Source organism: Micromonospora sp. NPDC049559 (assembly GCF_040676675.1).
GTDB lineage: Bacteria > Actinomycetota > Actinomycetes > Mycobacteriales > Micromonosporaceae > JBFAPK01.
Window position 1 is genome coordinate 1 of sequence record NZ_JBFAPK010000032.1, and the last position, 105,395, is coordinate 105,395.

Sequence of the window (105,395 nt, forward strand, 5' to 3'; positions counted from 1 at the left end):
GGTCACCCAGCACTCGATCGGCACCTTGGCGTACTGCGCGGCCATGGCCGGATTACCCGCTCTGGGCGGTCAGGCTTGATCCCGTCGCGGGCAATCCGGCCCCAACCCCCGCGCGGCGGGCGGTCCGTACGTCGGTTCCGGTTTCCGGCAGGCGGCGGCGGGCGGTCCGTGGGCGGTTCCGGCCGGCGGCGGGCGGGGCCGGAGCGTGGGTGGTTCGGGGCTCAGGGGTGGCTCGGGCTCGTTGCGTTATGGGCGATTCCGGGGCTGAGTCGGCGCGGTAGCCTCGGAGGAGTGGCCCGATCGGGACGGGCCGCGCGAGTTGGATGATGCGGAGGAGTGGTCATGCCCTATCCGGAGATCAGGCCGCGCCGGCTCCGGCGCTCGGCGGCGCTCCGCCGACTGGTCGCGGAGACCCGCGTCGCGCCGGCCGAGCTGATCCTGCCGATGTTCGTCAAGGAGGGGCTGACCGAGCCGCGCGAGATCGCCTCCATGCCGGGGGTCGTGCAGCACTCGCGTGACTCGCTGCGCAAGGCCGCGGTCGAGGCCGTGCAGGCGGGCGTCGGCGGCATCATGCTCTTCGGCGTGCCGCAGACCCGGGACGAGACGGGCTCGGGTGGGATCGACCCCGACGGGGTGCTGAACGTCGCCATCCGCGACGTGATCGCCGAGGTCGGTGACTCGACGGTGGTGATGAGCGACCTCTGCCTGGACGAGTTCACCTCGCACGGGCACTGTGGCCTGCTCGCCCCGGACGGCAGCGTCGACAACGACGCGACGCTCGACGCGTACGCCGAGATGGCGCTCGCCCAGGCCGCCGCCGGGGTCCACGTGGTCGGGCCGTCCGGCATGATGGACGGCCAGGTCGGCGTGGTACGCCGCGCGCTCGACGCCGCCGGCCACAAGGACACGGGCATCCTCGCGTACGCGGTGAAGTACGCCTCGGGCTTCTACGGTCCGTTCCGGGACGCGGTGGAGTCGGCGTTGCAGGGGGACCGCCGCACGTACCAGCAGGATCCGGCGAACCTGCGCGAGTCGCTGCGCGAGGTGGAACTGGACGTGGCCGAGGGCGCGGACCTGGTCATGGTGAAGCCGGCCCTGCCCTACCTCGACGTGGTCGCCGCGGTACGCGCCGCCGTGGAGGTCCCGGTCGCCGCCTACCAGATCTCCGGCGAGTACGCCATGGTCGAGGCGGCCGCCGCGAACGGTTGGTTGGACCGGGAGCAGGTCATCCTGGAGACCCTCACCTCGATCCGCCGGGCCGGCGCCCAGATGATCCTCACCTACTGGGCCGTCGAGGCCGCCCGCCTGCTCCGCGAGCGTTACTGAACCCTGCGCCGGGAGCGTTACTGGCCTCTGCTCCGGGAGCGTTACCGGACCGGAGGGGACCGGAGCCGCCGCGCTCGCCGTGGAGCGAGCGCGGCAGCTCACTGGTCGAGGTGGTGGACGAGGGCGCCGACGTCGGCGCCGTACTCGCACCAGTCGCGGTCCGGCAGGAAGCCCAGCTCCGCGTTGACCTTGACCATTCCGTCGTTGGCCTGGGCGTTCCAGGTCTGCACCTCGGCGAGGTGCGGCTCGGCCGAGCGCAGCTCGACCAGCATCCTGGCCTTGATCACACGCTCGATGCCGAGGCCGCGGTGGCGCTGGCCGACGATCGTGTCGTACTGGTCGGCGCGGGTCGGATGCTGGGCCGGGACGACCACCTCGGTGAGCGCGGCCACCTCGCCGCTCTGCTCGTGCAGCGCGAGGACGATGTAGGGCTTCATGCCGCGCCGGTGGAGGCAGTCGAGGCTGTCCCGCAGCCGTTCGGGCTCGTACGAGCTGGGCCGGAGGTCGAGGTCGCCGCCGTCGTCCAGGTCCCGGGACTCGGCCTTGGCCCGGGCGTACGCCTCGATCAGCTCGTCCGGGGGACCGCCCGGGTAGTACTCGACGCGGTATCCCGGGGCGATGCCGGTACCGAGCTTGTCCAGCGCCGTCCAGTCCACCGTGGACAGGCGGAGCACGCTGCGGGTCTCCATGTACTCCCGGCTGAAGCCGCAGGCCTCGTAGAAGCCGACGGCGGGCGTGTCGCCCACGACCTCGACGCCGAGGGACTGAAATCCCTCCTGATAGGAGCGCCGAGCGGCGATGGAGAGAAGTTTCCGGCCCAGTCCCCGGCGCCGGACCTCCGGATGCACCAGTACTTCGAGCACCCCGATGTCACCCAGGAGCAGCACATTGACGTGCCCCAGGATGCGCGCCGACGCGCCGTCCTCGGCCGGCTCCTCGGCGATCCAACAAATCCGTCGCTGGCCGGGCATCACCTCGGCGAGATATTCCCGCAGCGACGTCTCCTGCCACAGGGGATCTTCCGGTAGATCGGTCGCGTAGGCAGCGTTGAGCGTGTCCAGCAGCGACCTGATCTCGTCCGACGACGCGGTCCAGGGATCCCACTCGCGCACCATCACCTGTATAGCTTGCCGCTAACGGCTGCCATGCGAAAGTGCCCAGTTCTTGAATGTGCCTGGACGGTTACTCTAAGTTCGGCTGGCCGCGCCGTAACGATTAGCCGTCTCGAACACCGAATCGGCGTATGGCCGCACGTTGTTGTAGGAAAGGATGGCGTTCCACCAGTCCCGACCGGTGGCAAGATCACGGCCGTTTTTGCACAGATAGTTACCGGCGGCGAGTGCCGCGTCGTCGATGTCGTTCGGGTTCTTCTGACCGTCGTTGTCGGCGTCCACGCCCTCGGTGGCCCAGGTGCTCGGAATGAACTGCATCGGGCCGACCGCGCGGTCGAATTTCGTGTCGCCGTCGAGCACGCCGCCGTCGGTGTCCGTGATCCGCTGGTTGCCGTTCGTACCGTCCAGCACCGGGCCGACGATCGGCGGTACGGCGAGCCCCTCCGAGTTGAGGCTGGCGCCGTCGTGCCGGCCGTGGTTGGACTCGACCTGCCCGATCGCGGCGAGCGTGGTCCACGTCAGGTGGCACCCCGGCATGGTCTGCCCGAGGACGAGTTCGGCGTAGCCGTAGGCCTGCATGGCCTGGGTCGGCACGCCGGTCCGGTCGCCGATCCGCTGCGCCCAGAGGGCGAGCACCGCGGCGGGACGCCCCCCGATGATCCCACCGGGCGTCGCCGTGACCGTGGCGCCCGGCAGCGCGGTCGGCCCGAGCGTGTACGCCGGGAAGGACGGCGCCGCTCCGCCGAAATCGGTCGGGGTCGCCGAGGCGGTCGCGTCGATGGCGGCGGGTTTCGGCGCCTCGGCGATGGCCGGGATGATGATTCCGCCGCCCACCGCGGTGGCCGCCACGAGGAGCAGCAGCGCGATCCCGGGCAGGGTGAGTCGCCCGCTCGGTCGGCGGGACCAGGCGCGTACCGCCCGACCGGCGCTGACCGCGGCCTGGCGGGGCGGCGGGAACCGGCGCGCGGCGTGCGCGAAGGGCACCCGGAACCGGCTCCGCCGGGGAGCGTTCGTGGGGGCGGAGCCCGCGTCCGTACCGTCTCCGGACGCCGTCTCGCCGCCCGACTCGCCCGCGTCCTTGTCCGCCGGCTCGCCCGTGGTCTTGTCCGCCGGCTCGCCGGCGCCGGGCTGTCCGTCGGTCGCCGCGGCCGTCTCGGGCTCGGCAGGGCGGTCGCCGGACGGGGTGTCGGCGTCGCGGGGCTCGGCCGCCGGCGTCGTGGTCCCGTCGGTGGCCGGTCCGCCGCCGGTGCCGGTCGCCGTCGGTGGCTCGGTCGGCTCCGGGACCTCGGTCGGGTCGGGGGCCTCGGTTGGGTCGGGACGCCGCGGCGCCGGTACGGGGGAGTCCGATCCGGACGAAGGCTCGCCCGTCGCGGCCTCGCCGCCGGGCGCGGGTGACGCGGTCGCCGTCGCGCCGGTCGTCTCGTCGGTCCCGGTCGCCCCGCCCGGGCCGGGCCGGTCGGGGCGCTCCTCGACCATCCCGTCGGGCGCCGCGCCGGAACTGGCCAGGGGGCCGTCGTAGGCGGGCACAGCGGCCCGCAGGCGTCGAACCTTCGGGGTCTGCTCGCCGTCCGCCACGCGTCGAGTATTACCTATCGTGGAGCGATCGTCAGGTCCGGTCGTACCCTGTTGGCATGCCTCGATACGAGTTCCGCTGCCGTGCCTGCGGTGACACCTTCGAAGTCAACCGGCCGATGGTGGAGTCGTCCTCGCCGGCGACCTGCCCGCAGGGGCACGACGACACCGTGAAGCTGCTCTCCACGGTGGCCGTGACCGGACGCGGCGGCGGCGCGGCGGCGCCGGCCCCGGCGGGCGGCGGTGGCTGTTGCGGCGGGGCGTGCGGCTGCTGATCCGGCGGCCGGTGGTTGCTGACCACGGCTCCGACGTGCTGTTATTAGGCCACGCGGCGTTCTGACTGATCCGTGCGGCTTGCCCGGGCTTGCCAGGATCAGCCCAGCATCGCCGGTTAGCACCTGAGGGCGAGCCCGCGCCGTCCGTTCTTACGATGCGTAACCGCACGGTTATGCGGCAACATGAACGCGACTTCCAGGGGCGGAGGTTCCACTCATGTCGGCACGGATCCACCTGCCTAGTGGGCTGGTAACTTTCATGTTCACCGATATCGAGGGCTCGACCCGGTTGGCCCAGATGCTCGGCGCGGGCTACCGCCCGGTACTCAGCGAGCACCGGAGACTGCTCCGCACGACGCTCGCCGCCAGCGACGGTACCGAGCTGCTGACCGAGGGAGACTCCTTCTTCGTCGCGTTCGACCACGCCGCGGCCGCCGTCGACGCCTGCCTCGCCGCGCAGCGGGCGCTGACCAGCCACGAGTGGCCGACTCCGGAGGCCGCGCCCCGGGTACGGATGGGGCTGCACACCGGCCACGCGGTGCCGCTCGCCGGCGAGTACGCCAGCGCGGAGGTGCACCGGGCGGCGCGGATCGCCGCGGCCGCCCACGGTGGACAGGTGCTCTGCTCCGGTGCCACCGCCCGGCACGCCGCCCCGCTGCCGGCCGGTGCCTCGCTGCTCGACCTCGGCCTGCACCGGCTGCGCGGCTTCGACGACCGGGAGCGCCTCTTCCAACTGGTCGCCCCCGGCCTGGAGCGCCAGTTCCCCCGGCCGCGTACCGCCGACGCGGTACCGCACAACCTGCCCATGCAGGTGACCTCCTTCGTCGGCCGCGACGCCGAGCGCGCCGAACTGGACCTGCTGATAAGGGAACACCGCCTGGTCACCGTCGTCGGCGCGGGCGGGGCCGGCAAGACCCGGCTCGCGGTCGAGCTGGCCGGCGGCGTGGTCGAGGCGTACCCGGACGGGGTCTGGTTCGTCGACATCGCCACGGTGACCGACCCGGGCCTGGTCGCCTTCGCGATCGCCGCGGTCTTCGGGCTGCGACCCGAGCCGGGCCGCCCGATGGTCGAGACCCTGGTCGAGTACGCCGGCGCCCGGCGCATGCTGGTCGTGCTGGACACCTGCGACGCGCAGCCGGCCGCCTCGGCGGAACTCGTCGCGCGGCTGCTCAGCGGCGGCGGCGGGGTACGCGTGCTGGCGACCAGCCGGGAGCCGCTGGGACTGCCCGGCGAGGTGGTGTGGCGGATCCCGCCGCTCTCGGCCGACCCGGCGCCGGGCGGCGGTCCGAGCGACGCGGTCGCGCTGCTGCTGGACCGCACCGCCGCGGCCCGTGGCGGCCGGCGGGCCACCACCGGCGAGTCGGCGGACCTGCAACGTGTGATCAACCGGCTGGACGGCCTGCCGCTCGCGATCGAGCTGGCGGCGGCCCGGTTGCGGGTGCTCTCGGCCAGCCAGCTCGCCGAGCGGCTCGACGACGTGCTCGGCGCGCTCGACGCCGGGCGGGAGGAGCCGGAGGAGCCGCCCGTGCCGGGCGGGCGCTGGATCGCCAACCAGCACGACACGGTGGACCTCGCCGCCGCGGCGCTCGGCTCGGTGCCCCCGCCGGCGGCCCGCGCCGCCCAGCGCTCGGCCCTCCAGCGCCACATGACCATGCAGGCCACCGTCACCTGGTCGTACCGGACGCTCGGCCCGCGCGCCGCCCGGCTGCTGCGCTGGCTCGCCGTCTTCTCCGGCCCGGTCGACCTGGCGACGGTGGAGTGGCTGCTCGACGACGACCCGCTCGACCCGCTGTCGGTGCTGGTGGACAAGTCGATGATCCAGGTCGAGCCGCAGGTCTCCGGGAGCACGTACCGGATGCTCGACCCGATCCGGGCGTACGCCGCGCGCCGGCTGGCCGACGCGGGGGAGGAGCGCACCGCCCGGGACCGGCACGTGGCCTGGTCGCTGCACGCGCTGCGGCGGGCGTATCTCGGCCCGGACGGCAAGCCGGTGACGCTCTCGCTGTACGCGCTGGATCCGCTCGCCGACGAGCTGCGCGCCGCGCTGCGCTGGACCGCCACCGGCGGCAGCGCCCGTTCGGGGCTCCAGATCGCCAGCGGGCTCGACCAGTGGTGGCGCGAGCGGGGCCTGGCCCGGGAGGGGCGGCTCTGGCTGTTCCGGCTGTACGGGCGGATCGCCGAGACGGGCGAGCAGATCCCGGAGGCGGAGCTGGCGGCGGCGTACCACATGCACTCGATGCACGCGGGCGCCGACGGCGAGTTCGCCGAGGAGCTGCGCTTCTCCCAGCGGGCCGAGGCGGCGGCCCGGCAGGCCGGGGACGCCGGCCTGCTGGCTCGGGTGCTCGCCGGCCGGGCCGCGCCGCTGATCGACATGGGGCAGCTGGCCGAGGCGGAGCGGGTCTGCCGCGAGGTCATCGAGTGGGCCCGGGAGAACGACGTCTCCGGCGACGCGCTGTCGGCGGTGCACAGCCTCGCGGAGCTGCTGTGGCGCCGGGGCGCGCTGGAGGAGGCGGCCGAGCTGCTCGGCGCGGCGCGGGCGGTCGAGGCGTCCCGGCCGAACGAGCGCGGGCGCCGCTCGGTGGACATGCTGCTCGGGATGGTGGCGCTGGCCCGCGACGACCTGGTCGCCGCGCACGACCACCTGGTGGTGGCGCTGCGCTCGCGGATGAGTCACGGCTTCCACGGGCGGGCCTGCGACACGGTCAGCGCCATCGCCGTACGCTGCGCGGCCGGCGGCGACCCGGTGACCGCGGCGCGGCTCTTCGGCGCGGCGGAGGCGACCCGTTCGGCGATGCGCGGCGGTGCGGGGATGTTCGGCGCGTACTGGCTGGCCGAGCAGGCCGAGCTGCGGGCGTCGCTGGGCGACGCGGCGTTCGACCGGGCGTACGCCGAGGGCAGCGAGCTGAGCCTGGAGGAGGCCGCGACGGTGGCGCTCGCGGTGCAGCATCCGGACCTCGCGGCGGACTCGGCCCGGTTCAGCGCGGTCGAACCGCCGGCGCAGCGGTCCCGGACCGGTCGTGCCCCGCTCGGCTCCGAGCTGGCCCGCGAGCCGGTCGAGCGCGAGGAAGCTTGAGGCCTGTTTCACAAGGCCATGCCCTACTGCGGGCGAGCCTCATGAAACAGGCCTTGGCGGTCGTGGGGCGGGGCCGCCGGGCGGTCGGCCCCACCATCGGCTAGCGGACTAGCGGACGGCCGCGGCGCGCTCGGCGTCGGCCTTCATCTGCGCGGCGCGGTCCAGGTCGGCCTGGCTGACGGCGACCTTGCCGAAGGCCCGTACGGCCTGGTAGTAGGTCCAGGCCAGGCTGTCGCAGGCGGGCCGCACGATCGAGCTGTACGTCGCGCAGACGCGCTTGAGGTCCTCGTAGAACGCGCTGTCGAGCCGGGACTTGGCGGCGTCGAACTGGCCCATCGCCTTGTGGTTGCGGTAGCCGAAGTCGTGCCGGTAGCAGGAGAGCCGGAAGTCGAAGCCCAGCGGGTTGTCCGGGCTGGACGAGCAGTAGTCGGTGCTCCAGTCGAAGGCGTACGCGGCCCAGGCGCCCTGGTTCTGCCGGGCGGAGTTCCAGCTGTTGTAGCTGCTGGCGCTGGTCTGGGTCCAGCTCGACAGGACGGCGAGCTTCTCCTGGGTGGTGACGGCGGCGGCCGGACCGGCGATGCCGAGTACGGGCAGCAGGGCGAGCGCGGCGCCGGCGAGGATGGTGACGAGCCGACGAGGCATGGTGACCTCCGAGGGGAATGCCCTGGTCAAGGGCGTGAAGAGGGGGTGTTACCGGCGAGTAGCCGGTATCCGCCCAGTCTCCGCGCATCGCCGATAGCTGATCTCTACGCGGGCTTAAGTTTTGACGACGGGTGTCCAAACAGGCGAATGCCCCGGGGGCGTGGAGCACCCCGGGGCATCGCGACGTGTCGGTCAGCGGACGAAGGTCGGCGGGCTCGGGTTGCTCTCGTTGTAGAGGCGGTCCAGCGCGCTGACGTAGTAGGTGTAGCGCTCGCCCGGCGCGGCGGTGCGGTCCAGGTAGGACTGCGCCCCGTCGCCGTCGGCCCGTACGGTCGCGACCAGGTGGGCCGCGTCGGCGAAGCCGCAGGCGGGCGGGATCCTGATTCCGTCGAACCGGTAGACGGCGTAGGAGGTGGCCCGCCCGAACGGACCCACCCCGTCGGCCGGCTGGCGCCAGGTCAGCCGCACCCCGTCGGTACGCCGGGACGCGCCGGTGACCACGGGGAAGAGCAGCGGCCTCGCGGCCAGGTGCGGCATCGCGGGTACGAGCGCCGGGCGGGAGTACTGCGCCGCGGCGTACCGGTCGGTCGCGCCGAGCCGGTTCGCCCGTACCTGGACGGCGCTGAAGTGCACGTTGCCCGCGACCTCGGGGTAGTCCCGGTTGAAGACCAGGTGCCGGGTCATCTCGTCCGGGTCCTGCCAGGCGGCCGGCTGGGCCGGGTCACCGATCTTGTAGTCGGCCTGCCCGATGTAGAGCTGGACGTCGGTCCCCCGGACGACCTCCGACCACCAGGGCACCAGCTTGGCGTAGTCGGCCACGGCCAGCCCGATGTTCCAGTAGACCTGCGGCAGGATGTAGTCGATCCACTCCTCCTTGACCCACTTGCGGGTGTCGGCGAAGTTCGCGTCGTAGGACTGTGTGCCGTTGGTCTCCGAGCCGAGCGGGTCGCTGGCCTTGTTCCGCCAGATGCCGAACGGGCTGACCCCGAACTTCACCCACGGCTTGACCGCCTTGATCCGCTCGCCCATCTCCTGGATCAGCAGGTCGATGTTGTGCCGCCGCCAGTCGGCCTTGCTGGTGAAGCCGGCGCCGTACCGCTCGAACGTCGCCTGGTCCGGGAAGTCCTGCCCGGCGGCCGGGTACGGGTAGAAGTAGTCGTCGAAGTGCACGCCGTCGATGTCGTACCGGTTGACCGCGTCGAGCATCGCGGTCTCGACGAACTGCCGGACCTCCGGAATGCCCGGGTCGTAGTAGAGCCGGGAACCGGCGGCGTTGACGGGGTAGGCCTTCGCCCAGCCCGGGTGCTGCCGGGCCGGGTGCCCGGGCGCGAGCTTGTCGACGTCCGGCCCCGCGCCGTCCGGCATGGAGACCCGGTACGGGTTGAACCAGGCGTGGAACTCCAGGTTGCGCTTGTGGGCTTCGCTCACCAGGTACGCCAGCGGGTCCCAGCCCGGGTCCTGGCCGCGCGTGCCGGTCAGGAACTCCGACCAGGGCTCGTACGGCGAGGGCCAGAAGGCGTCGGCGGTGGGGCGTACCTGCACGATCACCGCGTTGTGGTTGAGCCGCTGGGCGAGGTTGAGCCAGCCCTGGTACTCCGCCTTCTGGGCGGCGATCCGGTCGGGCGCGGTGTAGGAGGCCTTGGTCGGCCAGTCGATGTTCGCCACGGACGCGATCCACATCGCCCGGAGCTGGCGCTTCGGGGTGGCCGGGTCGGTCCGGCAGTCGGCGGTCGAACCGCTGGTCGTCGCGGCCTCGGCGGCGGGCGCGGCGGCGCTGGCCGGGGCGGCGCCGGCGAGCGAGCCGAGCAGCGCAACGGCCAGCCCGGCCGTTGCGAGCCGGTATCTCTTCATGCGGTGTGTCCCTTCGTTGGACTCCCGTCGCGGGGGTGGTCGCGGCCCCGGGGAGCGACAACATCCGCCGCATGTCAGGTGCCGCTAGAAGGAAATTTTCACAGCCGGGCGTCCCGCGCAAGTCCCCGGGCGGCTACGAACCGCCGGCTCAGCGGAGTACCGACACCCGGACCAGCGCCCCCATCGGGCCCATCGGCGTACCGTCGGCGGCCAGTCGCTCGCCGACCAGCCAGATCCACTGGTTGTCGTAGTAGTGCGACAGGTCGTGGCGCACCTGTTCGACCCGGAGCCGCAGGTGGTGCCCCCCGTAACGCCAGTCGCCCTTGGGCAGCTCCAGCACGGTGCCGACGGGCACCTCGGGTAATGGGGGCAGAGCGTTCACCGGCACCTCCAACGGAACGGTGGGGCCCGATGGCGTTGGTACGCCGCGCCGTGGCGACCCGACCGAGGACACAGCCTGCGTACCGATTAAGCCGGATGCAACGCCTCTAAGCAAGATTTGAGTCAGCATCCGGTAACGCGGCGTAGATATTGGCATATATGACCCGCGTCGGCGGGGCCCGGGCCAGGGCGGGCGCACCCGGGCCGGCGGGTGGGACCGACTATGGTGTGGGCGTGCAGGCGAATGCGGAACCGGCGCTGAGCGCCCCGTGATCCATTTCCCCGTCGTCACGAGGGGCCCGTTGCGTGCGCTGAGCGTACGAGTGTTCGCGGCGGTCGCGCTCGTGCTGATCATCGTCGTGGTGGTCTGGATCGACCGGCGCGGCTACCGCGACGTCAACGAGGACGGTCTCGCCCTGCTCGACTGCTTCTACTACGCGGTCGTCACCCTCTCGACCACCGGGTACGGCGACATCACCCCGATCTCGCCCAGCGCCCGACTCGTCAACGTACTGGTCATCACCCCGGCCCGGGTGCTCTTCCTGATCATCCTGGTCGGCACCACGCTGGAAGTCCTGACCGAGCAGTACCGCAAAGGCCTCCGCGTGACGCGGTGGAGGAGGAACGTGAAAGACCACGTCATCATCTGCGGCTACGGCACCAAGGGCCGTAGCGCGATCTCCGCCCTGCTGGAGACCGGGGTCGACAAGTCCCGCATCGTCGTGGTCGAGCGCCACGGGGCCGCGGTACGCCAGGCCACCTCGGCCGGACTGGTCGCGATCGAGGGCTCGGCCACCCGTTCGTCGGTGCTCAACGAGGCGCACGTCAAGAGCGCCAAGGCCGTGATCATCGCGGCGGACAGCGACGACGCCTCGGTACTGATCACGCTGACCGTACGGCAGCTCACCGCCGGCCAGGTCCGGATCATCGCGGCCGCCCGCGAGGCGGAGAACGCGGACCTGCTCAAGCAGAGCGGGGCGCACCACGTGATCGTCTCCTCGGCCACCGCCGGCCGGCTGCTCGGGCTCTCGACCTCCGCCCCACCCCTCATCGACGTCGTCGAGGACCTGCTCACCCCGGGCCAGGGGATGGCGCTGGCCATGCGCTCGGCCAACCGCGACGAGGTGGGCCGCTCGCCACGGGAGCTGGAGACCCTGGTCATCGCCCTGGTGCGGCGAGGCAAGGTGCTCTCCCTCGCCGAGCGGGGCAGCTCGACGATCGAGACCGGGGACATGCTGGTGCACGTACGCGACGACCGGCCGGCGACCGCGGCGAGCTGACCTCGCCCGCGTGGGGCCTCGGTCGCGTGGGCCTTGCCCGCGTGGGCCCTCGGTCGCGTCGGGGTTCGGGCGTGGGTTTGGCCGCCGGGTTCGGACGTGGGGTTGGCCGCCGGGTTCGGACGTGGGGTGGGCCGGCGGGTTCGTGGGTGGGGGGCCGGATCGCCCACTCTGGGCGGTCAGGCTTGATCCCGTCGTGGGCGACCCGGCCCCCCACCTGCTCGGGGTCGTCGTCCGCGGTCCCGTTCCGGCCGTACCCGGCATGAAAACGCGCGGCCCCGGACACCACGAGGGCGTCCGGGGCCGGTCGATCGAACTGGCGCGGGCTGGTGGCCGCTACAGGATGGTCCAGGTGTCGCCGGAGTTGAGCAGTTCGGCGAGCTGCCGCTCGGGCTCCGGCGCCGCCGTCCTGGCGCTCGCCACCTGGGCCTGCACGAGGCTGTCGTACGAGGGGCGCCGCACGTCGCGGAAGACCCCGATCGGCGTGTTGCGCAGGTCCTCGCCCGGTAGGCGGGAGAGCGCGAACGCGTACGCCGGGTCGGCGACGTTGGCGTCGTGCACCACGATCTCCTCCGGCGCCACGGAGCCGGTCTCGCGTACCTCCAGGCCGAAGCCGCCCGGCGGGTGCACCACGCAGAACTGCCCGTCCGCGCCGAAGGTGATCGGCTGCCCGTGCTCCAGCCGGATCAGGTAGTCGTCCCGGGTCGCCGGCTCCTTGAGCTGGTCGAACGCGCCGTCGTTGAAGATGTTGCAGTTCTGGTAGATCTCCACGAACGCCGAACCCTCGTGCTCGGCCGCCGCCCGCAGTACCGACTGGAGGTGCTTGCGGTCGGAGTCGATGGTGCGTGCCACGAAGCTCGCCTCGGCGCCGAGCGCCAGCGAGAGCGGGTTGAACGGCGAGTCCGCGGAGCCGACCGGGGTCGACTTGGTGATCTTGCCAAGCTCGGAGGTGGGCGAGTACTGGCCCTTGGTCAGCCCGTAGATCCGGTTGTTGAAGAGCAGGATCTTCAGGTTGACGTTGCGGCGCAGCGCGTGGATCAGGTGGTTGCCGCCGATCGAGAGCGCGTCGCCGTCACCGGTCACCACCCAGACCGACAGGTCCGGACGGGAGACGGAGAGGCCGGTGGCGATCGCCGGGGCGCGTCCGTGGATGGAGTGCACCCCGTAGGTGTTCATGTAGTACGGGAACCGGGACGAGCAGCCGATCCCGGAGACGAAGACGATCCGCTCGCGGGGGATCCCCAGCTCGGGCATGAACGACTGGACGGCGGCGAGGATGGCGTAGTCGCCGCAGCCCGGGCACCAGCGCACCTCCTGGTCGGACTTGAAGTCCTTGGCGGTGAGCTTCACGGCGACCGGTCCGGTACCCGTGCCGGCGCCTCCGTTGCGCGCCTCAGGCATTCTTCACTACCTCTTCCAGCATCGACTCCAGCTCGGCGGCGGTGAACGGCAGGCCGCGGACCTGGTTGTAGGGGATCGCGTCGACCAGGTAGCGGGCCCGGATCACCTGGGCGAGCTGGCCCAGGTTCATCTCCGGGATGACCACCCGGTCGTACGCCTTCAGCACCTCGCCCAGGTTGGCCGGCAGCGGCGCGAGGTGGCGCAGGTGCGCCTGCGCGACCGGCAGGCCCCGCTGGCGCAGGCCGCGGCAGGCGGCGCCGATCGGGCCGTAGGTGGAGCCCCAGCCGAGGACCAGGACGCGGGCGTCGCCGTCCGGGTCCTCCACCTCGACGTCGGGCACCGGGATGGCCTCGATGCGGGCCGCGCGGGTGCGGACCATGAAGTCGTGGTTGGCCGGGTCGTAGGAGATGTCACCGGTCTTGTCGGCCTTCTCCAGACCGCCGATGCGGTGTTCCAGGCCCGGGGTACCGGGGATCGCCCAGGGGCGGGCGAGCGTGGCCGGGTCCCGCAGGTACGGCAGGAACGTCTTGCCGTCCTCGCCGTTCGGCTCGGTGGCGAACTCGACCCGCAGGTCGGGCAGCGACTCGACGTCGGGCAGCAGCCACGGCTCCGAACCGTTCGCGACGTAGTTGTCGGAGAGCAGGATGACCGGGGTCCGGTAGGTCAGCGCGATCCGGGCCGCCTCAAGCGCCGCGTAGAAGCAGTCGGCGGGTGAGCGCGGCGCGATGACCGCCACCGGCGCCTCGCCGTGCCGGCCGTGCAGGGCCATGTTCAGGTCGGCCTGCTCGGTCTTGGTCGGCATGCCCGTCGAGGGCCCGGCCCGCTGCACGTCCACCACGACCAGCGGCAGCTCCAGCGCCACCGCCAGGGAGATGGTCTCGCCCTTGAGGGCGACGCCCGGGCCGCTGGTGGTGGTCACGCCGAGCGCGCCACCGTACGAGGCGCCCAGGGCCGCGCCGATCGCCGCGATCTCGTCCTCGGCCTGCATCGTCACGACGCCGAAGCGCTTGTGCTTGCTCAGCTCGTGCAGGATGTCCGAGGCCGGCGTGATCGGGTAGGCGCCGAGGAAGACCGGCAGCTTCGACCGTACGCCGGCGGCGACCAGCCCGAGGGAGAGCGCCGCGTTGCCGGTGATGTTGCGGTACGTGCCGGGGAGCATCCGGGCCGGCTTGACCTCGTACCGGACGGAGAAGTCTTCGGTGGTCTCGCCGAAGTTCCAGCCGGCCTTGAAGGCGGCGGTGTTGGCGGCGACCAGTTCGGGGCGCTTGGCGAACTTCCGTTCGAGGAAGCGGATGGTCGACTCGTACGGGCGGGAGTACATCCAGGAGAGCAGCCCCAGGGCGAACATGTTCTTCGCCCGCTCGGCGTCCTTCTTGGAGACGTCGAGCTCGGCCAGCGCGCCGACGGTCATCGAGGTGAGCGCGACGGGGTGCAGCGCGTACCCGTCGAGCGAGCCGTCCTCCAGCGGGCTGACCTCGTAGCCGACCTTGGCGAGGTTGCGCCGGGTGAACTCGTCGGTGTTGACGATGATGTCGGCGCCGCGCGGCAGGTCGGCGAGGTTGGCCTTGAGCGCGGCCGGGTTCATCGCGACCAGCACGTTCGGGGCGTCGCCGGGGGTGAGGATGTCGTAGTCGGCGAAGTGCACCTGGAAGCTGGAGACGCCCGGCAGGGTGCCGGCGGGCGCCCGGATCTCGGCCGGGAAGTTCGGCAGGGTGGAAATGTCGTTGCCCAGCTGCGCTGTCTCCGAGGTGAACCGGTCGCCGGTCAACTGCATGCCGTCGCCGGAGTCGCCGGCGAAGCGGATGACCACCCGATCGAGTTGACGGACCTGCTTCGTCACGGCTGCACCTCGCTCCGGTCAGCCCGGTGCGGATGGCTGAGTCCGTTGGTGTCCTCGCCTTGCCCAGCCACGTGAGACCTCCTTGAGCGCGCTGGTGGCGGCGTGCGGGGGATCCTGGCGGCAGTTCTCTCCGGCCCGCACTGCTCTATACCCCAGAGCCTACGTCGAATCCTTAGGTGAACCTTCCCCCTGCCCCGGTAAGTGGGACACGGGGTTCGGGTTATTTGTACCTATTTAGGCGGTCAAATGTCCCTCGCCCGTAATTGAAATCACCGCCACGGCAGCGCCGCGCGACCGCTCGCGCGCCAGAGGGCCAGCCGCCGCCGTACCGCCATCGGCAGCCACCGCCGGGCGATCGCCGGTACCCGCCCCCGCGCCGCCGAAACGGCCAACGCCAGCGCCAGCACGATGAGCAGCAGCGAGGCCGCGATCAGGCCGATGGCAGCGGTTCGGTCGACGGCCGGCGCCGGACCCGGGGCCAGCCCGCCGGCGGCCGGCGGGAGCACGCCCTCCGAGCCGGTCGGGGCCACCACCGGAACGATGTCACCGGCGCTCGCGGCGAGGATCCGGAAGCTGGTCCGCACCTGCCGGCTCGCGCCCGTACCGATGGTCAGCGTGCCGACCACCGCGCCCGAGAACGGCGCGGCGAGCTGGGTCTCCGCGTCGGCGGCGAGCGTGAGCCGCAGCGGGGAACTGGCGCCGGCCGCGACCATGCCCAGCTCGCACCGCGTCCGGTCGGCGGGGCCGGTGCGGCAGCCGGTGGGCGGCTCGACAACCGTGACCCCGGCCGGGAGCACCACCTCGACCGCCCCGGTCGCGGCGGCGTCGCCGGTGTTGCCGAGCCGGACGTCCAGCCCGGCGGGCTGTCCGGTGATGTCGAAGTTGACCTCGCTGGCCGACAGGGTCACCCCGGCCGTCGGCGGACCGGGCGGGAAGAGCACGGCGAAGCCCTCGCGCTCGGTGGCGGTACCCCGCTCGGGGTGCACCGGGTCGCGGGCGGTCACCCGGAGCGAGCCGCTCAGCGGCATCGCGCGCCAGGCGTCCCCGTCGACCCGTACCCGCAACCGGGTCTCGAACCGGGCGCCGGCCAGCACCGGCCAGGATCCGCACCGGTACTCGCGGTCGCCGGTCGCCGCGCAGCCCGGCGTACCGGCGTCGGCGAGCCCCGCCGGCAGCGTGTACCCGAGCTGGACGAGCTGGTTACCGTCGCCGGTGTTCGTCACGGTCACGGCGAGCTGGGCGGTCGTGCTCGGGGCCCGCCAGTAGTCCCCGTCGAGGACGATGTCGCCGGTGGTCACGGCGACGCCCAGCGCCCCCGGCCGGCCCCGGGTCGGCGGGGTCCGGTTCGGCGGCGCGCCGGTGGCCGGTGCGGTGGTCACCGGCGGGGGACCGGTCGGCGACGGGTCGCCGGTCGGTCCGGTCGGGTCCGGTACGTCGGGGGTGAGTTCGGGCTCCGGCGAGGCGGGCGACTCGGGCTCGGTGGCCAGCTCCGGGTCGGCGGCGGCCAACCCGACGTCGGCGGCGGCCAGCCGGGGCCGGTCCGGCCCGCGCTCGGCGGACTGCGCCGGCGCCCCGGCGAGCATCGCGAGGGCGAGGAGCGCGCTGGCGAGGCCGGACCCGAGCAGACGGCGGGCGTACCGCCGCCCGAGCGCGCGGCGAGCCCGGTCATGTCCGAGCGGGCGGCGGTCGCGTCTGAGCGGGCGGCGGGCGCGGTCGTGGCGCCGGCCGGAGCCGTACCCGCGCCGGACCGTACCGGTCGCGGGCAGGGGTGCCCGGCTCGGAGGGCGGGGCGCGGCGACGGGCATGGTTCCTCCCGAGATGAAGATCAAAGCCCATTATTCGGTGATGGTTGCCGTCGTGCACCAGTTGAGGAACAGAACGAATCGGTAACGCCCGCGAAACCTGTCGCTCGTTTCGGCCCGCGCCGGATCCGCCGGCGGCTCGACCGGCGCGGGGCGCGGGGCTCGACCGGCGCGGCGGTACCGGCTCGGCGGGCGTGACGCCCGGGGTTCGACCGGCGCGGTGGCGTCCGCGATTCGGTAGGCTCCGCCCATGGGCGGCTATCTGGGCTCCTACGCGACGCTCGGGCTGCTGCTGCTCGCCAGCGTCGTGGTCTTCGTCGGGGCGTTCTCCGCGAACCGGCTGTTGCGGCCGGCCCGGCCCGCCGAACCGGCCGGCAAGCGCGAGGCGTACGAGTGCGGGCTGGACCCGGTCGGCACCGACTGGGCGCAGGTGCAGATCCGCTACTACGTCTACGCGTACCTCTACGTGCTCTTCGCGGTCGAGGCGGTCTTCCTCTTCCCCTGGGCGGTGATTTTCGACCGGCCGGGATTCGGGCTCGTCACCGTCGTCGAGATGGGCGTCTTCGTCGCGGTGCTCGCGCTGGGGATCCTGTACGCCTGGCGGAAGAACGTACTGCGCTGGAGCGAGTGAGCGGCGGCGGGTAGTGCGCCGGCGCGGCCCACAGCGGGCGGGAGCGGGCGGCGGCGGGCGGGTGCGGTCGGCCGCGCCCCGGCGGTCAGGCGAGGGCGCGGCGGGAGACGGCCGGCGGCCGGTCGCCCCGGATCGAGGCGACCATGTCGAGCACCCGCCGGGTCGGGGCCACCTGGTGCGCCCGGAAGATCCGCGCACCCAGCCAGGCCGAGACCGCGGTGGCCGCGAGCGTCCCGTCCAGCCGCTGCTCGACGGGGAGGTCCAGGGTCTCGCCGACGAAGTCCTTGTTCGAGAGCGCCACCAGCACCGGCCAGCCGGTCTCGGTCAGCTCCGCCAACCGGCGGGTGATCTCCAAGGAGTGCCGGGTGTTCTTGCCGAAGTCGTGCGCCGGGTCGATGAGGATGCCGTCGGGGCGTACCCCGAGGGCCACCGCGCGCTCGGCGAGCCCGGTCACCTTCGTCACGACGTCGGCGACCACGTCGGCGAAGGCGGCCCGGTGCGGGCGGGTGCGCGGGGTGAGCCCGCCCGCGTGCGAGCAGACCAGCCCGGCGCCGGTCGCGGCGGCGACCTCCGCGAGGGCCGGGTCGGCGCCGGCCCAGGTGTCGTTGAGCAGGTCCGCCCCGGCGGCCACCGCCTCGGTCGCCACCTCGGCCCGCCACGTGTCGATCGAGATGACCACCTCGGGGAACTCGGCTCGGACCGAGGCGATGGTGCGTACCGTCCGCCGGATCTCCTCGGCCACGTCCACCTCCGCCCCGGGTCCGGCCTTGACCCCGCCGATGTCGATGATTCGGGCGCCCTCGGCCACGGCGCGCTCCACCGCGCGCAGCGCGCTCTCCTCGGCGAAGGTCGCGCCCCGGTCGAAGAAGGAGTCCGGCGTACGGTTCACGATCGCCATCACCGCCAGCTCGCCGGGGGCGAACGTCTGCCCGCCGAGCCGTAGCGTCCGCGCCATCCAGGACCTCCTCGGGCCGTGCGTTTTCTTGATCCGACGCTAGCCGCGCGGCGGTCGGGCCGGGGTCACCGGGGGCACGACGGCGCGCGGGGCCGGATCGGGTGGACCCGGTGCGAGGCGTACCGGTCGCCCGGGGTGGCGGGGTCGCCTGAGCCGTTCGGTCATGCCACCATCGGCGCATGGGTCAGCTCTTGCTCCTTCTGGTCGTGGCGTTGACCGTCGCGGCGGTCGTCTTCGGCGTGACGGTGCTCGTGACGGGCGGCGATCCGGGACTCGGGCCGGCCGAGCCCGACGCCCGATCCGTACCGTTGCCCGGCAACCGTCCGCTTCAGGAGTCCGACGTCGCCGACGTCCGTTTCGACACGGCGCTGCGCGGGTACCGGATGACGCAGGTCGATCAGGCGCTGCGCCGCGCGGCGTACGACATCGGCTACAAGGACGAGCTGATCGGTGTGCTGGAAGCGGAGGTCACCGCGTTGCGGGAGGGTCGTACCGCCGAGGCCGAGGAGCTGCGCCGGGCGCGCGAGGCCGCCCTGGTGCCCGCCGGCGCGGCCGGGGCCGCGTCCGCCGGCGCCGCCGGTACCGACGCGACCGCGGTCGCCAACGGCCGGGACCCGGAGGCCGCGACCGGCACCGCACCGCAGGAGCTGACCCGCGCGAGCGAGGTGGGCGCCGGGACCGCGGTCGAGGGCTCGCCGACGCCGGCCTCGCCGGAGCCGGGCATCCCGACGCCGGGCGCCCCGGAGTCGGGCGCCCCGGAGTCGGGCGTTACGGAGTCGGCCTCGCCGGCGTCGGGCGTCGCGGCGTCGGGTGCTCCGGAGGTCACCGCGGCGGACGGGGCGCCGGTGGCGGAGCCCGTGGCGCAGCCCGAGCCGGCGCGGGGTCGTCCGTCGCCGGAGGCGAACGTCGGGGAAGGCGCGGAGCGGGCGTGAGCGAGGGGCGCGCGTGAGCCGGGGGGACGGGCCGGACGGGCTCCGCTCGGCCGCGCAGCCCGGCGCGGGCGAGGTCACCGCGACCGTCATCGTGAACGCCCCGGCCGAGCGGGTGTTCGCCGGGTTCACCGACTGGGACCGCCAGGGCGAGTGGATCCCGTTCACCCGGGTGCGGGTGGTCGAGGGCGACGGTGGCGAGGGCAGCCTGGTCGAGGCGGTCACCGCGATCGGTCCGGCGGCGGTACGGGACGAGATGCGGGTGGTCCGGGTCGACCCGCCGTACGAGCTCCAGGTCGTCCACTGCGGACGGATGTTGCGCGGGCCGGGGGTGCTGCGCTGCACCCAGATGGGGCGGGACCGGACCCAGGTGGTCTGGCACGAGTGGTTCCACCTGCCCGGCGGACCGGCCGGCCGGGTGGCCTGGCCGGTGCTCTGGCCCGGTTCGAAGTTCGGGCTCACCCAGGCGTTGAAGCGGTTCGCCCGGCTCGTGGAGCAGGGAAAACTTCCCTGAAATCGCCGTTTCGCGCCGTTGTCCGGGTCCACCGGGTCGCCGGCTCGGCGCTGTCCCACCCCTGACCTACCGTTGTTGCCGTGACGGATCTGGTGACCGGCGCCGACGGGCTGTCCCGTTGCCGCTGGGGCGCGAGCAGCCCCGACTATGCCGAATACCACGACGAGGAGTGGGGCCGGCCGCTGCGCGGCGACGACGCCCTGTTCGAGCGGTTGACCCTGGAGGCGTTCCAGTCGGGGCTCTCCTGGCTGACCATCCTGCGGAAGCGGCCCGCGTTCCGCGCCGCGTTCGACCGTTTCCACATCGAGACGGTGGCGGGCTACGGCGAGCCGGAGGTGGCCCGACTGCTCGCCGACGCCGGGATCGTGCGGAATCGGGCGAAGATCGAGGCGGCGATCGCGAACGCCCGGGCGGCGCTCGACCTGCCGGACGGGCTGGCGAGCCTGCTCTGGTCCTTCGCTCCCGAGCCGGGTCGGGCCCGCCCCGCCACCCTGGCCGAGGTGCCCGCGACCACCCCCGAGTCGATCGCGATGGCCCGGGCCCTCAAGAAGCGGGGCTTCCGGTTCGTCGGCCCGACGACGGCGTACGCGCTGATGCAGGCGACCGGGATGGTCGACGACCACCTGGCGGGCTGTCACGTATCGAGCCGTTCGGCGGTCGTGATGGGATGACAGGCATGAGCGAGCGGATCAGTCAGCTTGACGCCTGGGCGGTGGTGGTGCCGGACGGGCGGTACGAGGCCGAGCGCCTGTTCCACCACGAGACGCTGGAGCTGCCCGACGTCGAGCGGGTCCGGCGGCCCGCCCCGGGCGACCCGGTGCTCGTGGTGACCGGGGACGACCCGCCGCTCGCGGTCGCCCTGGGCCGGGTGGCCCCGGCCGCGCCCGAGGAGCACGATCCCGACGACCCGCAGTCCGAGAACGGCACGGCGCCGCTCGTGGTGACCTACACCCGGCGGGCCTTCGACGAGCCGGTACCCGCCGAGCGGCTGGCGCTGGCCGGGCCGGTCACCCCGGTGGACCCGGCGCTCTACCGCGAGCTGGCCGACCGGATCGGGCCGCCCCCGCACGTCGACCGTTGGATGGTCAGCCTCGACCTGCCGATCGAGGCGTCGTCGCCGGCCGAGGCGGTACGCCTCTTCTGGTCGTACGTGATGGAGCTGGGCCCGCGCGAGCTGCCCGCGTTCGTCTCGCCGGCCGACGACGAGTTGGCCATGCAGGCGTTCGTGCTCGGCGCGGAGGCCAACCAGGACCCGGAAGAGGACGACGACTGACCCGGCCGGGCGAGGGCTGCCTCCGCCCGGCGTCAGCGCCCCTCGAAGACCGGCTTCTCCTTGTTCACGAAGGCGGCCGTGGCCGTCCGGTGGTCCGAGGTGGCGCCGCAGATCGACTGGGCCTGCGCCTCGGCGGCGAGCGCCTCCGAGAGGGTGCCGGCGTCGCCGACGGAGAGCTGTCGCTTGATCGCCCCGTACGCCACGGTCGGCCCGGCGGCGAGCCGGGCGGCCAGCTCCTGCGCGGTCGGGAGGACCAGCTCGTCGTCGTCCACCAGGCGGGTGAGCAGGCCCAGCCGGTGCGCCTCCGGGGCGGGCACGGGCTCGGCGAGCATCAGCAGCTCGACCGCCTTCGCGTGCCCGACCAGGCGGGGCAGCGACCACGAGGCGCCGGTGTCGGCGGCCAGGCCGACCTTCGCGAACGCCATGAGGAAGCTGGTCCGGGGGCCGCCGATCCGGAAGTCGGCCAGGAAGGCCAGCGAGGCGCCGGCGCCCGCGGCCATCCCGCGTACCGCCGCGACCACCGGCTTCGGCAGGTTTGCCAGCCGCGCCGCGATGGGGTTGTAGTGCGCCCGTACCGTGCCGAGCGGGTCCGGACCGCCGCCCTCCAGCGTGGCGACGTGCTCGCGCAGGTCCTGCCCGGCGGAGAAGGCGTTTCCCGCACCGGTGAGCACCACGGCCCGGCAGGAGCGGTCGCTCTCCAGGGCGGTGAGGGTTTCCCGCAGCGCCTCCTTCAGCGCCACATCGAGCGCGTTCATCGCCGAGGGCCGGTTCAGGGTCAGCGTGACGACGGCGTCCGTCCGGTCGATGAGCAACGGCTCGGTCACAATTTCAACGCCCCTTCTGTCGGAGATTCCTGGCACCGCCGTCGAGGCACTGCTCGACGTAGCGGTCCGCCGCCGGCCGCAGCCGGGCCGCGTGGCGGTCGAAGAAGGCCGCGGCACTCGCGCCGGGCCAACGGTCGGGGAGCAGCGCCGGGGGCAGCTGCGGATCACGGAAGAGGAACGTGCGCCAGGCGTGCACCAGCCGGAACCGCGCCGCGTACGCGTCCTCGTCGTCGCTGCGTACGGTCACCGCGGCGAGCAGGGGCCGCTGCTCGGCGACGAACTGCTCGTACGCCCTGCCGATCTCGGCCAGGTCCCAGGCCCGCCGGACCACCGCCATGGCGCCGCTGGTGCCGCCGGCGTGCGCGGCCGTGAAGCGCTCGTAGCGCACGCCCGCCTCGGCGAGCACGCCGTCGATGTCCTCGCCCGGGCGGGTCGCCACCCAGGTCTGCTCGTCGAGCATTCCGTAGCCGAGGTAGGTGAGGTTGGCGCCGAGGCGCTGGCGGTCCCGGCGGGCGGTGGGTGCCTCCAGCACGATCAGGTCGAACCGCCCGTCCCAGCCGGTTTTCGCCGTGCGGTAGATGCGGGCGGCCGCCTCGTCCAATCGCCGCGCGGCCTTCGGAGTGATTAGATATCCGGGTCCGGCGGAAAGCCGGAGCGGATGCAACCAACCTTGCCGCACCATGCGGGAGACCGCCGTCCGTACCGCGGGGGGCGCGATGCCGAGTGGTGCAAGCAGCTTGACCAGGGCGGCGACCGGTGCGCGACCACCCCGGGGACGGAGATAGTCGCCGTACAGGTCGAAGAGAGCCGACCGTGCCTGCATGACCGCACATTGTGACAGGCCCTAGCAAGATATGCTAGCTGCTGTTACATCAATGCTGGTTCGGTTTGGGTCCGGCGGTGTTCATCAGGGAAAATCGTTGGTCGACACCGCGGGTCGTGAGCGCGGTGGTCTGCGACGAAGAGGCTGTGGGGCAACTTACCGACCCTGGTGTAGGTCTGAGGGGAGACAACATGGCGGCGATGAAGCCGCGGACGGGCGACGGTCCGCTGGAGGTCACCAAGGAGGGCCGGGGCATCGTCATGCGGGTTCCGCTGGAGGGTGGTGGCCGGCTCGTCGTCGAGATGACTCCCGACGAGGCCAACGCGCTCGGTGACGCGCTGAAGGCCGCCGCCGGCTAACAGATCAACGAACGGTCCGGGTGCGGCGACGCGCCCGGACCGTTCGTCAGTCGCGGCCGGCCGCGCTCGACGGATCCACCGGTACGACGGAACCGCCGCGACCCCGCTCCCGCTCTTCGAGATCTTCCTGGAGGTACGGTCGGCGTGCTGGCCATCCGTCTCGTGACCAGTTTCGACGGGATCGGCGCCCTCGCGCTGCCGACCCGGCTCACCGGCGCCCCGCCGACCGACCCGCCCCCGCCGGGCGGTTCGGGCGGCGACGGGCCGCCCGGCGAGCCGGCCGAGACCCCGATGCTGGTGGAGACCGCGCCGGCCGCGCCCGCCGAGGTCCGGGACGAGGCCGCCGCGCTGGTGCCCGAGATCGAGCGGATCGGCCGGGCCGGCAGCGTCCACCGCGCCCTCCGCCCGGCGCGGACCCCGAGCCGGCTGTTCCTCCTGGGCGTGGGCGGCGGCGACGAGGCGGACTGGCGGGCCGCCGGCGCCGCCCTGGCCCGGGCCGGTTCGGCTGAGACTTCGATCACGCTAGCGATGCCCGCCGATCTGGCGCCCGCGGCGGTACGCGGCGTCGCTGAGGGGATCTGGCTCGCCTCGTACCGGTTCCGGATGCCCGACGCGCCGGCGGAGCAGGACGCGCCGGCCCTCGCCGAGGTGCTGCTGGCGGTCGCCGACCCCGCCCCGTACGCGGAGGCGCTCGCCACGGCCGAGGCGACCGCGGCGGCGACCCGACTGGCCCGGGACCTGACCAACACCCCGTCCTCGCTGAAGAGCCCCGCGTGGCTCGCCGAGCAGATCACCACGGCGGCGGCCGGGCGGGACGGGCTGACCGTACGGGTCCGCGAGCCGGAACAGCTCGCCGCCGAGGGCTTCGGCGGCATCCTCGCGGTCGGCCGCGGCTCGGCCCGTGGGCCGCGGCTGGTGCAGCTCAGCTACGCGCCGGCCGGCGCCAGGACGCACGTGGTGCTGGTCGGCAAGGGCATCACCTTCGACACCGGCGGCATCTCGATCAAGCCCCGGGACGCGATGAAGCTGATGCGCAAGGACATGGCGGGCGCCGCAGCCGTCCTGGCCGCCACCCTCGGCGCCGCCGCGCTGGGGCTGCCGGTGCGGATCACCACGCTCGCCCCGCTCGCGGAGAACATGCTGAGCGGTTCGGCGTTCCGCCCCGGTGACGTCGTCCGCCACTACGGCGGCGTGACGAGCGAGACCACCAACTCGGACGCCGAGGGGCGGCTCGTGCTCGCCGACGCGCTCGCGTACGCGGTGGAGCGGCTGGAACCCGACTTCCTGATCGATCTCGCCACGCTCACGGGGGCCAACGCGGTCGCGCTCGGCAAACGGACGGGCGCGCTCTACAGCGACAGCGACGAACTCGCCGGCGCCCTGCTCGCCGCCGCCGACGAGACGGGCGAGGCCGCCTGGCGGATGCCGCTGCCGGCGGACTACCTGGAGTACCTCGGCAGCGAGGTGGCCGACCTGTTCAGCGCGCCGGACCGGGGCGCCGGTTCGGTGGTGGCCGCGCTCTACCTGCGCGAGTTCGCCGGGGAACTGCGCGACCGGTGGCTGCACATCGACATGTCGGCACCGTCCTGGAGCGACTCGGCGGACGGGGTGCTGACCCGGGGCGCCACCGGCTGGGGCGTACGGGTCCTGCTGCGCTGGCTCGCCACCCTGTAGCCGCGCCGCGCCGCGCCGCCCGGCGCGCCGGGGCCGGCCGCCGCGCGCCAGGGCCCGGGCGGCGGGCGTCCGGGCGGCGGGCGACGGCTACTTCTTCACGGCGACCAGCAGCCCTTCGCCGGTGGGCAGGAGGGCGGGGGTCCACTCCTCCGACTCGCGTACCCCCTTCACCACCTCCCGTACCGTGACGGTCTCCCGGTCGCGGGCGGCCGGGTCGCCGATCCGGCCGCCCGCGAGCGCGCCGTGCACGGCGAGCACCCCGCCGGTACGCAGCAGCCGGTGCGCCGCGTCGACGCAGGCGCTGTTCTCGGCGGTGTCGGCGTCGACGAAGACCATGTCGTAGACGCCGTCGGCCAGCCGCGGCAGGACGTCGAGCGCCCGTCCGGTGATGATGCGGGTCCGGCCGGCGGGAAAGCCGGCCTCCAGGAAGATGCGCCGGGCGATCCGCTGGTGCTCGGACTCGACGTCGATCGTCGTCAGTACGCCGTCGGCGCGCATGCCGCGCAGCAGCCAGACCCCGCTCACCCCCGTCCCGGTGCCGATCTCCACCACCGCGCGTGCGCTGCCGGCGGCCGCCAGCAGGCGCAACGCGGCGCCCGCGCCGGGGGTCACCGCCGCCAGCCCGACCTCGTCGGCGAGGCTGCGCGCGGTACGGAGCACGAGATCCTCGGCGACGTAGGTCTCGGTGAATTGGAGTGCCTGGGGGGTCATCGTGTTGACTGACCTGGCGACCGTGGCGATGGGACACCTCCGGACAGCGGGAGCGGCAGGGCGGGTTGCGGGTACGAGCCTAAGCGTGGTGCTGCGTGATCGGCAGCGGTGACCGGGCCGCCGCCGCCTGGCCGAGGCAACCGCCGAATGGTCTTCAGCCATCCGTGCAATCCTGGATGCGGAAACCCGGACGGCGCGCTCGATACGGGTATTGTCCGGCGACGGCGCGGCGCCGGGTTTCCGGGGGACGGACTGGGAGGCACCGAACGTGACCGACGGCTGGAACTGGCGCCAGCCCGGCGGTACCCCGGCAGCGGCGGGAGCGCCGCCGACCGCGGGGGCGCCGGCAGTATCTGGTGGTACCGGGACGGGAACACCGGCCTCCGGCGGCACACCGGCATCGGGCCCTTCGCCCTGGTGGTCGGACGCGCTGGGTGACCCGTGGCGCGACCCGTACGCGCACGCCGCCGTGGTGCTGACGCCGACCGTCGAGGCCGCGGCGCCCGAGCCGGTGACCGATCCGGACGCGCCGGGGCCGCGCGGGCTGCGGCCGTTCCTGCTCATCTCGGTGATCACCGCGGTGCTCGCCGGCTCGCTCGGCGGGGCGCTCGGCTACGCGTTCGCGGTGCGCGGCGGCGCCGGCGCGGCGGTACTGGGCGCGGCGGGCGGCAACGAGGCGCCCGGGTTGGCGCAGCGGCGCCCCGAGTCGCTCGCCGGGGTGGCCGAGCGGATGCTGCCGAGCGTGGTGACCGTACGGGCCAACGCCGGCGGCGGGACCAGTCTCGGCTCCGGCTTCGTGGCCAGCTCCGACGGGTACGTGATCACGAACGACCACGTGGTGGCCGGCTCCACCGGCCCGGTGACCGTCGTCTTCACCGACGGCTCGACCTCGACCGCCAGCGTGGTGGGGCACGACGCCGAGTCGGACATCGCCGTGATCAAGACGAGCCGCGACGGTCTGCAGCCGGTGGAGTTCGGCGACTCCGAGGCGATCGCGGTCGGCGATCCGGTGCTCGCCTTCGGTTCGCCGCTGTCGCTGGCGAACACGGTCACCGCGGGCATCGTGAGCGCGCTGGACCGGACCATCCAGGCGGGCGAGCCGGGCGGGCCGACCCGGTACTACGCGGCGATCCAGACCGACGCCGCGGTCAACCAGGGCAACTCCGGCGGCCCGCTGGTGGACGGCGCCGGCCGGGTGATCGGCGTCAACTCGGTGATCAAGTCGTTGGCCACCGACGACCAGGAGGCCGGCAACATCGGTCTCGCCTTCGCCATCCCGATCAACCAGGCGAAGCGGATCACCCAGGACATCATCGGTACCGGCCGGGCGCGGCGCACGGTGATCGGCGCCCAGGTCACCTCCGCGGGTAGCGGGGTCAACGCGGGCGTACGCCTCAGCTCGGTCGACTCGGGCGGCCCGGCGGCCGAGGCGGGGCTGCGCGCGGGGGACGTGATCCTCAAGCTCGACGGCCGGCCGCTGGAGGAGCCGGGCGATCTGATCGCGCTGGTGCGCAAGTTCGCGCCCGGTTCGGTGGTGACGGTGGAGTTTCGGCGGGGTAGCGCCCGGCAGAACGCCTCGGTGACCCTGGCCGCCGATGCCAAGTAACCACCCTTTACCCCCTGCCATCTTCCCAGCCGACGTGCGTACGCTTGCCCTCGAACGGCATGAGGAGGCGGGCGGGTGTTCGAGAACCTGAACTGGTGGGAGATCGGTGCGCTGCTGCTGCTGGCGCTGCTGATCTTCGGCGACCGACTGCCGAACGTGATCAACGACGGCCTGCGGATGGTGCGGAACCTGCGCAACATGGCGCGGAACGCGACCGGTGACCTCAGCCGCGAGCTGGGCACCGACATCCAGCTCGAGGACCTGCACCCGAAGGCGTTCATCCGCAAGCACCTGCTCAGCGAGGAGGACGAGCAGGCGCTGCGCAAGCCGCTGCAGGGGGTCTACGACGACCTGCGCAAGGACCTCACCGGCGTGCACAACGAACTCAAGGACGTGGCGTCGGCCGCGGACCTGCGCTCGGGCGGGCGCACCGGCGGTACGGGCGGCCAGAACGGCTCGACCCCGGCGAGCGGTACGGGCACCGCGAGCACCACGCCGCAGAGCGGCGGCGGTGCCTCCCAGGGCCTCGACCTCGACGCCACCTGACCGCGCCGCGGGTCATGGTGGTGACCCGCGACCGACCTCAGCGGCCCGCGGGGCGCAGCCCGAGCGGCTTCCCGATCAGCGACTCGCGCCGTAGCGCGAGCCGGTCGGCGACCGCGGTGAGCGCGGCGGCGGCCGGCGCGTCCGGCTCGGCGAGCACGATCGGGGTGCCGGCGTCGCCGGCCTCGCGTACCCGGGTGTCGAGCGGGATCTGGCCCAGCAGCGGCACCTGGGCGCCGACCACCCGGGTCAGCGACTCGGCCACGGCCGCGCCGCCACCGGCACCGAAGATCTCCATCCGGGAGCCGTCCGGCAGCTCCAGCCACGACATGTTCTCGACCACCCCGACCAGGCGCTGGTGCGTCTGTAGCGCGATGGCGCCGGCCCGCTCGGCCACCTCGGCGGCGGCGGTCTGCGGGGTGGTGACCACCAGGATCTCGGCGCTGGGCAGCAGTTGGGCCAGCGAGATCGCCACGTCGCCGGTGCCCGGGGGCAGGTCGAGCAGGAGCACGTCCAGGTCGCCCCAGTAGACGTCGGCCAGGAACTGCTGCAACGCCCGGTGCAGCATCGGGCCGCGCCAGACCACCGCGGCGTTGCCGTCGGTGAACATGCCGATCGAGATGACCTTCACGCCGTGCGACTGCGGAGGCATGATCATGTCCTCGACCCGGGTCGGGCGGGCCTCGGTACCGAGCATGCGCGGCACGGAGTGGCCGTAGATGTCGGCGTCGACCACGCCCACCGAGAGGCCGCGCGCGGCCAGCGCGGCGGCGAGGTTGACCGTGACGCTGGACTTGCCCACCCCGCCCTTGCCGCTCGCCACGGCGTAGACCCGGGTACGGGAACCGGGCTGGGCGAACGGGATCACCGGCTCCTCGGTGGCGCCGCCGCCGCGCAGCCGGGCCTGCAGCGACTGGCGCTGCTCGGGGCTCATCACGCCGAATTCGATCTCCACGCCGGTCACCCCGGGCACGGCGGCGACGGCGGCGGTGATGTCGCTGCGAAGTTTGTCCCGGAGCGGGCAGCCGGCGACGGTGAGGAGGATCTCCACGCGTACCACGCCGTCCGGGCCGGCCACCGCGGAGCGCACCATGCCCAGCTCGGTGATGGGTCGACGGATCTCCGGGTCATCTACGGTCGCCAGGGCGGCCTGGAGCGCGTCTTCGATGGTGCTGGCGGGTGCAGACATGTGCGTAATGCTACGTCGCGTGGGTTCGCCGATTACCCGGCACGAGCCGGATGTGAGCGAGCCGATGGCGCGACACACCGGCTGAGTGGCGGCGGGCCCGGCTGGGTAGGTCGCCCGTGCCCCGGGGGTGGGCATTCGGAAAATGTCGATTGAGGGTGGACGTCGCGCCCGCCCCGGTGCGACGATCGGTCCAGACCGCCGCGCGCCTGGCCCCTTGAGGCGCGCGGCGGTCTTTTACACCGCCCGGGTCAGTCGGTGTCGACGTCGTCGTGGGGCTCCTCGCCCGGCCCCGCGGCCGCGCCGTCGACCGCGCGCCGGCCCGCCCGTTCGAGCTCCTTGCGCTGCCGCTTCAACTCCAGCCGGATCCGGCGCTGGGCCTGCTCGTCCAGCTCCTCGGCGAGCCGGGCGAGCTCGGAGCGGATGAAGTCCCGGGTGGCGACCTCGCCGACCGCGATCCGCAACGAGGCGATCTCCCGCGACAGGTACTCGGTGTCCGCCTTCTGCATGGCCGCCCGCCGGCGGTCCTCCTCCATCGCGAGCCGGTCCCGGTCGGCCTGCCGGTTCTGTGCGAGCAGGATCAGTGGCGCCGCGTAGGACGCCTGCAGCGAGAGGATCAGGGTGAGGAAGGTGAAGGTGTACGGGTCGAAGCGCAGGTTCGGCGGGGCCAGCGTGTTCCAGCCGAGCCAGGCCCCGATGACCAGGGTCATGTAGACGATGAACTTGGCCGTCCCCATGTTCCGCGCGATCGTCTCCGACCAGCGGCCGAACGCCTCGGGGTCGAAGCGGGGGAGGTTGACGCGGCGGGGCTCGCGGGGCTGGTCGAGTCGCTCGGTCCGGCGGGGCTCAGCCATCGGACTCGCCCGTCGCCGGGGCCTCCCGGTCCCGCTCGCGCCAGTCGCGCGGCAACGTCTGGTCCAGTACGTCGTCGACGGTGACCGCGCCGACCAGCCGGTTCGTGGCGTCGATCACCGGCATGCCGACGAGGTCGTACGTGGCCATCCGCCGGGTTATCTCCGGTAGCGGCGTGGCCGGCTGGAGCGGGTCTATGTCGTTCACCACCACCGCGCCGAGCAGCTCCGCCGGGGGCTCGCGGAGCAGCCGCTGGAAGTGGACCATGCCGAGGTACCGGCCGGTCGGGGTGGCCAGCGGGGCGCGGGTGACGAAGACCTGTGCCGCCACCGCCGGGGAGAGCTGCGCCTCGCGGATCCGGGCGAGCGCCTCGGCCACCGTGGCGTCCGGCGGGAGGATGACCGGCTCCGAGGTCATCACGCTGCCGGCGGTACCGGGCTTGTACTTGAGCAGCTGGCGCACCGGGTCGGCCTCGTCCGGCTCCATCAGGTCCAGCAGCACGTCCTGCTCCGGCGGCGGCAGCTCGCTGAGCAGGTCGGCCGCGTCGTCCGGGTCCATCTCCTCCAGGATGTCGGCGGCCCGCTCCCGGCCCAGCGCCGAGAGGATCTCCACCTGGTCGTGCTCCGGCAGCTCGCTCAGCACGTCGGCGAGGCGCTCGTCGTCCAGCGCCGCGGCCACCTCGTTGCGCCGGGCGTCCGGCAGGTCCTGCAACGCGTTCGCCAGGTCCGCCGGGCGCATGTCGGCCAGCACGGCGAGCAGGCTGGCGGTGCCCCGGGTCTCCGGTAGGCCGATCAGCCCGCCCGCCCGCTCCCACTCCAGTTGGTGCAGGTGACCGCGCCGGCCGAGGCGACCCGTCTGTTCCCGTACGGCGACCCGGGTCAGCGACCACTCGCCGCCACGGCTGCTCTCCATCGCCACGTCCACCACGATGCCGGTACGCCCGGTCGGCTCGATCCGCACCCGCCGGTCCAGCAGCTCCTGCAGGACCAGCAGCTCGCTCGGGCGCTTCTCGAACCGCCGGAGGTTCAGCGTGCCGGTGCCGAGCACCACCGAGTCCGCGTCGATGGAGGTGACCCGGTTGATGGAGAGGAAGATCCTCCGGCGCAGCGGCATCTCGGCGACCAGGCCGACCACCTGGGGCGGCTGACCGCTCGCCCGGAGCCGGGCCACCGCGTCGCGGACCCGGCCCACCTGGTCGCCGTTGGGGTCGAAGACGGTGAGCCCGGCGAGTCTGGCGATGTACACCCGGGTCGGCGTGGTCACGGCACCAGCCTAGGTGCTGCCGAGTGGATCTGCTGCCGGCCCACGTGCTGCCGAGTGGATCTGCTGCCGGGCCGCTACGGGTGGGTGAGGTCCGCCCGGTCCCGACGATCCCGTCCGAGCCGGGCGGATCGGCGGGAGCCCGTCGGGGAGTGGCACTAGGGTCTCAGCATGTCGGTACTGCCGTACGAGATCGTGGACGTCTTCACGGACCGCCCGTTCACCGGTAACCCGCTCGCCGTGGTCTTCGGCGCCGAGGCGCTGGCCACCGAGCAGCTGCAGGCGCTGGCCGGCGAGTTCAACCTCTCCGAGACCGTGTTCGTACTGCCACCCACCCAACCCGGGGCGACGTACCGGGCGAGGATCTTCACGCCGGACCGGGAGCTGCCGTTCGCCGGGCACCCGAGCGTCGGGGCGGCGGTGACGGCGGGGCGCCGGGCCGGGCGCGGTCCGGGCGAGGTGGTGCAGGAGTGCGGCGCCGGCCTGCTGCCGATCGAGGTTTTCGAGGGGCGGGCCGTCCTCACCGGCGGCGAGCCGACTGTGGGTCCGGAGCTGGACCCGGAGCCGTTGCTCGCGGCGGCCGGGCTCAGCACCGCGGACCTCGCCGGTCCGGCGCCGCGCGTCGCGGGCTGCGGGCTCGAATTTCGCTACCTCGCGGTACGGCCGGGGGCCGTCGAGCGGGTCGCGGTCGACCGTACGGCCGCGGACCGGTACGGCGTCGACCACTTCAGCGTCTTCGCCTGGTCGGGCGAGGAGGCGGTGGCGTACGCCCGCGTCTTCGGGCACAGCCCGAGGCTGCCCGAGGATCCGGCCACCGGCTCGGCGGCGCTCGGTCTGGGCGTCTGGCTGGTCGCCAGCGGCCTGGTGCCGGGGGAGGGCAGGTCGTCGTACGCGGTGCGGCAGGGCGCCGAACTGGGCCGCCCGTCGCTGCTGGAGTGCACGGTGACGGCCGCCGGCGGGGTGGCGCTCGGGGCGACCGTCGCCGGGCAGGTGGTCCCGATCGCGCGCGGCGAGATCGCCGTCCCGCCCTTCGTCGGCTGACCCGCCGCCCGCCCGACGCCGCCGGGCCCGGCCGAGGCCCAGCGGCGGCGTACCGCGCGGCGGAAGCCTCAGTGGCGGCGTACCGCGCGCGGCCGGGGCCTCAGCGGCGGCGTACCCGGTGCAGCCGGAACGGGCGGCGGACCGGCCGGACACCGGGGCCGCGTCGCGGCGGCGCGGCCTGCGCGTCGTCGGGGAGCGACCCGCCGGCGGCCAGCGGGCCGCCGGCCGGGGCCAACCGGTTCAGCGCGCAGTCGGCCGCCCAGCGACGCAGCACCTCCTCCGTGCTGCCGTGGGCGTTGAGCCGCTTCGCGGCGACCTGCGGCGCCACCTCGTCCCAGCGCTCGCTTCCCGGCGACACCCGGCTGACCTCCGCCGGCCAGGTCACGATCCGCCCGCCGTGGTCGCCGCGCAGGGTCACCGTGGCCGAGGCCGCGTCGGCGAGACCGGGGGCGGACTGCTCGCCCGGTCCGCTCACCACGTAGAGCGCGCCCTCGACGGGAAGGCACCAGAGGGCGACCGGCGCTCCGTCCCCGACCGCGACCCAGGCGACCGCGGCCTTCTTCACCGCCTCCTCCACCAGCGGCGATCCGGGCCGCTCCGCCACCTCGTCAGTCACCCCTGCATCCTGCCGCAATCCCGGCCGGCACGACAGCGGCGGCCGGTGCGGTGGCCGACGGTACGCCGGCGGCCGGCGCGATCCCGTCGACCAGGTCGACCACCTCGGCCAGCGACGTCAGCGTCGGCCCCCGCCAGTGGGTCTCGGCGTTGAAGACCAGGTGCCCCGCCAGGTCCGGAGCGGCCAGCCGGACGGCGGTGAGGCCGGCCCGGGTGGCGCCGCTGAGCTCCTGGCTGCCGCCGTCGCCGACGTAGAGACACCGCCGTGGCGGCACGCCGAGCCGCTCGCAGGCGGTCAGGTAGATCGCCGGATCCGGCTTGCAGCGGCCCACCTGCACCGAGAAGACCAGCACGTCCAGGAGCGGGGCGACGGGCAGCTGCGGCAGGAACGCGGGCAGTTCGTGCGTGCAGTCGCTGACCACGCCGGTGCGTACGCCGCGCCGGCGCAGGGCGCGCAACGCGTCCTCGGCCTCGGCGCGCAGCCGGGTGTCGGCGCGTACCGCCTCCCGCCGGGCCACGGCGGCGGCCCGCAGCGCCGCCTCCGACGCGTGCCCGCCCGCCCGTTCGCAGGCCCAGCGCAGGGTCGCCACCGCGTCGCCGAGCGCCCCGCTGGCGCGCAGGTAGAAGGAGGAGTCGAGCACCTCGACCAGCGCCTCGGGATCGCAGCCGAGCGCGTCGGCGACGGCCCCGTGCCCCGAGCCGCGCTGCACCGAGCGGGTGAGCGTACCGAAGAAATCGAAGAGCACCGCGCGGTAAGCGGGCATGGTGGGGCGGCCTCCAGAGCGGGTCGGGTCACACGGAGTGACCGAATGATGGCGGAAGGGGGCACGGCGAGGTGTCGGGCCGGGTGACGGCGAGTGACCGGAAGGCGTGCGGGCAGTGGCGGATCGGCAGATCCTAGTGCCGCGGCAACCGGCCGGATGTCGAAAACCGGCATGTGGGGATACTCGCCTGTGCCGCAGCCTTACTCCATCCCTCGCCAACCGGGTCCAATCGACCCCCTGACGGCCGGGTCGGTGGTACTCGCCCTCGCCGCGGTCTCCTCGTCCGGGCCGCTCATCGCGTTCGCGGCCGCGCCCGCGGTGGCCATCGCGTTCTGGCGTAACGCCCTGGCGGTCGGTCTCCTCGGCCCCGTCGCGATGACGCGGCGCCGGACCGAGCTGCGGTCACTGACCGTAGGAGCGGGGCGGCGCACCGGGTGGTACTGCGTACTCGCCGGCGTGGCCCTGGCCGTGCACTTCGCGACCTGGATGTCGAGCACCCAGCTGACCTCGGTGGCGGCGGCGACCGCGCTCGGCGCCACCCAGCCGGTCTGGCAGGGCCTCATCGCGATCGGCCAGGGCCGGCGCCTGCCCGTCGTGGTCTGGACCGGCATCGGCGTGGCGGTCTGCGGCGCCGCGCTCGCCACCGGTGCCGATCTCGGCGGTTCCGGGCGGGCGGTACTGGGCGACCTGCTCGCGGTCGCGGGCGGGATGGCCGCGGCGGTCTACACCGCGCTGGGCGAGCACGCGCGGGCCAGCGTCAGCACCACCTCGTACACGACCATCTGCTACGGGGTCTGCGCGCTGCTGCTGCTCGCCGGCTGCCTGGCCGCCGGCGTACCGCTGACCGGCTTTCCCCACTCGACGTGGCTGGCCATCCTGGGCCTGGTGGCCGGGGCGCAGCTGTTGGGCCACTCCCTGTTCAACTACGCCCTGCACCGGATCTCCGCCACCACCGTCAGCGTCCTGGTCCTGCTGGAGGCGCCGGGCGCCGCGCTGATCGCCTGGGCCTGGCTGGGACAACTGCCGCGGGCGGCGGCGCTGCCCGGGCTGGCGTTGCTGCTGGCCGGGGTGGCCGTGGTGGTCGTCGGCGGGGCCCGCGCCGGTCGACGCGTCCAGCCGGTGCCGGTACCCGCGGAGGCCGCGCCGCTGACCGACCCGGCCACGACCCCGGACGGCCGACGGAACGGGGCGTGACGACCGGCGACGACCGGCGGAACGGGACATGACGACCGGCGGCGGCACCGAGGACCGGCGGGCGGCGCGTCCGGCGGGTGGTGGAAGTGGCAATCGCCGTACCGCCGGCCGCCGCATCCGGGAAAGTGCTGGCAGGAGCGGCGGTGACCGGCCCGGGGCGGGCCGGTGCCCGAGGGGGACCCGGGCGGCACCCGAGCCGGGACGGGACGGATGGGCGGACGTGGGCGGGACGACCGTGGCGGTGACCGGAACGACCGGTCACCGGCGGAGGCCGACCGCGCGTCGCCGGTCTTCAGCCCGTCGGCCGAGCTTCCGCCGCTCGATCCGGACGAGGAGGAGGCGCTGCGCCGCATCGGCCAGCGCTGGCGGAGCGAGGCGCCGGGACGTTCGCCCCACCTGAGGAAGCTGCCGCTGGACCCGGCGCTGGGCCGGTACCACCCGCCGCCCGCACCGCGGCGCCTCGGGCGGCTGACCCGGGTCGAGATGTTCCAGCCGGACGAGCCCGGCGAACTGGTGACGACCAGTTCCGCCGCCGTACCGGCATCGCGCACCGGTCGGGCGCTGGCCCGGGCGCGGCGGATCCTGCTCGGCCCGCCGCTGTCCAGCGCGGCCCTCCTCCAGGAGCGGATGCGGAAACTCGTCGCGCTGCCCGTGCTCTCCTCGGATCTGCTCTCCTCGGTCGCGTACGGCCCGGAGGCGATGGTCGCGGTGCTGGCCCTGGCCGGCGCCGCGGCCCTGAACCTCACCCTTCCGATCGCCGCCGGCCTGGTCGTGCTCATGATCGCGGTCGGCCTCTCCTACCGGCAGACGATCCGCGCCTATCCGCACGGGGCCGGCTCCTACCTGGTGGCGAGCTACAACCTCGGGGCGCGTCCCGGGCTGGCCGCCGCGGCCGGGCTGATGCTGGACTACATCCTCACCGTCGCGGTCTCGGTCTCGGCCGGCGTCCACGCGGTCACCTCGGCGCTGCCGGGACTCGCGCCGCTCGCGGTACCGCTCGGGCTGCTGGTGATCGCGGTCCTGCTCGCCGGGAACCTGCGCGGCGTCCGGGCGGCCGGCAACCTCTTCGCGCTGCCCACGTACGCCTTCCTGGTGGCGGTCGCGCTGCTGATCCTGGTCGGGATGGTCCGGGCGGCGACCCGGGGCTTCGCGCCGGTGCCCCCGCCGCCCGTGCCGGTGGTGGAGGGGCTGAGCCTGCTGCTCGTGCTCCGGGCGTTCTCCTCCGGCGCCACGTCGATGACGGGGATCGAGGCGGTCTCCAACGCGACACCCTCGTTCCGGCCGGTCGAGTGGCGCAACGCCCGTACGACCCTGACCTGGATGCTCAGTCTCCTGGTGGTGCTCTTCGTCGGGTTGATCGTGCTGATCCACCTCAACGGGCTGGTGCCGAGGGCCGACGAGACGATCCTCTCCCAGCTCGCGCACCGGACCTTTCCCACCGGGCCGTGGTACGCGCTGATCCAGGCGGCTACCGCGACGATCCTGCTGCTGGCGGCGAACACGGCGTTCAACGGCTTCCCCCGGCTGCTGTTCTTCATGGCGCGCGGTGGTCACGCGCCCCGCCTCTTCCTGCACCTGGGTGACCGGCTCGGGTTCAGCAACGGGATCGTCTTCCTGGCCGGCACCGCCGCGTTGATCCTCGTGGCCTTCCGGGGCGAGACCGCGCTGCTCATCCCGCTCTACGCGGTCGGCGTCTTTCTGGCCTTCACCCTCTCCCAGCTGGGCATGGTGGTGCACTGGCGGCGGGCGCGGGGGGCACACTGGCGCAAGCGGCTGGCGGTCAACGCGGTCGGCGCCGTGCTCTCGGCGCTGGTGCTGGCCACCTCGGCCGTCACCAAGTTCGCCGGCGGCGCCTGGGTGGTCGTGGTGGCGGTGCCGCTGATCGTCCTGGTCTCGCTGCGCATCCACCGGCACTACGCCCGGATGGACCGGGCCCTGCGGCTCGCCCCGCCGCCGGCCACCCCCCGGTTCGGCTGGGAGGCCGAGGAGCGCCCGCAGGAGGTACGGCACCTCGTGGTGGTGCCGGTCGACCGGTTCAACCTGGCGGTGCTGCGGGTGCTGGCGTACGCCGCCTCGCTCGGGCCGCCGGTGCTCGCGGTGCACATCAGCCCGGAGGAGGAGGAAGCCGACCGGTTCCGGGAACAGTGGGAGGCCTGGGGCGACCACGTACGGCTGGAGGTGCTGGTCTCGCCGTACCGGGCGGTGATCCCGCCGCTGGCGCACTATCTCCAGGCGCTGCACACCCTCCGGCCGGATCTCGCGCTCACCGTGATCGTGCCCGAACTCGTGCTGCGGCGGCGCTGGCACCGGCTGCTGCACCACCGCACCGCACCGCGGCTGCGGCGGGCCCTGCGCGAGGTGCCCGGGATCGTCATCACCAGCGTGCCGCTGCACGTCCCGTGCTGAGGGGCGCGGGCGGGGCGGTCACCCGAGCGCGGCGGCCCGCAGCGAGACGCTGCCGCAGTGCCGGTGGTGCGACTCCTCGACCGTCCAGCGCACCGTCAGCTCCGTCGCCGCGGTCGCCCGGAACCGTACGGTGAACTCGGTGCTCTCGCCGCCGTCCCGGTCCTCCAGCGCGGCGGTGGCCGTGGGACCACCCGAGCCGAGCCGTACCGTCAACCGCCCGCGCGCCTGCCAGACCCCGGCGTACAGCCGCAGCGTGCGCGGCTGCGTTCCGGCGGCGACGCTCAGCGTGAACCCGCCGCCGCAGCTGAGGATGCTGGCCCGGGTACCGCGCTCCACGCCGCCGCCCGCACCGTCCCGCCAGCCGAAGCGCTGGGGCCCGTTGTCGAAGCGGACCCGCCAGCCCGGCCCGCCCCGGTCGTCGATGAGGTGGCGGGCGCCGCGCTTGCGGTTGACGGACCAGGCGTCGTCCCGACCCCAGTGCACCCAGTCGAGCGGGCCGGCGTCGGTCAGGTCCACCCACTCCGGCGCCTCGGCCGTGTCGACGGTGAGCAGCGGTCCGGTCGGCGCGGACGCCGGCGGGGGCGTGGACGGGGTGGGCGACGACTTGACCGGGTTCACCCCGGGGACCCGGACGGGGAGGTCGCGCGGGCGCGGGGGCGCGGCCGTCGGCAGGGCGTAGCCGACCGAGGGGATCGGTTCGGCGGCGGGCCCGGCCGGCGGGTCCGGCCGCAGGAACGGGACCAGCAGGCCGAGCAGGCACACCACCGCGATCCCGGCCAGCAGCCACCTGCGTCGCTGCCGCCGCCGGCTGAGCCGCAGCAGGTCGACCCGGGAGTACGACCGCGTCTCGTCCGGTGCGGCGTACTGCTCGGACACACCGGCCTCCCCACCACGCAGCTTGATCTGGCCGCCCCGCGCCCAGCCCGGGTCCACGCGCGACGGTCGGTTCTGGACCATACCCGAAGAAACGCCCGTCGATGGATCGGGCACAGCGTAACCGAATCGGTACGCCGTTTACGGGAACACCGCCTCGCCGTTGTCGAACCAGGTGTTGGTGGCCCGGTCCCAGCTGATGCCGCTCCGCGCGTACCGGGCGAGGATTCCGTACCGGTAGTCGCGCCCGAACGTGTTGTTCCGGAACAGAACGTTCGCGGCGACGATGTCTGGGCGGATGCCGATCGAGTAGTTGCCGCCGTTGCAGTAGTTCTGCTCGACCAGTAGGTCCCGGACGGCGTCCTCGCCGGTCATTCCGATCATCAGGCAGGCGTTCATCGGGTCGTTCGTGCTTGGTCTGTACGCGTCGATCCGGTTGTGCCGGACGGTCATGCCGCTGCCGGCGCCGACCGCCAGCGCGTCATTGTGCGAGTTGGGGATCCGGACCGGATCGTGGATCCAGCTGTTGGATCAGCGACAGAGCGGAGAATTCCCCGGATTACCCCCGCACGCGCCTGCCCCGGCCGGGAGCGAGCACGCCGCGCGCGGCGGTCAGGCCAGGCCGACCGCCCGGGCGCTGGCCCGCCAGAGCCGGGCGGCCAGCTCCGGGTCGCTGCCCTTCGCCCCCGGCCGGCGCAGCCGCCCGCGGACGTAGTAGCCGCCGTTGACCAGCCCGGCGGCGTCCTGCCGGGCGAGCCAGACGAGCGTGCGGGCGCCGATGTCCGGGCCGGGCAGGAAGAAGGCGAGCCGCATGCCCAGCCCCACCAGCGGATGATCGTGGGCGAACCGCGACCGCACCGGCCCCGGGTGGTACGCGGTACTGAGCAGCTCGGGCCAGCGACGGGCCGCCTCGGCCGTGAAGAGGACGTTCGCCTGCTTGCTGCTGGCGTACGCGCGCGCCGGGCGGTAGCGCCCGGGCGGCAGCGAGAGCAGGTCCGGATCCAGTGCCCCCAGCCGGTACGCGGCCGAGGCGGTGCCGACCACGCGCCCGAGCCGGTCCCGGAGCAGGTTGGTGAGCAGGAACGGTGCCAGGTGGTTCACCTGCATGGTCAGCTCGAAGCCGTCCACACTGGTCCGCGGCGTCAGGATCACCCCGCCCGCGTTGTTGGCGAGTACGTCGATCCGCTCGTAGCCGCCCCGCAGCTCGGCGGCGAGCCGGCGGACGTCGTCGAGCGCCGCGAAGTCGGCCCGGAACAGCGCCGGTGCCGCGCCGCCGGCCTCGCGTACCCGCCGGGCGGCCGCGTCGAGGCGGCCCTGGTCCCGCCCGACCAGCACGACCTCGTCGCCCAGCCGGGCCAGCCGCACCGCGGCGGCCAGGCCGATGCCGGAGGTCGCCCCCGTCACCACGACGATCCGCCGGCCGGTACCACGGCCAGTGAGATCTTCCACAGGCTGGTTCACCCCGGTCATGGCGCGAGGTTACCGTGACGTCACAATCACCCTCGTGATCGTTAAGGGGTTGTGACGTCGCCCGACGTCTCGCGATCCCGTTGCTCATCGTCGAACTCCGGCCGGCCCTGGCCGGGTGGGAGGAGCCACCCGATGACCGCAGTTGGACGCCCGCGCCGGTCCTGTCTCGCCGTACCGGGATCGAGCGTGAAGATGCTCGGCAAGGCGCAGGGGCTGCCGGCGGACCAGGTCTTCCTGGACCTGGAGGACGCGGTGGCGCCGCTGGCCAAGCCCGAGGCGCGCAAGAACATCGTCGCCGCGCTGAACGAGGGCGACTGGGCCGGCAAGACCCGGGTGGTACGCGTCAACGACCTCACCACGCCCTGGACGTACCGGGACGTGATCGAGGTGGTCGAGGGCGCTGGCGCGAACCTCGACTGCGTCATGCTGCCGAAGGTGCAGGACGCGACGCAGATCCGGTGGCTCGACCTGACCCTCACGCAGATCGAGAAGACGCTCGGCCTGCCCGTGGGCCGGATCGGCATCGAGGCGCAGATCGAGAACGCCGCCGGACTGGTCAACGTCGACGCCATCGCGGCCGCCTCGCCCCGGGTCGAGACGATCGTCTTCGGCCCGGCGGACTTCATGGCCTCGATCAACATGAAGTCGCTGGTGGTCGGCGCGCTGATCCCGGAGTATCCGGGCGACCCGTACCACTACATCCTGATGCGGATCCTGATGGCCGCGCGGATGCACGACAAGCAGGCGATCGACGGCCCGTTCCTGCAGATCCGCGACGTGGACGGGTTCCGGGAGGTGGCGCGCCGCTCCGCCGCGCTCGGTTTCGACGGCAAGTGGGTGCTGCACCCGGGCCAGATCGAGGCGGCGAACGAGGTCTACTCACCGTCCCAGGAGGACTACGACCACGCCGAGCTGATCCTCGACGCGTACGAGTACTACACCTCGGAGGCCGGCGGCCGGCTCGGCGCGGTCATGCTCGGCGACGAGATGATCGACGAGGCGTCCCGCAAGATGGCCCTGGTCGTCTCGGCCAAGGGCCGGGCCGCGGGGATGGCGCGTACCTCCAGGTTCAGTCCGGCGGGCTGAGCCGGCCGGCCGGTGGGCGGAACCGACGGCGCGGCCGGGCCCGCGACGCCGAACCGGCGGCGCGGTCCGGCCCGGAGCCGACCCGCGCCGCCCTGGTGCCGGGTGCTCAATAGCCGCTGCCCGAACTGCTCGAGTTGATGGCCAGCACGATGATGACCACGTAGAAGGCGATCAGCAGTCCCAGGAGGCCGGTGAGGATCCAGCCGATGATGATGCCGGCGAGGGCCATACCGTCGCCCCCCTCGCCCCGCTCCCGGATCTGGCGCCGGGCGATGTGCCCGAGGATCGCGCCGACCGGTGCCGTGATGCAGGAGGCGATGCCGACGAGCGCGAGCACCAGCGACGCGATCGCCATGCCGTTGGTGGGCGGGTTGACCGGCGTGGTGGGGTAGCCGTAGGCGGGGTAACCGGACGCCGGGTAGCCGGAGGTCGGGTAGGCGGACGCCGGCTGGGCCTCCGCACCCGCCGGCTGGCCGCTGATCTGGTACGTCGGGTCGGGGTAGGCGGCGGCCGGCTGTGCCTCGGGCAGGCTGGCCGTCGGCTGGCCGGACGGGTAGCCGGCGGTCTGCTGCGGATCCGGGTAGGCCGGCGCCGGCTGCGGTGCCTGCCAGTTCGGATCGCTCCAGTTTCCGGGCTGCTGCGGATAGGTCATGAGGTTCTCCGTCTACGAGGGATGCGCCGTCAGGGTAGTCCGCGCTGTCAGGGGGCGGAGACCGCGCGGAGCGCGTCGGCGGCGGGCGCCGGTCCCGACCGGATGTCGTGGGGCGTTTCCGGCGGTGGTCCGCGCGGCAACCGGGCCGGGCGCCGGATGTTCCGGGCGGAAGGTCCGACCACCGTTCCCGGGGAGGCCCGGGCGAGGAGGCGGCGGAAACCGGGCCGGGGCCTGGGGCGGCGCGTTGCCCGGGCCAGCCGAACCGGGCAGGATCGCGGCATGGCATTCGACGCGCGCGCCGGGGACCGGTCCGGCAGCCGGTCCCGGCGAAACGCCACGCGCCCCGCGCTGGCCCGCCGCAACCGCATCGTCCCGCAGAGCGCCGATCCGGCGGACAACGACCAGCCACTTGCCGAGGAGGAGCCGGTCACCATGCGCCTGGACGGCCGGGTCGCGCTGGTCACCGGCGCCGGCAGCCCGGACGGCATCGGCTACGCCACGGCGCGACGGCTGCGCGACCTGGGCGCCCGGGTCGCCATCGTCTCGACGACGCGGCGCATCCACGAGCGCGCCACCGAGCTCGGCGTGACGGGGTTCGTGGCCGACCTGACCGACGAGGCCGAGGTCGGCGCGCTCGCCGACGCGGTGGCCGAGCAGCTCGACGAGGTGGAGGTGCTGGTCAACAACGCCGGCCTGGCGAGCCGGGCGAGCCCGGAGGTGCTACGCCCGGTCGCCCAGTTGAGCTACGACGAGTGGCACGGCGAGATCGAACGCAACCTCACCACGGCCTTCCTCTGCAGCCGGGCGTTCATCGGCGGCATGGCCGAGCGGGGCTGGGGCCGGATCGTCAACCTCGCGGCCACGTCGGGGCCGGTGAACGCGCTGCCGACCGAGGCGGCGTACGCCGCCGCGAAGGCCGGCGTGGTCGGCCTCACCCGGGCGCTGGCGATGGAGATGATCGCCGACGGGGTCACGGTGAACGCGGTGGCGCCGGGCACGATCTACACGGCCGCGTCCACGATGGCCGAGCTCAAGCAGGGGCTCGGTACGCCGGTCGGCCGTCCCGGTACGCCGGACGAGGTGGCCGCGGCCATCGCCTTCCTCTGCTCGCCCGCCGCCTCGTACATCACCGGCCAGATGCTGGTGGTCGACGGCGGCAACAGCGTACGGGAGGCGCAGTACCGCTAGTCGAGGCCTGCGTCGAGGCACCGGCCGGACGAGACAGGTCTTAGACCCGTTTCGTCCGGCTCGCCCCCGTGCGCCGTGCCAGGGTGCCGGGTTCGCGTACCAGTGCGGGCCGAGTTCCAGGCGGCGTCCGGTTTGGGCAGTTCTGCCGATCGACAGGCCCCGGCCCGGGCTGGTTCCCTCAGCTCAGGGGGATGCTCGTCGGGAGCACCGGCCGGGGCGGGCCACGGTTCCGGCGGCGAGCCCCCGGGCGACGCGGTCGGCGACGGTGCCATCGCCGGCCACCCGCGACGGTCGACGTGGAGGGCGCGCGAGCTCCGGCGCGTCCTCCACCCCGTCGCCCGCGCGGCCCGTACCGGGGGCGGCCCGTCCGTCTCCGGCTCTCACGCGGCCCATGCCGGGGCGGCCGGCACGGCCCCGGCCGCCTGTCCGCTCAGTACGTGCCGGCGCCGCCGTCCGAACCGGCCCAGATCAGTACCGCGATCCAGGCGCAGCAGGCGGCGAGGTAGAGGCCGGTGAAGACGTAGCCCAGCACCAGCCCCCAGAGCGCCAGTTGGCCGCCCTGCTCGCCGGTCTGCCGGATCTGCCGCCGGGCGAGGTGCCCGAGCACGATGCCGACCGGCGCGAAGACGAACGCGAAGACCAGCGACAGGATCGCCATGATGTTGGTGCCGCGGGGCGGTCCGCCGTAGCCGTACTGGCCGTACTGCCCGGGGTGGCTGGGCTGGCCACCCCACTGGCCGGGCTGGCCGCCGTACTGGCCGGGCTGTCCGTACTGGCCGGGTTGACCGCCGTACTGGCCCGGCTGACCGTACTGGCCGGGCGGGCCGTAACCGGGCTGCGACTGCTCGCCGGGCGGCTGCGGGGGCGTGCCCGGGTCGGGGCCGTACGGGTGTTCACCCCGCTGTGGACCCTGCGGGTTCTGAGGTTCGCCCGGCTCTGGGTAGCTCATCGCATTTGTCCTCCTTGCCGGGACGGTACCGGGCGCGGTGAAGCTTTTCACAGCAGATGTATGGACTGGTCACCTTGGCGGCGCCGGAAGCTGGGGCCGATACTGACCCAACGTTTGGTTACCCGTCAGTAGGCGGTACGGACCCAGGGAGGTCGCCATGGCCAGACTCGCCCAGACGCCCGGCCTGACCGATGTGCAGCGATCGATCCTGGAGACCGTGCGGGAGTTCACCGACAAGGAGATCATCCCGCACGCGCAGCGGCTGGAGCGCGCCGACGAGTACCCGGCCGACATCGTCGACGGGATGCGGGAGATGGGCCTCTTCGGCCTCACCATCGACGAGGAGTACGGCGGGCTCGGCGAGTCGCTGCTCACCTACGCCCTGGTCGTCGAGGAGCTCTCCCGGGGCTGGATGTCGATCTCCGGCATCGTCAACACGCACTTCATCGTCGCGTACCTGGTCTCCCAGCACGGCTCGGCGGAACAGCGGGAACGGCTGCTGCCCCGGATGGCGACCGGCGAGATGCGCGGCGCCTTCTCCATGTCCGAGCCGGGCTGCGGCTCCGACGTCGCGGCGATCCGTTCCCGGGCCGTACGCGACGGCGAGAACTTCGTACTCGACGGCCAGAAGATGTGGCTCACCAACGGCGCGTACTCCTCGGTCGTCGCCACCCTGGTCCGCACCGACACGGGCGCCGACTCGGTCTACGGCAACATGACCACCTTCCTGGTCGAGAAGGAGCCGGGCTTCGGCGAGACCCGCCCCGGACTCACCATCCCGGGCCGGATCGAGAAGATGGGCTACAAGGGCGTCGAGACCACGGAGATGATCCTCGACGGCGTCGTCGTGCCCGCCACGGCCGTGCTCGGGGGCGTGCCGGCGGGCCTCGGCCGCGGCTTCTACCAGATGATGGACGGCATCGAGGTGGGGCGGGTCAACGTCGCCGCCCGCGCCTGCGGGATCTCGCTGCGGGCGTTCGAGCTCGCCGTCGGCTACGCGCAGCAGCGCCAGACCTTCGGCAAGCCGCTCGCCGGGCACCAGGCGATCGCCTTCAAGCTCGCCGAGATGGGTACGAAGATCGAGGCCGCGCACGCGCTGATGGTCAACGCCGCCCGGCTGAAGGACGCCGGGGCGCGCAACGACGTCGAGGCCGGCATGGCCAAGCTGCTCGCCTCCGAGTACTGCGCCGAGGTGGTGCAGGAGGCATTCCGCATCCACGGTGGGTACGGCTACTCGAAGGAGTACGAGATCGAGCGGCTGATGCGGGAGGCGCCGTTCCTGTTGATCGGCGAGGGAACCTCGGAGATCCAGAAGACCATCATCTCCCGGGGCCTGCTCAAGGAGTACCGCCTGCCGTAGGCGCCGGGGGACGACCGGTCAACTGCGGGAGAGGCTCCCGACGGCCCGCTCGACCGCCAGGCACCGGTCCTCGACGTACTCGACGCCGGCCTCCTCGGCGATCCGGCGCGCCTGCGGCGAGACGATGTCGAGCTGCAACCACACGGCCGGCGCGCCGATCGCCACCGCCTCCCGGACGACCTCCACCGCCTCCTCGGCGGGACGGAACACGTTGACGAGGTCGACCGGGTGCGGGATGTCCGCGAGCGAACGGTAGACCCGCTCGCCGAAGAGCTCGTCGGCGTACGGGTTGACCGGGGTGATCCGCCAGCCGTACCGCTGCATCTGGGCCGGGACCGAATGCGCGGCCTTGCGCGGGTCGCGCGAGGCGCCGACCACCGCGATCGTCGCGGCGCCGGCCAGGATCTGCTGAGGTGTCCGCACCCGCCGACTGTAGCTCCGCGGCTCGACGGGCGGCCGGGCCGCGATCGTGCGGGCCGGAGGCCGGTCCGGTCAGAGCAGGGTGAGCTGCTCGGGCCCGGGCGTGGGCTCCGGTACGTCGCGAGCGGTCCCGGGCTCCGCCCGGTTCAGCCCGTAGCGCCGGGCCGCCATCCGCACCCGGGCCACCACCTCGCGCTGGTGGCTCTGCGGTTGGTACGAGCCGGTGCCGAAGAGTTCGCGGTAACGGGGTACGAGCCGAGGGAACTCCCGACCCAGCCAGCCCGCGTACCACTCCCGCGCGCCGGGACGCAGGTGCAGCGGGAGGGGCGTGACGCTGACCGCCCCGGAGGCCGCGATGGCCGCGACGGTCTCCTCGATGGAGTCGTCGGTGTCGGTGAGCCCGGGCAGGATCGGCGCCATCAGCACGCCGACCCGGAAACCGGCGTCGGTGAACCGGCGTACGGCGTCCAGCCGCCGCCGCGGGCTGGGCGTACCGGACTCGACCGAGCGCCACAGCCGCTCGTCGACGAAGCCGACGGAGAACGAGAGGCTCACCCGGGTCACCTCGGCGGCCTGCCGCAGCAGCGGCAGGTCACGCAGGATCAGGGTGCCCTTGGTGAGGATCGAGAACGGGTTGGCGAAGTCGCGCAGCGCGGTCAGGATCGGCGGCATGAGCCGGTAGCGCCCCTCGGCGCGCTGGTAGCAGTCGACGTTGGTACCCATCGCGATGTGTTCGCCCCGCCACTTGCGGGCGCCCAGCTCCCGCCGTACCAGCTCGCCCGCGTTGACCTTGACGACCACCTTGGTGTCGAAGTCCCGCCCGGCGTCCAGGTCGAGGTAGGTGTGGGTGTTGCGGGCGAAGCAGTTGTGGCTGACCACGCCGTTGGCGACGAAGTCGCCGGTCCCGGTGGTGATGTCGTAGAGCGGCAGGTCCAGGCCCAGTGGTTCGATCGACGACACCCGCAGGTCGCCGTCGCTCCCGATCGCCGCGCCGTCGATCCGGAGCCTCCGGCCCGTCGCGGGGTCGGTCCGGTGGACGAAGCGGAGGCGTTCCCGCAGCCCGCCGCTCAGCCGCACCACCCGCGCCCCGTCCGGCGAGCGCTCGTCCTCCAGCGCCGCCTCGAAGCCGGCGGCGTGCAGCGCCGCCGTCGTCTCTTCGAGGAGCAGGTCGTCGCCGGCGGCGACGCGTACGGTCCCGTCGGCGCCGCCCCTGACGTCGAAGATCCCGGCGAGGAAGCCCAGCCGCCACCCCTCGGACGGCTCCTCCGGCCGGGCGACGAGCTCCCGGATCCTCACCACGTCCGCCACCTTCGAGGTCCGGATCGCGTGGCGCTCCCGACGGGCGGCGCCCGCCGGGCCGGGCCGGGCGGACGCCACCTGGACGCCCACGTTGCCGAGGTACCGCCGGACCCGGTCGACCACCTCGCGGTCGGCCAGCGCCAGGCGGAACCGGTGGACCCTGCCGTAGCTGTAGGCGTACGAGGCGAGGATCCCCTCGCCCCGGATCGTGCCGGCGAGGTAGCCGCGCTGGTACTCCGCGCTCTCCTTGGGCGGTGCGGCGAGCCCGCCCACGCCCATGAGCCGCTGCCCCCTGGTCAGGTGCGGTCGCCGCGTGCCGTCGGGGTGGTCCGTCACGTGCTTCCAGCCGCCGGGGGTGAGAAACCGGTGGTCCCCGCTCGCCACCAGGCTGGTGCCGTCGGCGAGGGTGATCCGGTATGCCGGTTTCACCGTCGACCAGTGCGCCAGCACCTCGGTCGGCACGTAGCGGCGGTGGGCGCCCGACCCGGCGGTCCCGTAGATCCGGTCGCCGACCCGGAGGTCGGCGAGCGGCTTCGTCCGGCCGTCGGCCATGAGGATGGGCGTGTCGCCGGAGAGGCAGTAACTGCACGCGTGGGTGCAGCCACGGTACGGGTTGACCGTCCAGTCGAACGGCACGCGGGAGGCGCCGGGCACCCGGTTGATGATCGACTTGGCGCGTACCTCGTAGAAGGTCATCCCGGCGAAGTCGGGCGTGTCGAACGTCCTGACCACGGCGTCGGGCAGCGCCAGCGGCAGGGATGGCGCTGCCGCCGGCGCCGCCACGGAGACTCCCTGGTCGGGGGGAGCCGACAGGTTGTCCCATCGCACGGCACGATTCGAACACGCGTACGAGAAAATGGCAAGCCGGCGCGGCGGTCGCGGCCGGACGGCACCCCGGCCGACACCCGTGACGTGCGCCGCGACATCTCGGGGCCGTGACGTGCGCCGGGACACGTCGGGGCAGCCCCGGGCCGGGGCGCGGCATCATTGCCCGGTGGACGTGACGGACCTCGAGCCGCACCGGGGCGAGCTGGTGGCGTACTGCTACCGGATGCTCGGCTCGTTCCACGAGGCCGAGGACCTGGTGCAGGAGACGATGCTGCGCGCCTGGCGGGCCCGGGACCGCTACGACCCCGCGCGCGCCTCCGTACGGACCTGGCTGTACCGGATCGCGACCAACGCCTGCCTGACCGCGCTGGAGGGACGGCCCCGGCGGCCGTTGCCGTCCGGGCTGGGCGCGCCCAGCGAGGATCCCCGGGCGGCGCTCACGCCGGCGTTCGACATCCCCTGGCTCCAGCCGTTTCCCGATCCGCGGTTGGACGCGGAGGCGCGGGCCGACATGCGGCTGGCGCTGGTCGTGGCGATGCAGGTCCTGCCGCCACGGCAGCGGGCCGTGCTCGTGCTCCGCGAGGTGCTGGAGTTCACCGCCGCCGAGGTCGCCGACCAGCTGGGGACCACGGTGCCGGCCGTCAACAGCGCCCTCCAGCGGGCCCGCGCCGCCCTGCGGACCGCGGGGGACGTGGGCGAGGTCACCGAGCCGGACGATCCCGAGGTGCGCGGGGCCGTCGAACGGTACCTGCGGGCGTTCCAGGCGGCCGACGTCACCGCGCTCGTGCGACTGCTCACCGACGACGCCGTGCTGGAGATGCCGCCGGTGCCGCTCTGGTACCGAGGCCGCCGCGACTACGGCCTGTTCATGAGCCGCGTGTTCGAGACGCGCGGGACGGACTGGGGGGTGCGCCGGCTGACCGCCAACGGGCAGCCCGCGTTCGCCGCGTACGCGCCGGAGCCCGGTGGCGGCCACCGCCGGCTGCACACGCTCCAGGTCCTCACGGTGGTCGGCGGGCGGGTCGCGCGCAACGTGGTGTTCGCCGATCCCCGCGTGTTCCAGGCGTTCGACCTGCCCGAACGGATCCCCGTCGACGATTTTTCCCGGCAGCGATGAGTCCGGCCGGTGCCGCCGGTACGTACCGGCGAGCATCGAGCGACAGGAGAACCATCGTGAGCGTCATCGTCATCGAGTTCGTCACCCTGGACGGGATCGTCTCCGACCCGGACGGCCGCGGAGGCACACCGACCGGCGGCTGGGCGTTCCGCCACGGCCCCGAGACGGTAGCCGGCGACAAGTTCCGGCTCGGCAGCATCCTGGACGACGGGGTCCTGCTGCTGGGGCGGAGGACCTGGCAGCTGTTCTCGCGGCTCTGGCCCGCGCGCGAGGACCCGTTCTCGGTACGGATGAACGCCGTGCCGAAGCTGGTCGCCACCCGTACGCTGACCGGCACGTCGGCGTGGGCGAACTCGCGGATCGTCGACGGCGATCTCGTGGACGCCGTCAGGCGCGAGCGGCGCGACGTGATCGTCACGGGCAGCCTCGGGGTGGTGCGGACGCTCATGGCCGAGGACCTGGTCGACGAGTACCGGCTGCTGACCTTCCCCACGGTCCTCGGCACCGGCGAGCGGTTGTTCTCCCCCGGCGGCGGGCCCACGTACCTGGAGTGCCGGTCGGCCGAGCGGGTGGGTGCCGCCGTCCTCGCCCGCTACGGCCGGGCGGCGCGCTGACGGTCGCCTGGTAGGACCGCCGACGACCGCATCCAGGTCCTCGATGAGCCGCGCGCCTCGACCTTCGGTACCGACGCCCGCCCGGGGGCCGGTCCCGCGGGTCGGGGCGGGTCAGCTCGCCGGCGGTCCGCTGCTCTCGCGGCGGACCAGCTCGGCGTCGACGTGCTCGACGTCCGGGGCGTCCCCGGAGGGCTCCAGCGCGAGGCTCATGGCGCGGGCGCCCATGTCCGCCAGGGGCAGGCGCACGGTGGTGAGCGCCGGGGTGACGTCGCGGGCGATCGGCATGTCGTCGAAGCCGATCACGCTGATCCGGCCCGGCACGCCGATGCCCCGCTCGCGCAGCAGGGCGAGCGCGCCGACCGCCATCGAGTCGTTGAGCGCGGCGATGGCGGTGATCTCCGGCGCCGCGTCGAGCAGGGCCGCCGTGGCGGCGGTACCGCCGGCCCGGTCGAAGCCCGCGTAGACGATCCGGCTCGCCGGCAGCTCGACGCCGTGCTCGGCGGCGGCGCGGCGCAGCCCGGCCAGCCGGTCGGTGGTGGTGGTGAGGTGCTCCGGTCCGGCGATCACGCCGAGGTTCCGGTGGCCGAGGGAGAGCAGCTCGCCGCCCATGAGGTAGCCGCCGGTCTCGTTGGCCGGGATGACCGCGTGGCCGGTGTGGTCGTGCCGGCCGATCACCGCGACGTGCCCGCCCGTGGCCTGGTACACCCGCAGCTTCGCGTCGAGCGTGCGGGTGAACTCCTCGTCGTGGTACCCGGAGCCGGTGAGGATGATCGCCGCGACCTGGTGCGCCCGGAGCAGCTCGACGTACTCCAGCTCCTTGTCCGGGTCGCGGTACGTGTTGCAGATGATCACGAGCCGGCCGTGCTGGGTGGCGACGCGTTGCAGGCCGCGGGTGATCTCGGCGAAGTACGGGTCGGAGACGTCGTGCACGATCACGCCGACGGCGCTGCGGTGGGAGCGGGCGAGGGACTGGGCGTGCGCGTTCGGGACGTACTGAAGCTCCTCGACGGCGGCGAGCACCCGCTCGCGCAGCGCCTCGGTCACCGGCTTGGGGCTGCCGTTGATGATCCTGGACGCGGTGGCGGGCGAGACTCCCGCGCGACGGGCGACATCCGCCAAGGTGGCCATCGATCCAGCCCTTCCCGCCGGGCCCGCTCCGCGCGAGCCTTGGAAAACACGGCATGGTGCCGGCAGTCGGATGTTGGTGAGGATAGCGCGCGGGGCCGAGCACCCTTGCTCAAGCCGGCGGCGTCTTAGTAGTGTGCGCGGGAAAGCGCTTACCTGCCGCCCGGGGCGGTAGTCGACGAGCGGTAGTCGATCAGCCTGAGGAGGCGACGGCATGGCCCGTACCACGATCGGGATCGTGCTCAACGGCGTGACCGGCCGGATGGGGTACCGGCAGCACCTGGTCCGTTCCCTGCTGGCCATCCGCGAGCAGGGTGGCCTCCCGCTCGCCGACGGCAGCCGGCTGTGGCCGGAGCCGATCCTGGTCGGGCGCAGCGAGGCCAAGCTGCGCGACATCGCCGAGCGGCACGGGCTGACCGAGTGGAGCACCGACCTGCCCGCGACGCTGGCCCGGCCCGACGTGCGGATCTACTTCGACGCGCAGGTGACCGCGCAGCGGGAGAAGGCGCTGAAGCTCGCGATCGAGGCCGGCAAGCACATCTACACCGAGAAGCCGACCGCCGAGGACCTGGCCGGCGCGGTCGAACTGGCCCGGCTCGCCGACGCCGCCGGCGTCAAGCACGGCGTCGTGCAGGACAAGCTCTTCCTGCCCGGCCTGCGCAAGCTGGACCGGCTGGTGAAGGGCGGCTTCTTCGGCCGCATTCTCTCCGTACGCGGGGAGTTCGGGTACTGGGTCTTCGAGGGCGACTGGCAGGCCGCCCAGCGTCCCTCGTGGAACTACCGCGCCGCCGACGGCGGAGGCATCGTGGTCGACATGTTCCCGCACTGGCACTACGTGCTGGAGCAGATCTTCGGCCGGGTCACCGCGGTCACCGCGCACGTGACCACGCACATTCCGCGGCGCTGGGACGAGCAGGGCGAGCCGTACGACGCCACGGCCGACGACGCCGCGTACGGCATCTTCGAGATCGACGCCCCGACGGGCCCGATGGTCGCGCAGATCAACTCGTCCTGGGCGGTCCGGGTCTACCGGGACGAACTGGTCGAGTTCCAGGTCGACGGCGTCGAGGGCAGCGCCGTGGCCGGGCTGCGCAACTGCCGCGTCCAGCACCGGGCCGCCACCCCGAAGCCGGTGTGGAATCCGGACCTGCCCGCGACCGAGGACTTCCGCTCGCAGTGGCAGGCGGTCCCGGACAACGAGGAGTTCGACAACGGCTTCAAGGCCCAGTGGGAGCTGTTCCTGCGGCACGTGGTCGAGGAGACGCCGTACAGCTGGGACCTCTGGGCCGGCGCCCGGGGCGTACAGCTCGCCGAGCTGGGCCTCCGGTCGGCGCGCGAGGGGCGCCGGATCGAGGTACCGGAGCTGACCGGCAAGGACGCCCGGTGAGCGGCCCGGCGGCCCGGTTCGGGGGCGGCCCGGCGGCCCGGTTCGCCTTCAACCAGGCGACCGCGAAGTACTGGCCGATGGAGGAGCTGGTCGCCGGCTGCGTGGACGCCGGCGTCGGCGGGGTGGGCCTGTGGCGGGAGGAGACCGCCGCGTACGGGGTGGAGAAGACCGCGGCGCTCGTCCGGGACGCCGGGCTCGCGGTGACCTCGCTCTGCCGGGGTGGTTTCTTCAACAGCCCCGACTGGTACGACGAGAACCGCCGCGCCATCGACGAGGCGGCCACGCTCGGCGCCCCGGTACTGGTGCTCGTCTCCGGCGGGCTCCCGCCGGGCAGTCGGGACGTGGACGCCGCGCGCGCCCACGTCGGCGAGGCCGTCGGCGAGCTGGTACCGCACGCGCTCGCGGCCGGGGTACGGCTGGCCATCGAGCCGCTGCACCCGATGTTCTGCTCCGACCGGTGCGTCGTCTCCAGCCTCGGGCAGGCGCTGGACCTGGCCGAGCCGTACCCGGCCGAGGCGGTCGGCGTGGTGGTCGACACGTACCACGTCTGGTGGGACGACCAGGTCTGGACGCAGATCGACCGGGCCGGCCGGGCGGGGCGGATCGCCTGCTTCCAGGTCGCGGACTGGATCACGCCGCTGCCCGAGGGAGTCCTGCTCGGCCGGGGGCTGCCCGGCACGGGCTGCGTCGAGCTGCGCCGCTTCCGGGAGGCGGTCGACGCGGCCGGTTACCGGGGCCCCGTCGAGGTGGAGGTCTTCCACGCGGACGTCTGGGCCCGGCCGGGCCGGTCGGTGCTCGACGAGTCGCTCGCCGGTTACCTGGACCACGTCGCCTGAGCGCCGACCGGCCGGCCGGGGCAGGATGGGGGCATGGAGACGTCCACATTCGTCTACGACGGCGACTGCGCGTTCTGCACCTCGTGCGCCGAGTTCGTCAACCGCCGCATCCCCACCGGGGCGCGGGTGGTGCCGTGGCAGTTCAGCGACCTGGACGCGCTCGGCCTGACGGTCGAGGAGTGCGAGGCGGCCGTGCAGTGGGTGGGTACGGACGGCAGTCGGGCCGCCGGGCCGGACGCGATCGCGTACCTGCTCGCGTCCAGCCGGCCGGTCTGGCGGGCGGCCGGCGGGCTGCTGCGGCTGCCGCCCGTACGGGCGCTGGCCTGGCCGCTCTACCGCTGGGTGGCCCGCAACCGGCACCGGATGCCCGGCGGTACGGCCGCCTGCGCCCTGCCGCAGGCCACCCGCGAGCGGCTCTACGGTACGGCCGCCGCCCCGGCCGGCGGCACGTCCCCGACCACCGGCGCCGGGGCGGCCTCGACGGCTGGTGTCGCGGCGGAATCGGCGGCCGGCGGTGCCGCGACGGGTCCCGCGCCGGCCGCCGGAGCCTGAGGGACCGCCGGCTCCCGCCCGGCCACCGGCTCCCCGTCGACGGCCGGGGTGGCGTGCTGGCGGAGCGGCCGGCGGCACCATTCGACCGGGCGGACCCGCTCCAGGGGCAGGAAGCTCGTCATCGCCACCAGGTGCGGGGCGAACGAGATCGTGATGGTCGCGATCGTGACCACGTGGAACGAGTAGAAGAAGCCGACCACGGCCAGGCGCCAGCGCGCCGGCACGACGAAGACCAGGGGGCTCAACAGCTCGAACGCGATAATGCCGAACTGCGCGGCGATCAGCAGGTGCGGCACCTGGGCGATCAGGTCGGCGAGTTCGGTGCCCCGGCGGATGATGGCGCGGGCGAGGACCGAGCCGACCATCCAGCCCGGACCACCGAAGCGCAGCTTGGCCCAGGCGGCGAGGAAGTACGTGCAGACCACGGCGATCTGGGTGACCCGCAGCGCCCAGCCGCCGGCCTCCGTGAGCGTACGGTCGCCGTGCCGGGCGCGCCCCGCCGTGGGCAGTACCGCCAGGGCGACGAGGAAGCCGAACCGGTCGTGGTCGACCTTTCCGTAGCTCATCGCGATGATCATCCACTCGAAGTAGAGCAGGAAGACGGCCCAGCCCAGCGCCCGGGGCGCGCGACCGGTCACGGCCGCCAGGCTGAGCACCAGCAGCGCCCAGAAGATGCCGTTCACCAGCAGCGGGGTCGGGGTGGGCAGCGGGAGCAGCCGGCCGATCAGCAGCGGCTGGTACAGCTCGCCGGGAACGCTGCCGTGGGTCCGCACCCAGGGCGTGAAGACCACCAGGTCGGCGGCGACGAAGAGGTAGACCAGCGTGCGGAAGGCGGCGACCCGGCCACGCGGTACCGGCTCGGTCAGCCAGCGGCTCGCCCCGCTCAGGATGCCCGCCACGACACCACCGTCTCGTCCGAGCTGCGGCCGGTGGGCCGGCCACCCTGGATGTCGTACCAGCGGATCACGATGCGGACCTCGACGAGCGCGGGCGCGGCGGGGTGGCGCTGGGCGTAGGCGTCGGCGACCTCGCGCAGCAGCGCGGGATCGGCGGCGTACCGGCCCTGCTGCCCCTCGATCTCGGCCCGGCGGATGCCGGTGCTCGCCTCGTCGAGCGGGACCATGGCGCCGGTCGTGTCGACGCCCTCCACCCGGGTGTCCGGTGCGGGGTCGTTGGGCGGGTTGGAGCCGGCGTACATGCGGAACGGGCCGAACGGAAAGTCGTCGTCCTGCCCCCACAGCGTGCCCGCGAGCAGCAGCGCCGCGGCGAGCACCGTGCCGAGTACCCGGACTGCCCGGCCGCGGCGTGTCAAGGTATCCATCGGGTGGACCATACTGGGTATCCAACGCCCGCGGTTCCCCGATCGGTCCCGTCTGGGATCTCTGCCAGGCCCCGTCCCGTCCGGGCTCTGGTGACCGGAGCGGGGGAGGGGCGGCGCGGCGGACTTCGGCCGGTACGGCGAGGGGCCGGACCCCGTCGGGTCCGGCCCCTCGCCGTGTCTTTCGCCCCGAAGTGGGGCGGCTGGCCGTGGTCAGTGGTTGTGGCTGGCCAGCTGCTTGCGTACGTCTTCCATGTCGAGCGCCTCGACCTGCTCGATCAGCGACTCGAGGGCCGACTCCGGCAGCGCGCCCGGCTGCGCGAAGACGATCACTCCGTCCCGGATCGCCATGATCGTGGGGATCGACCGGATGTCGAACTTGGCGGCGAGCTCCTGCTGGGCCTCGGTGTCGACCTTGCCGAAGACGATGTTCTCGTGCTTCTGGGAGGAACGCTCGTAAACCGGGGCGAACCGCAGACACGGGCCGCACCAGCTTGCCCAGAAGTCGACCAGGACGATGCCGTCCTGGGCGGTCACCTCGTCGAAGTTGGCCGTGGTCAGCTCAACGGTCGCCATTGATCTCTCCGATCACCGGGATTGCCTACGCTTGCAAGAACCGTCTCACCCCATCGGGAATTCCCGGGTGGCTACCGGCGAAACGCCCACGGTGGCCCGCGTCACCCGCTCGCGGGTAATCGACGTCAATCCTTGCGCTGATCCTTATCGGTCAAAAGTACAGGTTCTTAACTGATCACCCTTCGTGATGGGAGCGTTTCCAGGCGATTTCCCGCCCTGACCTGCTACTCCCGGGTAATTCGCAGGTTGACGGCGCGGGAGGAGCGGCGTAACGAACGGTTACGAGCCGGTCGACTCTCACGTTAAGTAGTGTCACAAAAAAATAACTGTGACCGCTGTCTCTGGTCAGACTCTTCTGTGAACGATGATCGTCGGGCAGAATCTTCCCCATCAGAGCGTGGGCGGCGGGTGCCGGGGAGGGCCCCGCCGCTCATTGCGTCCGGCCACGTTTCGCGGCCCGCCCGCGCCGGTGAGCCCACCTGGCGACCGCCCCTCGCGATTCCCCGCGCGGGTGACCGGGTTCGGCCCGGTTCCGCCCCCGTACCAGCGGCGATCCGTCATACGGCATGCTGGCCCGTACTCCATTGCCGCTTGTCGAAGGGGCACGACGATGCAGTTCGGGCGCTACTACGAGGAGTTCGAGGTCGGTGCCGTCTACCGGCACTGGCCGGGCAAGACCGTCACGGAGTACGACGACCACCTCTTCTGCCTGCTCACCATGAACCACCATCCGCTGCACCTGGACGCGCACTACGCGGAGACGAACAGCCAGTTCGGGCGCAACGTGGTGGTCGGCAACTACATCTACTCGCTGCTGCTCGGCATGTCGGTACCGGACGTCAGCGGAAAGGCCATCGCCAACCTGGAGGTCGAGTCGCTGCGGCACGTGGCGCCCACCTTCCACGGCGACACGATCTACGGCGAGACGACCGTCCTCGACAAGCGGGAGTCGGGCTCGAAGCCCGACCGGGGGGTCGTCACGGTCGAGACCCGGGGCTACAAGCAGGACGCCACCCTGGTCTGCGTCTTCCGCCGCCGGGTGATGGTGCCGAAGCGGGAGTACGCGGCCGCGGCGGCCCCGGCCGGCGTCGACCCCGAACGGCCGAGCTTCCCCGAGCCGGGCCTGCCCGAGCAGCGGGGCACGACCCAGCCCGGGTAGCGGCAGCCGACACCCGCGGCACCGCCGCCCGGCCACCGATCCGGGGCCCCGGCGAGCGCGCCTCCCGGCTCCGGGGCGCGCCTGGGCTTCCGGCCCTCCCGGTCCTTCCGGCGCTCGCGGCGGGATGGCCGGTCCGGGCTCGGCGCGACTCGGCCTGATCGCCGAGGTCCGGACCTTATGCTGGCCGCGGGAGGTCTCGATGAGCCACTCCGCCGCCGGAGAACCGCCCACCGCCGCCCGGCGCGTCGCGCCGGTGCCCCTCGACGGGTACTCGGCGTCGGAGTGGGAGCTGCTCATCCGCCTGCCCGCCCGGGTCATCGTCGCGGCCACCCGTGCGGAGCCGGGCCGCCCCTCACGCGGCGTGGGGGAGGGGCTCGCCGGGCTCGCGGGCGTGGCCGCCGGCCGGGGGCACGACAGCGACCTGGTCCGGGCGGTGGTCGCCGCGATCTACGCGCAGCCGGACGACGGCCGGCCGGACGGCGTACCGGCGCTGGACCGGGTGCACGGGCTGATGGGGCTGCTCACCTCGTGCCGGGACGCCGCGCGGCTGCTCGCCGACCGCGCCGATCCGGCCGACTCGGCCGCCTACCGGCAGTGGCTCCAGTCGGTCGCCGCGCGGGTCTGCCGGGCCGGCCGGACCGAGCCCCCGGCCGCCGCCGGTCCGCCCGTCGACACCGCGGCGCGGCGGCGCTTCCTGGAGCTGCTCGGCGAGGCGCTGGGGCTGCGCTGACCCGGCCGTACGCTGCCCGTACCCTCTCTAGACCGTGGAGGTTGAGCAGGTCGGCGTCGGGCCGTGGCCGGGCGAGCCACCGACCGACCCGCGGTACGACCCGGAGCTGCTTCGCGACGGCGACCGGCGCAACGTGGTGGACCGCTACCGGTACTGGCGGCGCGAGGCGGTCGTCGCCGACCTCGACCGGCGCCGGCACGACTTCCACGTCGCGATCGAGAACTGGCAGCACGACTTCAACATCGGGACGGTCGTCCGCAACGCCAACGCCTTCCTCGCCGCCGAGGTGCACATCGTCGGCCGCCGGCGGTGGAACCGGCGCGGGGCGATGGTGACCGACCGGTACCAGCACGTGCGGCACCACGAGACGATCGAGGAGTTCCTGGCCTGGTCGCGCGGGGATGACCTGCCGATCGTCGGCATCGACAACCTGCCCGGGTCGCGACCGATGGAGTCGGTGGTGCTGCCCCGCCGGTGCGTACTGCTCTTCGGGCAGGAGGGGCCGGGGCTCTCCGCGCCGGCCCGCGCGGCCTGTGCCGAGATCTTCTCGATCGCACAGTACGGCTCGACCCGCTCGATCAACGCGGGCGTCGCGAGCGGGATCGCCATGCACGCCTGGATCCGGGCCCACGCCGGTCCGCCCCCGGACTGACCCCCGACCGGGTGATCCCGGGCCTCGCGGAGCCGGCCCCGCACCGCCCCTGCCGATCGGCGCCGGGCTGCGGCAGATGACCGAAAAGGCCGGTTCGCTTGACTGCCGGATGGGACCCGGGGACCGTTGGTGCGTGGGTGTTGCGGTGAGTTGTCCCCGATGCGGCGGCCGGGTACGGGCGCCGGACCTGATGCACACCGAGTGGCGCTGCGCGGACTGCGGGCCGGTGCCGCCGCTGCACGTGGCCGAGCACGTCGGTCCCGAGATCGTCGCCAGCGCGGCGGAACGGGTCACCGAGGGGTGCGAGGGCGCGGGCCGCCCGTCGGTACCGCTCTGGTGCCTCTGGCCGTTGCCCCCGGGCTGGACGATGACCGGTGTGGCCTGGGCCGGTGACGACCGCACGGGGACGCGCGCGACCGCCGTGGCCTGCAGCGGGCCCGCCCCGCTCAGCGGCGGCCCGGCCGACCTGGTACTGGTCGCCGAGGAGCCCGGCGTGGGGCTCGGTACCCGCTTCGCCGGCATCCCCGGACCGGATCCGGGTCCGCTGCTCACGCACCTGCTGGCCGAGCCGGCGCCGGGCCGGGGCGAGCAGCCGGCGCACGCGAAGATCCGCGTCGGAGGTCGCCCGACTCCACTGTGGTCGGTAAAATCTCCGACAGACCGGAGCGCGTACGCCGGCGAGGCTCGGGGAATGTGGCTCTATGCGATAACCTGGCCATCGAGCGCGGGCTACCTCCTCGCGGAAGACGTCGTCCTGCACGACTTGACCGAGTGGTTGCCGCCCGAGCTCGTCTACGGTGCACCCTCTCCGTACCTACGCGGGCAGGCCTGATCAGCCGATCGGCGTAGGCGGGAAACGCATCCAGTTGATTCACGGTAAGACGTACGACTGATACTCTGGGTACTGCTGCGGTACGGAACCCGGCGCCGCGCGGAGGGGATGGCCCATAATGGTCAAGAAGGTCCTCACCTGGGGCGGAATCGCCTTCCTGATCTTCTTCATTGCGTTCCGGCCGAACTCCGCCGCTGACGTCTTCAAGTCGTTGGGTGGCGGCATCGTCGACATCGCACAGGGCTTCGGCGACTTCTTCACCAGCCTCGTAGCCTAACCGCCGATGGGTACACCGTCCGGCGAGCCCCCCGAGCCCGAGGATTCCGAGCGGCAGCGCCGGGAGCGGGACACCGAACCGATTCCCCGCATCCGGCCGGACGACGCCTCGCCCTACCCCGACGCTCCCTCCTATTCGGACCAGCCGCCCTACACCGACAGCGCGTTCGACGACGACCCTCGGGGCCGGACCTGGGTCCGGGACCCCGACGAGGAGGACCGTCGTCCGGAGATCACCGAGGACGAGCTGGCCGGCCTGCGGGTGGATGCCTCGGGCATGCCGCTCGGCCCCCGCCGGGTACTGCCGCTGGAGGACGAGCCGACCGCGCTCGTGGCCCGCTACCTCTTCCCGACCGAGCGGTACCGGGGCGAGTGGAAGCGGCACTGGATCCACCTCGCCACCCCGCTGCTGGTCGGCATCGCCGCCACCTTCGTCCTCGGTTACCTCTCCGGGTTCCTGGCCGGGCAGGACGTCGGGGCGCTGACCACCGTGGCGGTGATCCTCTGGTTCGCCGTGATGGGCTGGGTCGCCTGGCGGGTCGCCGACTGGTTCTACGACCGGTTCATCCTGACCAACAAGCGGGTCATGGTGGTGAACGGGATCATCACCCGGCAGGTGGCGATGATGCCGCTGGCCCGGGTCACCGACATGAAGTACGAGCAGTCCCCGCTGGGCCGGACCCTGAACTACGGCACGTTCGTGCTCGAGTCGGCCGGTCAGGAGCAGGCGCTCCGGGAGATCAAGCATCTGCCCAACCCCAACGAGCTCTACCTGCGCGTCGTCGAAGAGATGTACGAGCCGCAGGCGGTCGAGGCGCGGCTGGGCAAGGAGGCGGACGAGAAGGCGGAAGACGGGGCCTGAGGTTTTTATCCGAACATCGGATGGCCCGTGCACCTTCCGCCCTGTTCCCGGCCGACACGCTGTGACAGCCTTGCCGGATAGTCGGGGGGCCAGGGGAGGCGACGGGTGGCGGACAAGCGCGGGATGGAAGAGGAGTTCCGCGAGTTCGTCGCGGCCCGCTCCGCCGCCCTGCTCCGCACCGCGTACCTGCTCGCCGGGGACTGGGCCACCGCCGAGGACCTGCTCCAGACCGCGCTGACCAAGACGTACCTGGCCTGGAAGCGGCTCGGTGAGATCGAGGCGGTGGAGCCGTACGCCCGACGGGTGCTGGTGAACACGGCCACCAGCTGGTGGCGGCGCCGCTGGCACGGCGAGCGCCCGACCGAGGTGCTGCCCGAGCGGGCCGCGCCCGACCAGATCGAGGAGCAGCTCGACCGGGACGCCCTCTGGCGGCACGTACGGGAACTCCCCGCCCGCCAGCGCGCCGTGCTCGTGCTCCGCTTCTACGAGGACCTCTCCGAGGCGCAGACCGCGGAGCTGCTCGGCATCTCCCCGGGCACGGTCAAGAGCCAGACCTCCCGGGCGCTCGGTACGCTGCGTCGGCGGCTGGAGGCGGAGGCCGGCGCCGAGCCGACCAACCCGGCCGCACCCGCCGCACCCGGCGGACCGGCGTCGAGCCGGGCACCGGTGCCCCGGCCGGCGGCGCTGCCGTCACCGCCCACCCCGGCGCGGGCCCGCCCGGTGGCGCCCCGCCCCGCCGCGCCGGCGATGCCCGCCGTGGCGCTGCCCGTCGGCCGTCAGGAGGGGCGGTGAAGCCCGACCCCGGTCCGCTCGGCGGCGAGCGCGCGGCCTCCCGCGGCGGTGACTCCGACCCGATGGTGAGCGCCATGCGCCGCGCGGACAACCTTCGGCTCGGCCCCGGGCGTCCTCTCGTCGTGACACCCGATGAGCTGGAACGCGCGCTACGGGAAAGCCTGGCCCGCCAGGCCGGCGCGCCGCGCCCGGCCGTCGCCGACCCCGCCGGTACGGCGCTGCGGCGGGCGAGGCGGATCCACCGCCGCCGTACCGTCATGGGCGCCGCCGTCGTGGCGCTGGCCATCGTCGGGATCAGCGCCGGGGTGGCCCAACTCGGCGGTGCCTCGCACCAGCCGGGACCGACCGTGGTGGTGATCGGCGACCCGCCCGGCCCGGGGCTCGCCCACACCGTGAGCAACACCCCGGTCGCCGATTCGTCCGACGGTCCACCCCAGCTCGACCTGGTCGTGGCCGAGAACCTGAACGTCGCCGACGGGGAGTCGATCGACCTCTCCGGGATCGGTACGGTCGCCGCGGTGCAGCGCTCGACCGGCGGCTGGCTGGTGGTCGGCGAGAGCTCCCGGGGCGGGTCGGACCTCTGGTTCGTCGCCGTCGGGCAGCCGCCGCGCGAACTGCTGCCCGGTGTCGACGCGCTCGCCCTCGGCCCGGACGGCCAGCGGGTGGCCTGGCGGGCCGGCGCGCGGCTCTTCGCGGCCGCGATCCGGGACGGCGCGCTGGGACCGCGCGTCGAGACCGGGGCACCCGCCCGGGGCGTACCGGTCGGTTTCGTCGGCGTCGCGGTGTTGCTGCGACTCAACCAGAAACCGACCGGGCTGGACGCGTACGACCTGTGGTGGCCCAACCGGGAGCCGTACCGGGAGGACTGGACCGCCGAGCCGGTCGGCGTCTACGGCACGCTGCCGGACGGTCAGACCGTGGTCGGCCAGATCGCGGCCGGCCCGTCCGCGCGGCCGTGCCTGGCGCTGCTCGACGCCAGCCGGCGACTCGCCCCGATCCGGACCGAGTGCACGCTGGGGCTCAGCTCGGGCGGGCCCGGTGCGGTCTCGCCCGACGGCCGGTGGCTGGTCGCGAACGGCCGCCCCGGCGGAAGGGCCGACCGGGCCACCGCCAGTGCCGCGGGGGAGCAGGCGCTCGTGGTGGACCTGCGGACGGTCTTCGACCGGGCGGCGGCGAAACCGGCCGGTCCCCGGCTCGTCGGCGGCACGGTCTGGACCGACACCGACACCCTCGTGCACGCGGACGAGCGGGGTGAGCTGGTTCGCGTGATGGCGGACCAGGCCCCGGACACCGGCAAGGACGCCGCGCCGGCCGAGGTCGAGAGCTTTCCCGCCCCCGGTGCCGTCCCGGGGGAGCGGGTGATGGTGGTGACCGGCGCGGCTTCGTGAGCCGCCGGGCAGGTGGTCGGCCGGTGCGGTAGCGCCGACCGCCGGGCCCGGCCGGGCCGTGGGGCTGGCAGGGCTGGGCGGGCCGTGGGCTGGCCGGGCTGGGCGGGCCGTGGGCTGGTGGGGCTGGCCGGCGGGACCGGTGGACCGGCCGGGCCGGTAGCCTCGGGCCGGTGAGCCAGCCGCCTGCCGCCCCCGTCCACCGCATCGACCTGCACGCGCACTCCACCGCCAGCGACGGCACGCTCGCCCCGGCCGAGCTGGTCCGGGCCGCGGCGGAGGCCGGGCTCGACGTACTGGCCATCACGGACCACGACACCACCGCCGGTTGGGCCCCCGCCGTCGACGCGTTGCCGCGGGGCCTGGCCCTGGTCCGCGGCGCCGAGCTCTCCTGCCGCTGGTACGGCGGTCAGCGGTCGATCCCGCTGCACCTGCTCGCGTACCTCTTCGACCCGGACGCGCCGGAGTTGGTGGCCGAGCTGACCCGGCTGCGGGCCGACCGGGAGCGGCGCGGCGAACGCATCGTGGACCTGCTGCGCGCCGACGGGATCGACGTCGACTGGGCGGAGATCCACGCGGCGGCCGCCGGTGGCTCCGTGGGCCGGCCGCACATCGCGCAGGCGCTGATCCGGGCCGGGCTCGTCCGCACCACCGCCGAGGCCTTCGAGCCCCGCTGGCTGGGCGAGCGGTACCGGCTCCCCAAGGAGGACATGGACGTCTTCCGGGCGGTACGGCTGGTCCGCCAGGCGGGCGGGGTGCCCGTCTTCGCCCATCCCCGGGCCACCCGGCGGGGGCTGGTCGTACCGGACGAGCTGATCGCCGAGCTCGCGGCGGCCGGGCTGGTCGGCCTGGAGGCGGACCACGAGGACCACTCGCCGGCCGAGCGGGCACACGTACGGGCCCTCGCCGGGGAACTGGGGCTGGTGGTGACCGGCTCGTCGGACTTCCACGGCACCCACAAGACGGTCCGGCTGGGCGCCTTCACCACGGCGCCGGAGGCGTACGAGCGGATCGTGGCGGCGGCGAGCGGGGCGACGCCGGTCGCGTACGGGTGATCCTCGCAGGTCACGCCGCCGGCCGGGCTACCGTGATCAAATGAATCTGCAACTGTTCGGCGGGGCGTTCGTGACCCTGCTGGTCATCACCGACCCGCCGGGCATGGTGCCGATCTTCGTCGCGCTGACCGGGGCGATGCAGCCCCGGGAGCGGCACCGGGTCGCGTGGCAGGCGGTGGCGCTCGCGCTCGGCGTCATCGTGGTCTTCGCCGTCGCCGGGCAGACGCTGCTGGCGTACCTGCACGTCTCCCTGCCGGCGTTGCAGGCGGCCGGGGGACTCCTGCTGATCCTGGTGGCGCTGGAGCTGCTGACCGGCAAGTCCGACGGTCCGGACCAGCAGTCCACCTCCAACGTGGCGCTCGTGCCGCTCGGCACGCCGCTGCTCGCCGGCCCGGGCGCGATCGTGGCGACCATGCTCTTCGTCCAGCAGGCCGGCGGGGCGGGCGACTACCTCGCGATCGCGGTGGCCATCGTCGCCGTGATGGCGGCGGTCTGGACCACGCTGCGCTTCTCCGGGATCATCGTCCGGGTGCTGCGGCCCGGTGGGATCGAGGTGCTGACCCGCATCGCCGGCCTGCTGCTGGCCGCGATCGCGGTACAGCTCATCGCGGACGCCGTGGTCGCGTTCGTCGACGCGCACCTGCACCGGGTCTGAACCCCGCCACGCCTTTCCGGCGGGAGCCGGGTGTCGGCCGGTGTCCGTGTCGGACGTCGATGGCAGGATCGGGATCGTGCGCAGAGCCTCGTCCTCCGGTGACCGGACCCCGCGACCTCGCCGGGGCGAACCCGAACAGCTCGGTTTCGACGGCATGCCGGAGCGGTTGTTCGTCTGTACCCCGAGCAAGCTGGGCTCGTACGCCGACTGCCCGCGCCGCTACCGCTACTCGTACGTCGACCGCCCGGCGCCGCCCAAGGGGCCGCCCTGGGCGCACAACTCACTCGGCGCGAGTGTGCACACGGCGTTGCGCAACTGGTTCGCGCTGCCGCCCGACCGGCGCCGCCCCGAGGCGCTCGCGGGGCTGCTCAGGGGCGTCTGGGTTCGCGAGGGCTACCGCGACGAGGAGCAGGAACGGGAGGCGTACCGGCGCGCGCTCGACTGGCTGGAGTCCTATGTGGACGGGTTGGAGCCGGAGCTGGAGCCGTTGGGGGTCGAGCGGGTGGTCGCCGTCAAGACGTCCGTGCTCGCCTTCAACGGCCGCGCCGACCGGATCGACTCCCGGCCCGGGGAGGACGGGCCGGAGCTGGTCATCGTCGACTACAAGACGGGGCGCACCGGGCTCGACGCCGATGACGCCCGCGGCTCCCAGGCGCTCGCCCTCTACGCGTACGCGGCCGAGCGGGTCTTCCGCCGCCCGTGCCGCCGGGTCGAGCTGCACCACCTGCCGACCGCCACCGTCGCCGCCCACGACCACACGCCGGAGTCCCTCCAGCGTCAGGTGCAGCGGGCCGAGGAGACCGCCCGCGACATCATGGCCGCCGAACGCGCGGTGGCCGACGGCGCCGACCCGGACGAGGCGTTCCCGGTGACCCCCGGCCCGCGCTGCGCCTGGTGCGACTACCGGCGTACCTGCCCGGCCGGGTCGCAGGCGCCCGAGAAGGAGCCGTGGGCGGCGGTGGAGCGGACCCTGCTCGCGCCGCCCACCGCCGCCGACCCGGCCGAGACGGTCTGAGCCGGTCGGTCGGGTGGGGGCGGTCTGATCCGGGCGGGTCAGGCGGGGGCGCCGAGCCGGGCGGCACGCTCCATGGCGGCCCGGTAGATGGGGCCTTCGAGGAAGCGTCGCGGCACCGCGTTCAGGGCCAGCCGCAGGGTCCGTACGCTCAGCTCGGCGGGGAGTGCCGTGGTGGGCAGGCCGGGCATCCCGTACCGGCGCCGCGCCCACGCGGGCAGCAGACCGAACGCGGTCGCCGCGACGCCGAAGTAGGCCAGCCGGGGCGGCCCGAGATGCAGGGTCCAGCGCACCGGGCGGCTCAGGTTCCAGGGCACCGGCGGGGTGGTGAGGAAGAGGGCGGTCTCGGCGGCGTCCCGGGTCAACCGCAGCTCGGGCTGGATCCGGCGGTAGTAGTCGGCCACCTCGGCCGCCGTGCCGGGGACGCTGGCCGGGTCGAGGCCGACCAGGGCGGCGCTGCGTCGCTGCTCCGAGTAGTAGTCGTCGACGTCCGCCGGCGTCAACGCGACGCCGGCGCGGCGGGCGGTGCTGACGAAGGACTCGACCTCGGCGACGTGCACCCAGCGCAGCAGCTCCGGCTCGTCGACGCGGAACTCCTCGCCGGTGAACGGGTCGCGCGCCCGCATCCGGGCGTGCAGAGCGACCAGCCGGCGGCCCGCCGCCCGGGCCTCGGCAGTGGTACCGAAGATGGTCGTGGCCACGTACTTCGACGTACGGACCAGCCGCCCCCAGGGGTCGGTCTGGTAGCTGCTGTTCTGCGCCACGCCGGCCATCGCCCGCGGGTGCAGCGCCTGCAGGTAGAGCGACCGGAGTCCGGCCACGAGCAGGATCGGTTCCGCGTGGACCCGCCAGGTGACCGATCCCGGCCCGAACAGTCCGAGATCCTCTTCGTCGGAGTGCATTGCCCAACGGTGCCACGGCGAGGGGCCGGTACGCCGCGGATTCTGGCGGGCGCGGCCGCCGGCGGCGGGGCCGCCAGGTTCGGCCCCGGTCGGTCGGCCGGCGGCGGCGCCGTACCGGCCCCGGGTCAGTCGGCCCCGGCGATGATCGGTCAGTCGGTGGCGCGGCGGGCCTGGCAGGCCGGGCAGAGCCCCCAGAAGGTGACCTCCGCCTCGTCGATGTCGAAGCCGTGGCCGCTGCCCGGGTCGAGGCAGGGCGCGCCACCGACCGTGCAGTCGATGTCGGCGATCTCGCCGCAGCCGCGGCAGACGACGTGGTGGTGGTTGTCGCCCGCCCGGGCCTCGTAGCGGGCGGGTCCGCCGGCGGGCTCGATCCGCCGGGAGAGGCCGGCCCGGGACAGCGCGCCGAGCACGTCGTAGACGGCCTGGGTGGAGACCGAGTCGATCCGCCCGCGCACCCGGCGGACGATCTCGTCGACGTCGAGATGGCCGCCGCCGGCGAGCACCTCCAGCACGGCGAGGCGCGGCCGGGTGACCCGTAGGCCACGCGACCGGAGCAGTTCCTCACCGTCGGGCATCCACCAATGACAGCACGGCGACCAGGCGCCAGCAAGGCAGTGGCCCGGCGACGCTGTAATGCTGGACACACCCGGGCCCACGCCGCGACCGGCGGTCCGGAGACTGGCAGCGGGAAACCGCGGAACCGGGGTGAACCGTCCCGCCTCGTTTGTCGTGTGACCCGTTGAAGGGCAACGTTCTCGTCGCGGCGGTCGGCCGGACCCCGCGACCCGGCCGAGATCCACGACCGGAGGTGTCGTGTTCAGAGAGATTCTGGGCCTCCCCGCGCACGCGTTGGTGGTGCACGCGGCCGTCGTCTTCGTACCGTTGCTGGCGTTGTTCGCGATCGGCTACGCGGTCGTACCGCGGCTGCGTGGCCGGATCGGCTGGGTCGCCGCCGTGCTCGCGGTGCTCGGGCCGGTGACGTCGTTCGTCGCCAAGGAGTCCGGCGAGGAGCTGAAGCAGGTACTGATCCGGAAGGGGTACCCGCCGGAGATCGTCAGCCAGGTGAACCAGCACCAGGAGTACGGCGACGCGCTGTTCTGGTTCGCCCTGGGGCTCGGTGTGGCAACGCTGGTGCTGCTCTTCCTGACCAGCGGTCGGGCCCGGGCCCGGCGCCTGCCGTCGTGGCTCGCCGTGGTGCTCTCCGCCGTCGTCGTGGTGCTCGGCGTCCTGACCGCCTGGTACGCCTACCGCACCGGCGATTCCGGGGCGCACATCGTCTGGCAGGGGGTGCTCTAGCGGGCCGGAGCCGGGCCGGGTTTGGTGGCGCTCGCCGGCGGCGAGCCCCACCAGATCAGACCTAGAACAGGACCCGCGAGCAGAGCAGGCACATCAGCACGAGGATCACCGCGCCCGCGATCAGGCCCACCCCGTACGTGACCGTGCGGGCGCTCTGCTCGGCCTGGTTCACGCCGGCGAGGTCCTGCTCGGGCAGGCGGCGCGGCGGGGGCGGTTGGACGTAGACCGGCGGGCGCCAGCTCGCCGGGGGTGTGACGCCCGCCGGAGGCCCCGGATAGGGCGACGGCTCGGGTTCGGTCTGCGGTGCCGGGGCGGCCGGCGGGACGTCGGGCCCGGTTCCGGGCGGCCGGCGCCAGACGCTGTCGTCGGGGTTTGCACCGTGGGGCGTCGTCACGCCGTCCGACGCTACCAACGACGGCGACGAAGGACCCGCCGACCACGGGCAGCGGTGTCGGCGGTTCGGTACGCTTGTTTTCCGTGAGCACGGTGTTCGAGCGGTTCGCGCCCGGCGGTGCGGACGATGACCGGGTGGTCGACCTAGCCGACGACGACTTCGTCGTGCTGCCTGAACAGTCCACCGACGACACGGATCGCGGTTGGGGCGAGTACGCCACCGGCAACGACGATCGCCTCTTCGCCGACCGGCCGCCGCACTGGGACTAGGGCCTGCCCGGCCCGGGGCAAGGTCCTACCGGCCCCGGGGCCAGGTTCTACCGGGCCGGGGCCAGGTCCTACCGGGTCCGGGGCGTCAGGGCCGCACGATGACCGCGAGCCGGGCGTCGTCCGGTAGCGCGATCGCCCGCTGTGCCTGTTCCGGCGTCAGCGCGAGGTAGAGGCCGCTCGCCGTACCGTCGCCCGCCGTGATCCCGATCACTGTCAGCACCAGGGCGCGCGGCGCCACCAGGATCGGCTCGACCGGCCGGGCGGAGCCGGTGGTGGTGGGTACCACGAGCAGGTCGACCCGACCGCCCGGCCGGATCACCGCCAGTGTGGCCGGTTCCGCGATCCGGACCGGTACGCCGACCAGACCGGCGGGCGGCGTAGGGGCGGGCGTTCCGCCGCCGTGCGTTCCGGCGTCCCTGGTCCCCGGGCCGCCGCGCACCGGATCGCCGGCCGTGGTGCCGGGCTCCGCCGCCGCGCCGCCGGTCGCCGCCGGACCCGGGGCGCAGGTCGATCGCGCCGGTCCGCCGTACAGCACGCCGACCGCCAGCGCCAACAGGCCGGCGGTCAGCCCGATCCGCAGCAGCGTGCCGCCTCGCGGGCGCACCTGCCAGCGGACCGGGCGCAGCGCGCGCTCGCCCCGCCCTCGACCGGATCCCCACGCCATGACCCGCCCCCTCCCGGCCGACGGCGCCAGCGTCGGCGCCGTCGTCAGCAGGAGGTTAGGGCGGTGGAGGCGGCAGGCTCAGCCGCCGCTCGCCGGCCTGTGGATAACCGGCCGGCCTGTGGACAACGCTCAGGAGCCGCTGGACGACGTCGAGCCGCTGCTCGCGGTGGACGCGGCCGGCTTGGCGGAGGCCGTCTCCGACTTCGTGGACGAGCCGCCGCCGTTGCCGGAGCCGTTGGTCCCGGCGGTCGAGCCGCCGCCGTTCGACGAGGACGACTCGCCGCCGCTGGTCGACTTGGCCGCGGTGGCGCCGCCGGAGGAGCTGTCGGACCCGTTGCCACGGGAGTCCGTGCGGTAGAAGCCGGAGCCCTTGAAGACGATGCCGACCGAGTTGAACACCTTGCGCAGCCTGCCCTCGCACGACGGGCACTCGGTGAGCGGCGCGTCGCTGAACGACTGCACCGCCTCGAGCTGGTTGCCGCACGCGGTGCAAACGTACTGGTACGTGGGCACGTTCTCCTCCGGATCTCGCAAGATTGTTGGCACTCGACGTATCCGAGTGCCAATGGTGCGTCATCGGACCCGTTCTCGTCCAGCCGGGGTGTGGCGCGCGACACCCGATCGCGCCGATCGGGTCCGGCGGCCCTGGGCGAGGGCCGAGGCCCCCGGTTTGTCGATCTTCGTCGGTGCGCTTCCCCCGGGCGGAGGACGGCGGTGGCGACGCCCTCGCTAACCCGGAGGGGACGGAAGGCGGACCAGACCCCGGCCGGGTGTGATCACGAACCGTACCGGGCGGTCGTGGCGCTGGCTGGGGACGCTGTCGACCAACTCCTCGTCGTAGAGCAGGGCCACGGTCGGCACCGCCGCGCCGACGCGGGCCAGCGCCCGGTCGTACGACCCGCCGCCGCGACCCAGTCGGAGCCCGCGCCGGTCCACCGCGAGCGCGGGCACGACGACCAGTTCCGCGTCGGCGACGGCCGCCACACCCTGGCGCGGACCGGTCGGCTCGCGCAGCCCCCGGCCCGCCGCCACCAGCGAGCCGGGCCCGGTGTACGCGGCCCAGTCGAGATCGAGATCGGGGCGGAGCACCGGCAGGAGCAGTTCCGGACCGGGGCCCAGGGCGCGCAGCAGCGCCTCCGGCAGGTCCGCGCCACCCGGCTCCGAGCCGACCGGCACGTACGCGGTGACCCGGGCCGGGCGGAGCCGGCGTACCAACCCGGCCAGCTCGGCCTGGATCCGGCCGGCGGCGGCGGTACGGCCCCCGGCGTCCAGCCGGCGCCGGCGGGCGAGCACCTCGACCCGCAGCGTGATCTTGTCCCGGTCCGGGCCGGCCGCTCCATCCGGTGAATCCGACACGTAACACTCCCGCGCGCAGCGCTGTTAGTCAGTGGGGTTGTGCCAGCATCGCAGCAGGTGGGTGCGGAACCTCCGGGGGGACGAGTGACGCTGCGCCGACGGTTGACCACCGCCTTCCTCGCCGTCGTGCTCGGGCCCGTACTGCTCGGCGCGTTCTTCGTCAGCGGCACCGTGACGGCGCTCGACCAGCACCGCTCGGCCGAACGGCTCAGGCTCGCGGCCAGCACCGTCCGCACCTCGGTCAACGCGCTCTGCCAACAGCTACGGGCCGCCGCGGAGGTGATCGCGGTCCGGGCCGAGCCGGCCGACCGCGGCGACATCGCCACGCAGGTCGTGGCCAGGGGACTGGCCGCCGCCGTACTGATCACCGACGCCCGTGCCGGTGCCGTCTACCGCAGCGCCACCGAGCCGCCGCCGCCCTGGGCGGACTGCGCCCGGCCCGATCCGGCCGCCGCGCCGGCCCGCGCCCTCTCCGTACGGCTGGAGCTACGCGACCCGCGCGGCACCCCGGCCGGTGAGGTCACCACCACGCTGTTGATCGACGCCACCCTGCTGGCCCGGCTCGCCGCGGCGAGCGGTGCCGAGGTCACCCTGCTCGGCGGGGACGCGCTGGCGCCGGGGGAGACGGTGCGGAGCACCGAGCCGCCCGGGGTCCGGGAGGCGGTGCTCGCCGCCGCGGGGCGTACCAGCGGGGACGGGATCGTCGAGAGCGAGAACGGTCGGTACGTCCGGCGGGTGGGCCCCGTACCCGGCCAGCCGCTGCCGCTGGCACTCTCCGTGCCGCGGGAGCAGCCGCGACAGCTCTACGCCGCCCTCGTCGCGGCGGTGGTGGTCGCCGGGCTGCTGGCGGTACTGGCGGCCTGGCGGCTGGCGGGCGCCACCACCCGGCCCCTGGCCGAGCTGGCCAGCGCCGTCGACCGGGTGGCCGACGGGGACCTGGCCGCCCGGATCCCGGTCGGCGGCCAAGACGAGGTGGGGCGGCTGGCCAGCACCTTCAACCGGATGACAAGGGAGACCCGGTCCTACGTGCAGGCGCTCACCAGCAGCCGGGACCAGCTTCGCGGCCATCTCGCCGTGCTGGGCGACACCCTGGCCAGCACCCACGACCTGCAGCGCATCCTCCGGGTCATCCTGCAGACCGCGCTCGTCGCCACGGGCGCGCGGGCCGGGGTGGTGCTCCTGCTCGATCAGAGCGGCGGGGTGCTGGTCGGCCGGTGCGCCGAGGGCCTCGCCGGTCGCCGGCCGGTACCGCCCGACGCCGCCGCGGCCCAGGACCTGCCCCTGCGGGTACCGCTCGGCAGCGGGCTGCTCGGTACGGTCGCGGCCACCGGCGAACCGCAGCGCGGGCGGGTACGCCCAGGCTCGTCCCCGCTCTGCCCCCAGGAGCCGATCTGCGAGACGTACGTGGCGGTGCCGTTCGCAGCGCCCGGGGCGGCCGGCGAGTCCGGCGCACCGCCGGGGGCGGCGCCGGACGGCAAGGCGGTCCCACCGCCCCCGACGGTGCCGCTCGGGGTGCTGGCCCTCTACGACCGGCTCGGCTCGGACGAGTTCGACGACGCGGACGTGGTCACGCTGCGCACCTTCGCGGCGCACGCCGCGGTGGCCGTGAACAACGTGCGGATGCACGAGGAGGCGCAGCGGCTCTCCCTGACCGACCCGCTCACCGGGCTCTGGAACTACCGGTACCTCAAGGAGTCGATCCGGCGCGAGGTCGAGCGGGCCAGCCGGTTCGGCCGGATGCTCAGCGTGCTCGCCCTGGACCTGGACCGGTTCAAGGACGTGAACGACACGTACGGGCACGCGGCGGGGGACGCCGTGCTCGCCGAGTTCGCCCGGCGGGTCCGCGGCGCGCTGCGCGAGGTCGACCTCGCCTTCCGGCAGGGCGGGGAGGAGTTCGTGGTGCTGCTGCCGGAGACCGACGCCCGGGGCGCGGCGACCGTGGCCGAGCGGCTGGGCGCGGCGGTCCGGGACGCCCCGATAATGATCGATCCGCACCCCGGCGGGGCGACCGCCGCGGCGCCGGCGCCCGTCCGGGTCACGGTCTCGATCGGGATAGCGGTCTATCCGGACCACGCCGCGACCGGGCAGCGGGTGCTGGACGCGGCCGACGACGCGCTCTACGCCGCGAAGGCGGCGGGACGGGACACGTACCGGTTGGCGGTCGTCGATGCCCGCCCGGTGGTCCGGGAGATTCCGGTTCCCGCCGGCGGCTCGTCCCCCGAGGACGGGCTTCCCCGGGCGGGCGGGGTGTCGGACGGTCCCCCTGGCGGCGCGTCTTCCGGGCCGCAGCCGCCACGACAAAGCCGTGGCCGATAGTCTCGCGACATGTCGGAAGCCTCAGCGACCCCACCGATGACCTCCACCTCGCCCTCCGGACAACGGGCGGTGAAGGCGGTCATTCCCGCCGCCGGCCTGGCCACCCGGTTCCTCCCCGCCACCAAGGCCGTTCCCAAGGAACTGCTGCCGGTGGTGGACCGCCCGGTGCTGCAGTACATCGTCGAGGAGGCCGCCGCGGCGGGCATCGGCGACGTGCTGCTGATCACCGGGCGCGGCAAGACCTCCATGGTCGATCACTTCGACCGGCAGCCGTACCTCGAGTCCAGACTCGAGGAGAAGGGCGACGCGGAACGGTTGGCGGCCGTACGGCGGCCCAGCGAGCTGGCGGAGATCTACACCTGCCGGCAGGCCGAGCCGCTCGGGCTGGGGCACGCGGTGTCCTACGCCGAGTCGCACGTGGGCGACGCGCCGTTCGCCGTGCTCCTCGGTGACGAGTTCGTCGACCTCTCCGAACCGCTGCTGCCAGCCATGATCGAGCTGCAGGCGCGGACCGGCGGCATCGTGCTCGCCTTCCTGGAGGTCGCGCCCGAGGAGACGAAGCGGTACGGGATCGCCTCGGTCGCGCCGGCCGAGGACGCGCTGACCGACCTCGGCGAGGTCGTCAAGGTGACCGGGCTGGTGGAGAAGCCGGCGCCGGAGGAGGCGCCGAGCAACCTCGCGGTGCTCGGCCGGTACGTCCTGCCCGGGCGGATCTTCGAGGCGATCAAGCGCACCGGTCCCGGCAGCGGCGGTGAGATCCAGCTGACCGACGCGATGGCGCTGATGCTCGCCGAGGGCACGCCGGTGCACGCCATCGTCTACCGCGGCACGCGGTACGACACCGGCATGCCGCTGGGTTACCTGCAGGCGGTCGTACAGATCGCTGCGAAGCGGGACGACCTCGGCCCGGAGTTCCGCCGCTGGCTGGCCGAGTTCGTGGCGGCCGACGCCGGCGCGCAGGGTACGTGACGATTCCAGGTCACCGGCCGGCCGCCTCGGCGGCCGGCCGTTCCCGCCGTGCGGCACGAACGCCGCGGCCCCGGTCAGGTGGGCGGTCGAGCCGGCGGGGAGGGATTATGACCGGGTGGGTGGAAGTCGCCGGCCGGCCCGGTCAGCGCGGTCATGGCGGTCACGAGCGGTATCACGAGGAGAGGCCATGACCAGCGAGAGCGAGGTTTCCGGCGACACAGGGCCGGCCGGGCCCGAGACACCCGTCGTAGCGAGGTGACGGTGTGACAGCGACGGCCGATGCCGAGGCGGCCGCCCCCAACGAGCTGACGCCGCTCGCCGACTACCTGGGCAGCGTGCTGCGCAGGCTCCGCGCGCTGCCGCCGCTCGACCTCGACCTCACCCAGGCGTACGGCAACGTGCTCGCCGAGGACGTCGTGGCGCCGCACGCGTTCCCCGCGTTCGACCAGGCCGCGATCGACGGCTACGCGGCCCGCTGGGAGGACATCTCCGGTGGTGGCGGCTTCGTGGCGGGGCCCGGCGGCGCCCGGGTACGCGCGCGGCTCGGCGACCCCCGCCCGGTGCGGCTGAACGTGGTGGGCGACCTGGGCGCGGCGAGCTGGCGCCCGGTCCGGCTCACGCCCGGCTCGTGCTTCTCCGTGGCCGCGGGTGCTCCGCTGCCGCTCGCGGCCGACGTGGTCGTACCGGTCGAGTGGACCGACCAGGGCATGGCCGCGGTGGAGATCTTCCGTACCCCGAAGCGGGGTTTCGGGGTACGCCGGGCCGGCGAGGAACTGGCCGCCGGGACGCTGCTCGCCCGCTCCGGCACGTACGTCTCGCCCGCCCTGGTCGCCGTCTTCGCCGCGACCGGCATCGGGCACGTGGTGGTCCGGCCCAGCCCGCGCGTGGTGATCGTGGCGACCGGTGACGAGCTGGTGGACGTGGGACGGGCCAGCCAGCCGGGTCAGATAGTCGACGCCAACTCGCACGCGCTGACCGCGGCGGCGGCGGAGGCGGGCGCGCTGGCGTACCGGGTGGGCATCTGCGACGACGACCCGGAGGGGCTGCGCGGGCTGCTGGAGGACCAGACCCTGCGCGCCGACCTGATCATCACGACGGGTGGCACCGGTACCGGCCCGGGCGACATGGTGCGCCGCATCCTCTCCCGCCGCGAGGGTGGCCGCGCCGGACCGGTCGCCTTCACCGAGGTGGCCCTCTATCCCGGTACCGCACTCGGATTCGGTACGGTCGGTGCCGAGGAGGTGCCGGTCGTGTGTCTACCCGGTGAACCTGGGGCCGCGTTGATCGGGTTCGAGGTGCTGGCCCGCCCGGCCATCCAGCTGCTGGCCGGGGCCGAGCCGGTGTTCCGGCCCAGCGTCCGGGCCCATCTGCTGGAGACCGTGCCGTCGCCGGCCGGCCTGCGCGAGTTCCGGCCGGCGCACGTCGCCGAGCGCCGGGGCGGCGGCTACACCGTGCAGCCGCTGCGCGGGGGGCCGCACACGCTCTCCGGCCTCGCCGAGGCGAACGGCCTGCTGGTGCTCGGCGAGCGGGTGACCACCGCGGCGGCCGGCTCCACCGTGGACGTGCTGCTGCTGGACCGGCGCCGGTGAGCGGCGGGACGTGTTCCGGGCCGGGCCGCGCGAATCACCAGCACCGCCCGGACCGCCCAGCTCGGCCCGGCCGCACCGGTTCCGGCGGGGTGAGCGCCTGATGTTCACGACGGCGCCCGGCTGGCCGGTGATGCTCTCCGACGGACCGGTGGTGCTGCGCCCGTACCGGCGCCGGGACGCGGACGCCTGGTCGGAGGTGCGCCGGGCCAACCAGGCGTGGCTCTCGCCCTGGGAGTCCTCGCCCCCGGGCCGTTGGGACGAGCTGAACTCCCCGGCCGCGTTTCGCTACGTCCACCGGGACCACCGCCGCTCGGCGCGCCGGGGCGAGGGCATGCCGTTCGCGGTCTGCCTGCGCGAGGGCGGGCGCGAGCGCCTGGTCGGCCACCTCAACCTCGGCAACATCGTGCGCCGCGCGTTCTGTTCGGCGTACGTCGGCTACTGGGTCGACGCCCGGGTGGCCGGGCGGGGGGTCATTCCCACCGCGATGGCGCTCGCCGTCGACCACGCGTTCGGCCCGGGCGGGCTGCACCGGGTCGAGGTCAACATCCGGCCGGAGAACCGCCCCTCCCGGCGGGTGGTGGAGAAGCTCGGCTTCCGCGAGGAGGCGTACCACCCGCGGTACATGCACATCGACGGCGCCTGGCGCGACCACATCGGGTACGCCATGACCGTCGAGGAGATCGCCGCCGAGGGGGGCCTGCTGGCCCGCTGGCACCGGGTACGCGCCACCACACGGTGATCTTTTGCCCCGGTACGGCCGGCGCGGCGCACGATTTTCCTGGTGGACGGATCGTAACCTCAAGTAACTGGTAAGTCCGGCGACCGCATACGGACCTGTTCGATCCGCGTGACCAGCGGACCGCTGCGCGGAGATCGCGCGGGGCCGGTGCGATCGCCCGACGTGGTTGGTTGACGGGAGGGGTGAGGGTGCCGACCTCGGTGCTCCTCGCCGTCCTCGCCGCCGCCGGTCTGCTCGCCCTCGCGCCGGCGTTGGTCCGCCGGTACGACGCCACCGAGCGGCTGGTGGCGGAGCGGGCGCAGTCGACGGCGCGGGTGCTCCAGCGCCGCCGGCGGCGCCGCACTGTCCCGGGAAGGCGGCCGGTCAACCCGTCCCGGGCGCTGGTGGTGACCCTGCGCGACGAGCCGCCCGAGCGGGACCAGGCCGGCGCGGGCGACGCCGGACGGGCGCGGAGCCGCCTGCGCGCGGTACCGAAGCCCGCCGCCCGGTCCCGCCGCCGCCCGCCGCCGCGCCGGCACACCCCGGTCATCTACCGGCGCCGCCGGGTGCTCGCGGCGCTGCTGCTGCTGAACCTCGTGGAGCTGGTCGGGGTCGTGGTGGTCAGCACCGGCTTCTGGATCAGCTTCTCCGTCACGGTGACGCTGTTGGTCACCTACGTGGCGCACCTGCGCAACCGGGCGGTCGTCGAGCGGCGGCGCCGGCGCGCGGCGGCCCGGGAGGCGGCCTGGCTCGCCGCCCGCCAGGCGGAGGTACGCCGGGAGCAGGCCCGTCGGGCGGCGGCCCGGCGGGAGACGCAGCGCCGGCTGGCGGCCCAGCGGGAGGCGGTACGCCGGGCCGCGATGGGCCTGGACCGGCCGGACCTGCCGGCGGCGGCGTCCGGTGGCCGAACGGCCGCCTCGGTCTCGTACCGCCGCTCCGGCGGCCTGCGGGGCCGCCCGTACGAGGCCGGCCGCAACCCGCACTCCGCCTGACCGGGCGGGCCGGTGACGGGGGATGACCCCGGGAAACACTCGATCCGGGGGTCGGATTCGCGGGCGGGGTACCAGACCTGTTAGCCTTGTCGCCGGCTCGCCACGCGATACTGGTGGTGGCGGGTCGCCGGGTCATCCGACCCGGCGAGGGGCTGTGGCGCAGACCGGTAGCGCACCTCGTTCGCATCGAGGGGGTCAGGGGTTCAAATCCCCTCAGCTCCACACATCAAGGCCCCGACCAGCAGAAATGCCGGTCGGGGCCTTTAAATCTTGTCTATGCGACTGTGAATCACCCCGTTACCTTTTTGATCGTCCCCAGCCGGGGACTGCTCGGATGGATCCGGCCAATGCGGTCGGGGACGCCTGCGGCGGCGGGCAATCACGCGGTGATCGCGAGGCGCTCGTCGGCCGGGATCGCGTGGCGGCGGCGGGTCGGGAGCATCGAGGTCGGGTGGGAGACGCTCCAGGCCGCGGCCTTGCAGATCATCTCCTTGACGCGTACGGCCGTCCTGCCGGTGAGCGCGGACGGCTTGGGCTGGTCGTCCGGGGTCACCCACTGCACGACCGCGTCGCGGCGGCCGAGGCTGATGCACTGGGCGGTGTAGCCGATCTTGTTCGGCGGGGTCGGGCGTCCGGTCAGGCGAGCGGCGATGACGTCGGCCGCCAGGTAGGCCGAGGGAACCCCCGAGGCGCAGGACATCCGCAGTGGGATGCCGCTCGCGCCCCGTGCGAGCGCGGCATCACCGACGGCGTAGACGTCGGAGTGCGAGACCGACCGCATGGTCTCGTCGACGACGATCTGCCCCGTCGCGGAAACCCGCAGGGTCGTGGCCGCGGCGATGGGATGAACGGCGAAGCCGGCCGTCCAGACGGTCACCTGGGCCGGGATCGCTCGGCCGTCGGTGGTGACGGCGCCGGTCGGCTCGACGGTCGCGATGTCGGTGTGTTCGTGCACCTTGATGCCGAGCCGCTCGAAGGCCTTGCGCAGGTGACTCTGGGCCTTCCCACTCAGCCAGTCGCCGAGGCCGCCGCGCGCGGCGAGGGAGACCTGCAGGTCCGGCCGGACTTCGGCGATCTCGGTGACGGCTTCGATGCCGGTGAGGCCACCGCCGACGACGAGCACGGTTCCGCCCGCGGCGAGGCCGGCCAGCCGGTCACGCAGCCGCAGCGCGGACTGCTTGCCGGCGATGTGGTGGGCATGCTCGGCGACGCCGGGAACGCCGGGGTCGGCAGCGGTGCTGCCGAGGGCGTAGACGAGCGTGTCATAAGCGATCTCGCCGGGACCGGCGGCGTCGACGATGTCGACGGTCCTGCGTTCGGCGTCGACGGCCGTGACCCGCGCAACCCGCACCCGCACGCCCGTGCCCGCGAAGACGTCGGTCAGCGGGCGGGGCTTCAGGTGCTGGCCGGTCGCCAGCTGGTGCATGCGGACGCGCTCGATGAACTCGGGATCGGCGTTGACGAGGGTGATCTCGGTGTCGGCGGGGTGCAGCCGCTTGGCCAGGCGCCCGGCGGCGTTGGCTCCGGCATATCCGGCCCCGAGGATGACGATGCGGTGCTTCATGGTCGCGCTCCTGTCCGGTCGGTGTTCGCTTCCTGAACCGGATGGCGGCGCGAAGCCTGACAGCGGTGGGACGTGACCTGGGTCACCAGTCGCCGGTGAGTGGCTCCCCGTGTTCGGACACGGCCCACTGGCGCCTCGCGCGTTCGAGCTTGCCGGGGTTCGCCTGGGCGTGGACGGCCGCGATGCCGTCGGCGGTCACGTCCAGCGAGAAAACTCCGGCGACCCGGTCACCGACCACCATCACCAGCGCGGGTACGCCATTGGCGACCGCGGCGAACAGCTCGGGGCGACCACCGATCATCTCCCACTTGGCCTCGCTGGGCGTGAACAGCGCGCGGAGGAACCTCGCCACCCGCAGGGCACCGGTGATCGGCTGAGGCACCGAGAAGACCACGCCGCCACCGTCGCCGACGCTGGTCGCGTCGTCGGTCAGCATCCGTACCAGCGAGTCTGTCTTGCCGCTGAGTGCCGCGGCGAGGAACTCCTCGACGATTTTGCGGGCCGCGGCCGCGTCGACCGCCACCCGGCGCCGGTCGTCGGCCAGGTGCTGCTTGGCCCGCCGGTAGACCTGCTGGCAGTTCGACTCGGTGAGGTCGAGCACCTCGGCGATCTCGCCGTGCGAGTATCCGAACGCTTCGCGCAGCACGTACACGACGCGCTCCTTGGCCGAGAGCCGCTCCATCAGCGTGAGCATCGCGATCGAGACCGATTCCCGCTGCTCGACGGTGTCGGACGGGCCGAGCATCCGGTCCCCGGCGAAGACCGGCTCGGGGAGCCACTGGCCCACATAGATTTCTCGCCTGGCGCGGGCCGAGGTGAGCCGGTTGAGGCAGACGTTGGTGAGCACCTTCGTCAGCCACGCCTCGGGCGTCTCGATGAGCTCCCGGTCGGCGGACTGCCAGCGCAGGAACGTGTCCTGCACCGCGTCCTCGGCATCGTTCGCCGACCCCAGCAGGCGGTACGCGATCGCCTCCAACCGCGCCCTGGCCCCCTCGAACACCTCGACCTCGTGCGCGCCGACCCGCATGACCCCCAGTTAACCATCCACCCCGGTAACGGTGATCTCCCTCAGCTCCACCACGGCAGGGCCGCCGTCCTGGAAAGGTCGGCGGCCATCTCGCTTCGGGTGACGCTCTTGTTTCTGGCGAACGCTCCGGCCCGGGACGGGGCCATCCCGGGCCGGAGGTGTCGTGGACTGTGGGTCCCGCCGGTCAGACGAAGTTCACGTCGCTGCACCACATGTAGGCCTGGTCGAGGTGCGAGGCCTGCCAGATGACGAAGACGATGTGACGCCCGGTGTAACCGGAGGTCGAGACGTTGAACGTGATGTTCTGTGCCGGCGCGTACCGCCCGGTCTGGGTGATGAAGTCGAGGTTCCCCCAGCCGAGGGTCTGCGTGGTCGGGTTGAACCCGTTCTTGCTGACGTAGACCCGGAAGTAGTCGGCACCGTGGCTGGCCTGGTCGTACAGCTGGATCGAGAAGTTGCGGCTGATGTTGGTCGCCTTCCACGATCCGGCCCGGTTCAGGCTGTTGTTCCTGGAGAGGGCGTTGCTGCACAGCTGCCCGTCGGGCGTGCGGGCCTGGAACTGCCCGCCGAGGCCGTCCCGGAGCGCGCTCATCCAGTTCCACATGGTGTCAGGGTTGGCCTGGAACGCCTGCCAACACATGGGGTCCTGTTGCTGCATGGCCGGGTTGGTGTGCTGGCTACCCCAGTCCTTCCAGCACTGGTAGGCCCGGGACTGCGGGTTGATGATGGTGCCGTGGGCCTGGGCCGCGCCGGCCCAGGGGAGCATCCCGACCACCGTGGCGAGCAGCAGGACAAGCGCTCGAACGGGCTGACGGACGGCTGACCGGGATCGCCGGCCGGATTGCTCGGTGTGTGAACGCACTGTACGACCTCCGTTCCTTCGCGGCGCTCAAGATCAGATTGGGAGCGCTCCCAATAAGTGTGGCAGTTGCGGGTCAAGATATCAATAAGCGTCTATTGATAACGGTGTGGGTCGAGTGGGTCGAAGTGCCGCCGAGCACGCATCGCGGCTGGTCCGGCTCCTGGGTGGCCGGCGAAAAGTTCGGTAGGCGATCGACGCTCGACGTCCGCCGGAGGTGTCGGGCATTCGCCGTACGATTCTATGATCGTGGGCCCGATCGTTGGCCCCACGTCGGCATCCACACCTCTTCGCCGGGTGCGTCCACCCGCCTGGAGCCGAGGTGGTCGCGAAGTTCCCCGAGCGCGGGGTGCGGGTTGTCGTCCCGCCAGATCAGCGAGATCGGGTAGACGGGCGCCGGGTCGCGCACCGGTATGCGCCGCAGGTCGTAGCTGTCCGGCCACAGGTACCGCGAGCGCTCCCCCACCAGGGTCGCCAACTCCGCGGAGTCGGCTATCTCGGCCAGCAGTGCCTCGTTGCCGAAGACCGGCCCGACCCGGTCGATGGTGAGCCCGAACGCGGCGGCGAGTTCGTCGTAGAAGTCGGCCCACTCGGTACCGGGGGTCATGCCCGGCATCCAGATCCGGTGCCCGACGAGTTGGGCGGGCGTGACGACGCGCGCGTTGGCCAGCGCGTGGCGTGGGCCGACGAGGATCTCGTGCGGTTCGTCGATCACGCGGGTGGCCCTGATCCCGGCCGGCAGTTGGCGCGCGGGCATGGTGACCGCGTGGAAGGTGGCGTCGATCGTCCCGGCCTCGACGGCGGCGACCGCACCCTCGACCTCGACGTCCAGCGTCACGACATCCAGCGCGACCTCGGGGTGCACGCGGTGGAATTCCTGGAGCAGCACCGCCGCGGCGACCCGCCGGTTGACGACGTCGACGCGCAGTGCGCGCCGGCCGGGGCGTACGGACGCGTCGGCCCGCTCGGCCACCCGCAGGAGGTCCCGGGCGTGGGGCAGGAACGCCTGGCCGTCGATGGTGAGCTGGACCCCTCGGGCGGTACGGAGGAACAGGCGTACGCCCAGGTCCTTCTCCAGCGCGGCGACGCGCTTGGAGACGGCCTGCTGGGTGATCGACAGCGCGGCGGCGGCCTCCTGGAACTGTCCGGCGTCCGCGGCGGCGACGAAGGTACGCACGGCGTCGAGATCCACGCACCGAACCCTAACCACACAACGGCGGGTTGTGGCTCACCGCCGTACCGGTTGTTTGATCTCCTCGTCGCGGCCTTGCTTTGATCTCCGGGGTCAACGGCGGGTTGTTCGTGGCGGGAGGTGCGGGGCTGCGATGGCCAGACAATCCCTGGGGCGGCGGTTCGGGTGGTTGTGGGCAGCGTATGCGGTCAGCGCCTACGGCTCCGGGCTGGGATTCGGCGCGTTGCCGCTGCTCGCCGTGCTGGTGTCGCACGCCAGCGCCGCCCAGGTCGCCGCGCTGGCCGCGGTCGGGCCGGCGGTGGGCGCACTCATCGCGTTGCCGCTCGGGCCGTGGGTGGAGTTCCACCGCAAGCGCCCCATGATGATCGCGATGGACCTGGTCCGGTTCGCGGCCATGACGACCATCCCGATCGCGTACGCCCTCGGGCGGCTCGGCTTCGTTCAACTGCTGGTCGTCTCGACCGTGCTCGCCGCCGCCAAGATCGCCTTCAACGCGGCCAGCGGCGCGTACCTCAAGGCCCTCGTCCGCCCGGCGGACCTGCTCGTGGCGAACGCCCGGTTCGAGTCGACGACCTGGAGCTCCATCGCCGTCGGACCACCCCTGGGCGGCGCGGCCATCGGCCTGTTCGGGCCGGTGACCACCGTGCTGGCCGACGCGCTCAGCTACCTGCTCTCCGCGCTGGGCATCACCGCGATCCGCCACCGGGAAGACGACCCGCGACGAACCGAGGGCCGCCGGGTCCGGGCCGGCGAGCTGCTCGACGGTTGGCGGCACCTGCTGACCCACCCCGGCCTGCGGGCGCTCTACCTCAACCAGCTGCTCGTCGGCGGACTCATCATGGCCACCGAGCCGCTGCTGGCCGTCCTCCTGCTCCGCGAACTCGGATTCCCACCCTGGCAGTACGGCCTCGCCTTCGCCGCCCCCTGCCTCGGCGGGCTTGTCGGCTCGCGCCTCGCCCGCCGCGTCGTGGCGCGGTACGGCCAACACCGGATCATCCGTACCGTCGGCACGCTGCGCGCGGTCTGGCTGATCGGCCTCGCCTTCGTCCAGCCCGGCCTCGCCGGCCTCGCCACGGTGATCGCCGTCGAACTGGCGATCATCATCAGCATGAGCCTCTACAACCCCGTGCTCGCCACCTACCGGCTCGAACAGACACCCCGGGACCGACTCGCCCGCACCCTGACGGCCTGGTCGATCAGCAGCAGCGCCGCCATCGCCGTCCTCAGCGCGCTCGGCGGCCTGCTCGCCGACGCCACCAGCCCGCGTACCGCCATCGCGGTCGCCGGGCTGCTCATCCTCGCCAGCCCGCTGCTGCTGCCCCGCCGCCCGAGCCCCGCACCCGCACCCGAGCCGGAGCTGGCCACGACCGGTCCCGCGAGGGACGGCGGGCGTGTCGCATGAGGTCAGGTACGGGGCCGCCAACCGCTGAGCACGTGACAACAGCACGAGCCGGACCTGAGCCACCCGTGCGACACCGCGGCCGACCCGCCGATGCAGAAAGAGGAGCAATTCATGGGCGTCACCGCACTTGACGCGTCCAGCGCGCTTGTCATCATCGACCTGCAGCTACGCCGCCGCGGCGTCACGCAGGTCGTGCTGGCCGGGCTCACCACCAGCATCGGCGTGGAGTCGACCGCTCGGGCGGCCTACGAACACGGCTACCAGATCACGCTCGCGGCGGACGCTATGGCCGATCTGGACGTGGCGGCGCACCGCAACAGCACTGAACGGATCTTTCCCCCCTCGGCGAGACCGGCTCCACCACCGACCTCGTGAAGATGCTCGCGAAGACCCGCGACTGACACCCGCCGACGGCGACCAACTCGCCGAGCGGTCCCGCGCCGTGAAGACCACGGCTTCGGCCCCACCACCGACCCGCGAGAGCGGGTCGGTGGTCTTTCTTTTCCGGTAAGGCCGGTCCTCCTCGGCGTACGCGTGTGCCTCGGGCGACTTTTCCTCCGTCGTCGATGCCGGCGGACCGGTCGTGACCTGCTGCTTGTGCTCGGTCGGCGCCAGGCTGGTGCCAGAGGTGGCGCGCAAGTGGTGCCATACAAACTTGTCGCCGTGCCATACGTGTGCCATATTGGCACCACGAACGTGACCGGGTACGTGCGCAACCTCCGGCGCGAGCTCGCCACCCCCGCCGAAGTCGGTGGTGACGAGGCGCATGCGTTGGTCGAGCGCCCCGAACCAGCCCCGCTCCTGGGCCCAGAAAGGCAACCATGACCAGCACGCACACCCGGCCGGCGATCGCCGTGACCGGACTACGGAAGACCTTCGGTGACCAGGTCGTGCTCGACGGTCTCGACCTGAACGTGCAGCGGGGAACGGTCTTCTCGCTGCTCGGCGCGAACGGCGCCGGGAAGACCACCACCGTGAAGATCCTGTCCACCCTGCTCAGCGCCGACGCCGGCGACGTCCAGGTCGCCGGGCACGACCTCGGCCGCGAACCGGACGCGGTGCGCGCCGCCATCGGTGTCACCGGCCAGTTCTCCGCGGTGGACAACCTGCTCACCGGCGAGGAGAACCTGCTGCTGATGGCGGACCTGCACCACCTCGCCAGGGGCGAGCGCCGGCGGCGGGCCGTCCAGCTGCTCGAACAGTTCGACCTCACCGAGGCGGGCCGGAAGCCGGCAGCGACCTACTCGGGAGGCATGCGGCGGCGGCTCGACCTGGCGATGACGCTGGTGGGCAGCCCGCAGGTGATCTTCCTCGACGAGCCGACCACCGGACTGGACCCGCGCAGCCGCCGGAACATGTGGCAGATCATCCGGGAGCTGGTGGCCGGCGGCGTCACCATCTTCCTGACCACGCAGTACCTGGAGGAAGCCGACGAGCTGGCCGACCGGATCGCCGTCCTCGACCACGGTCGGGTGGTCGCCGAGGGAACCGCGGAGGAGCTGAAGCGCCGCATCCCCGGCGGGCACGTACGCCTGCGGTTCGCCGATCCGCAGGGCCTCGCCGCGGCCATGGGCGTGCTGGACCAGGCGTCGCGCGACAACGACGCGCTCGCCCTGCGGGTGCCGAGCGACGGCAGTCTGCGCTCGCTGAAGGCCCTGATCGGCCGGCTCGACGACCGGGCCATCGAGGTCGACGAACTGTCCGTGCACACCCCCGATCTCGACGACGTCTTCCTCGCCCTCACCGGCAACCCCACCAACGAGAAGGTGACCACCCGATGAGCACGTCCGCCCTCGCCCGTACGGCGCCGGCAAGCCTCCGTTTCCACCCGCTGCGCGACTCGGCGACGATGCTGCGCCGCAACCTCAAGCGCATGCTGCGGTACCCGTCGATGACCCTGATGCTCATCGGGATGCCCGTCGTCTTCCTGCTGCTCTTCGTCTACGTGCTCGGCGGCACGCTGGGCGCCGGGCTCGCCGGGACGGTGCACGCCGGCGCGGCCGGCGGACGCGCCGCGTACGCCAACTACGTGGCGCCGGCGATCATCCTGATGACCGTGACGGCCACGGTCCAGGGGACCGCGATCTCGATCGCCATGGACATGACCGAGGGCATCATCACCCGGTTCCGTACGATGCACATCGCCCGGGTCTCGGTGCTGACCGGACACGTCCTCGGCAGCATGATCCAGGCGGTGTTCAGCCTGGCGGTTGTGATCGGCGTGGCGGTGCTGGTCGGCTTCCGGCCCACCGCCGGGCCCGGTGCGTGGCTGGCCACGGCCGGTTTCCTGCTGGCGGTGACCTTCGCGCTCGTCTGGTTGTCCGTCGCGCTCGGCCAGGTGAGCAAGAGCGTCGAGACCGCGAGCAACCTGCCCATGCCGCTCGTCCTGCTGCCCTTCCTCGGCAGCGGGTTCGTCCCCACGGACTCCATGCCGGCGGGTCTGCGCTGGTTCGCCGAGTACCAGCCGTTCACGCCGATCATCGAAACCCTGCGCGGCCTGCTGTTGGACGAGCCGATCGGGAACAACGCCTGGATCGGGCTCGCCTGGTGCGCGGCCATCGCGCTGGGCGGATACCTCTGGTCGAAGCGACTGTTCAACCGCCAGTCCTGAGCCCGCCGCGCCCGGCCGCCGCCGGTGAGAACCCGGCCGCCGCCGGCGAGATCCGGCCGGCCGCCCCGCCCGTACCTCCTGGGACAGGTACGGGCGGGCCGGCTCCGGTATGCGGTGGCGTCCCGTTAGGTCGTGCCTCCTCGGCGCCGCCCGGCGTTACTTCGCGCGCAGCGGGGCGAGCGCGGTGCTCCAGGCGACGACCTGGTCCAGCATCGTGTGGACGGCGTCGCGCTGGAACTCGCCCGGCTTGAAGACGCTGAAGTTCTCGAAGTCGGTGAAGAGGGAGAGGCTCACCTGGGCCCGTACGTCGGCCATCTGCAGCTCGCCGGCGATCAGCCGCAGGTGTTCCACGGCCCGGGTTCCGCCGACCGACCCGTAGCTGACGAAGCCCACGGCCTTGTTGTTCCACTCCGAGTACAGGAAGTCGATGGCGTTCTTGAGGGCGCCGGAGGTGGAGTGGTTGTACTCGGGGGTCACGATCACGTACCCGTCGAACGAGGCGATCTTGTTTGCCCACTCCAGCGTGTGTGGCTGGCTGTACTGGCCCATGCTCGGCGGGTAGACCTCGTCGAGGTGGGGGAGCTTGTAGTCCAGGAGGTCGACCAGCTCGTACTCGGCGTCGGTGCGCTGGGCGGCGATGTCGCGGACCCAGTGGGCGACCGCCTCGCCGTTACGGCCGGGCCGGGTGCTGCCAAGGATGATGCCGATCTTGGTCATTGCGGTTCTCTCGTCTCTCGAAGACTTGCTTGCTGCGTCAAGCAAATGTAGTGGCGGTTGCTTCGTCAAGCAAATAAGCTGGGATTATGTCTACGATCACACCGCCGCCCGAGCCGCCGCGGCCGCTCGACCCGGACGAGGAGGCCCTCGTCCGCTCCCTGGTCCGCGTGATCTACCTGCTGCCCCGGGCCCTCGACGCGGATCTCGTACGCGACCAGGGGCTGCCGCTCGTCGAGTACCTGACCCTGATGCACCTGTCCGAGACGCCGCAGCGGCTGATGCGGATGAGCGAACTCGCGGCCGCCTGCGAGCTGTCCCTGAGCGGGATGACCCGGGTCGTCGCCCGGCTGGAGACGCAGGGCCTGGTACGGCGGGTCAAGTGCGACGAGGACGCCCGCGGCTGGAACGCCGTGCTCACCGACGCCGGACTCGACCGGCTGGCGAAGGCGTGGCCCGCCCACCTCGCCGGCGTGCGCCGGCACCTGCTCGACCACCTGGCCGATCTCGATCTCGACCTCGCCCAGCTCGCCCGCGCGTTCGAGCGCATCGCCACCACCGAGTGACGGCCCCCACCCGGCCGCTGGTCGCGGTGGTGGACCGGGTCGGACAAAGCTCCCGAGACCGGCCGGTTCACCAGTGCCAGCCGCGCGGGCCGAGGGCGCGGGCGTGCGGCGCGACCTGGCGGGCGAGCCGGACCAGCAGCGGGACCGTGAGCCAGAGCAGCACCACCGCGTAGAAACCCAGGGCGAGCAGGTCGCGGGCCGCGAGCGTGGGCGGATCCACGAACGGATACCACAGTGGACTGAACTCGGGGGTGAAGTGGCAGAGCCCTTCGAGACGGTAGTTGTCCTGGTAACAGATCCAGGGACGCAACTGCCCGAAGACCCGACTGTTCGCGGCACCCCAGACGGAAAGGGCCGTGGCGACCAGGGTCGCGGCGGTCAGCAGGGGGCCGGTCCGGGCGGCCGGTCCGTGCAGCGCGGCCAGGGCCAGGCTGGCCGGCAGGATCGCGACGAGGAAGAACCGGGGACCCCAGTACATTCCGCCGTTCCAGCCCCACCAACTCGCGTAGGTGAGCACCAGGCCGCCGACGAACGCGGACCAGAGCAGCCAGGCGGTCCAGAGGTCGGCCGTACCGGGCCCGGCCCCGGTCCGCCCGGCCGCGTCGGGTCGCTCCGGGTCCGCCGCGAGGGCGGCCCCGCCGTCGCCCACCGGGCTCGGCCGCAGGGCGCGCCGTACCGGCAGGAAGAGGCCCGGCGCGAACCAGGCCAGCCCCTTGCCGAAAGAGAAGAGGATGGCGACGAGGCCGAGCACGAAGGGGTACGAGAAGCCCGGCCGACCCGAGTACGGCAGCACCGTCACACCGCCACCGTTCTCGGCGTACGCGCTGTGCAGCGGGTCGCCCCAGCGCCACCACGCCTCGCCGAGGATCAGCGCCGCCGTGGCCGGCAGGACCAGCAGGTACCGCACCCGCCGCCGGTGGAGACAGAGCACCGCGACCGTGATCGCGAGCGCGACGGCGCTGGCCGGGGTGTTGGCGACCCCGAGGACCACGGCGCCCCACCCGGCGGCCCGGGTCACCCGCCCGGTGCCCGTCACGGTCGCGGCGAGCAGCCCGACCCCGACCGCCATCGCGGTGAACATCTCGCCGTAGAAGTCCGGCACGTGCGCGGCGACCATGCTGCCGGCGAGCAGCAGCAACAGGAATCGGCGCCGCAGCCGGGCGTCGACGCGGTCCTGCAGCAGGCCGTGCAGGGCGCCGGCGCCGAGCACGAAGAGGAGCAGGTTGTACTGCGCCAGCCAGACCTGCGTGTTGCCGTACCAGTGGCCGACGAGCCAGAGTGGCGTCGCGAAGAGCGGCCCGATCAGCGAGTACGGCGTCTCCGGCAGTTGCCGCTGTTCGAGCAGTTGGACCAGCGCCTGGTACCGGGCGAGCCCGTCGCCCATCATCGGCGGTTTCGGCGTGGTGGCCAGTACCAGCAGGCCGGCGGCGAGCAGCAGGTTCTCCACCACGGCGACGGGGCGGCGGTACCGGGCGCCGGGTGCCGGCGGATCCGCGACCGGTGGCGGTGAGTCACCGGTCGCGGCGACATCTCCGGCGGGGACCGGGTCGCCGGTCGTGGCCGGGTCGCCGGCCGCCGCCTGGCTCGGGTGGTCCGGCCCTGCCGCTGCCGTGGGCGCTTCCAGGATGACCTCCGCGCTGGCTCGATAGATCATGCTGAATGTAACATCGGGCCGCGTCGCGGCGCTGTCCCTCTGGAGGCCGCTCTCGGCCCCTGACCTGGTCGGCGCCCACATCGGTGGTGATCGGTCCGGGCTCGTCGCAAAATGGTCTTGACGCAATCGCCGCGCTCCGCCCGATAAGCTCGCTATTCCGGGTTTTCCCGCCGCCTGCGGAAATGTTCGATGTCGCCTTTCTGACGGTGAACTGCCGGTTAGTGGCCTTTATCGCCACCGCTCCACCCGTACCGCCGCTGAGCTGGGCGGAGGTCTCTCGGATGATCCCGTCAAGGGGCCGACGCTGGCCGATCGGCTAATCGAGCGGAACTGTCTGCCTACTATTTATCAGCCGACAATGATGCTTTCTTTGTTTTCCCACTGACTATCATCGCTATGGGTAGCTGTGGATCCGATGCCCCAGGACCAGGCATCGAGCAACGGCGAGAGGTTGGGTGCGATGATCGGCGGAAACTCGCATTCCGGCGCCCCGGTGTCCCTCTTGGACCCGTCGGGGCCGCACCCGTCGTACCGTCAGTCGCAGGGGCTGGTGCGCCCGCGGCTGCTGGCGATGCTCAACGCGCGACCCGCCGCGCCGACGCTCGTCGTCGCCCCCGCCGGCTGGGGCAAGACCACCCTGCTGGCGCAGTACGCGAACTCGCTCGACCTCGCCGTCGGCTGGCTGCGCATCGAGAGCTCCGACGCGAATCCCGACCGGTTGCTGCGGCGCATGCACGTCGCCGTGCAGGCGGGCCTCCCGGACGCCGGTGCGGTGGCCGCCGGCGGGCCGTCGGCATCCGTACCACGGTCGCTGCTCGTCATCGACGACCTGCACCTGATCGAGGGATCCCCCGCCGAGAGCACCCTGCTGGACCGCTCGCTCGACCTGGCCCGGCGGGACGTCAAGGTGGTCATCGGTACCCGCCGGATGCCCAACTTCGACCTGTCCCGGCACGAACTCTCCGACGTGGACGTGATCGACGCCGAGCAGCTGCGGTTCCGCGCCTGGGAGGTCGAGCGGCTGCTGCGCGACGTCTACCGCGAACCGCTCCCCGCCGACGACGTCGCCGCGCTGTCCCGACGCGTCGGCGGCTGGGCGGCCGGCCTCAAGCTCTACCACCTCTCCACCCGCGGCCACTCGCTGGCCGAGCGGCGGCGGGCGGTGGCCGCCCTCGGCGGGCGCTCGGCGCTCTCGCGCGGCTACCTCGCCCGTACCGTCCTCGCGGAGCTGCCCGAACCGCTTCGCCTCTTCCTCGCCCGTACCTGCGTCTTCGAGACGCCCACCGGGCCGCGCTGCGACCAACTGCTCGGCGCCACCGACAGCCAGTTCCTGCTGGAACAGCTGGAACACCGGCAGGCCTTCACCATCACCCACGACGGCGGCCGGACATTCCGCTACCACGAGGTGCTCCGCGCCCACCTGGTCGCCGGGCTGGTCGAGGAACTGGGCGAGGGCGGGGCCCGGGCCTGGCACGCGCGGGCCGGGGAGATCCTCGCCGAGGAGGGCGCGCTGCTGGAGGCGACCCGCTGCTACGCTCGCGCCGAGGACTGGGGCGCCGTACACCGGCTGCTCGACGAGGCCGGGGCCAGCGTCGCCGACCAGGGGCTGGACTCCTGGACCGATCTGCTCCCGGGCTGGTTCATCGCGGAGGACCCCTGGCTGGTCCTGGCCGAGGGGCGGCACCGGGTGAACCAGGGCCAGCTGGAGACCGGCGCGGTCGCCCTGCAACGGGCCGAGGAGATGTTCACCGCCGAACCGGCCCGCGTCCGCTCCCGGGCGCTGCGCACCATGGTCCTGGCCTGGCTGCCCGACTCGGCGCCGTGGCGCGGCCACTGGACCGGCTGGCTGCGGGCCGCCACCCGCCGGCACCCCGCCGTCGTGGCCGGCGAGGCCGAGTCGCTGCCGCCGGCGGTCGCCCCGCTGGTCCGGGCGATCGCCTACCTGCTCGCCGGCAACATCGAGGAGGCCGGGCGGATCCTGCCCCGGGTCAGCGAGGACGACTCCGACTTCGCCGGCCTCGCCGGGCGGCTGCTGCAGGCCGCGCACGCCATGGTCGGCGGCGACCGGTGGGGCGACGGCGCGGTCGCCGCCGTCGCCTCGGCCGCCGAGAGCCGGCAACTGCCCTGGCTGGCCCGGATGGCCCGCGCGGTGATGGCGCTCGACGGTACGGAGCCCAGCATCAAGGAGGCCGCCGCGGTCGCCGAGGAGTGCGACCGGCTGGGCGACACCTGGGGCGCGTTCATCGCCTCCGGCCTCGCCCAGCTGATGCGTTCCCTGCACGGACGTATCGACCCGGACGAGGCGGGCGAGCTGCTGGCCCGGGCCCGGGCGCTGGAGAGCGGCGTCCTGGCCGCCTGGGCCCAGTCGCTGCTGGCGCTCGCGACCGTACAGGCGCGGCTGCCCGAGGCGGAGCTGGAGGTGCGCCGCGCGGAGAGCACCGCCCGCGCCGCCGGCGTACCGGGGGCCCGCGTCCTGGCCCTCGCGGCGGCCGCGCAGCTGGGACCGCGGCAGGCCGAACAGCTCGCGGCGGCGTACGCGGCCGCGACGCACGCGGGACTGCCGCGCGCGCTCGTGGCCGCCTGGACCGCCGGGCACGAGACCGCCCAGGGGCCCAGCGGCCCGAGCCCGGATGCCCGGATCGCCGTCTGGTGCCTCGGCGGGTTCCGGATGCGGGTCGACGGGCGGGTGCTGGACTGGTCCTCCATCCGGCCGCGCTCCCGCACGGTGGCGCGGATCCTGGCCATGACCCCCGGTCGACCCATCCACCGCGACAAGCTCGTCGAGGCGCTCTGGCCGGACGCCGACCCGGCCACCGCCACCCGGCGCCTGCACGTCGCGCTCTCCACTCTGCGCCGCTTCTTCGAGGAGAACCTGCCGGCCGAGTACGCCGACCGGCTGCTCTACCGCGACGGCGACGCCTACCTGCTCGCCGTGCCGGACGAGGGCTACTGCGACGTCGCGGTGCTGCGCGACGCGCTGGAGCGGGCCCGGCGCGCGCACCCCGCCGACCCGGGCTACCTGGACGCGCTGCGCACGGCGGTGCACAGCTACGGCGGTGACCTGCTGCCCGAGGACGGCCCGGCCGAGTGGGTGGTCAACGAGCGGGAGACGCTGCGGCGGCAGGCCGCCGACGCGGCGGCCAGGCTGGCCCAGGCCGAGCTGGACGGCCTCTCCGGCTACGAGCAGGCGAGCGGCGCCGCCGTCGCGATGGCCCGTCGCTGCGTCGAGATCGACCCGTGGCACGACGCCGGCTGGCGGCTGCTCATCGCCGCGCACGGCCGGGCCGGCAACGCCGCCGCGGCGGAGCGGGCCCGACGCGAGTACGCCGAGGTGCTCGTCTCGCTCGGGCTCGATCCGGCCGCCTCGGTGGAGCCGGCCGAGGCGATGACCCTCATCTCCGGCCAAAGAATTCCACTTCCCCGATCGCCACGCTCGGGTTCGACCGCGGCGGCCCGTACACCGAGCGCACGACAAGCCTGAGCTTCGCCACGTCGGGCGCCTCGAACTCGAACGACTGCGGGCCGGGCTGGTCGCGCAGCTGCAGCACGGTATCCACGGTTTCGCCGTTGGCCCGGGTGGCGACCACGGCCAGCGCCTGGGGCCGGCCGACGGCGAGGAACTTGTCCTGTTCGGTGCTGACGCCCGGGGTGACCACGATGTCCAGGATCCGGACGGGGTCCGCGTAGTTGACCTCCACCCACGCCTCGGCGGCCGGCCCGTTCGGTGCCCAGAACCGGTTGGTCGCGCCGTCGAAGATCCGCGCGGCGGGGGCGTCCGGTTGCTCCGAGGACGCCTGGGCGCCGGTCGGGCGCAGCGGCACGTGCTCGCCGGTCTGGTCCCGGATCTCGTTGATCCCGCGCCGTACCAGCGGCGGGCCGACCACCGCGAGGATCGTGAGCACGCAGATCACGCTGATGATCATCAACAGTCGGCGGGCCGCCCGGCGGTCCCGCCGCTGGCGGGCCTCCCGGTTGCGCCGCCGCAGCCGGTCGATCAGCCGCTGCCACCAGGTCCGCTTGGCCTCGACCACCTCCTGAACGGCCAGCGGCGACCCGCAGTTGCTGCAGAAGCGGCGGGTCTTCTCGTTCCCCGCCCCGCACTTCGGGCAGATTCGCTCGCCGACCACCGGCGCCGGTCGTACCTCCTCCACCGGCCGGGGCCGGCGCGGCTGGGTCGCCATGCCCGGCTGTACCGCCACCGGGTCGCCGGGCCGGGCCGGCTCGGTCGTCCGCACCGGGTCGGCGGTCGGCGGCGCGTCCGCGGCGGTCGCCGTCGTGGTGTCCGCCGCCGTCACCGTCGTACCGCTCGCGCCGCCGGCCCGGGCGCCGGCGTCGGCCTCGCCCCGCGACGGCTCGTCGGTGGCGGTGGCGGTGACGCCGCCCGTCGCCGGCTCGACCGGGGCCGAGGTGGCGGTCGGGGTCGGGCCCGGCGTGGGCGTCGGCGCCGGATCCGCGACCGGTCGCGCGACCGGGGTGCCCTCCCACGCCAGGAACGCACCGCAGTTACCGCAGAACCGCTCGTTGTCGCGGTTACTGCTGCCACAAGCCGCGCAGACGATCATGCTGCTGCCACCTCCACCGTTGCCTGTACATGTGCTGGCACCACACCGGCCACCATCTCCTGCAGCCGCGTGGTGTCCACCGAGCTCGGATCGGCCACTCTCACCCGGACCTGCACCCGCGCCGGGGCCGGCGGCGGCGGGTCGGTGTTCGGCGTGCTCGACCAGGTCACGCCGCCGGTGTCGGTCACCTCGACGGTGCCGCCGGTGAGGATGCCGAGCGCGAGTTCGAGGCCGCGTACGGTGCCGCGCCAGCGGTGCAGCTCCACCGCGTGCCGGATCAGCCTCCGGCGCAGTGGCAGCGGCCAGCTGTCGTCGACCGGCAGCGCCACCCAACCGGCGAGCCAGTCCAGAAAGTCCGGTGGGGCCAGCTCCAGGTCGAGGTAGGCGTCGAGCGAGTCCAGCGTCAGCAGCACGGGGGCGAGCACCTCGTCCAGCCCGGCCGTGAAGCGCTGGGTGAAATCGTCCTCCAGGAAGAGCGCGGGCAGGGTGAGCCCGATCGGATGTGGGGTCGGCAGTCCGGGTACGGCACCACGCATCGGTCGCTCCAGAGGTTGATGGCTCGGCACGGCTCGCTCAGGCGCCCGCCGGCCGGCTGGCCACCCGGACCTGGTGGTCGTACGAGAAGACCAGCGCGTTCGGACCCAGCTCGATCCGCTGCACCGCGTCGCCCCGGTTCCCCGTGATCGGGTCGGCGGCGAAGAGCAGGATGTCCTCCACCAGATCCATCCCGTCGACCCGTTGCAGCACCGCGTAGATCTCGCCGGACTGGATCGGCCGCCCGAAGGGCCAGCCGGTGCCGTCCGGACCGCCGTCGATCGGGTTCAGGTAGCCGTACAGGGTGCGCATGGCGCGTTCGCGCAGCGCCGTCGCGGTGACCCGGGGCTGCGCGCGCAGCTGCGCCACCACCGTCACCCCCTGGTAGTACGGCGGCTCCACCAGCACCTGCGTGCCGATGCAGCGCCGCGCGTCGAGGTGGGTGCGGATCCGCTCCAGCGTCTCGTCCCGCGGCTTCAGGGAGGCGAAGCGGGCCGAGTCGTCGGTGGAGTTGGTGTGCTCGCCGACCGCGGGCACCACCAGCACCCGGATCGCCGCCGAGTCCGGCCCCGCCGGTACGCAGCGCACCCGCAGCGCCTCCGGGGCGGCCTCCCGGGCCAACTGCTCGTAGTCCTCGGCGGTGACCGCCCGCTCCCGGGTCCGCAGCGTCAGCGGACCCCGGGCCGAGGTCTCGGCCAGCGACTCCCCGTCCACCCCGCCGGTGGCCGCGGTGCGGTTGGTCACCGTGGAGATGAACGGCACCGGGTCGCGGAGCACGGTGAGGCTGTTGGCGGCCACGTTGCCGCGCCGCCCGCCGCCCGTGCGGTAGCGGGGAACCCGGATCGGCGCGGCCTTCGGCGGTACGGCCCCGTACTGGTGGACCGTGCCGTCGGGGAGCCGTACCGCCGGTCCGAAGCTCACCTCGCCGCTGGACCGGTCGACGGTGACGTGCCGGTCCTCCGGACCCGAGTCGGCGAAGCTGGCCACCTCCCGCCAGGTCGTCCAGGAGTCGCCGCCGGCGACCTCGACCTCCAGCGGCTCGTCGCCGGCCACGATCGGGGCGTGCTGCACGGTGAAGCGCTGGCCCGGCACGCCCTCGGAGAGCCCCAGGGTCTCCCCGACGACCAGTTCGGCGTGGCTCGCGCGGACCGTGCCGCCGATCGTCGCTGCCGTCGCCGTACGCAGCCGGGGCGGCGCGTGGAAGAACGCCTGTCCCTCGGCCGGCTCGGTCAGCCGGCAGCGCAGCCAGCCGGCCCGGCGGCGGGCGATCACCGAGGCGGTGTGGCCGGCCGGTACGTGCAGCACGACCTCGCCCTCCCGGTTGAGCGCGCCGGTCGTGTCCCGCTCGACCACGCAGGGCCGCCAGCCGCCCTCGGTCCACGCCTCCCAGACCAGCGGCGGATCGGTCGGGTCGACGCCGCGCCCGGCCACCACCCACTCCATCCGCAGCAGCACGGCGCAGCCCGGCACCGGATCGGTCAGCCCGAACAGCACGGCGTCGTTCGGGGCGGGCGGGTCGGCGAAGCCCGGTACCCAGTCGTTGCCGTTCAGCTCGTCGGTACGGTCGACCGGCTCGCCGCTCGCCGGCGCGGTGAGCACCCGGCTCAGCGCGGCCGGAACGATGGCCAGCTCGTCGGTGGTCTCGAAGGTGACCGGCTCCTCGCCCTCCATCCGTACGGTGGCGATGTGGGTGGCGGCGGGGACCACGACGGTGCCCTCCCGCGCGGCCGAGAGCCAGAACGTCAGCTCGCAGGTGGCGACCGTCGGCGCGAACGGCTTCACCCCGAGCAGGTCCAGGAACTTCAGGTAGTGCCGGTCGGGCACCCGGTTCAGGCGGTAGAGCAGCTGGTCGACCATGAAGGCGAAGGTCTCGATCAGCGTGACGCCCGGGTCCGAGACGTTGTGGTCGGTCCACTCCGGGCAGCGTCGCTGCACCAGGCGCTTGGCGTCGTCCACCAGGTCCTGGAACCGGCGGTCGTCGAGGTTCGGTGCGGGTAGCGGCATCACTCGGCTCCCGGATCGTGCGAGGGGATCACATAGAACGGAAAGACCAGGTTGCGGGGGTCGTTGTCGGTCCGCAGGCGGTACCGGATGTCGATGTAGAGGGTGCCCTCGGCGGCGTCGGCGAAGTTGACCAGCACGTCGTCGAGCACGATCCGCGGCTCCCACCGCTCCAGCGCCACCCGCACCTGGTACGCGATCTGGCCGGCCGTGGCCGCGTCGGCGGGGGAGAAGACCAGCTCGTGGATGGCGCAGCCGAACTCGGGCCGGGCCGGGCGTTCCCCGGGCGAGGTGCCGAGGATGAGCCGGATGCTCTCCACCACCTCGCGCTCGCCCCGGACCAGGGCGATCGCGCCGGTGGAGTCGGTGCGCAGCGGGAACGCCCAACCGGCGCCGACGAAGTCCGAACTCATGCTCAGCCTCCGATCAGCACGGTCGGCAGGCCGGCGACGATGGGGGCGCCGCAGGCGCTCATATCCCCCATCCGGGCGGCCGGCCGGCCGCCGATCAGTACGGTCGGACAGCCCGGCGGGACGATCACCGACGGCGGGTGCGGGGGCGTGCCCGGGAACGAGCAGGTGTGCATGGTGCCGACGGTCGCGGCGGGGGTCCCGCCGATGAGCACGGTCGGTACCCCCGGACCGCCGACCACGCCGGGATGGGCGGTCGGGTCGCCGACGCGGGCGGCTGGCGGCATGGCGTACTACCCCCTCAGTTGATCCGGACGATGCTGCCGCGGACGGTGAGCGCGCCGCTGGAGCTGACCTCGGTGCTGCCCTGACCGGCGACCTTCACCGTGGCGCCCTCGACGTTGACCCCGGCGTTGCCCTTGACGTCGACCTTGGCGGAGCCCTCGATGCCGACGTCGGTCTTCGACTTCACGGTCACCTTCTGGCCGGTGAGTTCCAGCGGGCCGGTACCGGAGTCGACCGCGATCCCGTTCTTCGCGGTGATCTTGACCTTGCCCTCGCTGATCACCTCGATCAGCTGGCCCTTCTTGTCCAGCCGCAGCACGAACTTCTTGTCCCCGGTGCTGAGCAGGATGCCGTCCTTGTCGGGCGCGTCGACCAACTCCAGGCGGTGACCGGTACGGGAGACCAGCGCCCGAACCCCGATCTTGCCGCTGCTGCCGTCGACCGGCTCGACCTCCAGCTTCGGCGCCTTGTCCTTGCCGTTGTGCAGCCCGCCGACGACGAAGGCGGCGTCGAGGTTGCCGTTGCTGAAGCCGACCAGCACCTCGTCGCCGACCTCCGGGATGATCATCGTGCCGTAATCGTTGCCGGCGCCGAACTGCACCACCCGGGCCCAGCCGGTGGTGTACTGCTTGTCCAGCCAGGGCAGGGTCAGCTTCACCCGGCCCAGCTTCTGCGGGTCCTTGACGTCGCTGACCACCGCCGGTACCAGGCCGTCCGCCAGCCGCTCCGCCCCGCCCGACCCGCCGTTGGTCAGCCCGAAGAGCGAACGGTCCGAGCGGCCCGAGACGGTGAACGAGGTGGTGTAGCCGGCCTGCTCGCTGAAGAGGTGCCGGGTGCTGGTCAGCACGTACTTGCCCTGGAACGGCTCGCCCACGTTGGCCAGTGCCACGGCCGCGCCGGCCCGCAGCTTCGGGTTGCCCCGGGCGACCCCCTCGATCTCGGCGAAGCCGCTGCCCAGTTCGCCGGCGAGCGCGTCGGCCACCGTCTGCGTCGCGCCCTGGGTGCCGAGGGTCGGGTCGGCGACCAGGTACGGCGGCGCGCCGAACTTCTGGCCCAGCTTCACCGGGTCGACACCGGTCACCTCGGTCCCGGCCGCCTTGGGCTTGGCCGTCGCCGAGACCTCCTTCTTCTGCTTGGGGTCCCAGCCCCGGGACTGCGCCTCGGGCACCTGGGCGGTGGCGGTGATCCCGGCCCGCAGCGCGAGCAGGTTGCGGTTCACCTCCAGCACCAGCGGACTCTGGGTGGCCTTGGTGCTCGGGTCCGGCGCGCCGGCGGGCGGCTGCGGCATCCGGAAGTGCAGGGCGCCCTCGGTGACCAGTACCTGCGCGCCGACCAGCTCCGCCAGCCGGGTCAGGAACTCCCAGTCGCTGACGTTGTCCTGGCTGATCTGGCTCTCCGGGTCCTCGCCGAAGCCCTTGACCGCGTCGATCGTGCCGACCTTGACGCTGGCCCGGCTGGCCACCTTGCGGACCACGTCCGGGATGGTCATGTTCGGGTACGCCGCCACCCGCCGGCCCCGGAACAGCCGGTGCGCCACGTCCAGCCCGCGGACCTCGGTGAACGTGCCGGTGGAGTCGAACTCGCACTCCACGGCGGTCACCTCGCCCTCCATCAACGGCTGCGGCCCGCCCGGATCCGAGGTCTGCACGGTCAGCTTCACCTTGGCGCCGATCTCGAACTTGCCCTTCTTCAGCACCGACCGGCCCGGGTCCCGGTACCGCAGCAGGAAGCGGTCCGGCAGGTTGCGGCTGTCGTCGACGTACGCGTACACGAGCAGGGAACCGATGTCGGCCGGCAGCGGGGCGCCCTCGACCTCGACCAGCAGGGAGTTGGCGAACTGCTCATTGGCCACCGCGACCCGCCTCGATCTCCTCCAGCGCGGGCACCAGCAGCCGGGTGCCCGGACGCAGCCGCATCGGGTCGTCGATGTCGTTCGCCTCGGCGATCTCGCGCCACAGCCCCGGTCGGCCGTACGCGCGGTGGGCGACCGAGTGCAGCGAATCGCCGGCCACCACGACGTGTACGTCCCGGGCGGCGAGCGCGCCGGACGTCGGGTTCTGACCACCCTGTTCGCCGGAGATCTCCTCCAGGGTCACCGAGCAGAGCGCCCGCACCGGCGTGCCACCCGGTGTGAAGAGGGTGTACTTGGCGCTCACGCTGGAGACGAAGGACGGGAAGCCGACCATCCCGCCCCAGTGGAAGACCACCCAGGGCGGCGAGCCCTTCTTCTGCTCGCGGCTGGCGTCCGTCGGTACGCAGCAGGCGAAGAGCTCCTCGACGCGCTTGACGACCGACGAGTCCATCGTGTCGGTGGCGTCGAAGAACATCTCCAGGGTCAGCTTGACCGGGTCGGCGCCGGTGAACTCCGGTACGCCGCTCTTCTTGGCGTTGCGCTGGGCGTCCCGCTTCCACTTGGCCGTCTTGGTCAGGGCCAGTTCCTTGGGGTTGAACTGGAACGGGATGCGGTTCAGCGGCGGGCCGGGGTTGGCCGTACCGCCGTTCTTGGGCGGCTCGTGCAGCTGCAGGTACGCGTGCGTCAGCTGCGGTGGCGCGCCGCCCTGGCCCGCACCGGAACCGCCCGCCGCGGTGAAGGTCACCGGGGACGCGGACATCTCGTCACCTCGTCACGCTCGGCGCCGGCACGAGGCCGGCGGATGTGCTGTTTCGCGTCGTCTCTGGTCCTCGCCAGGGGCCGCCGCCCCGGGCCCTCGTGCACCCTGGTGCCGGGTGCTCAGCCGCCGGTGCCGGGCCCGAAGAAGCCGTGGTGGGCGAGTTCGAGCGTCTCGGTCGCCACCTTCGGCGTGTCCGGGCTGAGCTGCGGGCCGGTCCACCGGATCGGGATGACGTCGAGCAGCCCCCACCGGGCGATCACGGTGCCCTCCAGCGTGCGCGCCTCGATCGTGGCGGTCTTGCGCTTCAGGCCGCTCGCCATCCCGGAGAACCAGCGCATCAGCTTCGCGCTGTCGGCCGTGACCGGGCGGGAGAGCTTGACGTTGGAGAACTTCATCCGGGTCGGCAGCTGCCAGACGTGGCCGTTGTTGCCACCCTCCTCGCGCTGCTCGACCACGACCTCACAGCCGAGCCCGTCGCAGCTGTTGAACGCCCCGAGGTCCTGGTCGTCGATCTTCACCACGAACGCGACCGCGACCGCCATGTTGTCCTGGGCCATCTGTCTCCCTCCTCACTGGCTCCGGTCCGCGAGTCCGTCGAGGACCTCAGCCCCGCCCGCTCCGTACGCCATGCCGCTCCTGGTCCAGCCGCAGTTCCGTCTTGATCCGGCGGAGCAACGGATCGAACAGCTTCTTCAACAGCTCCTCCGGCTCCGTCCCGGCGCCCGCGCCGCCCGCCGGGGCCGCCGCCGTCGGTGGGGCGGTCGCCCCGGACGTGGACGGCGCCGGGGCCGGTTCCGGTTCGGGGGGCGGGGGCGGTTCGGCGGCGGGAGGCTCGGGCGGCGGCTCGTCCGCCCGCTGCACCACGCCGAGCCCGTACGACCCGCCGCCGTTGGCGGAGAACCCGTCGGCCGTCGCGCCGACCCAGGAGAACTCGCGCACCACGGGAACACCGCCGGCCGGCCCGGCCGGCTGCACCGAGCGGGAGACCGTGAGCGGCAGCCCCGTACCGGACCGGGTCAGGTTCGCGGACGGCTCCAGCAGCGGTGGCTGGGTCGCCCGGGCCACCGTCAGGGCGGGCAGCCCGGTCGGCTGCCCGATCGGCGCCGCGCCGGGACCGCCGCCGAGGCCCGGGGCGGCGGTGGGAAGCCCGCCCGGCTCGCCGGGGTCCCACGCCGCGGCCGGCGCGAGGCTCGCGGGTTCCGGCCGCACCGGCGGGTACGCCTCGCTCGTGCTCCAGCGCTGGACCGTACCGCCCGACGTCGGGCCGCCCGGGGCGGCCGAGCCGGTGCTGCCGCCGGCGCTGCTGCTGTTGCTGCCGGCGGCGCTGTTGCCCACCGCGCTGCTGCTCGCGGCGCTGGCGTTGCTGCCGGCGGTGCTGCTCGCGGCGCTGCTGCTGCTCGCGGCGGCATCGCCGGCGAAGACCGGATCACCGTCGCGCTCCCACCGGATCCGTTGCACGGTCGGGGGAAGCGGCTCGGGCAGGAACCGGCTCGGACCGTCCGCGCCGGCCCGGGGCAGCACCTCCAGCGGCCGGTCGCCGACCAGCCGGGCCACCACGAGTGGCGGCGCCGCCGGCTCGGCCGCGCCGACCGTGTCCCGAGGTACGGCAGCCGGCTCCGGCAGTTCCAGCCCGCCGGCGGTCGGCGCCGGTGCGGTACCGACCAGCGGTGCGACCGCCTCCGGCTCCCCGGAGCTGGCCGACGGGGCGTCCCCGCCGTCCGGGGCCGGCCCGGCGATCGGGTGCGGCGTGCCGGCGGGCGCGGATTCCGGCGGGGTGGCCAGGGGCAGTTCGGTACCGCCGTCGGCCGGTACCGGGCTGGACGGCGACGAATCGGGCGTCACCGGCTCGGACGCCACCGGTTCGACCAGCCGGGAGACGGTGATGTCGTCGCCGAGCAGCCCGGCCAGTCCGGTCGCCGGGGCGGCGTCCGGTGCGGCCGCCTCGGCTGCGGCGGTGGGGCTCGATCCGGTCGGGCCGGCGTCGGCGGCCGGTTCCGGGTCCGGCGCGTCCACGGCCGGGCCGGTCGGGAACGTGGGCGGCTCCGCGGAGAGCCCGGTCGGGCCGGCGAAGCCGAGGCCGCCGCCCGGCGCGGAATCGCCGGTGGGCGGCGTGGCCAGGGGCAGTACCGGCGGGACGATCGGCTCGCCGAGCCCCAGCCGGCGGGCGCCCCGGGGGACGTCACCGTCGCCGATCGCACGCTGCACGTTGGCGTCGCCGCCGGAGGTCGCGGGCGTACCGCCGGACGACCCGGTGGCGCTGCCCGGTGCCGGGAAGCCGCCGCCCGCCGGGTCTGCCGCCGCCCGCTGCACCGCCGGGTGCTGAGCTCCCGGAGCCTGCGCCTCCGTACCGCGCGCCGCCGGCCCCGGCGTCGGCTCGCCGAGCCCGAGCGTCGGCCGGCTGCCGGCCCCGGTGCTCGGCGGTGCGGCGTCGGCGACCGCGCGGGAGACGGCCAGCGGCGGGGGCGTGGGGGCGCCGGTCGCGGCCGGGGTCGGGCTCGGTTCCACCGACGAGGTCGGTACGTCGGTGGCGGACGTCAGGTCCTCGGTGCCGAGCGTCGGTACCGAGACCTCGGGCGCGCCGGCGCTCGGCGGCTCGGCCACCGGCTCGGGCGCGACCGGCTCGGGCGGCGCCACGACCTGCGCCGCCCCGGCCTCCGCCGGCTGGTCGCCGGAGCGCTCGCCCACGGTGACGCTGGCGGCCGAGGTGATGTCGGCGGCCGAGGGGGCCCGCACCGGCTCCGTGGCCAGTGGCAGGTCGGCGGCGGGTCCGGCCACCGCCGGCAGGCTCAGCTCCAGCGGTTGCTGCGGCGCGACGGTGAAGCGGCTGACGGTCAGCGGCTCGGCCGGTACGGCCGTGGCGACCTGCCGCTGTACGGCGGCCGGGCGGGCCGGCACCGCCGGCGGCGGTATGGCCAGCGGCGGCTCCGCGTCGCGGCCGACGGCCACGGGGGAGGGCGGCACCGGTACCGCCAGGTCGTGCAGCACGCCGGCCGGCTCGCCCGTGCCGACGGCGTGCCCGAGCGGCGAGAGGAAGGAGGGATCGCGCCAGGCGGCCAGCGAACCGCCGAACTGGTCGCGCGGCGTCAGCAGCGGATCATCCGCGAGGGTGCGCTGGATCGGCGGCAGCGAACGCCAGGCCGGCGGTGCGGGAGGTGCGGCCGGTGCGGCCGGCCGCGCGGAGGCCGCCGGCGCGTCACCGGTACCGGTCTCCGCCGCCGGCGCCGTGGACCGCTGCACCGACGGCTGACGACGACGCCACGGCCACATTCCTTCACCGTCCCTGGCTGATGCGGTTGTTGATGTCGGCGATCTCGGCCACGTAGCGCAGCCGCTCGCGGTGTTCGAGGTCGAGGATCTCGTCCATCGACCAGTGGAAGTGGTACGCGACGTACGCGACCTCGCTGTAGATCCGGTCGGCCGCGTACGTCACGATTCCCCCAGGCGCCCCCCGGCGAGGTCGATCGCGAACCGGTGCTGGCACTCGGGGCAGACCACGCTGGCGCGGGTGTGGCCCTCGCTGTTGATCCGTCGGTACATGTCCTGCAGGAAGGCGAGATCGGAGGCGAAGAGATCCTCGATGACGCCCGGATGGATGTCCGCCACCGTGCCGAGCCGGGTGATCACCCGGGCGAGCAGCACGACCGTCAGGTAGGGAGGGTTCTCCCGTACCCGGTCGTCGCGCAGCGGGATCAGCTCGTCCCGGGCGGTGGCCAGGCGCATGACGCCGGACCGGTGCACCGTGCCCGAGTCGTCGACGTAGCCGCGCGGCAGTTCGAACGGGAACTCGGTGCGCAGGGTCTCGCGCTGGGGCACGATCGGGGCTTCCGCCGGGGCCGTCGCCTCGACGGCGGCCCCGGGCGGCGGGATCAGGGCGGCGGACGTACGACGCATCGTTACTCGACGTCCATCGCCTCGTACGTGATGACCAGCTTCTCGGTCAGCACGCTCGTGTCACCGGCCTTGAGCGAGCTGATCTCCAGGCTCTTCGGCCAGGCGTTCGTCAGCCGGTAACGCTTGATCGGCATGCCCTCGTAGTCGAAGACGATGATCGCGCCACCCTTGCGGGCGTCACCCATCTTGCCGAACCGGGAGCTGGTGATCCACTGCTCGAAGCTGTTGTCCGCGGTGAGACCCCGGGTCAGCGTCACCTCGCCGGCCTTCGGCCGGCCCGGCATCTTGTGGATCGCGTACTTACCGTCGGGCGTGTTCGCCTTGTACTCGATGACGTCCTGCTCCATCTTCAGGCCGGACACCTCGGTGATCTGCTTGATCATCACGCTGTCCACCTCCAGCCCGAAGGAGTGGCCGACGGCGGAGTTGAAATCGGGGATCGGCACGGTTACCTCCTCAACTCGCTGACCAGGTACGACTTACCGGCCAGTCCCTACTCACTCACCAGGCTGGTGCCGCCGGAGACCTGCGCCAGCTGGAAGATGACGAACTCGGCGGGCTTCACCGGAGCCACCCCGATCTGGCAGACCACCTGGCCGGCGTCGATGCTCTCGGCCGGGTTGGTCTCCCGGTCGCACTTGACGTAGAACGCCTCGTCGGGGGTGAGCCCGAACAGGGCGCCACGACGCCACTCCATGACCAGGAAGGCGCTGATGGTCCGGCGGATCCGCGCCCAGAGGGCGTCGTCGTTCGGCTCGAAGACGACCCACTGCGTACCGTGGAGGATCGACTTCTCGAGGTAGTTGAAGAGCCGGCGCACGTTCAGGTACCGCCAGGCCGGGTCGGAGGAGAGCGTCCGCGCGCCCCAGACCAGGATGCCCCGGCCCGGGAAGGACCGCAGGCAGTTGACCCCGAGCGGGTTGAGCAGCTCCTGCTCCGAGCGGGTCAGCTGGGTCTCCAGGGCGACCGCGCCACGGATCACCTCGTTGGCCGGGGCCTTGTGCACGCCCCGGGTGGCGTCGTTGCGTCCCCAGATGCCGCCGATGTGGCCCGACGGCGGGATGAACTGGTTGGTACCGGAGACCGGGTCGAAGACCTTGACCCAGGGGTAGTAGAGCGCCGCGTACCGGGAGTCGTAGCCCGCCTGGTCGGTGCGCCACTCCTTGACCTGCTGCGGCGAGAGGCCGGGCGGCGGGTCGATGATCGCGATCCGGTCGCCCATCAGCTCGCAGTGCGCGATCATCGCGGTCTGTACGGCCTTGACCGACTCCAGGTCGATCGCGCCCCGCTGGTACGCGCCCATCAGGTCGGGCACCGCGACCATCGTCACCTCTTCGATGGCCTCCAGGCCGCCGAAGCCGGTGCGCTCCGCCGCGTCGCCCACGTAGTCCTCGGGGGCGATCTGCGCGGGAGCGGCCGGTGCGGGCGCCGGCGCGGAGAGCGCCACCTCGCCGCCGCGCGGCCGGGTCAGCTGGGCCGCCGGTACGGTCTCCTCAAGCGTGATCAGCTTCGACTTCTCGCGAACCGCCGTGACGACGTTGTCCTTGCCGCGCTTGGTGGTGACGCCCTCGAACGTCTCCGTCACCTTGCCGTTCTGCTTGACGACCAGGTTGAACTTGTCCTCGCTGGCACCCTCGCCCGCGTCGGTCACCTCGACGGCGATGTCGTCGGCCGTACCGCCGCCCGGCAGCGCCTTGGCCACCACCCGGTACGTGCCGAGCGCGGCGCTCGGCCCGATGGCCGCCTGCGCCTCGCCGTTCTGGCCGTTGGCCCGGTCGCCGCCGACGCGGACGACGTAGCACGCGCCGCCGCCGTTCAGGAAGTAGCCGTAGACCGCGTGGCCCAGATAGCAGTCCGGCACGAACTCGCCGAAGATCTGGGAGTACTGACTCCAGTTGGTCACCAGCGTCGGGGTGTTGAACGGGCCCTGCGCGGCGAAGCCGACGAAGGCGGCCACCGCGGTGCCAACGCCTTCGATGGGCCGCGAACCCGACTCCACCTCTTCGACGTACACGCCCGGCGCCAGATAGTTGGGCATCACGCCTCCTCGTCCCTAGGGTCGATTCGAGCGTCGCGCGTCTGTCACCGAGCGCAAACGTCCACCGGGACGCTTGATCGGGAAGGCTTCGGTGCCTGATGGGGCATCCCGGCCGTAGGTGCCTCGCCGCCCCTCGCCGCGCCGGCCGGGCCGTACGATGAGCCTCGTGCCCCCGGTTGTGGACGTGCCCGGTCTGACCTACGAGGCCGACTATCTGCGGCCGGACGAGCAGGCGGCGCTACTGGAGTGCATCGACCGCGAGCCGTGGCGGGACGACCTGCGGCGCCGGGTGCAGCATTACGGTTACCGGTACGACTACCGCCGCCGGACGGTCGGCCGCGAGTCGTACCTCGGGCCGCTGCCCGGATGGGCGGAGGATTGCGCCGAGCGGCTGCGCCGGGACGGGTACGCCGACCAGCGCCTGGATCAGTTGATCGTCAACGAGTATCTTCCCGGGCAGGGCATCGCCCCGCACGTCGACTGCGTGCCGTGTTTCGGCGACGCGGTCCTCTCGTTGAGCCTCGGCTCCGCGTGCGTGCTGACGATGTCCCGTCCCGAGGCCGGAGCCGACCGGCGGGTGCCGGTCCTGCTGGAACCGGGCGGGCTGCTGGTCATGCGCGGCGAGGCGCGCTACGAGTGGCGGCACGGCATCGCGGCTCGCAAGACCGACAGGTATGACGAACGGACCGTGGTACGCGCCCGCCGGGTGTCGCTGACATTCCGCAGCGTCCTGGCCGCCGACTGAGGCTCGGCCTCGACCGGCGGCGCCGGTCCGGGCCTCCACTCACTCCTCCGGTCGGGGCAGGATGCCGTCCTGCCGCACCAGCCGGTCCAGCCAGGAGAGGAAGTCTTCGGCGTACCAGTCGAAGTCGTCGTCGCTCACCCGCCGGGAGGAGAAGAGCCGGTAGACGCCGGGCTTGCGCTCGCCGGTGGTGTCGAAGGCGAAGTCCTGCTCCTCCGTGTCGAGCAGCTTGCCGCCCTCGATCCGATGGTGGACGTACTGCGCGAAGAGCAGGAAGCCGTCGTCGTCGACGACCGGCCCGTCCATCTCCAACAGGCCGGTCGACGCGTCACTGAAGCCCAGCACGTCGACGAGCGGCCGATCGTCCCCGCCCTCGATGGCGGCACCGCCGTACCGCTCCAGGAAGGCCACGTATCCCCGGTCCGACCGCAGGCTCGGGTAGGTGTCCAGGAACTCCGTCAACCGCGCGGCGGGGGCGGGATCGGGGTCGCGCGGATGGCGCGGTCCCCGTCCGGCTCGGGCGCCCGGAATACGGCAGAAGCGGTCCATGACGGAATCGATGTCCACGCGTTCTAGTCTCTCGTGAAGATGAAGGTGAACCCACGGGACACGTCCGCCGGATTCGCGCCGCTGGCCGTCGTCTCGTGCCCGTAGCCAGGGTAGTCCGACTGTTGGAAGTCGTTCTGGGAGACGAGCCGTAGGCCGGCCGCCGCGGCTGCCTCCACCGGTCGCCACCGGCTGACGTAGTAGTTCGGCTCCTTGGCGACGCGAAGGGTCACCGTGATCTTGCCGCCCGGGCGGATGCGTTGCGCCGCGCTGGCGAAGAAGTCGGCCAGCAGCGCCGCCCCACGACTCGCGGCGCTCGCGCGGGAGCCACCGGGGTGGGGGAACATCCAGATGATGTTGTCGAACTTCGGCTTGTCCTCGGCGCCCTCGTGCAGCTTGGTCGCGTCCACCCCGAACTCGACCGTCACGCCCTGCTGTTGCAGCCGTTCCGCCCGTTCGAGCGTGCGCTGCTCCTTCACGTCGCCCTTCTGCTCGTAGACCGTTGCGGTGATGTTTCCAGGGACGTTGCGCCCGAGGATCAGATTGGCCTCGGTGAAGGTCAGGTTTCCCTCGCCGACCAGGAGCGTCTTTCCCTCGATCGGGATCAGGTTTCCGCTGTTGTCCGGGTTCAACTTCGCGTAGACGGCCCAGCCGGAGCCCTTCCGGTGCGCGTAGATCTCCTGGAAGCGGTACTTCTCCTTGATGGCGAGCAGCGACCCGTGCAACTGGGGGGTCTCGGCGCCGCCCTGCCTGGACCGGTTGGCGACCCCACGGATCTCCTTGAGGCCCCTGTTCCAGCGATCCTGGATGTCCTCCTGCGGCGTCTTGGGCTTGTCCTTCTTTCCGAACTTGCCCTTGAGTTTGGCCCAGAGTTTCTTGCCGAGGTTGACGATCTTGTCGACGATCCAGTTGATGGCCTTGTTGACGGGTTTGGCGAGGGCTTGGAAG

The 105,395-nt window shown here is 73.3% G+C and carries 103 protein-coding genes, 1 tRNA gene and 1 pseudogene; 50 read left to right on the forward strand and 55 right to left on the reverse strand.

Annotated elements, in window-relative coordinates; translation table 11 throughout:
- Positions 1-342: 342 nt before the first annotated feature.
- A complete protein-coding gene (gene hemB / locus AB0J86_RS28210; protein ID WP_363860651.1) occupies positions 343-1,326 on the forward strand; it encodes a porphobilinogen synthase in 984 nt (327 codons plus the stop codon).
- A 98-nt stretch (positions 1,327-1,424) separates the two neighbouring features.
- Here the strand turns inward: hemB and AB0J86_RS28215 are convergent, their stop codons facing one another.
- Complete coding sequence (locus AB0J86_RS28215) at positions 1,425-2,441, reverse strand: GNAT family N-acetyltransferase (RefSeq protein ID WP_363860749.1); 1,017 nt, start codon at positions 2,439-2,441, stop codon at positions 1,425-1,427.
- 72 nt (positions 2,442-2,513) lie between these two features.
- Entirely contained in the window at positions 2,514-4,013 is a 1,500-nt protein-coding gene (locus AB0J86_RS28220) for a lytic murein transglycosylase (RefSeq protein WP_363860652.1), read from the reverse strand.
- Between the two features lie 56 nt (positions 4,014-4,069).
- Between AB0J86_RS28220 and AB0J86_RS28225 the strand changes: the two genes are divergently transcribed.
- Together AB0J86_RS28225 and AB0J86_RS28230 are read left to right on the forward strand one after the other, a co-directional pair.
- Positions 4,070-4,285: a zinc ribbon domain-containing protein gene (locus AB0J86_RS28225; protein WP_363860653.1), complete on the forward strand. Its 216-nt coding sequence runs from the start codon at positions 4,070-4,072 to the stop codon at positions 4,283-4,285.
- A gap of 217 nt (positions 4,286-4,502) precedes the next feature.
- A complete protein-coding gene (locus AB0J86_RS28230) occupies positions 4,503-7,358 on the forward strand; it encodes an adenylate/guanylate cyclase domain-containing protein (RefSeq protein WP_363860654.1) in 2,856 nt (951 codons plus the stop codon).
- A 108-nt stretch (positions 7,359-7,466) separates the two neighbouring features.
- On the opposite strand, the gene AB0J86_RS28235 is transcribed toward AB0J86_RS28230, so the two are convergent.
- From AB0J86_RS28235 to AB0J86_RS28245, 3 genes are all read right to left on the reverse strand, one after another.
- Complete coding sequence (locus tag AB0J86_RS28235) at positions 7,467-8,000, reverse strand: phospholipase (RefSeq protein ID WP_363860655.1); 534 nt, start codon at positions 7,998-8,000, stop codon at positions 7,467-7,469.
- A 192-nt stretch (positions 8,001-8,192) separates the two neighbouring features.
- On the reverse strand, positions 8,193-9,851 hold the full coding sequence (locus AB0J86_RS28240) for a family 10 glycosylhydrolase (RefSeq protein WP_363860656.1): 1,659 nt from the start codon (positions 9,849-9,851) through the stop codon (positions 8,193-8,195).
- Between the two features lie 148 nt (positions 9,852-9,999).
- Positions 10,000-10,233, reverse strand: coding sequence for a hypothetical protein (locus tag AB0J86_RS28245; RefSeq protein WP_363860657.1), 234 nt, complete (start codon positions 10,231-10,233; stop codon positions 10,000-10,002).
- A gap of 268 nt (positions 10,234-10,501) precedes the next feature.
- Between AB0J86_RS28245 and AB0J86_RS28250 the strand changes: the two genes are divergently transcribed.
- A complete protein-coding gene (locus AB0J86_RS28250; RefSeq protein ID WP_363860658.1) occupies positions 10,502-11,512 on the forward strand; it encodes a potassium channel family protein in 1,011 nt (336 codons plus the stop codon).
- Between the two features lie 333 nt (positions 11,513-11,845).
- Here the strand turns inward: AB0J86_RS28250 and AB0J86_RS28255 are convergent, their stop codons facing one another.
- From AB0J86_RS28255 to AB0J86_RS28265, 3 genes are all read right to left on the reverse strand, one after another.
- Positions 11,846-12,910, reverse strand: coding sequence for a 2-oxoacid:ferredoxin oxidoreductase subunit beta (locus tag AB0J86_RS28255; RefSeq protein WP_363860659.1), 1,065 nt, complete (start codon positions 12,908-12,910; stop codon positions 11,846-11,848).
- On the reverse strand, positions 12,903-14,750 hold the full coding sequence (locus AB0J86_RS28260) for a 2-oxoacid:acceptor oxidoreductase subunit alpha (protein WP_363860660.1): 1,848 nt from the start codon (positions 14,748-14,750) through the stop codon (positions 12,903-12,905). The genes AB0J86_RS28255 and AB0J86_RS28260 overlap by 8 nt, the downstream gene beginning before the upstream one ends.
- Positions 14,751-15,019: 269 nt before the next feature.
- Positions 15,020-16,555 carry a hypothetical protein gene (locus AB0J86_RS28265; protein WP_363860661.1) on the reverse strand — a complete coding sequence of 512 codons (1,536 nt, stop codon included), beginning with the start codon at positions 16,553-16,555 and terminating at the stop codon, positions 15,020-15,022.
- A 247-nt stretch (positions 16,556-16,802) separates the two neighbouring features.
- Between AB0J86_RS28265 and ndhC the strand changes: the two genes are divergently transcribed.
- On the forward strand, positions 16,803-17,183 hold the full coding sequence (gene ndhC, locus AB0J86_RS28270; RefSeq protein WP_363860662.1) for an NADH-quinone oxidoreductase subunit A: 381 nt from the start codon (positions 16,803-16,805) through the stop codon (positions 17,181-17,183).
- Positions 17,184-17,268: 85 nt separating this feature from the next.
- On the opposite strand, the gene folP is transcribed toward ndhC, so the two are convergent.
- On the reverse strand, positions 17,269-18,138 hold the full coding sequence (gene folP, locus AB0J86_RS28275; protein WP_363860663.1) for a dihydropteroate synthase: 870 nt from the start codon (positions 18,136-18,138) through the stop codon (positions 17,269-17,271).
- A gap of 179 nt (positions 18,139-18,317) precedes the next feature.
- Between folP and AB0J86_RS28280 the strand changes: the two genes are divergently transcribed.
- From AB0J86_RS28280 to AB0J86_RS28295, 4 genes are all read left to right on the forward strand, one after another.
- Entirely contained in the window at positions 18,318-19,070 is a 753-nt protein-coding gene (locus AB0J86_RS28280) for a DivIVA domain-containing protein (protein WP_363860664.1), read from the forward strand.
- Between the two features lie 13 nt (positions 19,071-19,083).
- Positions 19,084-19,581, forward strand: a complete 498-nt coding sequence (locus AB0J86_RS28285) for an SRPBCC family protein (RefSeq protein ID WP_363860665.1) — start codon at positions 19,084-19,086, stop codon at positions 19,579-19,581.
- Positions 19,582-19,661: 80 nt separating this feature from the next.
- A complete protein-coding gene (locus AB0J86_RS28290) occupies positions 19,662-20,252 on the forward strand; it encodes a DNA-3-methyladenine glycosylase I (protein WP_363860666.1) in 591 nt (196 codons plus the stop codon).
- 5 nt (positions 20,253-20,257) lie between these two features.
- The gene (locus AB0J86_RS28295; protein ID WP_363860667.1) at positions 20,258-20,854 is read left to right on the forward strand and encodes a hypothetical protein; all 597 of its coding nucleotides are present in this window, start codon (positions 20,258-20,260) and stop codon (positions 20,852-20,854) included.
- A 32-nt stretch (positions 20,855-20,886) separates the two neighbouring features.
- Here AB0J86_RS28295 and AB0J86_RS28300 read toward each other — a convergent pair whose 3' ends face one another.
- Positions 20,887-21,678, reverse strand: a complete 792-nt coding sequence (locus tag AB0J86_RS28300; protein ID WP_363860668.1) for an enoyl-CoA hydratase-related protein — start codon at positions 21,676-21,678, stop codon at positions 20,887-20,889.
- A gap of 4 nt (positions 21,679-21,682) precedes the next feature.
- Entirely contained in the window at positions 21,683-22,501 is an 819-nt protein-coding gene (locus tag AB0J86_RS28305; protein ID WP_363860670.1) for a PaaX family transcriptional regulator C-terminal domain-containing protein, read from the reverse strand.
- A gap of 191 nt (positions 22,502-22,692) precedes the next feature.
- Between AB0J86_RS28305 and AB0J86_RS28310 the strand changes: the two genes are divergently transcribed.
- Positions 22,693-22,860 carry a DUF3117 domain-containing protein gene (locus AB0J86_RS28310; RefSeq protein WP_007455245.1) on the forward strand — a complete coding sequence of 56 codons (168 nt, stop codon included), beginning with the start codon at positions 22,693-22,695 and terminating at the stop codon, positions 22,858-22,860.
- 144 nt (positions 22,861-23,004) lie between these two features.
- Entirely contained in the window at positions 23,005-24,534 is a 1,530-nt protein-coding gene (locus tag AB0J86_RS28315; protein ID WP_363860671.1) for a M17 family metallopeptidase, read from the forward strand.
- An 87-nt stretch (positions 24,535-24,621) separates the two neighbouring features.
- Here the strand turns inward: AB0J86_RS28315 and AB0J86_RS28320 are convergent, their stop codons facing one another.
- Positions 24,622-25,245, reverse strand: a complete 624-nt coding sequence (locus AB0J86_RS28320) for an O-methyltransferase (RefSeq protein WP_363860672.1) — start codon at positions 25,243-25,245, stop codon at positions 24,622-24,624.
- A gap of 268 nt (positions 25,246-25,513) precedes the next feature.
- On the opposite strand from AB0J86_RS28320, the gene AB0J86_RS28325 reads away from it, so the two are divergent.
- Together AB0J86_RS28325 and AB0J86_RS28330 are read left to right on the forward strand one after the other, a co-directional pair.
- Complete coding sequence (locus tag AB0J86_RS28325) at positions 25,514-26,851, forward strand: trypsin-like peptidase domain-containing protein (RefSeq protein ID WP_363860673.1); 1,338 nt, start codon at positions 25,514-25,516, stop codon at positions 26,849-26,851.
- Positions 26,852-26,926: 75 nt separating this feature from the next.
- On the forward strand, positions 26,927-27,397 hold the full coding sequence (locus tag AB0J86_RS28330) for a preprotein translocase subunit TatB (protein ID WP_363860674.1): 471 nt from the start codon (positions 26,927-26,929) through the stop codon (positions 27,395-27,397).
- Between the two features lie 37 nt (positions 27,398-27,434).
- Here AB0J86_RS28330 and AB0J86_RS28335 read toward each other — a convergent pair whose 3' ends face one another.
- The 3 genes from AB0J86_RS28335 to AB0J86_RS28345 form a co-directional block, all read right to left on the reverse strand.
- Complete coding sequence (locus AB0J86_RS28335; RefSeq protein WP_363860675.1) at positions 27,435-28,583, reverse strand: P-loop NTPase; 1,149 nt, start codon at positions 28,581-28,583, stop codon at positions 27,435-27,437.
- A 248-nt stretch (positions 28,584-28,831) separates the two neighbouring features.
- Positions 28,832-29,434: a DUF1003 domain-containing protein gene (locus AB0J86_RS28340; RefSeq protein WP_363860676.1), complete on the reverse strand. Its 603-nt coding sequence runs from the start codon at positions 29,432-29,434 to the stop codon at positions 28,832-28,834.
- Positions 29,427-30,695, reverse strand: a complete 1,269-nt coding sequence (locus AB0J86_RS28345) for a CBS domain-containing protein (RefSeq protein WP_363860678.1) — start codon at positions 30,693-30,695, stop codon at positions 29,427-29,429. The genes AB0J86_RS28340 and AB0J86_RS28345 overlap by 8 nt, the downstream gene beginning before the upstream one ends.
- Before the next feature lie 168 nt (positions 30,696-30,863).
- Between AB0J86_RS28345 and AB0J86_RS28350 the strand changes: the two genes are divergently transcribed.
- Positions 30,864-31,733, forward strand: coding sequence for a PhzF family phenazine biosynthesis protein (locus AB0J86_RS28350; RefSeq protein WP_363860679.1), 870 nt, complete (start codon positions 30,864-30,866; stop codon positions 31,731-31,733).
- Positions 31,734-31,833: 100 nt separating this feature from the next.
- On the opposite strand, the gene AB0J86_RS28355 is transcribed toward AB0J86_RS28350, so the two are convergent.
- Together AB0J86_RS28355 and AB0J86_RS28360 are read right to left on the reverse strand one after the other, a co-directional pair.
- A complete protein-coding gene (locus AB0J86_RS28355) occupies positions 31,834-32,349 on the reverse strand; it encodes a hypothetical protein (RefSeq protein WP_363860680.1) in 516 nt (171 codons plus the stop codon).
- Positions 32,342-33,112, reverse strand: a complete 771-nt coding sequence (locus AB0J86_RS28360) for an HAD family hydrolase (protein ID WP_363860681.1) — start codon at positions 33,110-33,112, stop codon at positions 32,342-32,344. The genes AB0J86_RS28355 and AB0J86_RS28360 overlap by 8 nt, the downstream gene beginning before the upstream one ends.
- Positions 33,113-33,283: 171 nt before the next feature.
- Here AB0J86_RS28360 and AB0J86_RS28365 point away from each other — a divergent pair, with 171 nt between their 5' ends.
- Together AB0J86_RS28365 and AB0J86_RS28370 are read left to right on the forward strand one after the other, a co-directional pair.
- On the forward strand, positions 33,284-34,306 hold the full coding sequence (locus AB0J86_RS28365) for a DMT family transporter (RefSeq protein WP_363860682.1): 1,023 nt from the start codon (positions 33,284-33,286) through the stop codon (positions 34,304-34,306).
- Between the two features lie 210 nt (positions 34,307-34,516).
- The gene (locus AB0J86_RS28370; protein ID WP_363860683.1) at positions 34,517-36,712 is read left to right on the forward strand and encodes an APC family permease; all 2,196 of its coding nucleotides are present in this window, start codon (positions 34,517-34,519) and stop codon (positions 36,710-36,712) included.
- A gap of 18 nt (positions 36,713-36,730) precedes the next feature.
- Here the strand turns inward: AB0J86_RS28370 and AB0J86_RS28375 are convergent, their stop codons facing one another.
- From AB0J86_RS28375 to AB0J86_RS28385, 3 genes are all read right to left on the reverse strand, one after another.
- On the reverse strand, positions 36,731-37,588 hold the full coding sequence (locus AB0J86_RS28375; RefSeq protein ID WP_363860684.1) for a hypothetical protein: 858 nt from the start codon (positions 37,586-37,588) through the stop codon (positions 36,731-36,733).
- A 138-nt stretch (positions 37,589-37,726) separates the two neighbouring features.
- Positions 37,727-38,038: a hypothetical protein gene (locus AB0J86_RS28380; RefSeq protein WP_363860685.1), complete on the reverse strand. Its 312-nt coding sequence runs from the start codon at positions 38,036-38,038 to the stop codon at positions 37,727-37,729.
- A gap of 159 nt (positions 38,039-38,197) precedes the next feature.
- Positions 38,198-39,034: an SDR family NAD(P)-dependent oxidoreductase gene (locus AB0J86_RS28385; protein ID WP_363860750.1), complete on the reverse strand. Its 837-nt coding sequence runs from the start codon at positions 39,032-39,034 to the stop codon at positions 38,198-38,200.
- 153 nt (positions 39,035-39,187) lie between these two features.
- On the opposite strand from AB0J86_RS28385, the gene AB0J86_RS28390 reads away from it, so the two are divergent.
- A complete protein-coding gene (locus tag AB0J86_RS28390) occupies positions 39,188-40,141 on the forward strand; it encodes a CoA ester lyase (protein WP_363860686.1) in 954 nt (317 codons plus the stop codon).
- A 106-nt stretch (positions 40,142-40,247) separates the two neighbouring features.
- Here AB0J86_RS28390 and AB0J86_RS28395 read toward each other — a convergent pair whose 3' ends face one another.
- Complete coding sequence (locus AB0J86_RS28395) at positions 40,248-40,793, reverse strand: DUF4190 domain-containing protein (protein ID WP_363860687.1); 546 nt, start codon at positions 40,791-40,793, stop codon at positions 40,248-40,250.
- Positions 40,794-41,072: 279 nt separating this feature from the next.
- Between AB0J86_RS28395 and AB0J86_RS28400 the strand changes: the two genes are divergently transcribed.
- The gene (locus tag AB0J86_RS28400; RefSeq protein ID WP_363860688.1) at positions 41,073-41,981 is read left to right on the forward strand and encodes an SDR family NAD(P)-dependent oxidoreductase; all 909 of its coding nucleotides are present in this window, start codon (positions 41,073-41,075) and stop codon (positions 41,979-41,981) included.
- A 430-nt stretch (positions 41,982-42,411) separates the two neighbouring features.
- On the opposite strand, the gene AB0J86_RS28405 is transcribed toward AB0J86_RS28400, so the two are convergent.
- Positions 42,412-42,930: a DUF4190 domain-containing protein gene (locus AB0J86_RS28405; protein WP_363860689.1), complete on the reverse strand. Its 519-nt coding sequence runs from the start codon at positions 42,928-42,930 to the stop codon at positions 42,412-42,414.
- A 157-nt stretch (positions 42,931-43,087) separates the two neighbouring features.
- Between AB0J86_RS28405 and AB0J86_RS28410 the strand changes: the two genes are divergently transcribed.
- Complete coding sequence (locus AB0J86_RS28410; protein WP_363860690.1) at positions 43,088-44,290, forward strand: acyl-CoA dehydrogenase family protein; 1,203 nt, start codon at positions 43,088-43,090, stop codon at positions 44,288-44,290.
- 18 nt (positions 44,291-44,308) lie between these two features.
- Here AB0J86_RS28410 and AB0J86_RS28415 read toward each other — a convergent pair whose 3' ends face one another.
- Together AB0J86_RS28415 and AB0J86_RS28420 are read right to left on the reverse strand one after the other, a co-directional pair.
- Positions 44,309-44,713 (reverse strand): CoA-binding protein, encoded by a 405-nt coding sequence (locus AB0J86_RS28415; protein WP_363860691.1) that lies wholly within the window; start codon positions 44,711-44,713, stop codon positions 44,309-44,311.
- Between the two features lie 69 nt (positions 44,714-44,782).
- The gene (locus AB0J86_RS28420) at positions 44,783-46,963 is read right to left on the reverse strand and encodes an intein-containing Rv2578c family radical SAM protein (protein ID WP_363860692.1); all 2,181 of its coding nucleotides are present in this window, start codon (positions 46,961-46,963) and stop codon (positions 44,783-44,785) included.
- Positions 46,964-47,003: 40 nt separating this feature from the next.
- Here AB0J86_RS28420 and AB0J86_RS28425 point away from each other — a divergent pair, with 40 nt between their 5' ends.
- Both AB0J86_RS28425 and AB0J86_RS28430 read left to right on the forward strand, forming a co-directional pair.
- Positions 47,004-47,954, forward strand: a complete 951-nt coding sequence (locus AB0J86_RS28425) for a sigma-70 family RNA polymerase sigma factor (protein ID WP_363860693.1) — start codon at positions 47,004-47,006, stop codon at positions 47,952-47,954.
- A 56-nt stretch (positions 47,955-48,010) separates the two neighbouring features.
- Entirely contained in the window at positions 48,011-48,568 is a 558-nt protein-coding gene (locus AB0J86_RS28430; RefSeq protein ID WP_363860694.1) for a dihydrofolate reductase family protein, read from the forward strand.
- A 111-nt stretch (positions 48,569-48,679) separates the two neighbouring features.
- Here the strand turns inward: AB0J86_RS28430 and AB0J86_RS28435 are convergent, their stop codons facing one another.
- Positions 48,680-49,696 (reverse strand): LacI family DNA-binding transcriptional regulator, encoded by a 1,017-nt coding sequence (locus AB0J86_RS28435; protein ID WP_363860695.1) that lies wholly within the window; start codon positions 49,694-49,696, stop codon positions 48,680-48,682.
- A 211-nt stretch (positions 49,697-49,907) separates the two neighbouring features.
- On the opposite strand from AB0J86_RS28435, the gene AB0J86_RS28440 reads away from it, so the two are divergent.
- The 3 genes and pseudogenes from AB0J86_RS28440 to AB0J86_RS28450 all read left to right on the forward strand — a co-directional run.
- On the forward strand, positions 49,908-51,080 hold the full coding sequence (locus AB0J86_RS28440; RefSeq protein ID WP_363860696.1) for a Gfo/Idh/MocA family oxidoreductase: 1,173 nt from the start codon (positions 49,908-49,910) through the stop codon (positions 51,078-51,080).
- Between the two features lie 77 nt (positions 51,081-51,157).
- Positions 51,158-51,916 (forward strand): sugar phosphate isomerase/epimerase family protein, encoded by a 759-nt coding sequence (locus tag AB0J86_RS28445; protein ID WP_363860751.1) that lies wholly within the window; start codon positions 51,158-51,160, stop codon positions 51,914-51,916.
- A 33-nt stretch (positions 51,917-51,949) separates the two neighbouring features.
- Positions 51,950-52,276 (forward strand): annotated as a pseudogene (locus tag AB0J86_RS28450) (DCC1-like thiol-disulfide oxidoreductase family protein); the annotation flags it as partial.
- Positions 52,277-52,332: 56 nt separating this feature from the next.
- On the opposite strand, the gene AB0J86_RS28455 reads toward AB0J86_RS28450, so the two are convergent.
- The 3 genes from AB0J86_RS28455 to trxA form a co-directional block, all read right to left on the reverse strand.
- Positions 52,333-53,355 carry an MFS transporter permease gene (locus tag AB0J86_RS28455; protein ID WP_363860752.1) on the reverse strand — a complete coding sequence of 341 codons (1,023 nt, stop codon included), beginning with the start codon at positions 53,353-53,355 and terminating at the stop codon, positions 52,333-52,335.
- Positions 53,352-53,789, reverse strand: coding sequence for a hypothetical protein (locus AB0J86_RS28460; protein ID WP_363860697.1), 438 nt, complete (start codon positions 53,787-53,789; stop codon positions 53,352-53,354). The genes AB0J86_RS28455 and AB0J86_RS28460 overlap by 4 nt, the downstream gene beginning before the upstream one ends.
- Positions 53,790-53,999: 210 nt before the next feature.
- A complete protein-coding gene (gene trxA, locus AB0J86_RS28465) occupies positions 54,000-54,362 on the reverse strand; it encodes a thioredoxin (protein ID WP_363860698.1) in 363 nt (120 codons plus the stop codon).
- Positions 54,363-54,945: 583 nt separating this feature from the next.
- Here trxA and AB0J86_RS28470 point away from each other — a divergent pair.
- From AB0J86_RS28470 to AB0J86_RS28520, 11 genes are all read left to right on the forward strand, one after another.
- A complete protein-coding gene (locus tag AB0J86_RS28470) occupies positions 54,946-55,521 on the forward strand; it encodes a MaoC family dehydratase (protein WP_363860753.1) in 576 nt (191 codons plus the stop codon).
- A 199-nt stretch (positions 55,522-55,720) separates the two neighbouring features.
- Complete coding sequence (locus AB0J86_RS28475) at positions 55,721-56,251, forward strand: hypothetical protein (RefSeq protein WP_363860699.1); 531 nt, start codon at positions 55,721-55,723, stop codon at positions 56,249-56,251.
- Between the two features lie 34 nt (positions 56,252-56,285).
- The gene (locus AB0J86_RS28480) at positions 56,286-56,903 is read left to right on the forward strand and encodes an RNA methyltransferase (protein ID WP_363860700.1); all 618 of its coding nucleotides are present in this window, start codon (positions 56,286-56,288) and stop codon (positions 56,901-56,903) included.
- Positions 56,904-57,048: 145 nt separating this feature from the next.
- On the forward strand, positions 57,049-57,735 hold the full coding sequence (locus AB0J86_RS28485; RefSeq protein ID WP_363860702.1) for a DUF6758 family protein: 687 nt from the start codon (positions 57,049-57,051) through the stop codon (positions 57,733-57,735).
- A 118-nt stretch (positions 57,736-57,853) separates the two neighbouring features.
- Positions 57,854-58,012: a hypothetical protein gene (locus tag AB0J86_RS28490; protein WP_363860703.1), complete on the forward strand. Its 159-nt coding sequence runs from the start codon at positions 57,854-57,856 to the stop codon at positions 58,010-58,012.
- 6 nt (positions 58,013-58,018) lie between these two features.
- Positions 58,019-58,873: a PH domain-containing protein gene (locus AB0J86_RS28495; protein ID WP_363860704.1), complete on the forward strand. Its 855-nt coding sequence runs from the start codon at positions 58,019-58,021 to the stop codon at positions 58,871-58,873.
- 105 nt (positions 58,874-58,978) lie between these two features.
- Positions 58,979-59,665, forward strand: a complete 687-nt coding sequence (locus AB0J86_RS28500; protein ID WP_363860705.1) for a SigE family RNA polymerase sigma factor — start codon at positions 58,979-58,981, stop codon at positions 59,663-59,665.
- A gap of 122 nt (positions 59,666-59,787) precedes the next feature.
- A complete protein-coding gene (locus tag AB0J86_RS28505; protein ID WP_363860706.1) occupies positions 59,788-61,053 on the forward strand; it encodes a hypothetical protein in 1,266 nt (421 codons plus the stop codon).
- Positions 61,054-61,223: 170 nt separating this feature from the next.
- Entirely contained in the window at positions 61,224-62,105 is an 882-nt protein-coding gene (locus AB0J86_RS28510; protein WP_363860707.1) for a PHP domain-containing protein, read from the forward strand.
- Between the two features lie 40 nt (positions 62,106-62,145).
- Positions 62,146-62,760: a MarC family protein gene (locus tag AB0J86_RS28515; protein WP_363860708.1), complete on the forward strand. Its 615-nt coding sequence runs from the start codon at positions 62,146-62,148 to the stop codon at positions 62,758-62,760.
- A gap of 154 nt (positions 62,761-62,914) precedes the next feature.
- Positions 62,915-63,775: a PD-(D/E)XK nuclease family protein gene (locus tag AB0J86_RS28520; protein WP_363860754.1), complete on the forward strand. Its 861-nt coding sequence runs from the start codon at positions 62,915-62,917 to the stop codon at positions 63,773-63,775.
- A 38-nt stretch (positions 63,776-63,813) separates the two neighbouring features.
- Here the strand turns inward: AB0J86_RS28520 and AB0J86_RS28525 are convergent, their stop codons facing one another.
- Together AB0J86_RS28525 and AB0J86_RS28530 are read right to left on the reverse strand one after the other, a co-directional pair.
- Positions 63,814-64,674 (reverse strand): oxygenase MpaB family protein, encoded by an 861-nt coding sequence (locus AB0J86_RS28525; protein ID WP_363860709.1) that lies wholly within the window; start codon positions 64,672-64,674, stop codon positions 63,814-63,816.
- A 149-nt stretch (positions 64,675-64,823) separates the two neighbouring features.
- Positions 64,824-65,249, reverse strand: a complete 426-nt coding sequence (locus tag AB0J86_RS28530; protein ID WP_363860710.1) for a Fur family transcriptional regulator — start codon at positions 65,247-65,249, stop codon at positions 64,824-64,826.
- A 238-nt stretch (positions 65,250-65,487) separates the two neighbouring features.
- On the opposite strand from AB0J86_RS28530, the gene AB0J86_RS28535 reads away from it, so the two are divergent.
- Complete coding sequence (locus AB0J86_RS28535; RefSeq protein ID WP_363860711.1) at positions 65,488-65,970, forward strand: DUF2231 domain-containing protein; 483 nt, start codon at positions 65,488-65,490, stop codon at positions 65,968-65,970.
- Between the two features lie 61 nt (positions 65,971-66,031).
- Here AB0J86_RS28535 and AB0J86_RS28540 read toward each other — a convergent pair whose 3' ends face one another.
- Complete coding sequence (locus tag AB0J86_RS28540) at positions 66,032-66,364, reverse strand: translation initiation factor 2 (protein ID WP_363860712.1); 333 nt, start codon at positions 66,362-66,364, stop codon at positions 66,032-66,034.
- A gap of 83 nt (positions 66,365-66,447) precedes the next feature.
- On the opposite strand from AB0J86_RS28540, the gene AB0J86_RS28545 reads away from it, so the two are divergent.
- A complete protein-coding gene (locus AB0J86_RS28545) occupies positions 66,448-66,633 on the forward strand; it encodes a hypothetical protein (RefSeq protein WP_363860756.1) in 186 nt (61 codons plus the stop codon).
- Positions 66,634-66,718: 85 nt separating this feature from the next.
- Here AB0J86_RS28545 and AB0J86_RS28550 read toward each other — a convergent pair whose 3' ends face one another.
- From AB0J86_RS28550 to AB0J86_RS28560, 3 genes are all read right to left on the reverse strand, one after another.
- Positions 66,719-67,297, reverse strand: coding sequence for a flagellar biosynthesis protein FlgA (locus AB0J86_RS28550; RefSeq protein WP_363860713.1), 579 nt, complete (start codon positions 67,295-67,297; stop codon positions 66,719-66,721).
- A 129-nt stretch (positions 67,298-67,426) separates the two neighbouring features.
- On the reverse strand, positions 67,427-67,843 hold the full coding sequence (locus AB0J86_RS28555; RefSeq protein ID WP_363860714.1) for an FmdB family zinc ribbon protein: 417 nt from the start codon (positions 67,841-67,843) through the stop codon (positions 67,427-67,429).
- Positions 67,844-68,026: 183 nt separating this feature from the next.
- A complete protein-coding gene (locus tag AB0J86_RS28560; protein WP_363860755.1) occupies positions 68,027-68,602 on the reverse strand; it encodes a 5-formyltetrahydrofolate cyclo-ligase in 576 nt (191 codons plus the stop codon).
- A 135-nt stretch (positions 68,603-68,737) separates the two neighbouring features.
- Between AB0J86_RS28560 and AB0J86_RS28565 the strand changes: the two genes are divergently transcribed.
- The 6 genes from AB0J86_RS28565 to AB0J86_RS28590 all read left to right on the forward strand — a co-directional run bounded on the left by AB0J86_RS28565 (position 68,738) and on the right by AB0J86_RS28590 (position 75,459).
- Positions 68,738-70,969 (forward strand): diguanylate cyclase, encoded by a 2,232-nt coding sequence (locus AB0J86_RS28565; RefSeq protein WP_363860715.1) that lies wholly within the window; start codon positions 68,738-68,740, stop codon positions 70,967-70,969.
- Between the two features lie 9 nt (positions 70,970-70,978).
- Positions 70,979-71,938 (forward strand): UTP--glucose-1-phosphate uridylyltransferase, encoded by a 960-nt coding sequence (locus AB0J86_RS28570; protein WP_363860716.1) that lies wholly within the window; start codon positions 70,979-70,981, stop codon positions 71,936-71,938.
- Positions 71,939-72,201: 263 nt separating this feature from the next.
- Positions 72,202-73,527 (forward strand): gephyrin-like molybdotransferase Glp, encoded by a 1,326-nt coding sequence (gene glp, locus AB0J86_RS28575; protein WP_363860717.1) that lies wholly within the window; start codon positions 72,202-72,204, stop codon positions 73,525-73,527.
- A gap of 100 nt (positions 73,528-73,627) precedes the next feature.
- On the forward strand, positions 73,628-74,266 hold the full coding sequence (locus tag AB0J86_RS28580; protein WP_363860718.1) for a GNAT family protein: 639 nt from the start codon (positions 73,628-73,630) through the stop codon (positions 74,264-74,266).
- Positions 74,267-74,448: 182 nt separating this feature from the next.
- On the forward strand, positions 74,449-75,237 hold the full coding sequence (locus AB0J86_RS28585) for a hypothetical protein (RefSeq protein WP_363860720.1): 789 nt from the start codon (positions 74,449-74,451) through the stop codon (positions 75,235-75,237).
- Between the two features lie 148 nt (positions 75,238-75,385).
- A tRNA-Ala gene (locus AB0J86_RS28590) sits at positions 75,386-75,459 on the forward strand.
- A gap of 157 nt (positions 75,460-75,616) precedes the next feature.
- On the opposite strand, the gene AB0J86_RS28595 is transcribed toward AB0J86_RS28590, so the two are convergent.
- The 4 genes from AB0J86_RS28595 to AB0J86_RS28610 form a co-directional block, all read right to left on the reverse strand.
- Positions 75,617-76,801 carry an FAD-dependent oxidoreductase gene (locus AB0J86_RS28595; RefSeq protein ID WP_363860721.1) on the reverse strand — a complete coding sequence of 395 codons (1,185 nt, stop codon included), beginning with the start codon at positions 76,799-76,801 and terminating at the stop codon, positions 75,617-75,619.
- 82 nt (positions 76,802-76,883) lie between these two features.
- Positions 76,884-77,828 (reverse strand): RNA polymerase sigma factor SigJ, encoded by a 945-nt coding sequence (gene sigJ, locus AB0J86_RS28600; protein WP_363860722.1) that lies wholly within the window; start codon positions 77,826-77,828, stop codon positions 76,884-76,886.
- 184 nt (positions 77,829-78,012) lie between these two features.
- On the reverse strand, positions 78,013-78,594 hold the full coding sequence (locus tag AB0J86_RS28605; RefSeq protein ID WP_363860723.1) for a lytic polysaccharide monooxygenase: 582 nt from the start codon (positions 78,592-78,594) through the stop codon (positions 78,013-78,015).
- Between the two features lie 334 nt (positions 78,595-78,928).
- Positions 78,929-79,879, reverse strand: a complete 951-nt coding sequence (locus tag AB0J86_RS28610) for a LysR family transcriptional regulator (RefSeq protein WP_363860724.1) — start codon at positions 79,877-79,879, stop codon at positions 78,929-78,931.
- Positions 79,880-80,048: 169 nt separating this feature from the next.
- Here AB0J86_RS28610 and AB0J86_RS28615 point away from each other — a divergent pair, with 169 nt between their 5' ends.
- From AB0J86_RS28615 to AB0J86_RS28630, 4 genes are all read left to right on the forward strand, one after another.
- Positions 80,049-81,281 carry an MFS transporter gene (locus AB0J86_RS28615; protein WP_363860725.1) on the forward strand — a complete coding sequence of 411 codons (1,233 nt, stop codon included), beginning with the start codon at positions 80,049-80,051 and terminating at the stop codon, positions 81,279-81,281.
- A gap of 90 nt (positions 81,282-81,371) precedes the next feature.
- The gene (locus AB0J86_RS28620; protein ID WP_363860726.1) at positions 81,372-81,656 is read left to right on the forward strand and encodes an isochorismatase family protein; all 285 of its coding nucleotides are present in this window, start codon (positions 81,372-81,374) and stop codon (positions 81,654-81,656) included.
- Positions 81,657-82,102: 446 nt separating this feature from the next.
- Positions 82,103-83,062, forward strand: a complete 960-nt coding sequence (locus tag AB0J86_RS28625; protein ID WP_363860727.1) for an ATP-binding cassette domain-containing protein — start codon at positions 82,103-82,105, stop codon at positions 83,060-83,062.
- Complete coding sequence (locus tag AB0J86_RS28630; RefSeq protein WP_363860728.1) at positions 83,059-83,892, forward strand: ABC transporter permease; 834 nt, start codon at positions 83,059-83,061, stop codon at positions 83,890-83,892. Before AB0J86_RS28625 ends, AB0J86_RS28630 begins: the two co-directional genes overlap by 4 nt.
- 156 nt (positions 83,893-84,048) lie before the next feature.
- Here the strand turns inward: AB0J86_RS28630 and AB0J86_RS28635 are convergent, their stop codons facing one another.
- Positions 84,049-84,609, reverse strand: a complete 561-nt coding sequence (locus AB0J86_RS28635; RefSeq protein ID WP_363860729.1) for an NAD(P)H-dependent oxidoreductase — start codon at positions 84,607-84,609, stop codon at positions 84,049-84,051.
- 86 nt (positions 84,610-84,695) lie between these two features.
- Between AB0J86_RS28635 and AB0J86_RS28640 the strand changes: the two genes are divergently transcribed.
- Complete coding sequence (locus tag AB0J86_RS28640; protein ID WP_363860730.1) at positions 84,696-85,172, forward strand: MarR family transcriptional regulator; 477 nt, start codon at positions 84,696-84,698, stop codon at positions 85,170-85,172.
- Between the two features lie 67 nt (positions 85,173-85,239).
- Here AB0J86_RS28640 and AB0J86_RS28645 read toward each other — a convergent pair whose 3' ends face one another.
- Complete coding sequence (locus AB0J86_RS28645; RefSeq protein ID WP_363860731.1) at positions 85,240-86,826, reverse strand: hypothetical protein; 1,587 nt, start codon at positions 86,824-86,826, stop codon at positions 85,240-85,242.
- 493 nt (positions 86,827-87,319) lie between these two features.
- On the opposite strand from AB0J86_RS28645, the gene AB0J86_RS28650 reads away from it, so the two are divergent.
- Entirely contained in the window at positions 87,320-90,307 is a 2,988-nt protein-coding gene (locus tag AB0J86_RS28650) for a BTAD domain-containing putative transcriptional regulator (RefSeq protein ID WP_363860732.1), read from the forward strand.
- On the opposite strand, the gene AB0J86_RS28655 is transcribed toward AB0J86_RS28650, so the two are convergent.
- The 13 genes from AB0J86_RS28655 to AB0J86_RS28715 all read right to left on the reverse strand — a co-directional run bounded on the left by AB0J86_RS28655 (position 90,219) and on the right by AB0J86_RS28715 (position 103,159).
- Positions 90,219-91,388 (reverse strand): zinc-ribbon domain-containing protein, encoded by a 1,170-nt coding sequence (locus AB0J86_RS28655; RefSeq protein ID WP_363860733.1) that lies wholly within the window; start codon positions 91,386-91,388, stop codon positions 90,219-90,221. The two genes, AB0J86_RS28650 and AB0J86_RS28655, sit on opposite strands and share 89 nt — an antisense overlap.
- Positions 91,385-91,924, reverse strand: coding sequence for a phage tail protein (locus tag AB0J86_RS28660; protein ID WP_363860734.1), 540 nt, complete (start codon positions 91,922-91,924; stop codon positions 91,385-91,387). Before AB0J86_RS28660 ends, AB0J86_RS28655 begins: the two co-directional genes overlap by 4 nt.
- 37 nt (positions 91,925-91,961) lie before the next feature.
- Entirely contained in the window at positions 91,962-93,926 is a 1,965-nt protein-coding gene (locus tag AB0J86_RS28665) for a putative baseplate assembly protein (protein ID WP_363860735.1), read from the reverse strand.
- A complete protein-coding gene (locus AB0J86_RS28670) occupies positions 93,926-94,336 on the reverse strand; it encodes a GPW/gp25 family protein (RefSeq protein ID WP_363860736.1) in 411 nt (136 codons plus the stop codon). The genes AB0J86_RS28665 and AB0J86_RS28670 overlap by 1 nt, the downstream gene beginning before the upstream one ends.
- Before the next feature lie 2 nt (positions 94,337-94,338).
- On the reverse strand, positions 94,339-94,620 hold the full coding sequence (locus tag AB0J86_RS28675; RefSeq protein ID WP_363860737.1) for a PAAR domain-containing protein: 282 nt from the start codon (positions 94,618-94,620) through the stop codon (positions 94,339-94,341).
- 14 nt (positions 94,621-94,634) lie between these two features.
- Positions 94,635-96,470: a VgrG-related protein gene (locus AB0J86_RS28680; RefSeq protein WP_363860738.1), complete on the reverse strand. Its 1,836-nt coding sequence runs from the start codon at positions 96,468-96,470 to the stop codon at positions 94,635-94,637.
- Positions 96,460-97,230 (reverse strand): LysM peptidoglycan-binding domain-containing protein, encoded by a 771-nt coding sequence (locus AB0J86_RS28685; RefSeq protein WP_363860739.1) that lies wholly within the window; start codon positions 97,228-97,230, stop codon positions 96,460-96,462. The genes AB0J86_RS28680 and AB0J86_RS28685 overlap by 11 nt, the downstream gene beginning before the upstream one ends.
- 119 nt (positions 97,231-97,349) lie before the next feature.
- The gene (locus tag AB0J86_RS28690; RefSeq protein WP_363860740.1) at positions 97,350-97,787 is read right to left on the reverse strand and encodes a phage tail protein; all 438 of its coding nucleotides are present in this window, start codon (positions 97,785-97,787) and stop codon (positions 97,350-97,352) included.
- 46 nt (positions 97,788-97,833) lie between these two features.
- Positions 97,834-100,467 carry a hypothetical protein gene (locus AB0J86_RS28695; protein ID WP_363860741.1) on the reverse strand — a complete coding sequence of 878 codons (2,634 nt, stop codon included), beginning with the start codon at positions 100,465-100,467 and terminating at the stop codon, positions 97,834-97,836.
- A gap of 34 nt (positions 100,468-100,501) precedes the next feature.
- Complete coding sequence (locus AB0J86_RS28700) at positions 100,502-100,660, reverse strand: DUF6760 family protein (RefSeq protein ID WP_363860742.1); 159 nt, start codon at positions 100,658-100,660, stop codon at positions 100,502-100,504.
- Positions 100,657-101,121 (reverse strand): hypothetical protein, encoded by a 465-nt coding sequence (locus tag AB0J86_RS28705; RefSeq protein WP_363860743.1) that lies wholly within the window; start codon positions 101,119-101,121, stop codon positions 100,657-100,659. The genes AB0J86_RS28700 and AB0J86_RS28705 overlap by 4 nt, the downstream gene beginning before the upstream one ends.
- Before the next feature lie 2 nt (positions 101,122-101,123).
- Positions 101,124-101,567: a phage tail protein gene (locus tag AB0J86_RS28710; RefSeq protein WP_363860744.1), complete on the reverse strand. Its 444-nt coding sequence runs from the start codon at positions 101,565-101,567 to the stop codon at positions 101,124-101,126.
- Positions 101,568-101,614: 47 nt separating this feature from the next.
- Positions 101,615-103,159, reverse strand: a complete 1,545-nt coding sequence (locus tag AB0J86_RS28715) for a phage tail sheath subtilisin-like domain-containing protein (RefSeq protein ID WP_363860745.1) — start codon at positions 103,157-103,159, stop codon at positions 101,615-101,617.
- 166 nt (positions 103,160-103,325) lie between these two features.
- Between AB0J86_RS28715 and AB0J86_RS28720 the strand changes: the two genes are divergently transcribed.
- Complete coding sequence (locus AB0J86_RS28720) at positions 103,326-103,904, forward strand: alpha-ketoglutarate-dependent dioxygenase AlkB (protein ID WP_363860746.1); 579 nt, start codon at positions 103,326-103,328, stop codon at positions 103,902-103,904.
- A 39-nt stretch (positions 103,905-103,943) separates the two neighbouring features.
- Here the strand turns inward: AB0J86_RS28720 and AB0J86_RS28725 are convergent, their stop codons facing one another.
- Positions 103,944-104,468, reverse strand: a complete 525-nt coding sequence (locus AB0J86_RS28725; protein WP_363860747.1) for a hypothetical protein — start codon at positions 104,466-104,468, stop codon at positions 103,944-103,946.
- Positions 104,469-104,473: 5 nt separating this feature from the next.
- Positions 104,474-105,395: class I SAM-dependent methyltransferase (locus AB0J86_RS28730; protein WP_363860748.1), on the reverse strand; the 922-nt coding region annotated here is incomplete at its 5' end.

Excerpts from the sequence above, each read along its gene's own strand:
- AB0J86_RS28525 (WP_363860709.1), bottom strand. The coding sequence starts at position 64,674 with ATGCACTCCGACGAAGAGGATCTCGGACTGTTCGGGCCGGGATCGGTC.
- AB0J86_RS28225 (WP_363860653.1), top strand. The coding sequence starts at position 4,070 with ATGCCTCGATACGAGTTCCGCTGCCGTGCCTGCGGTGACACCTTCGAA.
- AB0J86_RS28620 (WP_363860726.1), top strand. The coding sequence starts at position 81,372 with ATGCAGAAAGAGGAGCAATTCATGGGCGTCACCGCACTTGACGCGTCC.
- AB0J86_RS28495 (WP_363860704.1), top strand. The coding sequence starts at position 58,019 with ATGGGTACACCGTCCGGCGAGCCCCCCGAGCCCGAGGATTCCGAGCGG.
- AB0J86_RS28320 (WP_363860672.1), bottom strand. The coding sequence starts at position 25,245 with ATGACCCCCCAGGCACTCCAATTCACCGAGACCTACGTCGCCGAGGAT.
- AB0J86_RS28635 (WP_363860729.1), bottom strand. The coding sequence starts at position 84,609 with ATGACCAAGATCGGCATCATCCTTGGCAGCACCCGGCCCGGCCGTAAC.
- AB0J86_RS28395 (WP_363860687.1), bottom strand. The coding sequence starts at position 40,793 with ATGACCTATCCGCAGCAGCCCGGAAACTGGAGCGATCCGAACTGGCAG.
- AB0J86_RS28660 (WP_363860734.1), bottom strand. The coding sequence starts at position 91,924 with ATGCGTGGTGCCGTACCCGGACTGCCGACCCCACATCCGATCGGGCTC.
- AB0J86_RS28445 (WP_363860751.1), top strand. The coding sequence starts at position 51,158 with ATGGAGGAGCTGGTCGCCGGCTGCGTGGACGCCGGCGTCGGCGGGGTG.
- AB0J86_RS28370 (WP_363860683.1), top strand. The coding sequence starts at position 34,517 with ATGGGCGGACGTGGGCGGGACGACCGTGGCGGTGACCGGAACGACCGG.
- AB0J86_RS28655 (WP_363860733.1), bottom strand. The coding sequence starts at position 91,388 with ATGATCGTCTGCGCGGCTTGTGGCAGCAGTAACCGCGACAACGAGCGG.
- ndhC (WP_363860662.1), top strand. The coding sequence starts at position 16,803 with ATGGGCGGCTATCTGGGCTCCTACGCGACGCTCGGGCTGCTGCTGCTC.
- trxA (WP_363860698.1), bottom strand. The coding sequence starts at position 54,362 with ATGGCGACCGTTGAGCTGACCACGGCCAACTTCGACGAGGTGACCGCC.
- AB0J86_RS28305 (WP_363860670.1), bottom strand. The coding sequence starts at position 22,501 with ATGCAGGCACGGTCGGCTCTCTTCGACCTGTACGGCGACTATCTCCGT.
- AB0J86_RS28705 (WP_363860743.1), bottom strand. The coding sequence starts at position 101,121 with ATGCGTCGTACGTCCGCCGCCCTGATCCCGCCGCCCGGGGCCGCCGTC.
- AB0J86_RS28360 (WP_363860681.1), bottom strand. The coding sequence starts at position 33,112 with ATGCCCGCTTACCGCGCGGTGCTCTTCGATTTCTTCGGTACGCTCACC.
- AB0J86_RS28645 (WP_363860731.1), bottom strand. The coding sequence starts at position 86,826 with ATGATCTATCGAGCCAGCGCGGAGGTCATCCTGGAAGCGCCCACGGCA.
- hemB (WP_363860651.1), top strand. The coding sequence starts at position 343 with ATGCCCTATCCGGAGATCAGGCCGCGCCGGCTCCGGCGCTCGGCGGCG.
- AB0J86_RS28550 (WP_363860713.1), bottom strand. The coding sequence starts at position 67,297 with ATGGCGTGGGGATCCGGTCGAGGGCGGGGCGAGCGCGCGCTGCGCCCG.
- folP (WP_363860663.1), bottom strand. The coding sequence starts at position 18,138 with ATGGCGCGGACGCTACGGCTCGGCGGGCAGACGTTCGCCCCCGGCGAG.
- AB0J86_RS28630 (WP_363860728.1), top strand. The coding sequence starts at position 83,059 with ATGAGCACGTCCGCCCTCGCCCGTACGGCGCCGGCAAGCCTCCGTTTC.
- AB0J86_RS28310 (WP_007455245.1), top strand. The coding sequence starts at position 22,693 with ATGGCGGCGATGAAGCCGCGGACGGGCGACGGTCCGCTGGAGGTCACC.
- AB0J86_RS28475 (WP_363860699.1), top strand. The coding sequence starts at position 55,721 with ATGAGCCACTCCGCCGCCGGAGAACCGCCCACCGCCGCCCGGCGCGTC.
- AB0J86_RS28605 (WP_363860723.1), bottom strand. The coding sequence starts at position 78,594 with ATGCTCCCCTGGGCCGGCGCGGCCCAGGCCCACGGCACCATCATCAAC.
- AB0J86_RS28490 (WP_363860703.1), top strand. The coding sequence starts at position 57,854 with ATGGTCAAGAAGGTCCTCACCTGGGGCGGAATCGCCTTCCTGATCTTC.
- sigJ (WP_363860722.1), bottom strand. The coding sequence starts at position 77,828 with ATGCGGGTCGGCGCGCACGAGGTCGAGGTGTTCGAGGGGGCCAGGGCG.
- AB0J86_RS28570 (WP_363860716.1), top strand. The coding sequence starts at position 70,979 with ATGTCGGAAGCCTCAGCGACCCCACCGATGACCTCCACCTCGCCCTCC.
- AB0J86_RS28400 (WP_363860688.1), top strand. The coding sequence starts at position 41,073 with ATGGCATTCGACGCGCGCGCCGGGGACCGGTCCGGCAGCCGGTCCCGG.
- AB0J86_RS28460 (WP_363860697.1), bottom strand. The coding sequence starts at position 53,789 with ATGGATACCTTGACACGCCGCGGCCGGGCAGTCCGGGTACTCGGCACG.
- AB0J86_RS28715 (WP_363860745.1), bottom strand. The coding sequence starts at position 103,159 with ATGCCCAACTATCTGGCGCCGGGCGTGTACGTCGAAGAGGTGGAGTCG.
- AB0J86_RS28350 (WP_363860679.1), top strand. The coding sequence starts at position 30,864 with ATGTCGGTACTGCCGTACGAGATCGTGGACGTCTTCACGGACCGCCCG.
- AB0J86_RS28230 (WP_363860654.1), top strand. The coding sequence starts at position 4,503 with ATGTCGGCACGGATCCACCTGCCTAGTGGGCTGGTAACTTTCATGTTC.
- AB0J86_RS28595 (WP_363860721.1), bottom strand. The coding sequence starts at position 76,801 with ATGAAGCACCGCATCGTCATCCTCGGGGCCGGATATGCCGGAGCCAAC.
- AB0J86_RS28685 (WP_363860739.1), bottom strand. The coding sequence starts at position 97,230 with ATGTCCGCGTCCCCGGTGACCTTCACCGCGGCGGGCGGTTCCGGTGCG.
- AB0J86_RS28640 (WP_363860730.1), top strand. The coding sequence starts at position 84,696 with ATGTCTACGATCACACCGCCGCCCGAGCCGCCGCGGCCGCTCGACCCG.
- AB0J86_RS28520 (WP_363860754.1), top strand. The coding sequence starts at position 62,915 with ATGCCGGAGCGGTTGTTCGTCTGTACCCCGAGCAAGCTGGGCTCGTAC.
- AB0J86_RS28530 (WP_363860710.1), bottom strand. The coding sequence starts at position 65,249 with ATGCCCGACGGTGAGGAACTGCTCCGGTCGCGTGGCCTACGGGTCACC.
- AB0J86_RS28235 (WP_363860655.1), bottom strand. The coding sequence starts at position 8,000 with ATGCCTCGTCGGCTCGTCACCATCCTCGCCGGCGCCGCGCTCGCCCTG.
- AB0J86_RS28295 (WP_363860667.1), top strand. The coding sequence starts at position 20,258 with ATGAGCGAGCGGATCAGTCAGCTTGACGCCTGGGCGGTGGTGGTGCCG.
- AB0J86_RS28380 (WP_363860685.1), bottom strand. The coding sequence starts at position 38,038 with ATGACCGTCCGGCACAACCGGATCGACGCGTACAGACCAAGCACGAAC.
- AB0J86_RS28265 (WP_363860661.1), bottom strand. The coding sequence starts at position 16,555 with ATGCCCGTCGCCGCGCCCCGCCCTCCGAGCCGGGCACCCCTGCCCGCG.
- AB0J86_RS28340 (WP_363860676.1), bottom strand. The coding sequence starts at position 29,434 with ATGGCTGAGCCCCGCCGGACCGAGCGACTCGACCAGCCCCGCGAGCCC.
- AB0J86_RS28405 (WP_363860689.1), bottom strand. The coding sequence starts at position 42,930 with ATGAGCTACCCAGAGCCGGGCGAACCTCAGAACCCGCAGGGTCCACAG.
- AB0J86_RS28410 (WP_363860690.1), top strand. The coding sequence starts at position 43,088 with ATGGCCAGACTCGCCCAGACGCCCGGCCTGACCGATGTGCAGCGATCG.
- AB0J86_RS28580 (WP_363860718.1), top strand. The coding sequence starts at position 73,628 with ATGTTCACGACGGCGCCCGGCTGGCCGGTGATGCTCTCCGACGGACCG.
- AB0J86_RS28335 (WP_363860675.1), bottom strand. The coding sequence starts at position 28,583 with ATGTCTGCACCCGCCAGCACCATCGAAGACGCGCTCCAGGCCGCCCTG.
- AB0J86_RS28280 (WP_363860664.1), top strand. The coding sequence starts at position 18,318 with ATGGGTCAGCTCTTGCTCCTTCTGGTCGTGGCGTTGACCGTCGCGGCG.
- AB0J86_RS28625 (WP_363860727.1), top strand. The coding sequence starts at position 82,103 with ATGACCAGCACGCACACCCGGCCGGCGATCGCCGTGACCGGACTACGG.
- AB0J86_RS28365 (WP_363860682.1), top strand. The coding sequence starts at position 33,284 with ATGTGGGGATACTCGCCTGTGCCGCAGCCTTACTCCATCCCTCGCCAA.
- AB0J86_RS28240 (WP_363860656.1), bottom strand. The coding sequence starts at position 9,851 with ATGAAGAGATACCGGCTCGCAACGGCCGGGCTGGCCGTTGCGCTGCTC.
- AB0J86_RS28515 (WP_363860708.1), top strand. The coding sequence starts at position 62,146 with ATGAATCTGCAACTGTTCGGCGGGGCGTTCGTGACCCTGCTGGTCATC.
- AB0J86_RS28215 (WP_363860749.1), bottom strand. The coding sequence starts at position 2,441 with ATGGTGCGCGAGTGGGATCCCTGGACCGCGTCGTCGGACGAGATCAGG.
- AB0J86_RS28670 (WP_363860736.1), bottom strand. The coding sequence starts at position 94,336 with ATGAGTTCGGACTTCGTCGGCGCCGGTTGGGCGTTCCCGCTGCGCACC.
- AB0J86_RS28440 (WP_363860696.1), top strand. The coding sequence starts at position 49,908 with ATGGCCCGTACCACGATCGGGATCGTGCTCAACGGCGTGACCGGCCGG.
- AB0J86_RS28390 (WP_363860686.1), top strand. The coding sequence starts at position 39,188 with ATGACCGCAGTTGGACGCCCGCGCCGGTCCTGTCTCGCCGTACCGGGA.
- AB0J86_RS28665 (WP_363860735.1), bottom strand. The coding sequence starts at position 93,926 with ATGCCGCTACCCGCACCGAACCTCGACGACCGCCGGTTCCAGGACCTG.
- AB0J86_RS28435 (WP_363860695.1), bottom strand. The coding sequence starts at position 49,696 with ATGGCCACCTTGGCGGATGTCGCCCGTCGCGCGGGAGTCTCGCCCGCC.
- AB0J86_RS28690 (WP_363860740.1), bottom strand. The coding sequence starts at position 97,787 with ATGGCCCAGGACAACATGGCGGTCGCGGTCGCGTTCGTGGTGAAGATC.
- AB0J86_RS28675 (WP_363860737.1), bottom strand. The coding sequence starts at position 94,620 with ATGCCGCCAGCCGCCCGCGTCGGCGACCCGACCGCCCATCCCGGCGTG.
- AB0J86_RS28255 (WP_363860659.1), bottom strand. The coding sequence starts at position 12,910 with ATGCCTGAGGCGCGCAACGGAGGCGCCGGCACGGGTACCGGACCGGTC.